Source organism: Amphritea pacifica, assembly GCF_016924145.1.
GTDB classification, from domain to species: domain Bacteria; phylum Pseudomonadota; class Gammaproteobacteria; order Pseudomonadales; family Balneatricaceae; genus Amphritea; species Amphritea pacifica.
In genome coordinates this window covers 1-106,005 of the sequence record NZ_JAFFZO010000017.1, presented here as the reverse complement: position 1 = coordinate 106,005, position 106,005 = coordinate 1, and the positions used below count along the sequence as shown (strand labels likewise).

The 106,005-nt window shown below is 51.1% G+C and carries 113 protein-coding genes; 70 read left to right on the top strand and 43 right to left on the bottom strand.

Annotated features, from left to right (window positions below; genetic code table 11):
* The 5 genes from JW499_RS11570 to JW499_RS11550 all read left to right on the top strand — a co-directional run.
* A partial coding sequence (locus tag JW499_RS11570) for a hypothetical protein (RefSeq protein WP_205210742.1) occupies nucleotides 1-215 on the top strand: 215 nt, incomplete at its 5' end.
* Between the two features lies 1 nt (nucleotide 216).
* The gene (locus JW499_RS11565; RefSeq protein ID WP_205210741.1) at nucleotides 217-504 is read left to right on the top strand and encodes a helix-turn-helix domain-containing protein; all 288 of its coding nucleotides are present in this window, start codon (nucleotides 217-219) and stop codon (nucleotides 502-504) included.
* The gene (locus JW499_RS11560) at nucleotides 485-1,552 is read left to right on the top strand and encodes an omptin family outer membrane protease (RefSeq protein ID WP_205210740.1); all 1,068 of its coding nucleotides are present in this window, start codon (nucleotides 485-487) and stop codon (nucleotides 1,550-1,552) included. Before JW499_RS11565 ends, JW499_RS11560 begins: the two co-directional genes overlap by 20 nt.
* 203 nt (nucleotides 1,553-1,755) lie before the next feature.
* Nucleotides 1,756-2,001 carry a DUF2164 domain-containing protein gene (locus JW499_RS11555; RefSeq protein WP_205210739.1) on the top strand — a complete coding sequence of 82 codons (246 nt, stop codon included), beginning with the start codon at nucleotides 1,756-1,758 and terminating at the stop codon, nucleotides 1,999-2,001.
* Nucleotides 2,002-2,028: 27 nt separating this feature from the next.
* Nucleotides 2,029-2,709, top strand: a complete 681-nt coding sequence (locus JW499_RS11550) for a Vat family streptogramin A O-acetyltransferase (protein WP_232846365.1) — start codon at nucleotides 2,029-2,031, stop codon at nucleotides 2,707-2,709.
* A 172-nt stretch (nucleotides 2,710-2,881) separates the two neighbouring features.
* On the opposite strand, the gene JW499_RS11545 is transcribed toward JW499_RS11550, so the two are convergent.
* Nucleotides 2,882-3,508 carry a heme-binding beta-barrel domain-containing protein gene (locus tag JW499_RS11545; protein ID WP_205210738.1) on the bottom strand — a complete coding sequence of 209 codons (627 nt, stop codon included), beginning with the start codon at nucleotides 3,506-3,508 and terminating at the stop codon, nucleotides 2,882-2,884.
* A gap of 270 nt (nucleotides 3,509-3,778) precedes the next feature.
* Between JW499_RS11545 and JW499_RS11540 the strand changes: the two genes are divergently transcribed.
* Nucleotides 3,779-4,282, top strand: a complete 504-nt coding sequence (locus JW499_RS11540) for a helix-turn-helix transcriptional regulator (RefSeq protein ID WP_205210737.1) — start codon at nucleotides 3,779-3,781, stop codon at nucleotides 4,280-4,282.
* A 185-nt stretch (nucleotides 4,283-4,467) separates the two neighbouring features.
* On the opposite strand, the gene JW499_RS11535 is transcribed toward JW499_RS11540, so the two are convergent.
* Nucleotides 4,468-5,112 carry a glutathione S-transferase family protein gene (locus JW499_RS11535; protein ID WP_205210736.1) on the bottom strand — a complete coding sequence of 215 codons (645 nt, stop codon included), beginning with the start codon at nucleotides 5,110-5,112 and terminating at the stop codon, nucleotides 4,468-4,470.
* Nucleotides 5,113-5,409: 297 nt separating this feature from the next.
* Here JW499_RS11535 and JW499_RS11530 point away from each other — a divergent pair, with 297 nt between their 5' ends.
* The 14 genes from JW499_RS11530 (at nucleotide 5,410) to JW499_RS11465 (ending at nucleotide 18,140) form a co-directional block, all read left to right on the top strand.
* The gene (locus JW499_RS11530; RefSeq protein WP_269814561.1) at nucleotides 5,410-5,904 is read left to right on the top strand and encodes a gamma-glutamylcyclotransferase family protein; all 495 of its coding nucleotides are present in this window, start codon (nucleotides 5,410-5,412) and stop codon (nucleotides 5,902-5,904) included.
* Nucleotides 5,905-6,206: 302 nt separating this feature from the next.
* Nucleotides 6,207-6,689 carry a cupin domain-containing protein gene (locus JW499_RS11525; protein WP_205210735.1) on the top strand — a complete coding sequence of 161 codons (483 nt, stop codon included), beginning with the start codon at nucleotides 6,207-6,209 and terminating at the stop codon, nucleotides 6,687-6,689.
* A gap of 236 nt (nucleotides 6,690-6,925) precedes the next feature.
* Nucleotides 6,926-7,744: a methyltransferase domain-containing protein gene (locus tag JW499_RS11520; protein ID WP_205210734.1), complete on the top strand. Its 819-nt coding sequence runs from the start codon at nucleotides 6,926-6,928 to the stop codon at nucleotides 7,742-7,744.
* Between the two features lie 62 nt (nucleotides 7,745-7,806).
* Nucleotides 7,807-8,196: a GFA family protein gene (locus JW499_RS11515; RefSeq protein WP_205210733.1), complete on the top strand. Its 390-nt coding sequence runs from the start codon at nucleotides 7,807-7,809 to the stop codon at nucleotides 8,194-8,196.
* Between the two features lie 27 nt (nucleotides 8,197-8,223).
* The gene (locus JW499_RS11510; protein ID WP_205210732.1) at nucleotides 8,224-8,925 is read left to right on the top strand and encodes a class I SAM-dependent methyltransferase; all 702 of its coding nucleotides are present in this window, start codon (nucleotides 8,224-8,226) and stop codon (nucleotides 8,923-8,925) included.
* An 11-nt stretch (nucleotides 8,926-8,936) separates the two neighbouring features.
* Nucleotides 8,937-9,527, top strand: a complete 591-nt coding sequence (locus JW499_RS11505; RefSeq protein ID WP_232846363.1) for a hypothetical protein — start codon at nucleotides 8,937-8,939, stop codon at nucleotides 9,525-9,527.
* Nucleotides 9,528-9,675: 148 nt separating this feature from the next.
* Entirely contained in the window at nucleotides 9,676-9,966 is a 291-nt protein-coding gene (locus JW499_RS11500) for a hypothetical protein (protein WP_232846362.1), read from the top strand.
* Nucleotides 9,967-10,137: 171 nt separating this feature from the next.
* Nucleotides 10,138-11,448, top strand: a complete 1,311-nt coding sequence (locus JW499_RS11495) for a BPSS1780 family membrane protein (RefSeq protein WP_205210730.1) — start codon at nucleotides 10,138-10,140, stop codon at nucleotides 11,446-11,448.
* A gap of 15 nt (nucleotides 11,449-11,463) precedes the next feature.
* Nucleotides 11,464-12,168 (top strand): RDD family protein, encoded by a 705-nt coding sequence (locus JW499_RS11490; RefSeq protein ID WP_232846361.1) that lies wholly within the window; start codon nucleotides 11,464-11,466, stop codon nucleotides 12,166-12,168.
* On the top strand, nucleotides 12,165-13,151 hold the full coding sequence (locus JW499_RS11485; RefSeq protein WP_205210729.1) for a stage II sporulation protein M: 987 nt from the start codon (nucleotides 12,165-12,167) through the stop codon (nucleotides 13,149-13,151). Before JW499_RS11490 ends, JW499_RS11485 begins: the two co-directional genes overlap by 4 nt.
* Nucleotides 13,138-14,652: a DUF4129 domain-containing protein gene (locus JW499_RS11480; RefSeq protein WP_205210728.1), complete on the top strand. Its 1,515-nt coding sequence runs from the start codon at nucleotides 13,138-13,140 to the stop codon at nucleotides 14,650-14,652. Before JW499_RS11485 ends, JW499_RS11480 begins: the two co-directional genes overlap by 14 nt.
* Entirely contained in the window at nucleotides 14,639-15,859 is a 1,221-nt protein-coding gene (locus tag JW499_RS11475; RefSeq protein WP_205210727.1) for a DUF4350 domain-containing protein, read from the top strand. Before JW499_RS11480 ends, JW499_RS11475 begins: the two co-directional genes overlap by 14 nt.
* The gene (locus JW499_RS11470) at nucleotides 15,856-16,839 is read left to right on the top strand and encodes an AAA family ATPase (RefSeq protein ID WP_205210726.1); all 984 of its coding nucleotides are present in this window, start codon (nucleotides 15,856-15,858) and stop codon (nucleotides 16,837-16,839) included. Before JW499_RS11475 ends, JW499_RS11470 begins: the two co-directional genes overlap by 4 nt.
* On the top strand, nucleotides 16,836-18,140 hold the full coding sequence (locus JW499_RS11465; RefSeq protein ID WP_205210725.1) for a DUF58 domain-containing protein: 1,305 nt from the start codon (nucleotides 16,836-16,838) through the stop codon (nucleotides 18,138-18,140). The genes JW499_RS11470 and JW499_RS11465 overlap by 4 nt, the downstream gene beginning before the upstream one ends.
* A 13-nt stretch (nucleotides 18,141-18,153) precedes the next feature.
* Here JW499_RS11465 and JW499_RS11460 read toward each other — a convergent pair whose 3' ends face one another.
* The 6 genes from JW499_RS11460 to JW499_RS11435 all read right to left on the bottom strand — a co-directional run bounded on the left by JW499_RS11460 (nucleotide 18,154) and on the right by JW499_RS11435 (nucleotide 23,113).
* The gene (locus JW499_RS11460; RefSeq protein ID WP_205210752.1) at nucleotides 18,154-18,351 is read right to left on the bottom strand and encodes a hypothetical protein; all 198 of its coding nucleotides are present in this window, start codon (nucleotides 18,349-18,351) and stop codon (nucleotides 18,154-18,156) included.
* On the bottom strand, nucleotides 18,329-18,484 hold the full coding sequence (locus JW499_RS23045; protein WP_205210724.1) for an NAD(P)-binding protein: 156 nt from the start codon (nucleotides 18,482-18,484) through the stop codon (nucleotides 18,329-18,331). Before JW499_RS23045 ends, JW499_RS11460 begins: the two co-directional genes overlap by 23 nt.
* 80 nt (nucleotides 18,485-18,564) lie before the next feature.
* Nucleotides 18,565-19,479 carry a DMT family transporter gene (locus JW499_RS11450; RefSeq protein WP_205210723.1) on the bottom strand — a complete coding sequence of 305 codons (915 nt, stop codon included), beginning with the start codon at nucleotides 19,477-19,479 and terminating at the stop codon, nucleotides 18,565-18,567.
* A gap of 127 nt (nucleotides 19,480-19,606) precedes the next feature.
* Complete coding sequence (locus JW499_RS11445) at nucleotides 19,607-20,257, bottom strand: indolepyruvate oxidoreductase subunit beta (protein ID WP_232846360.1); 651 nt, start codon at nucleotides 20,255-20,257, stop codon at nucleotides 19,607-19,609.
* A complete protein-coding gene (locus tag JW499_RS11440) occupies nucleotides 20,254-22,116 on the bottom strand; it encodes a thiamine pyrophosphate-dependent enzyme (protein WP_205210722.1) in 1,863 nt (620 codons plus the stop codon). Before JW499_RS11440 ends, JW499_RS11445 begins: the two co-directional genes overlap by 4 nt.
* Nucleotides 22,117-22,492: 376 nt before the next feature.
* A complete protein-coding gene (locus JW499_RS11435) occupies nucleotides 22,493-23,113 on the bottom strand; it encodes a riboflavin synthase subunit alpha (protein ID WP_205210721.1) in 621 nt (206 codons plus the stop codon).
* A 120-nt stretch (nucleotides 23,114-23,233) separates the two neighbouring features.
* Between JW499_RS11435 and JW499_RS11430 the strand changes: the two genes are divergently transcribed.
* Nucleotides 23,234-24,139 carry a TIGR01777 family oxidoreductase gene (locus tag JW499_RS11430; protein ID WP_205210720.1) on the top strand — a complete coding sequence of 302 codons (906 nt, stop codon included), beginning with the start codon at nucleotides 23,234-23,236 and terminating at the stop codon, nucleotides 24,137-24,139.
* A gap of 39 nt (nucleotides 24,140-24,178) precedes the next feature.
* Here the strand turns inward: JW499_RS11430 and JW499_RS11425 are convergent, their stop codons facing one another.
* Entirely contained in the window at nucleotides 24,179-25,867 is a 1,689-nt protein-coding gene (locus JW499_RS11425) for a BatD family protein (RefSeq protein WP_205210719.1), read from the bottom strand.
* Between the two features lie 334 nt (nucleotides 25,868-26,201).
* Here JW499_RS11425 and JW499_RS11420 point away from each other — a divergent pair, with 334 nt between their 5' ends.
* On the top strand, nucleotides 26,202-26,420 hold the full coding sequence (locus JW499_RS11420; RefSeq protein WP_091358031.1) for a DUF2835 domain-containing protein: 219 nt from the start codon (nucleotides 26,202-26,204) through the stop codon (nucleotides 26,418-26,420).
* Between the two features lie 64 nt (nucleotides 26,421-26,484).
* Complete coding sequence (locus JW499_RS11415; protein WP_205210718.1) at nucleotides 26,485-27,516, top strand: quinone-dependent dihydroorotate dehydrogenase; 1,032 nt, start codon at nucleotides 26,485-26,487, stop codon at nucleotides 27,514-27,516.
* Between the two features lie 157 nt (nucleotides 27,517-27,673).
* Here JW499_RS11415 and rmf read toward each other — a convergent pair whose 3' ends face one another.
* Nucleotides 27,674-27,880: a ribosome modulation factor gene (rmf, locus tag JW499_RS11410; protein WP_091358036.1), complete on the bottom strand. Its 207-nt coding sequence runs from the start codon at nucleotides 27,878-27,880 to the stop codon at nucleotides 27,674-27,676.
* A 446-nt stretch (nucleotides 27,881-28,326) separates the two neighbouring features.
* On the opposite strand from rmf, the gene rlmKL reads away from it, so the two are divergent.
* On the top strand, nucleotides 28,327-30,513 hold the full coding sequence (rlmKL, locus tag JW499_RS11405) for a bifunctional 23S rRNA (guanine(2069)-N(7))-methyltransferase RlmK/23S rRNA (guanine(2445)-N(2))-methyltransferase RlmL (RefSeq protein ID WP_205210717.1): 2,187 nt from the start codon (nucleotides 28,327-28,329) through the stop codon (nucleotides 30,511-30,513).
* A gap of 301 nt (nucleotides 30,514-30,814) precedes the next feature.
* Entirely contained in the window at nucleotides 30,815-32,023 is a 1,209-nt protein-coding gene (locus JW499_RS11400; RefSeq protein WP_205210716.1) for an ammonium transporter, read from the top strand.
* A 121-nt stretch (nucleotides 32,024-32,144) separates the two neighbouring features.
* Here the strand turns inward: JW499_RS11400 and JW499_RS11395 are convergent, their stop codons facing one another.
* Both JW499_RS11395 and gltA read right to left on the bottom strand, forming a co-directional pair.
* Complete coding sequence (locus tag JW499_RS11395; protein WP_139203184.1) at nucleotides 32,145-32,558, bottom strand: hypothetical protein; 414 nt, start codon at nucleotides 32,556-32,558, stop codon at nucleotides 32,145-32,147.
* Nucleotides 32,559-32,748: 190 nt separating this feature from the next.
* Nucleotides 32,749-34,029 carry a citrate synthase gene (gltA, locus tag JW499_RS11390; protein WP_205210715.1) on the bottom strand — a complete coding sequence of 427 codons (1,281 nt, stop codon included), beginning with the start codon at nucleotides 34,027-34,029 and terminating at the stop codon, nucleotides 32,749-32,751.
* Between the two features lie 514 nt (nucleotides 34,030-34,543).
* On the opposite strand from gltA, the gene sdhC reads away from it, so the two are divergent.
* From sdhC to JW499_RS11320, 14 genes are all read left to right on the top strand, one after another.
* Nucleotides 34,544-34,921, top strand: a complete 378-nt coding sequence (gene sdhC / locus JW499_RS11385) for a succinate dehydrogenase, cytochrome b556 subunit (RefSeq protein WP_091358052.1) — start codon at nucleotides 34,544-34,546, stop codon at nucleotides 34,919-34,921.
* Nucleotides 34,915-35,262 carry a succinate dehydrogenase, hydrophobic membrane anchor protein gene (gene sdhD, locus JW499_RS11380; protein WP_205210714.1) on the top strand — a complete coding sequence of 116 codons (348 nt, stop codon included), beginning with the start codon at nucleotides 34,915-34,917 and terminating at the stop codon, nucleotides 35,260-35,262. Before sdhC ends, sdhD begins: the two co-directional genes overlap by 7 nt.
* A gap of 1 nt (nucleotide 35,263) precedes the next feature.
* The gene (sdhA, locus tag JW499_RS11375; RefSeq protein WP_205210713.1) at nucleotides 35,264-37,039 is read left to right on the top strand and encodes a succinate dehydrogenase flavoprotein subunit; all 1,776 of its coding nucleotides are present in this window, start codon (nucleotides 35,264-35,266) and stop codon (nucleotides 37,037-37,039) included.
* A 12-nt stretch (nucleotides 37,040-37,051) separates the two neighbouring features.
* On the top strand, nucleotides 37,052-37,756 hold the full coding sequence (locus JW499_RS11370) for a succinate dehydrogenase iron-sulfur subunit (RefSeq protein ID WP_205210712.1): 705 nt from the start codon (nucleotides 37,052-37,054) through the stop codon (nucleotides 37,754-37,756).
* Nucleotides 37,757-38,071: 315 nt separating this feature from the next.
* Entirely contained in the window at nucleotides 38,072-40,903 is a 2,832-nt protein-coding gene (locus JW499_RS11365; RefSeq protein WP_205210711.1) for a 2-oxoglutarate dehydrogenase E1 component, read from the top strand.
* 47 nt (nucleotides 40,904-40,950) lie between these two features.
* Nucleotides 40,951-42,168 (top strand): 2-oxoglutarate dehydrogenase complex dihydrolipoyllysine-residue succinyltransferase, encoded by a 1,218-nt coding sequence (gene odhB / locus JW499_RS11360; protein ID WP_205210710.1) that lies wholly within the window; start codon nucleotides 40,951-40,953, stop codon nucleotides 42,166-42,168.
* Between the two features lie 40 nt (nucleotides 42,169-42,208).
* The gene (lpdA, locus tag JW499_RS11355) at nucleotides 42,209-43,642 is read left to right on the top strand and encodes a dihydrolipoyl dehydrogenase (protein ID WP_205210709.1); all 1,434 of its coding nucleotides are present in this window, start codon (nucleotides 42,209-42,211) and stop codon (nucleotides 43,640-43,642) included.
* 158 nt (nucleotides 43,643-43,800) lie between these two features.
* Nucleotides 43,801-44,967: an ADP-forming succinate--CoA ligase subunit beta gene (gene sucC / locus JW499_RS11350; RefSeq protein WP_205210708.1), complete on the top strand. Its 1,167-nt coding sequence runs from the start codon at nucleotides 43,801-43,803 to the stop codon at nucleotides 44,965-44,967.
* A 2-nt stretch (nucleotides 44,968-44,969) separates the two neighbouring features.
* Nucleotides 44,970-45,845, top strand: coding sequence for a succinate--CoA ligase subunit alpha (gene sucD, locus JW499_RS11345; RefSeq protein WP_091358072.1), 876 nt, complete (start codon nucleotides 44,970-44,972; stop codon nucleotides 45,843-45,845).
* A 153-nt stretch (nucleotides 45,846-45,998) separates the two neighbouring features.
* Nucleotides 45,999-46,280 carry an HlyU family transcriptional regulator gene (locus tag JW499_RS11340; protein WP_205210707.1) on the top strand — a complete coding sequence of 94 codons (282 nt, stop codon included), beginning with the start codon at nucleotides 45,999-46,001 and terminating at the stop codon, nucleotides 46,278-46,280.
* A 92-nt stretch (nucleotides 46,281-46,372) separates the two neighbouring features.
* The gene (locus JW499_RS11335) at nucleotides 46,373-47,599 is read left to right on the top strand and encodes a S1C family serine protease (protein WP_205210706.1); all 1,227 of its coding nucleotides are present in this window, start codon (nucleotides 46,373-46,375) and stop codon (nucleotides 47,597-47,599) included.
* An 11-nt stretch (nucleotides 47,600-47,610) separates the two neighbouring features.
* Nucleotides 47,611-48,186, top strand: coding sequence for a hypothetical protein (locus tag JW499_RS11330; protein WP_205210705.1), 576 nt, complete (start codon nucleotides 47,611-47,613; stop codon nucleotides 48,184-48,186).
* Nucleotides 48,187-48,248: 62 nt separating this feature from the next.
* Nucleotides 48,249-48,746 carry an MOSC domain-containing protein gene (locus JW499_RS11325; RefSeq protein ID WP_205210704.1) on the top strand — a complete coding sequence of 166 codons (498 nt, stop codon included), beginning with the start codon at nucleotides 48,249-48,251 and terminating at the stop codon, nucleotides 48,744-48,746.
* Nucleotides 48,747-48,782: 36 nt separating this feature from the next.
* The gene (locus JW499_RS11320; protein ID WP_205210703.1) at nucleotides 48,783-49,610 is read left to right on the top strand and encodes an AraC family transcriptional regulator; all 828 of its coding nucleotides are present in this window, start codon (nucleotides 48,783-48,785) and stop codon (nucleotides 49,608-49,610) included.
* On the opposite strand, the gene JW499_RS11315 is transcribed toward JW499_RS11320, so the two are convergent.
* Nucleotides 49,599-50,192: a LysE family translocator gene (locus JW499_RS11315; protein ID WP_205210702.1), complete on the bottom strand. Its 594-nt coding sequence runs from the start codon at nucleotides 50,190-50,192 to the stop codon at nucleotides 49,599-49,601. The two genes, JW499_RS11320 and JW499_RS11315, sit on opposite strands and share 12 nt — an antisense overlap.
* Before the next feature lie 177 nt (nucleotides 50,193-50,369).
* Here JW499_RS11315 and JW499_RS11310 point away from each other — a divergent pair, with 177 nt between their 5' ends.
* Nucleotides 50,370-50,885 carry a MerR family transcriptional regulator gene (locus JW499_RS11310; RefSeq protein WP_205210701.1) on the top strand — a complete coding sequence of 172 codons (516 nt, stop codon included), beginning with the start codon at nucleotides 50,370-50,372 and terminating at the stop codon, nucleotides 50,883-50,885.
* Between the two features lie 93 nt (nucleotides 50,886-50,978).
* Here the strand turns inward: JW499_RS11310 and nhaA are convergent, their stop codons facing one another.
* From nhaA to JW499_RS11290, 4 genes are all read right to left on the bottom strand, one after another.
* Entirely contained in the window at nucleotides 50,979-52,343 is a 1,365-nt protein-coding gene (gene nhaA, locus JW499_RS11305) for a Na+/H+ antiporter NhaA (protein ID WP_205210700.1), read from the bottom strand.
* Between the two features lie 103 nt (nucleotides 52,344-52,446).
* On the bottom strand, nucleotides 52,447-52,839 hold the full coding sequence (locus JW499_RS11300) for a Rap1a family protein (RefSeq protein WP_205210699.1): 393 nt from the start codon (nucleotides 52,837-52,839) through the stop codon (nucleotides 52,447-52,449).
* Between the two features lie 237 nt (nucleotides 52,840-53,076).
* On the bottom strand, nucleotides 53,077-54,840 hold the full coding sequence (locus JW499_RS11295) for a DEAD/DEAH box helicase (RefSeq protein ID WP_205210698.1): 1,764 nt from the start codon (nucleotides 54,838-54,840) through the stop codon (nucleotides 53,077-53,079).
* 77 nt (nucleotides 54,841-54,917) lie between these two features.
* Nucleotides 54,918-55,598, bottom strand: a complete 681-nt coding sequence (locus tag JW499_RS11290; protein ID WP_205210697.1) for a DUF3047 domain-containing protein — start codon at nucleotides 55,596-55,598, stop codon at nucleotides 54,918-54,920.
* Nucleotides 55,599-56,007: 409 nt separating this feature from the next.
* Between JW499_RS11290 and JW499_RS11285 the strand changes: the two genes are divergently transcribed.
* Nucleotides 56,008-56,313, top strand: a complete 306-nt coding sequence (locus JW499_RS11285; RefSeq protein WP_332873968.1) for an MGMT family protein — start codon at nucleotides 56,008-56,010, stop codon at nucleotides 56,311-56,313.
* Nucleotides 56,314-56,480: 167 nt separating this feature from the next.
* Here JW499_RS11285 and JW499_RS11280 read toward each other — a convergent pair whose 3' ends face one another.
* The 6 genes from JW499_RS11280 to purM form a co-directional block, all read right to left on the bottom strand.
* Complete coding sequence (locus tag JW499_RS11280) at nucleotides 56,481-56,657, bottom strand: ion channel (RefSeq protein ID WP_332874430.1); 177 nt, start codon at nucleotides 56,655-56,657, stop codon at nucleotides 56,481-56,483.
* 183 nt (nucleotides 56,658-56,840) lie between these two features.
* Nucleotides 56,841-57,236 (bottom strand): immunity 22 family protein, encoded by a 396-nt coding sequence (locus tag JW499_RS11275; protein WP_205210695.1) that lies wholly within the window; start codon nucleotides 57,234-57,236, stop codon nucleotides 56,841-56,843.
* Nucleotides 57,233-57,499, bottom strand: a complete 267-nt coding sequence (locus JW499_RS11270) for a YfcL family protein (protein WP_091358117.1) — start codon at nucleotides 57,497-57,499, stop codon at nucleotides 57,233-57,235. The genes JW499_RS11275 and JW499_RS11270 overlap by 4 nt, the downstream gene beginning before the upstream one ends.
* Nucleotides 57,499-58,203 carry a DUF3108 domain-containing protein gene (locus JW499_RS11265; protein WP_205210694.1) on the bottom strand — a complete coding sequence of 235 codons (705 nt, stop codon included), beginning with the start codon at nucleotides 58,201-58,203 and terminating at the stop codon, nucleotides 57,499-57,501. Before JW499_RS11265 ends, JW499_RS11270 begins: the two co-directional genes overlap by 1 nt.
* A 3-nt stretch (nucleotides 58,204-58,206) precedes the next feature.
* Nucleotides 58,207-58,860 carry a phosphoribosylglycinamide formyltransferase gene (gene purN / locus JW499_RS11260; RefSeq protein ID WP_205210693.1) on the bottom strand — a complete coding sequence of 218 codons (654 nt, stop codon included), beginning with the start codon at nucleotides 58,858-58,860 and terminating at the stop codon, nucleotides 58,207-58,209.
* A 2-nt stretch (nucleotides 58,861-58,862) separates the two neighbouring features.
* Entirely contained in the window at nucleotides 58,863-59,921 is a 1,059-nt protein-coding gene (purM, locus tag JW499_RS11255) for a phosphoribosylformylglycinamidine cyclo-ligase (protein ID WP_205210692.1), read from the bottom strand.
* A gap of 163 nt (nucleotides 59,922-60,084) precedes the next feature.
* On the opposite strand from purM, the gene JW499_RS11250 reads away from it, so the two are divergent.
* The 8 genes from JW499_RS11250 to JW499_RS11215 all read left to right on the top strand — a co-directional run bounded on the left by JW499_RS11250 (nucleotide 60,085) and on the right by JW499_RS11215 (nucleotide 66,568).
* Complete coding sequence (locus tag JW499_RS11250; protein ID WP_205210691.1) at nucleotides 60,085-61,170, top strand: DUF2066 domain-containing protein; 1,086 nt, start codon at nucleotides 60,085-60,087, stop codon at nucleotides 61,168-61,170.
* Nucleotides 61,171-61,211: 41 nt separating this feature from the next.
* On the top strand, nucleotides 61,212-62,264 hold the full coding sequence (locus tag JW499_RS11245; RefSeq protein ID WP_205210690.1) for an AI-2E family transporter: 1,053 nt from the start codon (nucleotides 61,212-61,214) through the stop codon (nucleotides 62,262-62,264).
* 148 nt (nucleotides 62,265-62,412) lie between these two features.
* Nucleotides 62,413-63,117, top strand: coding sequence for a DnaA regulatory inactivator Hda (gene hda / locus JW499_RS11240; protein ID WP_091358134.1), 705 nt, complete (start codon nucleotides 62,413-62,415; stop codon nucleotides 63,115-63,117).
* A 19-nt stretch (nucleotides 63,118-63,136) separates the two neighbouring features.
* Nucleotides 63,137-63,373, top strand: a complete 237-nt coding sequence (locus JW499_RS11235) for an RNA-binding protein (RefSeq protein ID WP_205210689.1) — start codon at nucleotides 63,137-63,139, stop codon at nucleotides 63,371-63,373.
* A 32-nt stretch (nucleotides 63,374-63,405) separates the two neighbouring features.
* Nucleotides 63,406-64,095 carry a TIGR01621 family pseudouridine synthase gene (locus JW499_RS11230; RefSeq protein ID WP_205210688.1) on the top strand — a complete coding sequence of 230 codons (690 nt, stop codon included), beginning with the start codon at nucleotides 63,406-63,408 and terminating at the stop codon, nucleotides 64,093-64,095.
* Between the two features lie 18 nt (nucleotides 64,096-64,113).
* Complete coding sequence (locus JW499_RS11225) at nucleotides 64,114-64,329, top strand: hypothetical protein (RefSeq protein ID WP_205210687.1); 216 nt, start codon at nucleotides 64,114-64,116, stop codon at nucleotides 64,327-64,329.
* A gap of 14 nt (nucleotides 64,330-64,343) precedes the next feature.
* Entirely contained in the window at nucleotides 64,344-65,144 is an 801-nt protein-coding gene (tcdA, locus tag JW499_RS11220) for a tRNA cyclic N6-threonylcarbamoyladenosine(37) synthase TcdA (protein ID WP_205210686.1), read from the top strand.
* Between the two features lie 110 nt (nucleotides 65,145-65,254).
* The gene (locus JW499_RS11215; protein ID WP_205210685.1) at nucleotides 65,255-66,568 is read left to right on the top strand and encodes a sensor domain-containing diguanylate cyclase; all 1,314 of its coding nucleotides are present in this window, start codon (nucleotides 65,255-65,257) and stop codon (nucleotides 66,566-66,568) included.
* 22 nt (nucleotides 66,569-66,590) lie between these two features.
* Here the strand turns inward: JW499_RS11215 and JW499_RS11210 are convergent, their stop codons facing one another.
* The 4 genes from JW499_RS11210 to arsC are packed head-to-tail and all read right to left on the bottom strand — an operon-like array spanning nucleotide 66,591 to nucleotide 69,672.
* Nucleotides 66,591-68,288: a SufS family cysteine desulfurase gene (locus JW499_RS11210; protein ID WP_205210684.1), complete on the bottom strand. Its 1,698-nt coding sequence runs from the start codon at nucleotides 68,286-68,288 to the stop codon at nucleotides 66,591-66,593.
* A 15-nt stretch (nucleotides 68,289-68,303) separates the two neighbouring features.
* Nucleotides 68,304-68,711, bottom strand: a complete 408-nt coding sequence (locus JW499_RS11205) for a DUF2069 domain-containing protein (protein ID WP_175483521.1) — start codon at nucleotides 68,709-68,711, stop codon at nucleotides 68,304-68,306.
* A gap of 16 nt (nucleotides 68,712-68,727) precedes the next feature.
* The gene (gene wrbA / locus JW499_RS11200) at nucleotides 68,728-69,324 is read right to left on the bottom strand and encodes an NAD(P)H:quinone oxidoreductase (RefSeq protein ID WP_205210683.1); all 597 of its coding nucleotides are present in this window, start codon (nucleotides 69,322-69,324) and stop codon (nucleotides 68,728-68,730) included.
* Nucleotides 69,325-69,672, bottom strand: coding sequence for an arsenate reductase (glutaredoxin) (gene arsC / locus JW499_RS11195; protein ID WP_205210682.1), 348 nt, complete (start codon nucleotides 69,670-69,672; stop codon nucleotides 69,325-69,327).
* Nucleotides 69,673-69,795: 123 nt separating this feature from the next.
* Here arsC and JW499_RS11190 point away from each other — a divergent pair, with 123 nt between their 5' ends.
* The gene (locus JW499_RS11190) at nucleotides 69,796-71,013 is read left to right on the top strand and encodes a virulence factor BrkB family protein (protein ID WP_205210681.1); all 1,218 of its coding nucleotides are present in this window, start codon (nucleotides 69,796-69,798) and stop codon (nucleotides 71,011-71,013) included.
* Nucleotides 71,014-71,065: 52 nt separating this feature from the next.
* Entirely contained in the window at nucleotides 71,066-71,335 is a 270-nt protein-coding gene (locus JW499_RS11185; RefSeq protein ID WP_205210680.1) for an acylphosphatase, read from the top strand.
* On the opposite strand, the gene JW499_RS11180 is transcribed toward JW499_RS11185, so the two are convergent.
* The 5 genes from JW499_RS11180 to JW499_RS11160 form a co-directional block, all read right to left on the bottom strand.
* Nucleotides 71,336-71,908, bottom strand: coding sequence for a lytic transglycosylase domain-containing protein (locus JW499_RS11180; RefSeq protein WP_205210679.1), 573 nt, complete (start codon nucleotides 71,906-71,908; stop codon nucleotides 71,336-71,338).
* Nucleotides 71,909-72,004: 96 nt separating this feature from the next.
* Nucleotides 72,005-72,307, bottom strand: a complete 303-nt coding sequence (locus JW499_RS11175) for an antibiotic biosynthesis monooxygenase family protein (RefSeq protein WP_205210678.1) — start codon at nucleotides 72,305-72,307, stop codon at nucleotides 72,005-72,007.
* Nucleotides 72,308-72,358: 51 nt separating this feature from the next.
* Complete coding sequence (locus tag JW499_RS11170; RefSeq protein ID WP_205210677.1) at nucleotides 72,359-73,087, bottom strand: PhnD/SsuA/transferrin family substrate-binding protein; 729 nt, start codon at nucleotides 73,085-73,087, stop codon at nucleotides 72,359-72,361.
* 92 nt (nucleotides 73,088-73,179) lie between these two features.
* Nucleotides 73,180-74,901, bottom strand: a complete 1,722-nt coding sequence (locus tag JW499_RS11165; RefSeq protein ID WP_205210676.1) for a proline--tRNA ligase — start codon at nucleotides 74,899-74,901, stop codon at nucleotides 73,180-73,182.
* A gap of 114 nt (nucleotides 74,902-75,015) precedes the next feature.
* On the bottom strand, nucleotides 75,016-76,437 hold the full coding sequence (locus JW499_RS11160) for a hypothetical protein (RefSeq protein ID WP_205210675.1): 1,422 nt from the start codon (nucleotides 76,435-76,437) through the stop codon (nucleotides 75,016-75,018).
* Between the two features lie 113 nt (nucleotides 76,438-76,550).
* Here JW499_RS11160 and JW499_RS11155 point away from each other — a divergent pair, with 113 nt between their 5' ends.
* The gene (locus JW499_RS11155; RefSeq protein WP_205210674.1) at nucleotides 76,551-77,057 is read left to right on the top strand and encodes a DUF3087 family protein; all 507 of its coding nucleotides are present in this window, start codon (nucleotides 76,551-76,553) and stop codon (nucleotides 77,055-77,057) included.
* 74 nt (nucleotides 77,058-77,131) lie between these two features.
* Here the strand turns inward: JW499_RS11155 and JW499_RS11150 are convergent, their stop codons facing one another.
* From JW499_RS11150 to JW499_RS11140, 3 genes are read right to left on the bottom strand one after another with little or no spacing between them, the layout of a single operon-like run.
* Nucleotides 77,132-77,566 (bottom strand): GFA family protein, encoded by a 435-nt coding sequence (locus JW499_RS11150; protein WP_205210673.1) that lies wholly within the window; start codon nucleotides 77,564-77,566, stop codon nucleotides 77,132-77,134.
* A gap of 59 nt (nucleotides 77,567-77,625) precedes the next feature.
* On the bottom strand, nucleotides 77,626-78,477 hold the full coding sequence (locus tag JW499_RS11145) for a mechanosensitive ion channel family protein (RefSeq protein WP_205210672.1): 852 nt from the start codon (nucleotides 78,475-78,477) through the stop codon (nucleotides 77,626-77,628).
* A gap of 41 nt (nucleotides 78,478-78,518) precedes the next feature.
* Nucleotides 78,519-79,031: a 2-thiouracil desulfurase family protein gene (locus JW499_RS11140; RefSeq protein WP_269814560.1), complete on the bottom strand. Its 513-nt coding sequence runs from the start codon at nucleotides 79,029-79,031 to the stop codon at nucleotides 78,519-78,521.
* A gap of 268 nt (nucleotides 79,032-79,299) precedes the next feature.
* Here JW499_RS11140 and JW499_RS11135 point away from each other — a divergent pair, with 268 nt between their 5' ends.
* The 11 genes from JW499_RS11135 to JW499_RS23040 all read left to right on the top strand — a co-directional run bounded on the left by JW499_RS11135 (nucleotide 79,300) and on the right by JW499_RS23040 (nucleotide 89,817).
* Nucleotides 79,300-80,457, top strand: coding sequence for an acyl-CoA dehydrogenase family protein (locus JW499_RS11135; RefSeq protein WP_205210671.1), 1,158 nt, complete (start codon nucleotides 79,300-79,302; stop codon nucleotides 80,455-80,457).
* Nucleotides 80,405-81,604 (top strand): CaiB/BaiF CoA transferase family protein, encoded by a 1,200-nt coding sequence (locus JW499_RS11130; protein WP_332874429.1) that lies wholly within the window; start codon nucleotides 80,405-80,407, stop codon nucleotides 81,602-81,604. Before JW499_RS11135 ends, JW499_RS11130 begins: the two co-directional genes overlap by 53 nt.
* 104 nt (nucleotides 81,605-81,708) lie before the next feature.
* A complete protein-coding gene (locus JW499_RS11125; protein ID WP_205210669.1) occupies nucleotides 81,709-83,364 on the top strand; it encodes an AMP-binding protein in 1,656 nt (551 codons plus the stop codon).
* Between the two features lie 2 nt (nucleotides 83,365-83,366).
* Complete coding sequence (locus tag JW499_RS11120) at nucleotides 83,367-83,840, top strand: PaaI family thioesterase (protein WP_205210668.1); 474 nt, start codon at nucleotides 83,367-83,369, stop codon at nucleotides 83,838-83,840.
* 27 nt (nucleotides 83,841-83,867) lie between these two features.
* The gene (locus JW499_RS11115) at nucleotides 83,868-84,287 is read left to right on the top strand and encodes a PaaI family thioesterase (RefSeq protein ID WP_205210667.1); all 420 of its coding nucleotides are present in this window, start codon (nucleotides 83,868-83,870) and stop codon (nucleotides 84,285-84,287) included.
* 2 nt (nucleotides 84,288-84,289) lie between these two features.
* Nucleotides 84,290-85,093 carry an alpha/beta fold hydrolase gene (locus JW499_RS11110; RefSeq protein WP_205210666.1) on the top strand — a complete coding sequence of 268 codons (804 nt, stop codon included), beginning with the start codon at nucleotides 84,290-84,292 and terminating at the stop codon, nucleotides 85,091-85,093.
* 425 nt (nucleotides 85,094-85,518) lie between these two features.
* A complete protein-coding gene (locus JW499_RS11105) occupies nucleotides 85,519-85,836 on the top strand; it encodes a hypothetical protein (protein WP_205210665.1) in 318 nt (105 codons plus the stop codon).
* A 110-nt stretch (nucleotides 85,837-85,946) separates the two neighbouring features.
* Entirely contained in the window at nucleotides 85,947-86,219 is a 273-nt protein-coding gene (locus tag JW499_RS11100) for a hypothetical protein (RefSeq protein WP_205210664.1), read from the top strand.
* 159 nt (nucleotides 86,220-86,378) lie between these two features.
* Nucleotides 86,379-88,229, top strand: a complete 1,851-nt coding sequence (locus tag JW499_RS11095; protein ID WP_205210663.1) for an ATP-binding protein — start codon at nucleotides 86,379-86,381, stop codon at nucleotides 88,227-88,229.
* A gap of 472 nt (nucleotides 88,230-88,701) precedes the next feature.
* On the top strand, nucleotides 88,702-89,634 hold the full coding sequence (ltrA, locus tag JW499_RS11090; protein ID WP_205210662.1) for a group II intron reverse transcriptase/maturase: 933 nt from the start codon (nucleotides 88,702-88,704) through the stop codon (nucleotides 89,632-89,634).
* A 30-nt stretch (nucleotides 89,635-89,664) separates the two neighbouring features.
* Complete coding sequence (locus JW499_RS23040; protein WP_416135408.1) at nucleotides 89,665-89,817, top strand: group II intron maturase-specific domain-containing protein; 153 nt, start codon at nucleotides 89,665-89,667, stop codon at nucleotides 89,815-89,817.
* A gap of 268 nt (nucleotides 89,818-90,085) precedes the next feature.
* Here JW499_RS23040 and JW499_RS11080 read toward each other — a convergent pair whose 3' ends face one another.
* A complete protein-coding gene (locus tag JW499_RS11080) occupies nucleotides 90,086-90,688 on the bottom strand; it encodes a response regulator transcription factor (RefSeq protein ID WP_205210660.1) in 603 nt (200 codons plus the stop codon).
* A 10-nt stretch (nucleotides 90,689-90,698) separates the two neighbouring features.
* Nucleotides 90,699-92,213 carry a PAS domain-containing sensor histidine kinase gene (locus tag JW499_RS11075; protein ID WP_205210659.1) on the bottom strand — a complete coding sequence of 505 codons (1,515 nt, stop codon included), beginning with the start codon at nucleotides 92,211-92,213 and terminating at the stop codon, nucleotides 90,699-90,701.
* A 223-nt stretch (nucleotides 92,214-92,436) separates the two neighbouring features.
* Between JW499_RS11075 and JW499_RS11070 the strand changes: the two genes are divergently transcribed.
* Entirely contained in the window at nucleotides 92,437-94,071 is a 1,635-nt protein-coding gene (locus tag JW499_RS11070) for an acyl-CoA synthetase (protein ID WP_205210658.1), read from the top strand.
* An 85-nt stretch (nucleotides 94,072-94,156) separates the two neighbouring features.
* Here the strand turns inward: JW499_RS11070 and JW499_RS11065 are convergent, their stop codons facing one another.
* Nucleotides 94,157-94,759, bottom strand: coding sequence for a CBS domain-containing protein (locus JW499_RS11065; RefSeq protein WP_205210657.1), 603 nt, complete (start codon nucleotides 94,757-94,759; stop codon nucleotides 94,157-94,159).
* An 82-nt stretch (nucleotides 94,760-94,841) separates the two neighbouring features.
* Complete coding sequence (locus JW499_RS11060; RefSeq protein WP_205210656.1) at nucleotides 94,842-96,272, bottom strand: M48 family metalloprotease; 1,431 nt, start codon at nucleotides 96,270-96,272, stop codon at nucleotides 94,842-94,844.
* Between the two features lie 120 nt (nucleotides 96,273-96,392).
* Here JW499_RS11060 and JW499_RS11055 point away from each other — a divergent pair, with 120 nt between their 5' ends.
* Nucleotides 96,393-96,629 (top strand): sulfurtransferase TusA family protein, encoded by a 237-nt coding sequence (locus JW499_RS11055; RefSeq protein WP_205210655.1) that lies wholly within the window; start codon nucleotides 96,393-96,395, stop codon nucleotides 96,627-96,629.
* A 13-nt stretch (nucleotides 96,630-96,642) separates the two neighbouring features.
* Entirely contained in the window at nucleotides 96,643-97,722 is a 1,080-nt protein-coding gene (locus JW499_RS11050; RefSeq protein ID WP_205210654.1) for an AI-2E family transporter, read from the top strand.
* A 55-nt stretch (nucleotides 97,723-97,777) separates the two neighbouring features.
* Here the strand turns inward: JW499_RS11050 and JW499_RS11045 are convergent, their stop codons facing one another.
* The gene (locus JW499_RS11045) at nucleotides 97,778-98,245 is read right to left on the bottom strand and encodes a peroxiredoxin (protein WP_205210653.1); all 468 of its coding nucleotides are present in this window, start codon (nucleotides 98,243-98,245) and stop codon (nucleotides 97,778-97,780) included.
* Between the two features lie 224 nt (nucleotides 98,246-98,469).
* Here JW499_RS11045 and dapA point away from each other — a divergent pair, with 224 nt between their 5' ends.
* The 3 genes from dapA to JW499_RS11030 all read left to right on the top strand — a co-directional run bounded on the left by dapA (nucleotide 98,470) and on the right by JW499_RS11030 (nucleotide 101,828).
* Nucleotides 98,470-99,345, top strand: a complete 876-nt coding sequence (gene dapA, locus JW499_RS11040) for a 4-hydroxy-tetrahydrodipicolinate synthase (RefSeq protein WP_205210744.1) — start codon at nucleotides 98,470-98,472, stop codon at nucleotides 99,343-99,345.
* Between the two features lie 18 nt (nucleotides 99,346-99,363).
* Complete coding sequence (gene bamC / locus JW499_RS11035; RefSeq protein ID WP_205210652.1) at nucleotides 99,364-100,749, top strand: outer membrane protein assembly factor BamC; 1,386 nt, start codon at nucleotides 99,364-99,366, stop codon at nucleotides 100,747-100,749.
* A 125-nt stretch (nucleotides 100,750-100,874) separates the two neighbouring features.
* Complete coding sequence (locus JW499_RS11030) at nucleotides 100,875-101,828, top strand: 2-hydroxyacid dehydrogenase (RefSeq protein ID WP_205210651.1); 954 nt, start codon at nucleotides 100,875-100,877, stop codon at nucleotides 101,826-101,828.
* Between the two features lie 21 nt (nucleotides 101,829-101,849).
* Here the strand turns inward: JW499_RS11030 and JW499_RS11025 are convergent, their stop codons facing one another.
* Complete coding sequence (locus tag JW499_RS11025) at nucleotides 101,850-102,488, bottom strand: RluA family pseudouridine synthase (RefSeq protein WP_232846357.1); 639 nt, start codon at nucleotides 102,486-102,488, stop codon at nucleotides 101,850-101,852.
* Nucleotide 102,489: 1 nt separating this feature from the next.
* Nucleotides 102,490-103,884: a 23S rRNA (uracil(1939)-C(5))-methyltransferase RlmD gene (gene rlmD / locus JW499_RS11020; RefSeq protein WP_205210650.1), complete on the bottom strand. Its 1,395-nt coding sequence runs from the start codon at nucleotides 103,882-103,884 to the stop codon at nucleotides 102,490-102,492.
* Nucleotides 103,885-104,084: 200 nt separating this feature from the next.
* Between rlmD and JW499_RS11015 the strand changes: the two genes are divergently transcribed.
* Nucleotides 104,085-105,068 carry a glycosyl transferase family protein gene (locus tag JW499_RS11015; RefSeq protein WP_205210649.1) on the top strand — a complete coding sequence of 328 codons (984 nt, stop codon included), beginning with the start codon at nucleotides 104,085-104,087 and terminating at the stop codon, nucleotides 105,066-105,068.
* A gap of 239 nt (nucleotides 105,069-105,307) precedes the next feature.
* Here the strand turns inward: JW499_RS11015 and JW499_RS11010 are convergent, their stop codons facing one another.
* On the bottom strand, nucleotides 105,308-105,862 hold the full coding sequence (locus JW499_RS11010; RefSeq protein WP_205210648.1) for an Asp23/Gls24 family envelope stress response protein: 555 nt from the start codon (nucleotides 105,860-105,862) through the stop codon (nucleotides 105,308-105,310).
* Nucleotides 105,863-106,005: the final 143 nt, after the last annotated feature.

Genomic DNA, 106,005 nt, shown 5'->3' with positions numbered 1-106,005 from the left:
TCGATACCGCAGTAAAAAGGATGTTTGTTGGTGTAAAATCTCATAGGTCTTCTCCTTTTGGTTTGGTCGCCTTCCAGCTTAGTGTGAAAACAGTAAGCTGGGGGAGAAGGCTCTATGAGTATCAATCCGCTGCACAAGGACAAAATTACTCGCTGGCGCTCGCAATTTTGCCTGTGAGCGGTAGCGTTACGTGTCCAAACATGTCGGAGAGATAGGATGAATCCTGAGAAATACAATCGAGAAAAGGGGACAGATTTATTTTCTGAGGATGGTCTTAACGAGAAAAGGCGAGAAAAGGGGACAGATTTATTTTCTGAGGATGGTCTTAAAGGTATGCATTCCCACGCAGGAGCGTGGGAACGAGTTAATCCTGATCGAAACGAAGCAATGATCAAGGCCTATCAAAGTCAGCACTATACGCTGAAAGAGATAGGGGAGCATTTCGGAATCAGTTATTCAACGGTAAGCCGGGCGGTGAACAGAGATGCAAAACGCAAGACTTGACCCCGTTCCATCACATAATAGATGCCTTGTAGGGAATCTTGAAGGGCAAAAGAAGCACATTCAAATGTTGAGCAAAAAAATGAAATCGAAGCTAATCATTTTAGCGACACTTACTGTCTGTAGTTTCATTTTCCCCTCTATTGGCTGGACGATGAATGTGGGCATGGGGGCTGACATGGCAACATTTGATAACAGTATGATAGCTGTAAGATTGCGTGGATCGATAGAAAAAATTTCGGGTCAGTCTGATGAGTACGTTTATGATACAACAGGGGCTAAAATTAGCGAACTCAATTGGGATCTGGAAAATATCGTCATGATAGGGGGAGGGATCTCTGTAGGATGGAATGACTATCTGCAGCTCAATCTCGGCGGATGGACTGCTGTGAGTGAAAACAGTGGATCAATGGTCGATAGAGATTGGTACCCGGAAATAAGTTCAGATTGGTCGGATTATTCCAAAGGTTCGAATAGACTTGATCATGGCTATATAATCGATATGAACCTTTCTTATAATTTTTCTTTCACAGAAAATATTTCTATTTCCCCTATGCTTGGCTTTAGGTTTAATAATTGGAAATGGCATGACCGTGGCGGGGAATATATATATTCCATCAATGGTGGCTGGCGGAATGTTAGCGGAACATTTCCTGACGAAATCGGTATTGTATACGAGCAGTGGTTATATGCTCCTTATCTTGGGGTCGCTGTTGGCGCTGGTTACGAGAAGTTTTTCGTAAATACATATCTTAAAGGCTCACTCTGGGCATGGTCCGAAGATGAAGATCAACACCTGTTGCGCGATTTAGAATTTAAGGACAAAGTGAACAAGCAGCGATTTATCGGTGCAGGCATTGAGTGCGGTTATAATGTGACGGAGCGCATGTCTGTAAGACTTGCTTTAGACTATCAAAAATTCAAGACCGGTAAAGGTAGTGCTCTGGTGATCGACAAGACGACTGGGGATAAGTACCACTCTAACGGAGATGTTTCTGGCATCGCTCATGACTCAACTGCAGTTAGCCTTTCTGTGGAGTATTCCTATTAACAGCTCTTGCGGTTACGGTAATTGATATTTTCAAATTAAACAGCTTTGATTTCTATAATCACAGACTATGCCGAGAAACGATCCTGTTAACCCTTTGATCTTATTCTATCAATAGCTCTGCAAGTCTGGCTCAGTGCTCCAGCGTTAACCTTGAATGATGTATCCATCAGTTTTCAACAGAATATGTTTGAAGAGGGACCTTTATGAATGATATTAAGTTTACAAAAGATGAGACTGACCGGATTGTCAGTCATATCAAAAAATACTTTAACGATGAATTGGACCAGGAGATCGGTGGTTTCGAAGCTGAGTTTTTGCTGGATTTCTTTGCCAGGGAGATAGGGCCTGTGTTTTACAACCGTGGACTGTCTGATGCCCGGGATATCTTTGCGGCAAAAGCCGAGGAGACCGGTTATCTGGTTGAGGAGCTTGAGAAACCCGTCGGATAATAATCTGGCAGAGTATGAGGCGCTATTTTGAACGGTAAATCCCCCGGCGATGACGGACAAACTGCTAACGGACATGGTCCGAACCCTGACGATAAGTCTCCCATGAAGGGGTTCCCTCAGGTAGGCTATCTGAAGCACTACATCACCTCTGACAATATCATTGTGGGTGACTATACCTACTATGATGATCCCGAAGGCCCTGAGCGCTTTGAAACCAATGTGCTTTACCACTTTCCTTTTATTGGTGACAAACTGGTGATTGGCCGGTTTTGTGCCATCGCGAAAGATGTGCAGTTCATTATGAACGGTGCTAACCATCAGCTGTCTGGCTTTTCTACCTACCCATTCTATATTTTCGGCAATGGCTGGGAGAAAGTGATGCCACAAGCCGATGCGCTGCCCTATAAAGGTGATACCGTGATTGGAAATGATGTCTGGATCGGTTATGAGGCGACCATTATGCCGGGGGTTAAGGTCGGCAGTGGGGCGATAATTGGCAGTAAATCGGTGGTGGTGAGTGATGTTCCCGCTTACAGTGTGGTCGGTGGCAACCCTGCGAGAGTGATCCGGTATCGTTTTGATGCGCAGACAATCGCTGAATTGCTGGCAATCGCCTGGTGGGACTGGAGTGCTGAGAAAATCACCAACAATCTGCAAGCGATAGTGGGCTGTGATCTGGCAGAACTGCAACGTATAAGTCAGGGCTGACCGGTTGACCGGCAGGCGTCGCAGTAGAGAATAGAAAAAAGATTGCAGCAAAATAGAGCCAGCCTTTAGCAGGTGTCGCTAACCAAAGGCTGGCCTGTCGGGATATCTCCCGGTTTTGTGTGATCCACCGCTCGTTATGAGAGCCGCGTTAAAACATTAACGCACCTTTTTTCTAACGCACCTTTTCTAACGTAACGGCTTCGGTATGGCTGAAATCTTTGCCATAGATATTCAGTTGCGTTGTTTGTGTGTAGGACAGCGTGTCTGCGGCAATATCCAGCGTCATGGAATATGTCTGGCTGGTGGCATTTTTGCTCATATAAGAGGATTCAGCGATACCTCTCTGAGGCGCTGTCAGTGTCATTTTCACGCCTGCTGTGCCTTCTGCGACAATGCAGACGGATCTCGGAACACAGAAGGAGTTATAGACCATCTGGTTCTTTTTATCGTAAATCAGATAGCCCCGCTGGTCATGAAATTTTGCATCGTCACGCTGTCTGAAGACCTCTTGTTTGTAGTAGATCGCAACCAGAGACTGGTCACTGGCATTGACCGCGTCGGCCGCCGCTTCAAATGTTCTGACTTCGTAGTAGGGTTCTATGGCTTTGCCGCCTTCACCAACCGCTGAACCTGTTCTCCCGGGGGCGATGTCTACGCCGGGCGTTACGCTTTTCCATGTGCCGATTAACGGTTGTAGTGGCCCAAAGTCAAGGTCCTGAGCGATAGCCGGTGTAGTACAGGACAGTGAAAAAGTGATAGCGGTAAGAGCTATCGCAGGTAGGTGTCTAAACGTTTTCATCGGAATTTCCATTTTGATGTTGATGGGTAGTATCACCTTGCTGCCACTACACTTGATTAAAAAATCAAACAAAAATGAACTCAAGCCTGCAGTGGTAGTCAGTAGGTGAGACCGATGTTATGTCATTACTATCGGTTGCTATATGGGAGTTACGTCCCTGTGATTTTTTAAGTGATTGATTTCAAAGCATAGGATGTTTGTCACATGCTATGAATGTTAAACAATTAGGCACTCGCTCAGTCAGTAAGGATGCTGAGTAATGGGGATATAATGATCGAGGCAGACAAGTGGAACGCCCTTATCCGGGTTTTTTTTGTGTTAATTGTTATCACCAGTTTTTCGGATATCGTCGCGGATGTGTTGCAGGGAGCGAATGTCCTGCATATTGTGCAAGAGTCTGTGGTGTTTGTCTTTGCGCTATCGTTGCTGTTGTTGCTGTTTTTGAATACCCGGGCGCATGAGAAACGCAATGCTCAATTGCTGCTTGAGCTTGAGGTAGCCAGGAGTCATTCGGCCCAGGCATCGGAAGAACTGATCAATGCTAAGCGGATGTTCGGTGAGGAGATAACGAAACAGTTTTTAAAATGGGAGTTAACCGAAAGCGAGTCCGATATTGCGTTGTTTACCCTCAAGGGCTTTAGCGCTAAAGAGATTGCGGATTTCAGGAATACCTCTGAGAAAACTGTGCGTAATCAGCTCACCAGTGTTTATAAAAAATCCGGGACAACAAGTAAGGTTAGTTTTACCGCGTGGTTTATGGAGGATCTGTGGTAATTGTCGGATCCAGTCTGAATTAGTAGAGGTAATACTGACGTTTACTGTTCGGAACAATGCGGTTTATCGGATGCGGTAATTTTTAGCGGTCATCAATTTAACTCCTTTAAGCGGGCCGTGCTTCTTTTGTCAGCCCGTTTCATTTTCAGCGGCCCGTCGCTCTTTTAGCGGATTGCGCCGGTTGATCACCTGAACATCGCGCCGTATCCCTCTTCGCTTAGCACCTGTCGAACCGTTGGCCGGGTTAACAGGGTTTGGTAGTAGCGTTTACAGCTCTCGGGTAGCGGCTGCTTGATCCGGTCGGCCCAGAACATCACATAAAACAGCGCCGCATCGGCAATCGAGAAACGATCAAACAGCAGGTCTTTGCCGGCTAAGGCCGGTTCAAGCAGGGCAAACGCGTTAGCGACAATCTCCTCTCCCTGCTGTTTAATGGCATCATACCCGGCACCGTTGTCTAACCCCGGCAGGCAGTATCGCTCAGGGGTGAAAATACGGGTAAAGCCCTGCCCATGAATAGTGTTGACGGCATAACTCATCAACTCCAGCGCCCTGCATTCATTTGCAATGTCCGTCGGCAGTAATGTTTTTTTGGGGTTCTGCCGGGCGATCCACCAGGCCATCGACTGGAAATCAGTCAGCACCAGATTATCATCGGTGACCAACACCGGAATGGTGCCTTTGGGGTTGAGCTGAAGATACTCCGGGGTTTTATTGTCGCCCGCCATGAGGTCCACCAGATGAACTTCAAAAATAGCCTCCACCTCTTCCAGTAAAATATGGATCGCCGTGCTGCAAGATCCGGGTGTCATATAAAACTTCATCGTCATAGGTTCATTCCCCGATAGACTGAACAACGTTTAAAGACGTCCAGTGTGGGCACTCGTTATTACTGCTGCTGATGAAGAGAAACTGCAAGATAGGTGCCACCGGAAATGGGGTTAACTGACTGTTTCATATAAGTCTTCAAGATGTTGAATGTTTCGTTTAAGACAAAATCTGTCCCGTTGTTGTGAGGTTGAGTGCTAAACCGGTAGTCGCTAAGCCCCTCAGTTGCCGTGATATGTTATGGTGAGTTACAGAATGAGTTTCGACCACTTCATTAAATTTTGGTCTGGTTAATCGCTATGTATTATTTTGCCTACGGATCAAATATGTCGCTAGCGCGATTGCAGCAGCGTGTACCCGGTGCCCGGGTTGTCGGCTGCTATTTTCTTGATGGGCATGATCTGCGCTTTCATAAAGCGGGTCAGGATGGTTCGGCAAAATGTGATGCATTGTATACCGGCAACGATGATCGTATTTATGGCGTTGTGTTTGATATCCCCCGGTCGGAGAAGCCCGCGCTGGATCGGGCTGAAGGACTGGGAGTTGGTTATGGTGAGAAAGTGGTGTCGCTGCAAAATCAACAGGGCGAGCAGCTTGAAGCGATAACCTACTTCGCTCTGCAGATCGATCCTTCGCTTAAACCCTATAGCTGGTATGTTCACCATGTGTTGGTGGGGGCGCGGGAAGCGGGACTACCTTCTGACTATATAGGCCGGATCGGGCGGGTTGAGTCAGTTGACGATGGGGATATCGAGCGTGATAGTCGCGAAAGGGCGCTGCATACTCTGGTTTAACACTAATATCAGTGAGTGCCCCGATTGTTAATCGATCTACTGACTCAACCCGTTATTAAAGAGCTGCTCCGGATGGGGCAACGGGCCCCGGTTTTATCCGCTTGGCAGGGGAACAGCGAGATCTGTATGCGATCTGCTATCGCCGTCAGCTACTGCCCCACAGAGCCGCAGCTCTGATCGATTATCTGAAAGGGCATAGCGCTCTTTCATGATCATGCTATTTTTAACTCGTGAGCATTTTGGCCTGCTCTGCTTCTGGATTCATTAAACGAGAAACTGTTAATTATTTTGAGGGGACTTGAATGGAAAAGTACATCATCACCAACGCTGAGATTGCGCAGTATGACGGGGTTAATAAAACCCATTTTCTGAATAGCAATGCTCGCAGGCGGAATAAGTCTCTGGGTGACCTGACCGGGTTGACCGGTTTTGGTTTTCATCTGATTGAAATACAACCCGGCCATGAGTCCACGGAGTTGCATCGTCATTATCACGAGGATGAGTGCGTCTATATTCTTGAGGGAGAAGCAGAGGCAACCATTGGTGATGAAACCGTTCAGGTAGGTGCCGGGGATTTTCTTGGTTATCGTGCCGGGGGAGAGGCCCATAAACTGCTCAATAATGGCAGCACCGTGCTCAAATGTATCGTGGTCGGGCAGCGATCAGATCATGATGTTGCGGATTATACGGCACTGAAAAAACGAATCTATCGACACAAAGGGATGCCCTGGAATCTGGTAGATATTGAAAATATTTCTGAACCGGTGGCAGGAAAGAAGGCTTAAGTGTTTGCTTGTGGTGCAATCGAAACGGGTTAAATCATCGTGTGATACTCAGCCAGTTTCGCAAACCAGGGTATTAACAGTTGATAGATAAACTATAGTTTGAATGTGCGCCCCGCTATTATAAATCTGCTTTTTGTCTTAATCCGGCCTGGGTTTTCGGGTGTATTTACGGATTATGTTTCGCTGTAAACCGGATGAAAGCAGCGACCAACTGAATGGCGCTCAGGAGATGTCGTATGAATAAGCCTCTATCCGATGCAACTCTGTCCGATGAAGAGCTGCTGGCAGCCAAAGCCTATGAAGAACTGCATGTCCCGGCGCTTTTCCGGCAGTTCGCTCCTATCGTTGCTTCCACCGCGCAGATCAGCCCGGGTCAACGGGTTTTAGATGTTGCCTGTGGTACCGGGATTTTAGCCAGAACCGTCGCTACAACGGTTGCTGATCCTGGTTCTGTCAGCGGTCTTGATCTGTCCCCGGGGATGCTTGCTATAGCCCGACAGCTGGCCCCTGCAATTGACTGGCAGCAGGGAGCCGCTGAGTCGCTGCCATTTGCTGATAACTCATTTGATGCGGTGGTCTGCCAGTTCGGTTTGATGTTCTTTCAGAATCGGCAGGCAGCGTTAAAAGAGATGATGCGTGTGCTGGCTCCCGGGGGGCGGCTTGTTGTGGCTGTCTGGGATGCTCTGATAAACTCGCAAGCCTATCCCGATGAAGTTGATATGCTGCAGCGGCTTGCCGGGCAGGCGGCTGCAGACGCATTAAGGGCCCCCTTTGTTTTAGGCAATCCCGATCAGATCACTGAGCTTCTTACTGATGCCGGAGCCGCTTTTGTGGCGGTTGATACGCATCAGGGGATGGCCCGTTTTCCCAATATTAAAACGATGGTTGAAGCAGATCTGCGGGGCTGGCTGCCAGTGATGGGGGTGCAGTTGCAAGAAGCGCAGATAGCGTTAATTCTGAATGAGGCGGAAACGGTTTTAAGCGCGTTTACAGTGGCAGGGGGGCAGGTTGCGTTTGCTGCCCCGGCCCTGATTGCCAGTGGTGTAAAGGTGTGAACCAACGCTGATGGTTTTTCAGAACAATCTCTATCTGCGATACCCAGGTAACAGGAGATCAGATGATTAAAGGAAGCTGCCTGTGTGGCAAAGTAAAATATCGGATTAACGGTCAGCCTGGCAAGATTGTTCATTGTCACTGTCAGACCTGCCGCAAGGCCCATGGTGCGGCTTTTTCCAGTGTGTCTGCTGTGCCTGACTCAGACTTTATCCTGGAGGGTGAAGCGCTGTTGAGCTCCTATGAGTCCTCTCCGGGAAAACGCCGGTTTTTCTGCTCTGAGTGTGGCTCCCAGATCTATGCTAAGCGGGATAATACGCAGCATATTATTTTAAGGCTGGGGTCGCTGGATGATGATCCGGGAGTGGCTGAGGAGAAGCATATCTGGGTGTCACAGAAAGCCTCCTGGTATTGCATCAGCAATAACCTGCCGGAATGTGCCGAGTCTGAGTAACCACTGATGACAGGGTGATGTCGCTTTATGGCTGATTTTAACGATGCCAAAATACTCGATTCATGGGCTAAAAACACCGCGCCCTGGATCCGGGCCGTTCAGGAAAAACAGATTGAAAGTCGCAGACTGGTTACTGACCAGGCGATAGTAGACGTGATCTGTGGATTTGAGGCTGACAGTGTGCTTGATATTGGCTGCGGCGAAGGCTGGCTGGCCCGTGAACTTTCAGCTCAGGGGATGTCGGTAACGGGCATTGACGTTATTCCGGGGTTTATTGAGAATGCCAGAACCTCGTGTAAAGGTACCTTTCATTTACTGGCGTATGAGGCGTTATCGGTGCGCCAGTTAGGTGAAACATTTGATCTTGCGGTGTGTAATTTCTCGCTTCTGGGGGATGAGCCGGTCAGCAGGCTGTTCAGTGTCTTACCAGAGCTGATAAACCCAGGCGGTTGGTTTGTTATGCAAACTCTTCACCCGGGACTCATGGCAGACAGCCAATACTATGATGGCTGGCGCGAAGGTTCGTGGGATGGTTTCAGTGATCAGTTTTGTGATCCAGCTCCCTGGTATTTCAGGACGCTGGAGACCTGGTTTAGCTTATTTGATACTAATGGGCTAAGCGTTCGACTAATAAAGGAACCCCGTCATCCTGCTACGGGGGCTGCTACTTCTCTGATTATCGCTGGCAGGGTGACAGAGGGTACGAGCCGAAAAACTGACAGAATATAGGGTGAGCCGCTATGATTGATACGAGTTTTAAACTGCTGTTCAGCGGCTTAGCTATCGCTCTGGCGCTTGTCGCGTTTGTTCCCTATGTTCGTTCCATACTCAAAGGCACAATCCGGCCGCATGTTTTTTCCTGGTTTATCTGGGGAATGACGACGGTGATCGTTTTTTTCGCCCAGCTTGATGCTGATGGAGGTATGGGCGCCTGGCCAATCGGTATTTCGGGTGTGCTTACTGTCGCGGTGGCGGTGCTGGCATTTATTAAACGTGCGGATATCAGTATCACCGCAACCGACTGGACATTCTTTGCAGCGGCACTGGCATCACTGCCGTTCTGGTACTTAACTTCGGACCCTCTGTGGACGGTCGTGGTGCTGTCGGTGGTTGATCTGTTCGGCTTTGGCCCGACTATTCGCAAAGCCTATGATTCGCCCCATCAGGAGAGCCAGTTGTTCTTCCTGTCACTGGCGTTGCGTAACTGCTTCGCTATTCTGGCTCTGGAAAGCTATTCAGTGACAACGGTTCTGTTTCCCCTGTCGATCACCCTTGCCTGTACGGTTCTGCTGACAATTGTGGTTTTTCGCCGCAGGACGGTGTTAGCCTGACTTGCAGTCAGTTCGCTGATCATTTCATCGCTCGATAAGCTATAGTCAGCTTATGATGAAACTATATGATTTAACCGTCCCGTGCTGTGCTCTCGTTGCTGCAATGACTCTGCCTCCCGTACTTTGTGCTGCCGGGGAAGCCGATGTGATGAGTGTGACGGTCGGTCGGAGTGGAAACCAGCAGTATGATTTCAGCGTAACGCTTAAACATGACGATACCGGCTGGGAACATTATGCTGACAGGTGGGAAGTTGTTGATACTGAAGGTCATATTCTTGCTACACGGACACTGCTTCACCCCCATGTAAATGAGCAGCCTTTCACCCGTTCACTGCGTTCGGTAGCGATTCCTGCAGGCATCGTAAGGGTAAACCTCAGGGCGCACGATCGTGTACATCACTATGGTGGGACAGAGATCTCTGTTGACCTGCCTGACTAAACAGCCCTCTACACCTGTGTTGCGGGTTGCTTATTAATCCGTCAAGCGTGAGTAACTGTCTAATTTCAGATGCTTTTCTGTCTTTAATTTATTGACCTGAAGCCTTGTGAATTATCCTGTTGGCGTTAGAATGAAAACCACTCTTACAGGGCGCAACAGGGAAATTTGCAAATGTCAGATCAATTTAAAGTCGTTTTCAGTGGCACCATTACTGAAGGTTTTGAGCCTGAAACCGTTATCACAGCATTTGCAGAAAAGTTCAAATGTAGTGACGCCAAGGCCCGTGGGCTGGTGATGGCGGGTAAAGAAACCCTCATAAAAAGCGGTCTGGACAGGGTCAAAGCAGAGCGATATGTCGCCGTGCTAACCGCTATCGGCCTCGACGTTAAACTGGTTGCTCCGCAGCCGGCAGTGAAGCCCGCAATGGCCTTTGAACTTGAGGGCGATGATGAGCCTGAAGTCAGCAATGCGGTTGCAGCTTCTGAGTCTTCAGTATGTCCTAAGTGCGGTTCTAAAGAGGTTGCCGATGACCGCTGCCCGGACTGTAAGATTGTTGTCTCAAAGTATCTGGCGATTCAGGATAGTGGTCAGGCATTTACCTCAGCACCCGTTGAAGCCCCTGAATCTTCGGATAATCACTCATCTACGCTTTCCGGAAGCTCATCTTCAGGCGCTTTTACTGCCAGTGCTTCTGCAACATCATATGACGAGAGTGCTGCCGCATCGTCCGCTAACCCTTATCAGGCACCGCAGGCTGATCTCAGTCAGGAGTATGAAGAGGGTGATCTCAGCGGGCCTGTTTCGGTTCCTGCATCCCATGGGTGGAGCTGGCTTGCCGAAGGGTTTGGGCACTTTAAGCAGAACCCGGTTGCCTGGATAGTGGCGCTGGTAATCTGGGTCGTTATCTCTTCCGCTTTGAGCTTCATACCCTTTGTGGGAATGTTGCTGATACTGGTGTATCCGATTATCACTGCGGGTTTTATGCTTGGCTGCAGAGAACAGGCAGAGGGGGGCGATTTTGAGATCGGGCACCTGTTCAGTGGTTTTAACAATAATGTCGGCCAGTTAGTACTTGTAGGGCTGCTCTATATGGTCGGAGTTATCGTTGTTTCCGTTATTATTGGGGTATTGATCGGCAGCGCGACCTTCTTTATCGGGGGGGGAGTTGAACAGATGGGGCCTGGCATGATGTCAGCTCTGGCTCTGCCGATGCTGGTTGGCTTGCTTTTATTCATCCCCCTGATAATGGCTTATTGGTTTGCGCCGACCTTAGTTGCTTTGAATGATATCCCTGCCATTGAAGCGATGAAGCTAAGCTTTAGCGCCTGTTTGAAAAACCTGTTGCCATTCCTGCTGTATGGCCTGATCGCCTTCATCCTGTTCATTGTTGGCACAATACCTTTTGCATTAGGTTTGCTGATTGTGATGCCGATGACTATCGCCTCTTTGTATACCTCATATCGGGATATTTTCTACAACTAAGTTGTAATATTTCCGATGGCTGACAGAGAAACGATGACCCTGACGGATACCGTCAGACGCCATGAAACCCCCGAAGGTATCCGGCTTGAGTTAAGACTGGCCGGGCCGGTTGTACGTGCCTGTGCCTGGTGCATTGATATGCTGATTCGGGCGGTACTCTATGCGCTGGTTTCAGGTGTTTTTGCCTTCTTCGGAGGTGTGGGCACCTCCGTAATGCTGATCATGTTTTTCCTCATTGAATGGTTTTATCCGGTCGTATTTGAGCTGTATAACGGCGCCTCACCCGGCAAAAAATCGATGGGGCTGGTGGTTATTCAGGATAATGGTACGCCGGTTACGTTCTCCTCTTCGCTGATTCGCAATCTGCTCAGGGCCGCTGATTTTCTGCCATTTCTGTATGCTACCGGTTTGTTATCAATGCTAATTAACAATAACTTTCAGCGTCTTGGCGATCTGGCGGCAGGGACTCTGGTTGTCTATCGGGAACCCGATCTGGAACGGATTAAATTAGCCAATGCGGAAAGCCTGCGACCTCCTGTTGATCTCAGTGTCGATGAGCAGCGTGAGTTGATCCGGTTTGCCGAGCGTTGTCCGCAGTTGAGTCAGGAACGTCAGATTGAACTGGCGACCTCACTCTATCCGGTCACCGGTAAACGGGGGCCCGCTGCAGTGAAAGAGATACTTGGATATGCTGCGTGGCTGACCCGGGGGAGTCGATGAAACAGGAACAGTTTGAACAGCGCTATCAGCCTCTGTGGCACCGTCTGGATCAACAGTTAGATCAGTTAGAAACCTTTCGGCTGCGTCGCTCCTCCGAGGAGTTGCCTGCCGATCTGCCACAGCTTTACCGTCAGTTGTGCAATCATTATGCGCTATCCCGGGCGCGGCGCTACAGCCCTCAACTGGTTGGTTTTCTCCACCGGCTAGTGTTGCGTGGTCATCAGCAGCTCTATACCCGCCGGGGGGCCTGGTTGTGGCGGTTGCTGACATTTATTGCCAGTGATTTTCCCGTCAGCCTGCGACTCAATATCGGTTATGTCTGGGTTGCATTGGCGCTGTTTCTCCTGCCAGCGCTACTGGTGGGCGGTTACTGTATGATCGATGATACCTTCATCCATAGCCTGATGAGTGATGCTGAAATCAGCAATATGGAGGAGATGTACCGCCCGGATAATGCCCGCCCCGGACGCACGCTTGAACGTAGCGCCGACTCTGATTTTGTGATGTTTGGTTTCTATATCTATAACAATATCGGTATCGGTTTTCGTACTTTCGCGATGGGTATTCTGGCCGGGGTTGGAACGGTTTTTACCCTGTTTTATAACGGTATCGTGATCGGTGGTGTGGCCGGCTATCTGTCCGGGCTGGGTTACACCGATACATTCTGGCCTTTTGTTTGTGGTCATTCGGCGCTGGAGCTGACAGCCATTGTGATCAGCGGTGCTGCTGGCCTGATGATTGGGCGAGGGGTGATCAGCCCGGGCCGCTATAGTCGGCTGGATGCGATTAAACTACAGGCGGGCAAAGCCGTTCCGCTGGTGATGGGGGCGGGGCTGATGTTGCTGGGGGCCGCTTTTATTGAGGCGTTCTGGTCCGCCAGCAGCCTGCCAAACACGGTTAAATATGTGGCGGCTATCATCCTCTGGATCATGATGGTTCTCTATTTTATGTTCGCGGGCAGGGGGGCGGATGGAGCTCGATAAGCTAGAAATATCCCTGCGTCAACGAACATCCTGGGAAGCGATAGATCTCGGTTTTGCACTGGCACGGCGGTGGTTTAAGCCGCTCTGGTTGCTCTGGCTCAGCGCTGCTGTTCCGCTGGGGCTGCTTCTGTTCCTCTTTTTATCTGATGAGCTTGGCTGGCTGATGTTGATTATCTGGTGGTTTAAACCGCTGTACGAGCCACCGTTGATGTTCTGGTTAAGCCGGGCTGTGTTTGGTGAGCAGTTACCGGTGAAAACGGTGCTGCGGCAATGGTGGTCAGTGGTCCGGCCGCAGTTATTACTTAACCTCACCTTGCGTCGTTTTAATCCCTCCCGCTCCTTTACGCTGCCGGTGGCCTTGCTGGAACAGCTGAAGGGGAGTGCTCGTCGTGATCGTTTGCGGGTGCTGGGACGAAATCAGAGTGCTGCTGCCTGGCTGACGGTGATTGGCATCCATCTGGAAACGGTGCTGGAGATGGCGTTTATCACCGTCATTTTTATGCTGATTCCGGAAGACCTTCGCTGGACCAGTTTCGGTGATCTGCTGATGGCTCCGGGGCGGATTGGTGACTGGTTGCAGTTTGCCGGAGGCCTGCTCTGTATGTCGGTTATTGCACCCTTTTATGTGGCAGCCGGGTTTACCCTCTATCTCAATCGACGCAGTGAGCTGGAAGCCTGGGATATTGAAATCAACTTCCGCCGGACCAGTGAACGTTTTAAATCTGGCGCTGCAAGTCGTTCCGTCAGCACTGTTGCGGCTGTTATGCTGGCGGCTGTTCTGGCGCTGGCCGTTCCGCTGATCAGTACACCCGCAGATGCGGCGCAGCAGGTAAGTGCCCGGGATGCGAAGCCGCTCATCGAAAAAGTGCTGGAGGATGAAGCCTTTGGCCGTTATGAGCAGACCCACTACTGGAAATATACCGGTCAGCCGGAACCTGACAGCGATTCAGAGAACGGGTTCATCGAGCTGCTGGCGAAGCTGTTTAATGGCGTCGGTGATGTTATGCAAGGTGGTGCCAGTATTGGCAAAATCCTGATATGGATAGCCGGTATTGCCCTGGTGGTATTTCTGATCTACCAGGTTGCCAAGAATAGTCAGTGGTTCAGAGGTTTTCAGAGACGCCCGGTTCGCAAAGGCCGAAGCCGGCCGGTGGAGTTATTTGGTCTGGACTTACGCCCTGACCAACTGCCAGACGATCCCGCCGGCGAAGCCCGGAGACTGATTGCTGAAGGCGCCTTCAGGGAGGCGTTGAGCCTGCTCTATCGGGGGGCGCTGGTCTATCTGGTGACTCAGGAACATATCGAGATTCCCGATAGCGCTACCGAGGGCGAGTGTGAGCAGTTGGTGATAGATCACCGCAGTGCCAGTGAAGCGGATTTTTTCAAGTCTCTGACCCGCCACTGGTTACGTATGGCCTATGGACATGTTGTTCCGGCAGAAGCCCCCGTGGTTGAGCTTTGTCAGCGTTGGCAGGAGGTGTATGGCCATGTCGAACGCTAACCGGGTATTTCTCTGGCTGCTGGGGGGATTGCTGCTGCTCAGTGTCGTCTGGTATACCCAGTGGTTTTTCAATAATCATGAACGGGTTACCGAGGAGCAACGGGTGGATATATCCCCGGAAGCGATGCGTAACCGTTTTCTTGCGGCAGAACGTTTTTTGCAGCAGCTGGGCTATCAGGCCGAAAGTTTTCGCGCCAGGGATCTGACGACTGTGCTACCGCCTCCCGGGGATGTGCTGTTGGCCCGGCGCATGCCGCCACAGATGAGTGATCAGCAGATTGAAGTCCTGGATAACTGGATTGAAGCGGGCGGCATACTGATTCTGACTTCGGAGCACTTCTATCAGGAGGATGAAGACAACGATCCGTTTCTGGCATTCCTGGGCGTACGAATGCTCCCGCCTGAATCATCTGATGGTCAGCAGGCAGGCACCTCCGATCAGAATGAAGATTCAGTTAAATCAGATACAAGTGAAGCCGATTCCTCGTCTTATCTCCCGGTAAGACTGTCCCTTGTCAGCGAACCGGAACCGGTGACTGTCAGCTTCCTCCGCGACCGCATTCTTATCGATGGAGATCAGTGGGCCTCTCAGCGTGCCGGCTCTGGACAGGGAGAAAACTATCTCAGGTTTGAGTATGGTCAGGGACGGGTCATAGTGCTGAGTGATCTGGATCTGTTTACCAACGACCGGATCATGAAAGATGATAACGCTTTTCTGCTGAGTCACCTGGTGGCTGGCAGTCGCAAGGTATGGTTGCAGTACAGTATTGACGCCCTGCCGCTGCCTCAACTGTTATGGCAGAAGATCCCTTTTATCGTTTGTGCACTGGTCGCATTGCTACTGCTGATGGGCTGGCGTTTGTTCCTGTTTACCGGTCCGCGTCTGAAACTGCAGAATCTGCAGCGGCGTAACCTGCTGGAGCATATTGATGCGACGGCGCACTACGCCTGGCGTATCGATAAGGGGTATACCCTGTTTGAAAACAATAGGCGAGCACTGGAACTGGCGTGGCGTAAACGTCACCCCGCTCTTAATCCGATGGACGAAAGCCAGCGGGCGGAGTGGATTGGTGAGAAAACGGGTATGGCAGCGACCGCCGTCGAGCGCAGTCTCTACCATGAGATAACCAAAGATCAGGATTTTATTAAAGCAACACTGGTGCTGCAGCAGCTGGCCAGTGGCTTAAAACAGCGGGAGCTAAGATGAACGAATCTCAGGGACAGGATCAGCTGTCAGACAAAGTGCTGCGCAAACTCGGGCAGCTGGAGCAGGAGATCGGCAAAGCGGTTATTGGTCAGCGTCAGGTCATCCGGGATACCACGATTGCATTGCTGGCGGGTGGGCATGTGTTGGTAGAAGGGGTGCCTGGATTGGGCAAAACCCTGCTGGTTCGTAGTCTTGCAGCTGCCGTCGGTGGTGTGTTTAACCGGGTGCAGTTCACCCCGGATCTGATGCCCAGCGATATCAGCGGCCATATTATGTTTGACCGCAAAACGGACTCTTTCCGGGTGCGCAAAGGGCCAGTGTTCTGTAACTTTCTGCTGGCGGATGAGATCAACCGGGCACCGGCGAAAACTCAGTCTGCACTGCTGGAAGTGATGCAGGAACAGCAGGTGACTATCGAAGGGCAGACGTACGAACTGCAACTGCCGTTTCTGGCGCTGGCGACGCAGAACCCGATTGAGCAGGAGGGTACATACCCCTTGCCACAGGCGCAGCTGGACCGCTTTCTGCTGAAGGTCTATATCGATTATCCCAGTGTCGATGAAGAGTTGCAGATGGTCCAACAGATCACCGCTGGCTCGGTGGCCGATAAACTGGACGTGTCATCGATTCAGGAGGTACTCAAGCCTGAAGAGATTCTCAGCCTGCAGCGCTATACCTCAAAACTGGAGGTTGATGAGCAGATCGTTACCTATGCGGTGAATATCGTCAGGGCGACCCGTGACTGGAGCGGAATTGACACCGGTAGTGGCCCTCGGGGGAGTATCGCACTGCTACGGGCAGGACGGGCCAATGCGGTATTGTCTGGTCGGCGGTTTGTCACCCCTGATGATATTAAAGCGGTGGCCCAGGCGGTGTTACGTCACCGGATTAAACTCAGTGCAGACCTCGAGATCGAAGGTTATCAGCCAGACGATGTACTGAAAGATATTCTCAGCAACGTGCAGGCTCCCCGGGTATGATTCCATCCCGTCGTTCAGTATTGCTGGTAACCGTAGTTCTGTTACTGGCGCTGCTGGCCGCTTTCTGGCCCGGGCTGCAATGGCTGCGTGATCTGATAGCCGCCACCGTGGCCGGTGCGCTTCTGCTCGACCTGCTGTTGCATCGGCGTGAACCTGTGGCTGAAATCAGCCGGGAGTTGCGCGGCAGTATTCCGGTGGGTGTCTGGAGTGACGTGAAGCTGCAGGTGACCAATCACACCGGACGACCACAGTGGCTGACACTGCATGATCATCACCCCAGCGAATATGCGGTTGAAGGGTTGCCGTTGCAACTTAGTTTATCGTCTGAACGCACCGCCAGAGCAACTTATCAGATAAGACCTGATCAGCGAGGAGATGGACAATTTGATGGTGTTGATCTGGTCAGTGTCTCACCATTCGGGCTGTGGCAGCGCAAACAGTTTGTTACGCTGGTGGACCGGATTAAAGTCTATCCAAACTTTCGTGCCGTGAGCCAGTACACTCTGCTGGCCACCGACAACCATCTGAGTCAGTTGGGCATCAAACATCAGCTACGCCGCGGCGAGGGGAATGATTTCCACCAGTTGCGGGAGTACCGGACCGGCGATTCGTTACGCCAGATTGACTGGAAAGCCACCTCGCGTTATCACAAACTGATCTCCCGGGAATATCAGGATGAGCGCGACCAGCAGATTCTGTTCCTGCTGGATTGTGGCCGGCGGATGCGTCACCGGGAAGTGGATGGTGGTCATCTGGATCAGGCATTGAACTCGATGTTGCTGCTTGCCTATGTTGCGGCGGAGCAGGGTGATGCGGTCGGCTTTCACACCTTTGGCGGAGTTAAACGCTGGTTTCCCCCGGTTAAAGGAGGGGGTGTGGTACGGCAGATGATTGCCAGCACCTATGATATTGAAGCTACACTGGAAGCGGCGGACTATCTTGAAGCGGCCCGCGAGCTGATGCCCCTGCAACGGCGCCGGGCACTGATAGTGCTGGTCACCAACACCCGCGATGAAGACAGTGATGATCTGGTAACTGCCGTGCGGTTGCTCTCTCGTCGCCATCTGGTTGTGGTCGCTGATCTTCGTGAACAGATTCTCGACACTGCACAGGCAGACCGGGTATCAGATTTTGACGCCGCGCTGCGCTTTCACGGCGTACAGGAGTATCTGGAATGCCGCACCCAGAACCATGAAAAACTTCGTCATCAGGGGGCAATGCCGATGGATCTGCTGGCCAGGCAGTTGCCGGTCGCGCTGGTTAACCAATACTTAACCGTTAAGGCATCAGGGCGGTTGTAAGCGTGTGAGTCAGTTACCAGACACCTGATATTATTTTGAAAAACCAGCGAGCGAGAAACGGATATCTTGATGCCGCTGACCAGTAATAATTCCGACAATTTCTGATAAGTGTATTTTTTGTTGCCAGCATTTTGTAATCGAAGTCAGTAAAAAGTAAAACGCTTCTGGCACGTTTAGCCAATCTGGCTTCAACAGAAAGATCGTTTTTCATCAGTGCTTCTGCAAGCGTTATTCCGTCGGTCTATCAAGCGAACCTTGAACCCATGATCTATGCACTCAAGTGCAAACGCTAAGCCGCTGGCTCCTGCGCCAATGACTAAAATGTCTTCACTCTTGCTATGCATACACTACATCCTTGTTGTGTTTCCATGTGATCTGAAATTAATTTAGAGTGTTGCTTACTCCGATAAAACTTTAACGTATTTTATATAGTGTTTATCTGTTTTGTTTGCTTCCGTCGAAACAGATTCAGTTGTGACATAATCATCCCCGCCAGCATCAGAGCGCAACCAATCAGAGCCCGGTTGCTGAAGTCTTCCTCCAGTAGCCACCACCCGCCGAGGGCGGCAAACACCGCTTCCAGACTCATGATGATCGCCGCATGGGAGGCGGGGGCGTGGCGTTGTGCTACCACCTGCAGTGTATAAGCGACACCCACCGAGAGCAGGCCGGCGTAGGCGATTGGTTGCCATGCCTGGGTGATGCTGGAGAGCGTCAGAGTGTCCTGCTCAAATAATAATGCGACAATAAAACTCAGCAGGGCGCAGACAAAGAACTGGATAATCGCCAGTCGCAGATTATCCAGTTGGCTGGCCAGACGGCCGATGACCACCACATGAGCGGCCCAGAAGAAGGCGCTTCCCAGTACCAGCAGATCACCACTGTTGATTGTAAAACTGGCACCAGAATCTGTTTCAACAGTGAGAAAGTAAAGTCCGATAACTGCCAGCAGGCCTCCCAGCCAGGTATTCAGCCGGGTAATATGGCCCATTAACAGCCCCAGAAGCGGCACGATAATGATGTAGAGTCCGGTGATAAACCCGGCATTGCCTGCGGTGGTCCAGAGTAAACCCGCTTGTTGTAACGATGCTCCGAGAAACAGAATCATACCGGCAGTGATGCCGCCCCGCAGCAGTGCTCTGGGGGCTGTTGCGCCGGCCTTCGGGCGAAATATCAATAGTAGCGGCAGGAGTGAAACAGCGCCCAGCAGAAAACGACAGCCATTAAATCCAAAGGGGCCGAGATGATCCATTCCCAGTCTTTGGGCTACAAAGGCCAGGCCCCAGATAGCAGCGACCAGCAACAGAGTGAGGTCGGCGCGGATATTGCGGGTTTCCATCAATGGAACCTCATAAAACATAAAAAGAGCGGCTATTGTAAATTGCTGCTCTTTTTACGCAATGGCAGGGGAAGAAAATAGCTGATTATCCGGGTTAATTGTATCGCCGATGTCACTGGCTGAGCGGTCAGGCAGTAGCCAGGCTATCTACCTGAATAAACGCCTGGCGTCCCAGTGTAAAGGCGCGGCGGTTAAGCTCGGTCAGCGCTTCTCCTTTGCGCTGAAAGCGCGCCAGCAGAGCCTGTTCCAGAATTTCCGGAGAAAACGGCAGGTGATCGGCAATGGCTCCCAGCATAATGGAGTTCACCAGCCGCCGGTCGCCCAGCTCTATGGCTGCTTCCCCGGCATTGAAATGGTGTAGCTCCACAGAGTCGTTTGCTAATTGGCCGAGAGGGTTGTCAGGGTACTCATACAGACCGATTGAAACGACCGGAGGGATGAGAGGATAGTCATTGACCATCACCACTGCGCCGGATTTCATATGCGTGTGCCAGCGCAGTGCTTCGGCCGGTTCAAAGGCGATCATCATATCCGCATCACCCGGCTTGATGGCCGGTGATAACACCTGCTTACCAAAGCGTACATGGGAAGTGACGACACCGCCCCGTTGCGCCATGCCGGCTACTTCGGTTTTTTTGACATCATAACCCAGTGCCAGTGCAGCCTGAGATAATACATCGGCGGCGGTCATTACTCCCTGTCCGCCGATCCCCACGACCAGAATATTAGTGACTGTATCGCTGTTCAGTTCGATTGAGGGCTTCTGCGAAGTCATCATTTTACCTCCACAGCATTGATCTTATCGACATTGAAAGCCGGAACAATCGCGTCGGGGGCGCAGGTGTTTGTGCACAGGTTGCAACCGGTACAGGCCGCCGTATCGATATTGACGAAGCTAAGCTCCTTCTCTCTGCCATTGGGCTTGATGACGCTCTCTTTGCGGCTGACCAGAATGGCGGGGCAGCCGACATCCAGGCAGTTGCTGCAACCGGTACATCGGTCTTCATCCACTTTCAGCGGCGGGAGTTTGCTGTAACGTTCAGTCAGCACGCAGGGCTGATTGGTGATAATCACTGATGGCTCTTTGATTTTGACCTCTTCACGCAGCGCTTTGAACAGCGTCGGCAGTTCATAAGGATTAACCTCGTGGATCCGCTCCGGTTTAACGCCCAGAGCTTCGCAGAGCTTGCGGAAGTCTACCTGCAGGGTGGCTTCGCCATGGATATTCAAACCGGATGAAGGTGCGTTCTGACCACCGGTCATGCCCACAGCGCGGTTATCCAGCAGTAACACGGTGACATTGCCTTTGTTGTAGGTGATGTCCAGTAACCCCTGCATCCCCATGTGCATAAAGGTTGAATCGCCGATCACGGCCAGGATATTCTTATTCTGGTCTGCCTCACTGCGGCCCTTATCGATCCCCTGAGCAACACTGAGTGAGGCACCCATACTGATCGTGGTATCCAGTGCATTCCAGGGGTGCCCGGCGCCCAGTGTATAACAGCCGATATCGCCGGCGATGATGGTGTTTTTGATATGGGAGAGGCAGTAGTAGATGCCCAGGTGGGGGCAGGCAACACAGAGTGTCGGAGGGCGGGGAAACAACCCGGTTGTGTCAATGGCGACCTCCTGGCTCGGTTTGCCCTGTAATTTGTCGATGGACGGGGTCAGTACCTGCGGTGAAAGTTCACCAATTCTGGGGAGAATATCTTTGCCATAGAGGGGGATTCCCGCAGCCCGCAGCTCGGTTTCAAGGAGCGGTTCAACCTCCTCTGCAACGATCAGTTTATCGACGGTTGCCGAAAACTGGCGAAGCTTTTCAACGGGCGCCGGATGACTCAATCCGAGTTTAAAGACTGGCGCGTCTGGGTAGGCCTCTTTGACATGAAAGTAGGCGGCACCTGAAGTGACAAAGCCGATGCTGTTATCGATACCCGCGTCCATCCGGTTAAGAGGGTGTTCTTCGCTCAGCAGACTCAGCTGCCGGTCACGCTCCATCATCAGGGGGATTCGCTTTTTCGCATTTCCCGGCACCATGACATAGCGGGCCGGATCTTTGGTAAAGTTTTTGCGCTGATAGATGTCAGGCTTGCTGCATACCACCACGCCTTTGACATGGCAGATCCGGGTGGTCAGACGGATCATCACCGGCACGTCATACTGTTCTGACAGACCAAAGGCCAGGCGGGTCATCTCGTAAGCCTCTTGGGCGTCTGCCGGTTCCAGCACCGGGATATGAGCGAATCGTCCCCAGTAGCGGGAATCCTGTTCGTTCTGCGAGGATGACAGACCAACATCGTCCGCGACCACAAGCACCAGTCCGCCTACCGCACCGATCAGGGTCTGCGTCATCAGTGCATCGGAGGCGACGTTTACCCCGACATGTTTCATGGCACATAAGGCCCGGCTACCCGCCAGAGATGCGCCGATAGCCACCTCAAGAGACACCTTTTCATTGATTGACCACTCGGTATAGATCTCCGGATAGGCCGCAATAAACTCCAGAATCTCAGTGGATGGTGTGCCGGGATAAGCGGAGGCAACACTACAACCGGCATCTCTGGCGGCTTGTGCCACGGCTTCATTCCCGGAAATAAACTGACGCTGATCCTGCTGGACGGGTTGGGGTGCGTTCAATATAGGCTCCTTACAGCTTTAGACCTGATAGCTTTTTTGGGTTATGCAGGCTTAAAAGTGAATCATAAAGGAGTGATTTTAAAACGAAGCCCGCCAATGGCAGGCTGACCTGAGTCAAGGATAGCCGAATAGCAGTGGTCAAATGGTCGTATATGGCCCGGATGGGGGATAGAAAGCCGTTGCTAGTTGTTAGACGTGGCTTCGCCACTTGCTAGGAAAAGCCTTCTTTATTGAGGATAGGGGTTATTTAGGGAATAGATGCTTTGTAAGAAGGTTGTTGATTGGGCTGAGGTGGATAATCCCGAGAGCAAGGTCTTTTTTTTAGCAAGGAAAGCGAAGCTTTCCGTCTGGCCACTAACAGGGGCTAAGCGCCGTTCTAGCGGCTTATTATAGCGTTCTGCTGCATATACCGTTCTACGGTATCGACTACCGCCTGAGTCTGGCTATCGATTTCAAGGTTAATCCGGTCACCAACCTGGGCGGCACCGAATGTCGTGACGGACAGGGTTTCCGGTATCAGATAAACGTTGAAACGGTTGCCCTGAACTTCACCGATAGTCAGGCTGCAACCGTTGAGGGAGACAAATCCTTTGGGCAGGATATATCTGATAAGGGCCGGCTCAGTTTCAAACCAGACAATACGGTTGTCCTGAGGCTGGTCGATCTGGTCGATCATTGCTGTACCGTGTATGTGTCCCGATAACAGATGTCCACCAATCTCATCACCGATGCGGGCCGCCCGTTCAAAGTTAACCCGGTCTCCTGGCTTTAGCTCTCCCAGATTAGTGACTCTGAGTGTTTCCATAATCAGGTCAAAGCTGATCTGGTTTGCTCTGAATGCGGTGATGGTCAGGCAGGTGCCATTGATGGCAATACTGGCACCGGTTTGAAGTTGTTCGCAGTGCTGCTGAGGAAACTCCAGCGTCAGTTGCATGAACTGATCTTTCATTAAAGTCGTAATAACCGTTGCGGTACCCTGAACAATTCCGGTGAACATAATTATTTCCTGTTAAATTTTCACTGGTCTATGTTTATAAAGAGAGACAGACTGGTTTGCAATATCAGGGTGGGTGTTAATGTCCTCTGTTTCTTGGCAACTCTTTTTAAGGAGATCTATATGAAGGTTCTGATCAGCGGTGGTACCGGCTTTATTGGACGTCATCTGATTCCCCGGTTACTGGATTACGATCATGAGCCAGTGGTTCTGACCCGCTCTGAAGCCAAAGCCCGGGATCTGTTTGGAGCTTCTGTCAGAGTAATCACCAATCTTGATCAGATTAATAGTGATGAGCAGATCGATGCCATCATCAATCTGGCTGGAGAGGGAATCGCCGATAAGCGCTGGAGTGAAGCCCGCAAACAGGCATTAGTGGACAGCCGGATCAGTATGACTGCCGATCTGGTCTCACTGATTATGCGGCTGGAACGCAATCCGGAAGTGATGATCAGTGGTTCGGCAATTGGCTATTATGGTTGCCGGACAGATGATCTGCAGCTACCGGAACGAGGGGAGGTGGTTGACGATTTTACCCATCAGTTGTGTCAGCGGTGGGAAAGTGAAGCGCTTAAGGCCCAGACCATGGGGGTGCGGGTTTGTCTGATCCGAACCGGGGTGGTATTGGGGCATGGCGGCGCGCTGGCAAAAATGTTGCCTGCCTTTAAACTCGGTTTGGGTGGTCCGGTTGCCAGAGGGGATCAGTGGATGTCCTGGATCCATATGGACGATGAGGTAGAGATTATCTGTATGATGCTGACCCATAATAGTTTTCACGGTGCCTATAATCTTACCGCTCCTGAAGCGGTGACCAATGCAACCTTCAGTCAGACGCTGGCGAGTGTTTTATCCCGTCCATGCTGGTTCAGAGTGCCTGCCGTGATACTTGATCTGATGCTGGGTGAGGGCAGTGATCTGCTGGTTAAGGGGCAAAATGTTTACCCCGAAAGGCTGTTAAAGGCGGGCTATAAGTTTGCCTATCCTGATCTGGATACTGCGCTGGCCCAGGTGCTGGAGCCTGCAGACTAATCAGGATTAACTCTTCACTTATCGGCAAGCGGTGTGGCTTCAGCGCTGCCGCTTGCGTAACTGGCTCTCTCTGATATGTCTGAGAGCCTGTGCCAGAAGGTCGCCGGACCACTGGCCTGTTTCAGCACCGCTGATGTAGCTTTCCATATCGATCAGAAGCAACTCCAGGGTTTTACTGTTGTTGATCTCACTCAGATGGAGACTGTCTGTAAACTGGCTGTCTGGCCAGAACAGCCGGGCCCAATCCAGTATCAATAACCGGGCTTCGAGGGGAGTATCCCGGTTACAGGCCTGAATCGCTTTATCAAACGCGTTCTGCTCATCTTCCTGTGGTGTTGCCTGGGAAGCACCTGCTTCAGCCATTGGCTGCTGCGACAATGGGTTGGGGGGAGGCTTTTTGTCCGCTGAGCTGATATCAAAGTCACCGATATCAAACTTCTTACGCCGCTGTGCAGAATAACTATAGAGCCAGCCCAGTGAGGAGATAATGGCAATCGCTGTGAGCAGCCAGACCAGTATGCGTATACTGCTGTAATCCGGCTTATCCTCTGAGGGGATGTTTGGCGCGACCATTGCCGATTTCTCGGCAACCGCCTCTACTGCTGGGGCCGCAGGGGAGGGGGGGGCAACTCTCAGAATCACCTGGGCTAAGCGGACTTTCTCACTCTGGTCCTGATTGATGTTCCACCAGGGAATAATGATCTCCGGCAGGGTGACCTCACCCCGTTCTGCAGGGGTTATACGCAGCGTCTCTGTACGGCTGCTGACGACCCCTTTGGCGGTGAGTTTCTGCTCCAGGCTGACGTCTTCTACGCTGATGCGGGCCAGTTCATTACGCAGAGGCATCAGGGCGGGTAACTGTTCAGCCATCAATCCCTCGGCACTGATTCTGAGGGTGCGTAGCTGGCTTTCACCCAGTACCAGGTTGTTATCCGCTTCAGTAAGGTCTTCCAGAGTGATTTTGCTGGCGGGCAGCCAGTAGCCGCGTATCGCTTGAGAAACCCTGGGCAATACATCGATTGAGATCGGATCTGTGGTCAGTTCCGGTGTTCCGGGACCGGCACTGAAGTGGGCCGCGGGGATTGTTAGTGGACCGGTCTGGTCTGGAAAAATAGCATAGCTCTGTTCTGTTACCTGATAGGTCTGCCCCTTCATCTGGCGGCTATACTGTTGTTTATCACCGAGAGGGACTGTTCTGGTGCCGGGGATGGTCAGTTCAGACAGTGTTGACATCGGCGGCAGCTCTTCCAGATGGAACAGTCTGACGCTATACAGAAGCTGGCTGCCCTGATAAACCTCATAACTGTCAACCGAGCTTTCAAGGAATGAATCGCTGCTGATCAGTGCCGCAGCACCGGCAACCCCTTCCACGGTGATCAGTTGTGGCTGACTGTATTCATTATTCAACTGTAACGCCGGAATCTGCAGATCACCTGCCCGGCGAGGCCGCAGCAGAATTTTCCAGCGAGTGATATTTTGGTTCGCACCGTTAGCGTAGCTGGAGACAGTCATCTGTTTACTGCCCAGAAAGTGAAAATCTTTTGTCAGAGGTGAAAAGTCCGGGCGGCTTGAGGTACGCTGATCGATCTCAACCGTTAGCTGAATGGTTTCACCTTCAGTGATAGAAAAGCGATCAGGAAAAACATTGAGCTGTGCCCAGGCTGGTGAGGAGGCCAGTATGATCAAACCAGTGATGAGAGAACGGGTAAGGTGGAACATCTGCGACATAAGTAAGTTAATCTCCGGTGACTGTCCGGCTCCAGAAGGCTTGTTAATACAGTCCGTGTTCATGGTCATCTTGTTAACGCTGCCCGCTGGGCGGCTGTCGCACCACCGCTGCAGCCGTAGTAGCATAACTGAAAAATGCTGCAAAAGGATAACTTTTAGAGAGATAAACTGGTGTCTTGAGATAGTCGCATGCGTCGATAGTCGATTGCTGTGATCCTCTGCTGAACTGACACAGGGAGGGGCTGCACGGATATGCTGGCAGCCTGCCTGCAGCGGCAGTAGAATAACGCAGAAAGCCATATATCCATTGGGCCAGTCTCTTTAAGAACCACTTATGCAACAGATTATTGTCGATATACACTTAACCCAGGAGCAGTATCTGGCTCATTACACATCTCAGGCAAGGGATGTTGTGGCTACCAGTCGTGATGGCCGGCGGGTCAGATTTCCATCTTCATTGCTGCAACCCTATCTGTTGCATAACGGAATTCAGGGGAGTTTTCGTATCTCATATACTGACGCGGGAAAATTCAGTAGCATCGAACGGCTCTGATTTTTTTACAGCGCCGACGGCTTTGCATATAATGCCCGCACTTTAATTTGACTTGTGGTATCCCATGCTCTATCAAGCTGCCCGATCTTTGTTGTTTAAACTGGATCCTGAAACGGCCCATGACCTGTCACTGAACAGCCTTAACCTGATGGCCAGTATCGGATTGAACTCACTGTTTCGCTTTAAAACGATCAGTCAGCCCGTAGAGGTGATGGGGATTAAGTTCCCGAACCCGGTTGGCCTGGCTGCTGGACTGGATAAGAACGGCATTGCTATAGATGGTATGGCGTCACTCGGATTCGGTTTTGTTGAAGTGGGGACGGTTACACCACGACCGCAGCCGGGAAACCCCCAGCCCCGTTTGTTCCGGATCCCTGAACGCCAGGCGATAATCAACCGAATGGGATTTAATAATCAGGGTGTTGACGCACTGCTGAAAAATATTGAAAAGAGCCGTTTTGAGGGCATTCTGGGTATCAATATTGGTAAAAACTTTGATACCCCGGTAGAGCAGGCTATCGATGATTATCTGATCTGTATGCGTAAAGTGTACGACCGGGCAAGTTATATTACGGTTAACGTTTCCTCTCCCAATACCCCCGGGCTGCGGACATTACAGTTTGGGGACACGCTGAATGAGCTGTTGGCGGCACTCAAGACGGAGCAGGCTCATCTGGCCCGGCTGCATGGGAAGTATGTACCGATAGCGGTTAAGATTGCCCCTGATATGAGTGAAGAGGAGTTTGTCCTGGTGGCCGCTTCACTCAAATCCTATGAGATCGATGGTGTCATTGCCACTAACACTACTCTTTCCCGTGCCGGTGTTGAGGAGTTTCCGGTGTCACAGGAAGCCGGGGGGCTGAGTGGTGTACCGGTACGTAATGCTGCCACTAAGGCTATCCGTATCCTGGCCCGTGAACTGGACGGTGCTTTGCCGATTATCGGTGTGGGCGGAATTACTAATGGCTTTGATGCGGCAGAAAAGATTGAGGCGGGGGCTTCACTGGTTCAGGTATACACGGGTTTTATCTATCGCGGCCCTGAATTGATTTCTGAGTCGGTAAAAGCGATTGCTGAGCTTGAAAGAAAAGCCTGACAAGCAGGTCAGCGACCCATGTGCCGATATCTGATGTTCAGATGTCCGATGTTTGGGTGAGAGTGACTAAGGCCCGAACGGCCAAATGTAAGAAAGGCTCCCGAAGGAGCCTTTCCTGTTTATGTTCTTTCCACAATTATTGTTTTCAGTGGTTCGGTTAATGCAAAGATGGATTAATGTTTATAGCCGAGACACCCGACTGACCATTCCAATGTGCTTCACGACCTTCACGCCATCCACTCATCCAGTGGGTTCTGAGGTCTCCGATTGTGACTGGACACTCGTCTTTAGATTTACCTACGAGTCCGGCGGTAAAGCCGCGGTTGAAAAGTACTGAAGAACGATCACGTTTTTGTCTCTTCATAAAAGACGCCTCTATTTAGTTCTTAATATTTTCAGGCAGACTACTGATACCACGGCCATTGGTGCGAAACACAGCTACAAGACAAACTCATAACATTTTCGGCTTCCCTGGCGTCTCAGTAATCCGGTTTACTGTGACTCAATTGCTCCTGTGGTTTGTGTGTTAACTGTTTACATTGTGAACTTCACAGAAATCCACAATGGCGCAAACACCATCGGGTGTGTAATTAAAAAAAAGTATCAGGAATCGTTTTTTAATAAAAATGTCATGGAAGCATCTGCAAAAAGATCATTACTTCAATAGCTTGCACAGGGGTTTTGAAACAGCGACACCTCAATGAAAAAAATTCACTTTACTGTAGTTTTTTTTGAATTTGCATCTTAGTCATTGGTCTTAAAAGCGTTTGCCGTTAATATGCCCGTTCTTAAATGAGGTATTCCCTGAGTATGAAATTCTTTGCTACCTGTCCAAAAGGGCTGGAGCCTGTTCTGTTTGATGAACTTCAGGCCCTGAATGTTGACGCGCCGAAACAAACCCTGGCGGGGGTCTACTTTTCTGGCGGACTTGAAGCCGCCTATCGTGCCTGTTTATGGTCGCGGGTAGCCAATCGTATTCTGCTCGAGCTGCAGCGCTGTCCTGCTGAGACGGCCGATCAGTTATATCAGGGTGTGCAACAGCTCAAATGGCTTGAGCATATGCGCCCTGAGGGAACGCTGACAATCGACTTTACCGGGCAGTCTGAAGGGATTAATCACAGTCGCTTTGGTGCACAGAAAGTTAAAGATGCCATTGTTGATCAGATTCGCGATGAAACCGGACGGCGCCCCTCTGTTGATCGGCTGAAGCCGGATCTGAGAGTCAATGTTCACCTGCAGCGCGGTGAAGCAACGATCGCCGTCGATATTTCCGGTGACAGTCTTCATCGTCGGGGGTACCGTCTGCAGTCTGGTTCGGCACCGATGAAAGAGAACCTGGCTGCTGCATTGCTATACCGCTGTGGCTGGCCGGAAAAAGCGGCCCAGGGGCAAGCGTTACTGGACCCGATGTGTGGTTCCGGAACCCTGCTTATCGAAGGGGTGCTGATGGCGGCTGATATCGCCCCGGGTCTGCTGCGCCGGGATTACGGTTTTACTTACTGGACACAGCACAACAGCTCGTTATGGAAATCACTGGTTGAAGAGGCGCAGCAGCGTCGGGAGGCGGGGCTGAAAGTTGTCAGCAGTCGCTTCGAAGGCTTTGATGCCGACGCCAAAGTTCTCAATATCGCGCGGGATAATGCTCGCAGGGCTGGTGTTGAGGGGCTGATTCATCTTGAGCGCAGGGAGTTGTCGCGACTGTCCCACCCGGCGACCGACGCCCAGGGGTTGGTGGTGACTAATCCGCCGTATGGCGAGCGTCTTGGGGATGAGCCAACGCTGTTCTTTCTGTATCAACATCTGGGGGAGCGCCTTAAAGCGGAATTTGCTGGCTGGCAGGCGGCGGTATTTACCGGTAATCCGGAACTCTGCCGGATGATGAAACTGGCAGCGGATAAAACCTATAAGTTATATAACGGAGCGATTCCCAGTCAGTTGCAGATCTTTAATATCCGGGCGCGGCAAGAAGCTGAGTTAGCGGAGTCTGAGGGGCTGATGGAAGGCCAACCTGATAATCGCGAGCCCGCCGTTGCAGATGCGGCACCGGTCGAACTGAGTGATGGCGCTCAGATGCTGGCTAACCGGTTGAGGAAAAACTTCAAGCAGTTGGGTAAATGGGCAAGGCGGCAGGAGATAACCTGCTACCGTTTATATGATGCTGATTTGCCGGAATATTCTGCTGCCATCGATATCTACGATGACTGGGTGCATGTGCAGGAATACCAGGCACCGAAAAGTGTTGATGTGGTGAAAGCGTTTGCCCGCCTGCAGGAGATTGTCGCTGTGCTGCCATCAGTGCTGGGAGTGCCTGCTGCCCACGTAGTTCTGAAGCAGCGTCGCCGTCAGCAGGGGAGCAGTCAGTATGAAAAACAGGATCAGACAGCGCACTTTATCGATATCACAGAGGGTGGCTGCCGGATTCTGGTTAATCTGGAAGACTATCTCGATACCGGTCTGTTTCTTGATCACCGTCCGGTGCGCATGCAGATTCAACAGGAAGCGAAAGGAAAGGATTTTCTTAATCTGTTCTGCTATACCGCGACGGCATCACTTCACGCTGCTCAGGGTGGCGCCCGTTCCACCACCAGTATTGATATGTCGGCAACCTACCTGAACTGGGCGAAGAAAAACTTTGCTTTAAACGGCTTCTCAGAAGCGCGTAATCACTTTATTCAGGAGGACTGTATCCGGTGGTTAAAAGCGCAGAAGGGGGAGGGCTATGATCTGATCTTTCTTGATCCGCCGACATTCTCTAACTCAAAACGGATGCACGATGTGCTGGATGTGCAGCGGGACCATGTTGAGCTGATCAGTCTGGCAATGGGGTTGTTGCGCCCGGAGGGTAAGCTGATCTTTTCCAATAACTACCGCCGCTTTAAAATTGATCCACAACTGGCAGAGCGTTATCGGGTGGTGGATATTACCCGTAAATCGATCGATCTTGATTTTAAACGCAGTAGTAAGATTCACCAGTGTTTTGAAATTTCAGCGCTGTGATGCAATCAGTGGCGAGGGATTAACAGCAAGACATCGATTAAAACCACCGGAAGGTGGTTTTTTTTGGTGCGGATATTTTGCGTTCAAGTGGTGCATGTTTGTGTATTGGCACATTATCTGCTTGTAAAAACGCACATTTCTGGAGCAATAGTGAGCGGATTCTGTCGATCTCTCTGTATATGGTTGATAGAGATGATTGACGACATGTTCTGATTGTTCAAATAATTAATAAACGCACCATAAGTGTGCCATTGATTAAGGATTGGCATTAAAAGAGTGCGTTATTTTGCAGGAGGTCTTCGTGGAAAGTGTTAATAGTGCCGTAGAAACGCTGGTTCAGAGTTCAAATACGTTGTTTATTCTGATGGGCGCCATCATGGTGTTTGCCATGCATGCTGGCTTTGCCTTTCTTGAAGTGGGTACCGTGCGTCAGAAAAACCAGGTGAATGCGCTGGTTAAAATTATGACCGACTTTGGCTTCTCCGCAGTCGCCTATTTTTTTATAGGTTATTGGGTTGCGTACGATGTGACCTTCTTTCAGGATGCGCAAACCCTGGCCCAGGGGAATGGTTATGAGCTGGTGAAGTTCTTTTTCCTGATGACCTTTGCGGCGGCGATTCCGGCAATTGTCTCCGGTGGTATTGCGGAGCGGGCACAATTCTGGCCTTTCCTGATTGCATCCTCGCTGATCGTGGCTTTTGTCTATCCGTTTTTTGAAGGCATCATCTGGAATGGTAATTACGGCATTCAGGACTGGATGGAGGCTACCTTTGGTGCTGCTTTCCATGACTTTGCCGGCTCTGTTGTGGTGCATGGTGTTGGGGGCTGGCTGGGATTGGTAGCGGTCATTATGCTGGGCATCCGCAAAGGGCGGTACAGAAGCGGTAAACTGGTCGCTTTTCCTCCCTCTAACATCCCTTTTCTGGCGCTGGGGGCATGGATTCTTTGTATTGGCTGGTTTGGATTTAATGTGATGTCTGCCCAGACCCTGGATGGAATCTCCGGTCTGGTAGCGGTTAACAGTTTGATGGCGATGGTCGGCGGTATCATTGTTTCTCTGTTACTGGGTAAAAATGACCCTGGTTTTATCCATAACGGTCCTTTGGCGGGGCTGGTAGCGATCTGTGCCGGTTCAGATATTGTGCATCCCATTGGGGCGCTGATGATCGGTGGAATTGCCGGCGCACTGTTTGTCTGGATGTTTACCGTGGTGCAGAATCGTTGGAAGATTGATGATGTGCTGGGGGTGTGGCCGCTGCATGGTCTCTGTGGTGCCTGGGGTGGTATTGCGGCAGGTATCTTTGGTTCGGTCTCGCTGGGCGGGTTGGGCGGTGTCAGTCTCACTACGCAGGTTGTGGGCACTCTGTTAGGGATTGCTATTGCCGTGCTAGGTGGTGTGATTGTTTATGGTGCGATTAAGGTTGTGATGGGGCTTCGGTTGGATGAAGAGCAGGAGTTTAACGGTGCAGACCTGTCGATTCACAATATCGAATCCGTATCTGTCGATTGAGCCCTCAGTCTGATTCGGATCTTGCGGGCCGACGGTTCCACATCAGTGGCCGGTCGATCTGATCAGGGCGGGTTAATACAAGGCAGCGGTGGCATTCTGGTGAATGCCACCGCTGCCTTTTTTATATCCTGGAGACTGAAGAATTGAGCTCATGTCTGCAGTGTATTCTGATTCTCAGGACAATCAGACCTGCCAGTACCAGTAGTGTGCCGCTGACAAAGCCCAGAGGGTTTTCTACCAGGGTATAGCAGGTTACGCCGCCTGCCAGATAGGCGAAGGGCAGGCTCTCATACAGCCACTCCGGGGCGTAGCCTTCAACATTGCCTCTGGATATCTGGCTGAGAAGAAGGCGGTGTTCCCGGCGGTCCCGGCGACGGTAGTTTGAACGCATAACCCAGATGACACTACCGCAGAGATAGAGTAGCAGTGCTGCAATTAGCATTGCCGGGCTTTGGTGATATCCAATTGCCAGAAGTGAGCATATGGCAAAGTAGAGATAGGGCAAACTTTCGTAAACAGGGGTGGGAAGCCGCATAGTCATCGCCTTTTGCAGATTGCTGTTTAAATCCCCCTACCCATGTATGGATATTAGTATGAAGTTAAGCGTATTGACTAGTTTGCTGCGTGAAAAAAATTCAATAAAGCTGCCTGGTTTATTCATTGAGAGTGTGTCAGGCAAAAAAAAGCCGCTTCAGGAGCGGCTTTTTTATTTTTTGCTCTGGGGTTTACTTGGTAGGGTAGTCCCGCTTGGCAGGCCCGGTATATAGCTGACGTGGACGTCCGATCTTGTTCGGGCTGCTGTGGAATTCGCTCCAGTGCGAGATCCAGCCGATAGTGCGTGACAGGGCGAAAATCACCGTGAACATATTGGTTGGAATACCAACCGCTTTCAGAATGATGCCTGAATAGAAGTCTACATTCGGGTAGAGCTTGCGCTCTACGAAGTAATCATCTTCCAGGGCGATCTGCTCAAGCCGCTTAGCGATCTTCAACAGAGGATCGTTTTCAATCCCCAGCTCGGCCAGAACTTCATCACAGGTCTGCTTCATAACTTTGGCCCGCGGGTCAAAGTTACGGTAAACACGGTGACCGAAGCCCATCAGGCGGAAGGAGTCATCCGGGTCTTTGGCGCGCTTAATGAACTCTTCGATATTGGACTCATCACCAATCTCATTGAGCATTGTCAGAACAGCTTCGTTGGCGCCGCCGTGAGCAGGCCCCCAAAGGGCGGCGATACCGGATGCGATACAGGCAAATGGGTTGGCGCCAGATGAGCCAGCCAGACGTACGGTAGAGGTCGATGCATTCTGCTCATGGTCGGCATGCAGCAGGAAGATCTTATCCATCGCTTTAGCCAGCACGGGATTGGTTACATAGTCCTGGCATGGATTGCCAAACATCATCTGCAGGAAGTTGTCTGCATAATCCAGATCATTACGCGGATACTGGAATGGCTGGCCGATGCTGTATTTGTAACACATCGCAGCGATAGTAGGCATTTTAGCGATAAGGCGGTATGCGCAGACTTCACGGTGGTGGGCATCGTCGATGTCCAGAGAGTCGTGGTAGAACGCTGACAGTGCACCGACAACACCGACCATGATTGCCATCGGGTGAGCGTCGCGGCGGAAGCCGTTAAAGAAATGCAGCATCTGTTCGTGAACCATGGTGTGGTTCTTAACGGTGGCAACAAATGTTGCTTTCTGCTCAGGTGTCGGCAGTTCGCCGTTCAGCAGCAGGTAGCATACTTCCAGGTAGTCAGATTTTTCTGCCAGTTGCTCAATGGGATAACCGCCATGCAACAGGACACCGTTGCCGCCATCTATATAGGTAATGGCAGAGTCACAAGCTGCAGTAGAAACGAAGCCCGGATCATATGTGAACAGGCCTTTACTTGTCAGAGCGCGTACATCTATAACATCAGGTCCCATTGTTCCGGAATATACCGGCAGTTCAAAAACCTCGTCGATACCGTCGACTGTTAAGCGTGCTTTCTTGTCAGCCATTATAGGCTCCTATCATTTCTGTTTAATCTGAATGACTTTATAAATTGTTGAAGGGTGATCTGTCGCTACAGCAGGGTTTGCAGTTAAACCTGTCAGCACTCGCAGCCCTTTATCTCAGTCACAATATATGAGTTTTAGCTCGAAATAGGACCCTGACACTATAGAGCGTTGAATGCGTTTGTCAATTCAAACGAGCCAGGTTTTACTGCAATGCAGCAAAGGTATTATATGCTTAAGAACAGGTTTATCAGGAAACTGAAATAAGCTGAATAATCATTTAGTTGTAGGCAGTTCAGGCCGGGTGTCAGATAAAAAAAACACTAGACAATAGACTTAGATTCGGTGTTGATTAATTGTATTGCGACAATTTGCTGGTATACTCCGTCCCCAGCTTGCATTCCTCATTTCGGGATGGGGTGCGGGCGCTGGACCGAGGTGCTTATCTTTGTCTTTGTACACTACCTTCAACAACCTAGCCCTGCAATCGGGCTTAACATAAGTGTGAACAAGAGCCGTGAACGAGAAAAGACCCGTAAACTTAGATCTACGAACTATTAAACAGCCACTTCCGGCTATCACTTCCATACTGCACCGTGTGACGGGGCTTGCGCTGTTTTTTGGCGCGTTCTTTATGCTGTATGCACTTGGAATGTCTCTTGAGTCTGAGCAGGGCTTTGAAGCTGCTGCGCAGATGCTGACGGAGAGCTTCTTCGCGAGGCTGATCGCATGGGGACTGGTTTCAGCGTTGCTGTATCATTTCTTTGCCGGCATCAAACACCTGGTGATGGATTTTGGTCATTGTGAAGAGTTGGAAAGCGGTAAGATGGCTGCCAAAGTTACTCTGGTTGTCTCTGCTGTTTCTATTCTGCTGGCAGGAGTATGGATATGGTAACTTCAATTACAAGTTTTGGCCGCAGTGGGCTGTATGACTGGATGATCCAGCGTGTAACTGCTGTTGTGCTGCTTGCTTTTACAGTCTTTATGATTGGGTATATGTTGTTTAGTCCGGATCTGGATTATCAGCAGTGGAAAGAACTATTCGAATGCACCTCTATGCGTATCTTTACACTGATGGCGCTGCTGTCAATGGCGGCACACGCATGGATCGGAATGTGGTCAATCTCAACTGACTACATTAAGCCAACTGGCTTTCGCTTCTTGTTCCAGTCAGCTTGTGGTCTTCTGACGTTTATCTACGTCGTTTGGGGCATTCAGATTCTGTGGGGAGTGTAAAATGAGCAGCAAGCTACGTACGCTGACTTTTGATGGTATTGTTATTGGTGGTGGCGGCGCAGGTATGCGTGCGGCACTGCAACTGGCCCAGGGCGGCCTGAATACCGCGTGTATTACTAAAGTATTTCCAACCCGTTCGCACACTGTATCAGCCCAGGGTGGTATTACCTGTGCGATTGCCAGTGCTGATCCGAACGATGACTGGCGCTGGCACATGTACGATACCGTTAAGGGTTCCGACTATATCGGTGACCAGGACGCTATCGAATACATGTGTTCTGTAGGTCCTCAGGCGGTATTTGAGCTGGACCATATGGGTCTGCCTTTCTCCCGTACTGAAGAGGGGCGTATCTATCAGCGTCCTTTCGGTGGTCAGTCTAAAAACTTCGGTGAGGGTGGTCAGGCTGCCCGTACCTGTGCTGCAGCTGACCGTACCGGTCACGCATTGCTGCACACGCTGTACCAGGCGAATATGAAAGCCGGTACAACATTCCTGAACGAATGGTATGCAGTTGATCTGGTTAAGAATGGTGATGGTGCTGTTGTCGGTGTTATCGCGATCTGTATCGAAACCGGTGAAACCGTTTATGTAAAAGCTAAGGCAACTGTGCTGGCGACCGGCGGTGCCGGACGTATCTTCCAGTCGACCACTAACGCTCTGATCAATACCGGTGACGGTATGGGTATGTCTCTGCGTGCAGGTGTTCCTGCTCAGGATATGGAGATGTGGCAGTTCCACCCAACCGGTATTGCCGGTGCGGGTGTGCTGGTGACTGAAGGTTGTCGTGGCGAAGGCGGTTATCTGGTCAACAAGGATGGCGAACGTTTCATGGAGCGTTATGCGCCGAACGCTAAAGACCTGGCTGGCCGTGACGTTGTTGCCCGTTCTATGGTGCTGGAGATTCTGGCAGGCCGTGGTTGTGGTGAGAATGGCGATCACGTCTATCTGAAACTGGATCATCTGGGTGAGGAAGTGTTGCACTCCCGTCTGCCAGGTATCTGTGAACTGTCTAAGACGTTTGCCCATGCGGATCCGGTAAAAGAGCCTGTCCCTGTTGTGCCTACCTGTCACTACCAGATGGGTGGTGTTGCTACCAATATTGGTGGTCAGGCGATTGGTCGCGATGCGGATGGCAATGATCAGATTATTGATGGTCTGTTTGCCTGTGGTGAAGTGGCCTGTGTATCTGTGCACGGTGCGAACCGTCTGGGTGGTAACTCTCTGCTTGATCTGGTTGTATTTGGTCGGGCAGCGGGTATTCAGATTGAGAAGCAGATGGCGGCGGGTTACTCCGTTGATGATGCCTCTGAGGCTGATATTGAGCGCGCAATGGCGCGTCTGAATCGCCTGAATAACTCCACCGGTGGTGAGAGTGTGTCTGAGGTTCGTGCTGAACTGCAGAAGACCATGCAGCTTTACTTTGGTGTGTTCCGCGAAGGCGAAAGCATGGAGAAAGGTCTGGAGATGCTGAAAGATATCCGCAAGCGGGTGGAAAATCTGCATCTGGAAGATAAGTCTCAGTCTTTCAATACTGCGCGTATCGAAGCGCTGGAGCTGGAAAACCTGATGGAAGTTGCAGAAGCAACGGCTATTGCAGCTCTGACCCGTACGGAAAGTCGTGGTGCGCATGCCCGTAATGACTTTACCGAGCGTGATGATGAAAACTGGTTGTGCCACTCACTGTTTGATCCGAAGACCAAAGAGATCACTAAGCGTGATGTTAACTTTGCTCCGAAAACAGTCGAAGCATTTCCACCAAAAGTTCGAACTTACTAAGGGGTTGTTACGATGCTGGTAAGTGTATATCGCTATAATCCTGAAATCGATGATGCACCATACATGCAGGATATCCATATTGATATCCCGGGTGGTAAGGACATCATGGTGCTGGATCTGTTGCAACTGCTGAAAGATAAAGATCCGACGCTGGGTTACCGTCGTTCATGCCGTGAGGGTGTGTGTGGTTCCGATGGTATGAATATGAACGGTCTGAATGGTCTGGCCTGTATCACACCGCTGTCCGAAGTTGTCGAAAACGACAATCTGGTGCTGCGGCCACTGCCAGGATTGCCGGTTATCCGTGATCTGGTTGTCGATATGAGCCAGTTCTACAAGCAGTACGAGAAGATCAAACCGTTCCTGATCAATGATACTCCGCCGCCGGCTATCGAGCGTCTGCAGTCGCCGGAAGAGCGGGCTGAGCTGGATGGTCTGTACGAGTGTATTCTCTGTGCCTGTTGTTCAACTGCCTGTCCGTCTTTCTGGTGGAATCCTGACAAGTTTATCGGTCCTTCCGGTTTGCTGCAGGCCTACCGGTTCCTGGCTGACAGTCGTGATACTGCAACAACTGAACGGCTGGCTGATCTTGATGATCCGTTCAGTGTGTTCCGTTGCCATGGCATCATGAACTGCGTCAACGTTTGCCCTAAGGGACTTAACCCGACCAAGGCAATTGGCAAGATCCGCAACATGTTGATTTCACAAGCAACCTGATTGCAAACTAAGCGGCTCCCAATGGGAGCCGCTTTTTTTTGACTTTTATCTGCGTGCCCGTCAGTGGTTATGGGGGTACTAGTCAAAAGACTTATATCTGTTTGTATGGAAACTTTTTAGAATTCCCTCTGCATTGATATATAAACTGCGCCTTAAAAAGCGTAGAATCACGTCCCGTAACCTGTACCTCTAACAGGCTATATACGTGAAATATTATAAACGGTAACTAAACAGGGGACGGCCGGAACAGGCCAGTTGGACAGGACGTGGTGCATCCTGGACTTCGATAGTACCCCTGAGCCAGGGTGATCAAGAATGCAAGAAGGCATAATGGAGCTGATGTGGAAGAATGCCCATCTATACGGTGGCAACCTATCTTACATTGAGCAGCTATATGAATCCTATCTGATGGACCCCAACGCGATTCCTCAGGAATGGCGTGAAGAATTCGATCGACTCCCTAAAGTCGGCGACAACCTGAGCCAGGATGTTCCTCATTCAACGGTTCAGGATCATTTCCTGTATCTGGCTAAAAATCAGCGTCGTGCAGCGCCAGCTGCTGGCGGTGGCCAGAGTTCTGAGCATGAAAAGAAACAGATTCGTGTTTTGCGGATGATCAATGCGTATCGCGTTCGTGGCCATCAGGCAGCGAATATCGATCCGTTGAATCTGATGCAGCGTGAGCCTGTGCCGGATCTTGATCCTCGCTTCCATGAACTCTCTGAAGCTGACTTTGATACAACTTTCCAGTTAGGATCTCTCTTCTTCGGTACTGAAGAGGCGACTCTGAAACAGATTATTGACGATCTCAAAAAGACTTACTGTACAACAGTGGGTGCTGAGTATATGCATATTGTCGATACTCAGGAAAAACGCTGGATTCAGTCTCGTCTGGAGCCTGTACGCTCGCATCCGGTTGTTGATGTTGAACGCAAAATGATGGTGCTTGAGCGGCTGACAGCGGCTGAAGGTCTGGAAAAATATCTCGGCTCGCGCTTCGCGGGTGCTAAACGCTTCGGTCTTGAAGGCGGTGAATCACTGATTGTATCCCTGAACACGCTGATTCAGCGTGCGGGTAAACAGGGTGCCCGTGAGATTGTTATCGGTATGGCTCACCGGGGACGCTTAAACACGCTGGTTAATATCTTCGGTAAGAATCCGGCTGAGCTGTTTGGTGAGTTTGAAGGCAAGAAGACGCTGGAAACCTCCGGTGATGTGAAATACCACCAGGGCTTTTCGTCAAACGTTATGACCGGTGGTGGTGAAGTGCATCTGGCGATGGCGTTCAACCCATCGCACCTGGAGATCTCTGCGCCGGTAGTGGAGGGGTCAGTACGGGCCCGTCAGGATCGTCGTCAGGACCCAGTTGGCACGACCGTTCTTCCGGTTAACATTCACGGCGATCAGGCGTTTGCTGGTCAGGGTGTGGTGATGGAGACATTCCAGATGTCTCAGACCCGTGCTTATAAGACCGGTGGTACTATCCATATTGTGGTCAACAATCAGGTGGGTTTCACCACCAACAAACTGGAAGATTCCCGCAGCTCTGAATACTGTACCGATATCGCTAAGATGGTGCAGGCGCCTATCTTCCATGTGAATGGTGATGACCCGGAAGCGGTTCGCTTTGTGACTCAGCTGGCAGTTGATTACCGTACTGAGTTTAAGAAAGATGTCGTGATTGATCTGGTTTGTTATCGTCGCCGTGGCCATAACGAAGCGGATGAACCCTCTGGCACTCAGCCACTGATGTATAAGCAGATCAAGGTTCAGAAATCCACCCGTGAACTCTATGCTCAGCAACTGATCGCCGAAGGCGTGATCACTGAAGAGCAGAGCAAGCAGCTGGAGCAGGACTACCGCAAAGATCTGGAAGATGGTAAGCACGTAACCCACTCTCTGGTGATGAAGCCCAATCAGGAACTGTTTGTCGACTGGGCTCCTTACCTGGGTCATGAGTGGTCGTTTGATTGCGATACCCGTGTTGATCTCAAACTGTTGCAGGAACTGGGCACTAAGATCTGTGAAGTCCCTGAAGGCTTCCAGGTACAGCGCCAGGTTCAGAAAATTTACGATGACCGTAAGCGTATGGCCGTCGGCGCAATGGAACTGAACTGGGGTATGGCGGAGTCACTGGCCTATGCTTCAATTCTGGCGGAGGGATATCCGGTACGTCTGACCGGTCAGGATGTGGGGCGGGGGACATTCTCTCACCGTCATGCAGTGCTGCATGATCAGCGTAGTGGCAATGTCTTTGAGCCGCTTAAAAATATCGCTGCGGATCAGCCCCGGCTGACGCTGCACGACTCATTCCTCTCAGAGGAAGCGGTGCTGGCATTTGAATATGGTTACGCCACCACTATGCCAAATGCACTGGTGATCTGGGAAGCCCAGTTTGGTGATTTTGCCAACGGTGCTCAGGTTGTTATTGACCAGTTTATTACCAGTGGTGAACACAAGTGGGCGCGTCTGTGTGGTCTGACTATGCTGCTGCCGCACGGCTTTGAAGGCCAGGGGCCTGAGCACTCCTCAGCCCGTCTGGAACGTTACCTGCAGCTGTGTGCAGAACATAATATTCAGGTTTGTGTACCTACAACTCCTGCGCAGATTTTCCACCTGCTGCGACGTCAGATTGTCCGGCCCCTGCGTAAGCCTCTGGTCGTGATGACACCAAAGAGTCTGTTGCGACATAAGCAAGCGGTCTCATCGCTTGAAGAGTTGTCTGACGGTGGTTTCCTGCCGGTTATTGGTGAAACAAATCAGTTGGATCCGAAGAAAGTCAAGCGTCTGGTGCTGTGTAGCGGCAAGGTCTATTACGATCTGTATAACCGTCGCGCTGAGCTGGAAAAAGACGATGTTGCCATTGTACGTATCGAGCAGTTGTATCCGTTCCCAGAACATCAGATGTTCGATGCGATCAAGGAATACACTAACCTGGAATCGGTCGTCTGGTGTCAGGAAGAGCCAATGAACCAGGGTGCATGGTACTGTTCTCAGCATCATATGCGTCATGCTCTGGCTCGCCACAATGACAAGATTCATATGGAAGGTGTGGGTCGTCCACACGCTGCAGCGCCTGCCGTAGGTTACATCTCTGTACACCTTGAGCAGCAGGAAAAACTGGTTAATGAAGCAATCAATGGCTAACAGGCCAGATAAGAGCGCCTGTTAGTAGCACTGAGAAAGGAAAAGACATGTCAATCGAAATCAAAACGCCGACCTTCCCTGAATCTGTAGCCGACGGTACCGTAGCGACCTGGCACAAACAGCCTGGTGAGGCTTGTTCTACCGATGAACTGATCGTTGATATTGAAACTGATAAAGTGGTTCTGGAAGTTGTGGCACCCGCCGATGGTGTGATCAAAGAGATCATTAAAGGCGAGGGTGACACGGTTCTGAGTGAAGAGGTCCTGGCGATCTTTGAAGCGGGTGCGGCAGCATCTGCAGCTCCGGCAGCGGCCTCTGCGCCTGCTGCAGCAGCCCCTGCAGCTGAGGCATCAGCCACTACCGATGCCGAAAAAGTCGGTCCTGCGGCACGTAAGCTGATCGAAGAGAACGGCCTGGATGCCAATCAGATTCCGGGTACGGGTAAAAATGGCGGGATCACTAAAGAGGATGTGGTTAACTTCCTCAAAAATAAACCCGCTGCAGCACCTGCAGCAGCCGTCAAGGTCGATAATGCTGCTGCTCTGAACATCGCTTCTGGTGAGCGGGTTGAAAAGCGTGTTCCGATGACCCGTCTGCGCGCTACCATCGCCAAGCGTCTGGTGGAAGCCCAGCAAAATGCTGCAATGTTGACCACCTACAATGAAGTCAACATGAAGCCTGTTATGGAGCTGCGTAAGCAGTATAAAGACCTGTTCGAGAAAACCCACAACGGGACTCGTCTGGGCTTCATGTCGTTCTTCGTTAAAGCGGCAACTGAAGCGCTGAAGCGCTTTCCAGCTGTCAATGCCTCAATCGATGGTAATGATATGGTTTACCACGGCTATCAGGATATCGGTGTCGCAGTTTCAACTGAACGGGGCCTGATGGTTCCGGTTCTGCGTGATACTGATGCGATGACTCTGGCTGATGTTGAATCGACTATTGCTGATTTTGGCAAGCGTGGTCGTGATGGTAAGCTGGGTATGGATGATATGCAGGGCGGTACCTTCACGATCACCAACGGTGGCGTGTTTGGTTCCCTGATGTCTACGCCGATCCTGAATCCGCCACAAACCGCTATTCTGGGTATGCACAAAATCCAGGAACGCCCAATGGCGGTAAATGGTCAGGTTGAGATTCTGCCAATGATGTATCTGGCGCTCTCCTATGACCATCGTATGATTGATGGTAAGGAAGCGGTACAATTCCTCGTGACTATTAAAGACCTTCTGGAAGACCCTGCACGTATGCTTTTAGAAGTCTGAGTCGGTCCCTTACTAGAACGAATAGATAGGTAGGTAATAAATGTCTGATAAATTTGACGTAATTGTAATTGGTGCAGGGCCTGGCGGATATGTTGCCGCCATCCGTGCTGCCCAGTTGGGTCTGAAAACTGCGTGCGTTGAAAAGTGGGTAGATGATAAAGGTGCACCTGTACTGGGTGGTACCTGTCTGAACGTCGGTTGTATCCCCTCTAAAGCACTGCTTGAGTCAACTCATCAGTTCCATAAGACTCAGCACGCCGATGTTCACGGCATCCAGACCGGTGATGTCACCATGGATGTTAAGAAGATGGTTGCCCGTAAAGATAAGATCGTTGGCAACCTGACCGGTGGTATCACCGGGTTGTTTAAAGCGAACGGCGTTACCCTGTTACAGGGTATGGGTAAACTGCTGGCCAACAAGCAGGTTCAGGTGACTGCTGCTGATGGCACTGTAAGTGTATATGCTGCTGAAAATGTGATTCTGGCATCCGGATCTGTACCGGTTGAAATTCCGCCAGCGCCGCTGACCGAGGGATTGATTCTCGATAACGCGGGTGCACTGAATATTGATGAAACTCCTAAACGTCTGGGTGTTATTGGCGCGGGTGTTATCGGTCTTGAGATGGGCTCTGTCTGGGCGCGTCTGGGTACTGAAGTAACCGTTCTGGAAGCGATGGATGAGTTCCTGGCCATGGCTGACGCTGATGTTGCTAAAGAAGCGGCTAAGATCTTTAAGAAGCAGAAGCTGGATATCAAACTGGGGGCTCGCTGCACCGGGACTGAGATCAATGGCAAAGAGATTACCCTGAAGTATACTGATGCTGAGGGTGCTAAAGAACTGGTTGTCGATAAACTGATCGTGGCAGTGGGTCGTCGCCCACAAACTCAGGGTCTGTTGTCCGATGATTCTGGCGTTAAGCTGGATGAGCGAGGTTTTATCTTCGTTGATGGTCAGTGCCGTACAGAAGCGCCGGGTGTCTATGCTATCGGTGACTCCGTTCGTGGTCCTATGCTGGCGCACAAAGCCTCCGAAGAGGGGATTATGGTTGCAGATATCATTGCCGGTCACCATGCGCAGATGAACTATGATGTGATTCCCAGCATTATCTACACGCACCCTGAACTGGCGTGGGTCGGTAAGACTGAGAAGGAGCTGAAAGCTGAAGGTGTTGCTATTAAAGTGGGTAAATTCCCATTTGCTGCATCTGGCCGTGCGATGGCTGCTGATGACACCGATGGTTTCGTGAAGATGATCGCCGATGAGGCGACTGACCGCATCCTGGGTGTTCATATGGTCGGTGGTATCGCTTCCGAGCTGATTGCACAGGCTGCGATCGCGATGGAGTTTGGCTCCACTGCCGAAGATCTGCAGTTGACCGTGTTTGCGCACCCAACCGTATCAGAAGCCGTGCATGAAGCAGCACTGGCTGTCGATGGCCATGCTATCCATATGGCTAATCGTAAAAAGCGTTAATCGCTGTACAATAGTTTGAAATTTCGACCGGGTAACCCCGGTCGATTATTGTTGAGGGTGGATTGTTTATTACCTGCAACAATTGGGCTGTAAAAAGATACTTTCTCTATATCGTTTTGCAGAGTCCTAATAAGTGTGAAAAAACGACGGATTAGAGCATGAATCTTCATGAGTACCAGGGCAAACAGTTGTTTGCCGAATATGGTCTGCCGGTTTCTAAAGGAATCGCGGTAGATACCCCTGAAGCTGCTGCTGAAGCGGCTCTGAAAATTGGTGGTGATAAGTGGGTTGTTAAGACTCAGGTTCACGCAGGTGGACGTGGTAAAGCCGGTGGCGTGAAGCTGGTTGACTCTCCTGCAGAAGCACAGGCTTTCGCAGCGAACTGGCTGGGTAAAAACCTGGTCACTTATCAGACTGACGCAAATGGTCAGCCAGTTTCCAAAATCTTAGTTGAAGACTGCACTGATATCGCTAATGAGCTGTATCTGGGTGCGGTTGTTGACCGCTCTTCACGTCGTATCGTGTTCATGGCATCCACTGAAGGTGGTGTTGAGATCGAGAAAGTTGCGGAAGAAACGCCAGAAAAAATCCTGAAAGCTACGATTGATCCGGTGACCGGTGCGCAGCCTTACCAGGCACGCGAGCTGGCGTTCAAACTGGGTCTGGAAGGCGTTCAGATTAAGCAGTTCACTCAGATCTTCCTGGGTCTGGCCAAGATGTTCAAAGAAAAAGATCTGGCCCTGCTGGAAATCAACCCTCTGGTTATCACGACTGAAGGCAACCTGCACTGTCTGGATGCTAAGGTAGCGATCGATGGTAACGCTGTATACCGTCACAAAGATCTGCAGGCGATGGAAGATCCATCACAGGAAGACGAGCGTGAAGCACGCGCGGCTGAATGGGATCTGAACTACGTAGCGCTGGATGGCAGCATCGGTTGCATGGTTAACGGTGCAGGTCTGGCAATGGGTACGATGGATATCGTCTCTCTGCACGGTGGCTTCCCGGCTAACTTCCTGGACGTTGGCGGCGGTGCGACTAAAGAGCGTGTAACCGAAGCGTTCAAGATCATTCTTGAAGACGACAAGGTTAAAGCCGTACTGGTTAACATCTTCGGTGGTATCGTACGTTGCGATCTGATTGCAGAAGGTATTATCGGTGCAGTTAAAGAGGTAGGCGTGAACGTACCAGTTGTTGTACGTCTGGAAGGTAACAATGCTGAACTGGGCTCCAAACTGCTGTCTGAGTCTGGTCTGGACATCATTGCAGCAACCAGTCTGACTGATGCTGCTGAGCAGGCAGTTAAAGCAGCGGAGGGTAAATAATAATGTCCGTTCTGATTAATAAAGACACCAAAGTAATCTGTCAGGGTTTCACTGGTGGCCAGGGTACCTTCCACTCTGAACAGGCTATCGCATACGGCACCAAGATGGTTGGTGGTGTTACTCCGGGTAAAGGTGGTACTGAGCATCTGGGTCTGCCGGTGTTTAACACTGTCGCTGAAGCGGTTGAAGCAACCGGTGCAGACGCTTCTGTTATCTACGTTCCAGCGGCATTCTGTAAGGATTCTATCCTGGAAGCTGCGAACGGCGGTATCAAGCTGATCGTCTGTATCACTGAGCACATTCCGGTTATGGATATGCTTGAGTGTAAAGTCGTTTGTGACAACCTGGGTGTTCGCCTGATCGGACCAAACTGCCCGGGTGTTATCACTCCGGGAGAGTGTAAGATCGGTATCATGCCAGGTCACATTCACCTGCCAGGTAAAGTGGGTATCGTGTCCCGTTCCGGCACACTGACCTATGAAGCAGTTAAGCAGACGACTGATGCTGGTTTTGGTCAGTCTACCTGTGTTGGTATCGGTGGTGACCCGATCCCGGGTTCTAACTTCATCGATATTCTGGAAATGTTCCAGAACGATCCACAGACCGAAGCGATTGTTATGATCGGTGAGATCGGTGGTTCAGCTGAAGAGGAAGCGGCTGCTTACATCAAAGCAAACGTAACTAAGCCTGTCGTATCTTATATCGCAGGTGTAACTGCCCCTGCCGGTAAGCGTATGGGTCATGCGGGTGCGATCATCTCCGGTGGTAAAGGTACCGCAGACGAGAAGTTTGCTGCCCTGGAAGCTGCTGGTGTTAAGACTGTTCGCTCTCTGGCTCAGATCGCTGACGGTCTGCGTGAAGTGACGGGTTGGGAATAATCGCTTAGCGATTGTTCCAGTCGCTAGATGTGACTTTGTCACTTGCTAGCCGCTAGATAAAAAACCGCCGGCTGGCGGTTTTTTTGTGTCTGCAGATTGAGTTAACTCAGGTTCTACAGGTATTCTGGAGATATCTATACTTAAGGAGTTTTTATGAGTCTGTTTTCATCTATCAAGTCGATGTTTAGCTCTGCGGATAGTGGCTCTAAACAGCCTGAAAGTCTGCCATCTGAAGAGTATCAGGGTTTTACTATAACGCCTGCCCCGATTAGAGAAGAGGGCGGTTATCGGGTTAATGGGCTGATTACCAAAGGTGAGCAAAGCCATCGGTTTATCCGCGCGGATATGCTGTCATCCAAAGAGAGCTGTGCAGAGGAGATGGTCCGTAAGGCTAAGCAGATGATTGATCAGCAGGGGGATAATATTTTCGGCTGATGTATTCTGCTTGGTACGCTTTTATGATCGTTCAAGGCTGTTTGTATGATAAAGTTTCAGCTATTGACTCTCAGTTTTAAAAGGATTTTTTAATGCGATATCTGATTATTGCTCTTGCATTACTGCTGGCTGGCTGTGAGGTTGCGCCGGTAAAAGATGCTTCCAGTGTCCAGGTTGCAACAAAGCTTGATAATAGTCTGACACTTCCGGTGGCTGCGCCACTCGCCTACTATATTTCCCGTGAAGATCTGCAGCGAGAAGTGTATGGGGCTGACGGCTATTCCCGTTGGAAATTTTATCCCGGGCCCTTATTTAAAAAAGCAGCAGAAATCGTTTATCCAGATTTTTTCTCGGTTGCCGGCCCACTGGCTGAAGATCAGCCTTTTCGCTATCTGGTCAAGCTTAGCAGTGAGGCAGGTTATTCGAATCTGTGGGGCACATTTAAGGTGACAGTCACAGCGTCATACCTTGATCGTCAGGGTAGTGAGGTGTTTAAAACCACAACGGATGCCAGTGTTACCGGGGCAAACTTATGGCAGGAAGCTTATACCAGCATTTATGCTGAGGCCCTGAAAGAATCCACACACCGGTTTCTGAATCATATGGCAGGGCTGAATAATGATTTACAGCAGCCTATTAGTGATGAGGAACGACAAACAGCTGACTTTGATAAACTGTTGGGAGAGATGAAACCCGCAGGCAACGGTACAGGTTTCTTTATAAACAGCACCGGTCAGTTGCTTACGGCAGCTCATGTCGTAAATGAGTGTCTGAAAACCGAAGTGCGATACCACGGGCAAAACTATCCGGCGAACAGGGTTGCGGTTAGCAGGGTTCTTGACCTTGCAGTACTACAGGCAGATCTGCAACCGGCACGTTTTGCCAGCATCCCCGCTAATGCCTCCGATGATGTGGCACTGGGACAGAGTGTATTTGTTACCGGCTATCCACTTGGGAGTATTATGGCGGATTACCCCAGTCTCACAATGGGAAACATCAGCTCTTTGGGAGGCTTGAAAGGTGCGTTGGCCAATCTGCAGTTTTCGGCGCCTGTGCAGCCAGGTAATAGTGGCGGACCATTAATCGACTATAACGGGAATGCTGTAGGGGTGGTCACCAGCAGCCTGAATCAGTCAATGATGCTGGCGAAGACCGGGACCACTTCTCAGAATGTTAATTTTGCTGTGAGTGCCGAATATATGCGCCGCTTTCTCGATCATTCGCATGTTCAGTACCGTTATCAGCCACTGAAGAAGAGTCTTGAAACGGCTTCAGACGCGGCGGTTAAATTCACTGTACAGATATTGTGTTATCAGTAAGGAGTGCTGAAATGTTCACTAATTTAATCCGGCTTAAGATCATCTTGCTGCTGGTTGTGCTTTTTAATTCAAGCCTGGTGCAAGCTGCAAATCCTTCTGAGTCATTTACTGAATATGTTCATCAGGGGGATCCGTATCCTCCTGTATTGTTCCAAAGTAATATTGAGGGCGACTCCTTTACGGAGAAGCTAAAATCCTATGGTGCTTTTAAATCCGTGGACACGGATGCCATGGGCTCGCCTATTGGTATTATCGTTATGAAAGGCTTGCGCATGAAAGCCGATGCAACCAGCTTTTCAAGTTTAATGCTGTCGGCGGGAACCCTTGGGTTAATCCCCGTTGTATCGAATAAAAGCTTTAAAGTTCAGTATGGTGTATTTGTTCAGGGGGATCTGCTGTCTACTTTTGACTACGAGATGACCTCCACGGATGTAGAGAACATGTGGAGCGGTCCCCGTACTTCTGAAATGAAGCCAGCAGAGGAGCTTTTTCTGGAAAACAGTCTGTCGCTGTTTCTGAATGATCTGGCAAAAGACCGGAAGGCTCAGGAGCTCTTTCGTGAGTACTATACCTACTTCGATCGCTGAGTGGTGATGGTTGAAATCAGATCAATTTAAGCGCCTCAGGGCGCTTTTTTATGGTGAATTCGATGACTCAGAAGCAACTGTTTGCCCGCTATAGTAAAGATCTTAATCCCGGCAGGCTTGAGTGGATTGGCCTGCGACCAAGGCGTAAAGAGGATCTTGAGGTGGTTGATACCGTTGAAGCCTTGGCTGGTTTGGGGCTGAAAGGCGATCATCGTTGCAGTAAGACACCGGGCTCTGCCCGGCAGGTTACGCTGATCTCTGCAGAGTTTATCAGGATGATCGAAACCTACACTGGAATTAACACGATTAATCCGGCCCTGTTACGGCGCAATCTGGTGGTCAGTGGTATTAATCTTAATGCTTTACGGCATCAACAGTTCACTATTGGTGATGCGCTGTTTGAAGCAACCGCGTTGTGCCACCCCTGTCGTCGGATGGATCTGGCGCTGGGCCAGGGCGGGGATGCGGCTATGCTGGGGTATGGTGGCCTGTGTGCGCGGGTATTAGAGTCAGGTATGATCGGGGTTGGTGATCCGCTGATACCGCAAGTATCAGGTTGATCGTGGTGACGGACGAAAAGGGTGAAGGGTGGATTGATGGATAGATCAAAGCCTGTTTTTTGGCGTGATTCACGTATGCCTTATGTGGAACTGCGTCAGGTGAGTGATGGCCGGACTGTGTGTTACGCGCCTCATAGCCATGCTCAGTGGTCAATTGGCGCAATTACTGAAGGTATCAGCACGTTTTGTTACCGTGATGACCGGTGTCAGGTCGGTGCCGGTGATCTGGTGCTGATAAATCCTGACTGGGTCCACGCCTGTAATCCGATCGACAATCAGCCCTGGGCATATCTGATGCTCTACATCGATATTGGGTGGCTAACGGCGCTGCGTACCCGGCTTGGCTTGCTGGAGCAGCCTGTGTGGCAAGATATCGGTACCGCAGTTGTTTCTGAGCAGCGGTTTTATCATGGGTACTGTCAGATGGCGGATTATTTGCTGGACTCTGAGGTGGCTCTGCCAGAGAAGCAAACCGCGGTTATCGAATATCTTTCCGGTTTACTAAGGTGCCTGGCCGGTCAATATCCATTGCCACTTGAGAAAGTGCCGCAGGCACTCAGTGATCTTGCGGGGTATCTTGATGAAAATGCAACAGAGGATATTCCCCTGGCAGAGATGTGTCTTCGCACTGGCTATAGCGCCGGTTATCTAATCCGGTCATTTAAGCAGTATTTCAGTCTGACGCCCCATGCATATCAGATAAATCGACGGATCCAGCGGGGGCAGCGGGAGTTAAAACGAGGCAGGCCTATTGCTGAGGTCGCATTGACTGCGGGTTTTACCGACCAGCCCCATTTTCAGCGTACGTTCAAACGAATGGTCGCTGCCACCCCAAATCAGTACAGACAATCTCTACTCAGATAGAAGGTAAAAGCAGCTAGCTACAAGCAGGATAGCCAGAGTCCGGTTGATTATTTTGAGTATTGCAGGCTGGCTGATATATCTGCGCAGACATGCACCTGCATAAACCCAGCTTCCCAGCGATAGCCAACAGATAGGCAGGTAGAGTACTGCAAAAAGAAGCAGCTGCTGCATATCATTACCGCTGGTGTATGCGCCGATTCCTGATGCTGAGGCCAGCCAGGCTTTGGGGTTGAGCCACTGCATCATCACTCCGGTTATAAAACCGGGGGCCGTCCCAGGTTGGTGTTGTGGTAGTTGCCCGTCAAAGGCCGCAAGTTTGACACTCAGGTACAGCAGGAAAATGATACCGCCCCAGCGCAGTAAAATAGTTAAAGCCGGGATCATTTCAAGTGTCGTATAAAGGCCCATCCCGATAGCAATAAACAAAGCAATAAAGCCGAGAGTCGCACCAGTGACAAATGTGAGGCCTTTCGAAATCGGGTACTGGCTGCCACTGCTCAGACAGACGAGATTTACCGGCCCGGGAGAGATGGAGGCTGCTAGCGCAAAAGTCGACATAGATAAAATTATAGACAGGGTCATGCTGTTCTCCTCAGCGAAAGAGGATCAGTATGCCGTGGTCTATGCGCAGGATATTGAACAAAATTGATTTTTATTACGGCGCAGAGGGGGATATTTTGAGGTTTGCTAAGAAAGTCTCTTGACCTGTCTACCGGTGAAGGCTTCAGACTAGCTATGAATCGTGAATGAGGTGTTGATGTGCTGACTATTTCTCTACTGGCTAAAAAGTTCAATCTTTCACGGACGACAATTCACTATTATGAGCGGGAAGGATTGTTACATCCTGTTAAGAGGGATCTCAATGGCTATCGGCTTTATGGTGAGAAGGCGCTGTCCCGGTTATCGCAGATTGTGAGCTACCGGGCACTGGGCGTTCCTGTTTCTGAGATCGCGCTGCTGCTGGATGGAAACGGTGAGCAGAAGCGAATTCTGCAGGATCAGTTGCAGCGTCTACAGGCAGAGATAGAGCGGCTTCATCAACAGCAGATGGCGATTCTTAAATTTATGAAACAGCCGGAAACTGAGGAGAATGGTATGGTGACGAAAGAGCGCTGGACAGAGATCATGAGAGCCGCAGGGCTAAGTGATGATGATATGCATAACTGGCACATACAGTTTGAAACACTGGAACCTGAAGCGCATCAGGAGTTTCTTGAGTCCTTGCAGATAGATGCCGATGAAATCGATCGAATCCGGGCGTGGTCGCTTTGTTAACTGTTTAGCTGCAGTGTCAGTAGGATTAAAACGGTTTCTTCAACCATAAAGAGAGCCGTATGGCTCTCTTTGATCTGAGAAGAAACGCTGTAATCAAATCGGTTTTGGTGACTTAAAGTACAGCCAGCTAAAGCCGATCAGGCCTGATATCAGGGAAGCAAACAGAATCCCTGTTTTAGCCATCAGAAGGTCAGCAGGATATTGGGCAAAGCCGAGTTCGGCGATAAAGATTGACATGGTAAAACCGATCCCCCCCATGAAAGCCACCCCAATGATATGATTAAAGTTAAGGCCAGAAGGCAGATCGCTGACTTTCAGTTTGACTGCCAGCCAGGTAAAACCGGCAATACCGATCAGTTTGCCCAGAATCAGCCCGGCACCTATGCCCATAGCGACAGGATGAGCAATAACATCTGAAATCTCTGACCAGTTAATCGGTACACCGGCATTTGCCAGCGCAAAGATAGGGATAATCAGATAAGCCGAAGGCAGATGCAGGTTGTGTTCAAGTACCTGAGCCGGTGCCTGAACTTTATATACCCCTTCCCCCAGTGCCCGTACCCGGGACCTTAAAGCATCGTTAATGATGATGTTTTCATTCTGGCTGAACAGGCTTTTGATGTGATCGGCACTGTCACGTACCAGTGAATGGAAGCGGGCGGGGTCATACTTGGGCTTCATGGGAATGGTAAATGCCAGCAGAACCCCTGCAAGCGTGGCATGAACTCCGCTTTTTAGCATCGCCACCCAGAGTACCACGCCAATCAGCGAGTAGGGCAGAATCCGGCGGACGCCACCCAGGTTGAGGCAGATTAACAGAAATATCATCAATCCGGCGGTTAGCAGTGCGGTCAAATTGATTGTCTCGGTATAGAACACTGCGATAACAATAACCGCCCCAAGGTCGTCAACAATGGCCAGTGCGACCAGAAACATCAGCAAATTCTGCGGCACCCGCTTACCAAGCAGTGCCAGTGCACCCAGGGCGAAGGCGATATCGGTTGCCATCGGAATACCCCAGCCGTTCAGGGTGTGCCCTTCGGGGTTGATTGATACATAGATCAGCGCGGGCATCAGCATGCCGCCTGCCGCAGCAATAATGGGTAGTGAGGCCTGCTTTATATTTGCCAGCTCGCCGACCAGTAGTTCCCGTTTAAGCTCCAGTCCAACTACCAGGAAAAACAGTGCCATCAGACCATCATTAATCCAGTGGTGAACGGTTTTTGACAGCTGAAAACCGTCCATACCGATAACGAACTTTGATTGAAGGAAGTGGTGATAGCCTTCATTCAGCTGACTGTTTGCAATGATAAGTGCCACAACGGCAAACAGCATTAGCAGAATACCACTGGTTGTCTGGCGGTGGATAAACTCCTCAAATGGGGTTAGCACGGTTTCGAATGCTCGTTCCCAGGGGGCAATATACTCTTTGCCAGCTACTCTGCTTCTCCGTCTCATCAATCTCTCCAAGCTACAGATAGATACTGTTAATATCGCTGCTGCATTGTAACTAAATCATAGCCTTATGCATGTGTTGTTTTAACTTTTCTTCGGTGCAGGGTTAATCCTGACAGGGGTAGAGTGATTTGATTATGTTATAAAGAAATATGTCGCGCTGAGTGTTGTCCGGGCGCGGAGTTTTGCTGAGTGTATCGAGGATGCTGCTGATCAGTGAATCGTGCGTGGCGCCTTCCGGAAGGCAGAATCCTGCCAGATAGGTAGACTGCTCGGCGGGATGCTCTTTGCCAAGGCGGGTTCTGTAAGCCCGTAAGATAAACTCACTTTCATTTCCTGAACTTATATTGTCAATGATGGCACCATCAGTGAGGTCTGCGCCTGCCAGGAAGCCAGCAATATAGTCAGGGCTGATCGCATCATAGGCATGATGCTCAGCAAAGGCAGCAGGGGGCGCTGGAAAAGCAAGGGCTGCTACTAAAGCGATTGTTTTTTTCATAACGTCTTTCCTTCCGATGCAGTTATCTTTGTCGCTATACGTCCCGTTGAGCAGGATCAGATCTCTGATGGGGCAGATCTATTGTGTTTGCATAGAATAGTGATCATATGCAGGATTATCCAGTGGAGTCGTTTCTCAGCCAATATTGCCGGAGTGCCAATCAAAGGGTGAGTTCCGCGCCATATTCAGGACAAAAAAAGAGAGCCCCAGGGCTCTCTTGATCAGATTGATATGTTCTTAAGCGTCGCGACGTGGGCGGGGCTTTCGCGGCGCACCACGGTCATTGCCGCCGCGGTCGTTACGCCCTTTGCCTTTAAAGTCGCCCCGGGGTTTACGGGGGGCTGGACGGGCAATTTCACCTTCCATCAGGCTGATATCGATCTTTTTACGACAGATAAATACCCCTTTCAGTTGCTGCAGAACCTCAGGTGGCATCCCTTTGGGTAGCTGAACGGTGCTGTGGTCATCAAACAGACGGATATCGCCAATATGACGGCTATTGATATCAGCCTCATTGGCAATTGCTCCAACGATGTTTTTCACCTGAACACCATCATTACGTCCTACTTCAAGGCGATAGACATCCAGATCAGCATAGTTGATCCGTTCGCGCTTCGCGCCCCGTTCGCCATCACGGCTGTCGCGATCATTATCCCGCTCACGACGTGGACGTGGTTCAGGTTCTGGAGGAAGTATCAGTGGCTTATCTTTCTGTGCCATGTAAAGCAGGGCAGAGGCCAGATCCAGTGTTTCCAGTTCAGTATCAGAGGCCAGTTGATCAACCAGCTCCCGGTAAGTTGACATATCCTCATCATTGAAGATGCTGGCAACCTGTTCACGGAACGACTCCAGACGTTTATTCTGCACCATATCGCGGGAGGGCAGATCCATCTGTCTTATTGGCTGACGGGTCGCCTGTTCGATCTGTTTCAGCAGACGTCGTTCACGGGGGGCGACAAACAGAATCGCTTTACCATCACGACCGGCGCGACCGGTACGACCGATACGGTGGACATAGGCTTCGGTGTCGTAAGGGATATCGTAGTTGATAACCATACCGACACGCTCTACATCCAGTCCGCGGGCGGCAACGTCTGTTGCAACCAGAATGTCCAGCTTGGCATCCTTGAGTCGCTGCACGGTGCGTTCACGCAGTTGCTGGTTCATATCGCCGTTAAGTGGTGCCGCCGCATAGCCCCGGGCCTCAAGTTTTTCAGCGATCTCAGTGGTGGCTGTTTTGGTGCGGGCAAAGATGATAATGCCGCCGCAGTCTTCAGTTTCCAGAATCCGGACCAGTGCATCCAGCTTGTTTACACCCGAAACGATCCAGCAGCGCTGATCGATATTTTCCATGGTGGTGGTTTTGGAGGCGATCTTGATCTCTTTCGGCTCGCGCATGTAACGCTTGGTAATGCGGCGGATCTGCTCCGGCATAGTTGCAGAGAACAGCGCGGTTTGTCGTGCCGCAGGGGTTTTAGCCATGATGGTTTCAACATCATCGATAAAGCCCATGCGTAGCATTTCGTCTGCCTCGTCCAGCACCATCGCTTTCAGTTCATCAAGAATCAGTGTGCCGCGATCCAGGTGATCCATTACCCGGCCAGGTGTACCAACGACAACGTGCGGGCCGCGACGTAACTGTTTCAGTTGCAGAGTGTAGCTCTGGCCACCATAGATGGGTAAAACATGAAAACCAGGAATGTGACGCGCGTAAGCCTGAAAGGCTTCAGCCACCTGAACTGCCAGTTCGCGAGTAGGTGCAAGCACCAGAACCTGAGGTTTATTAAGTTTCAGGTCGATACGACTCAGCAGGGGCAGGGCAAAAGCCGCAGTTTTACCGGTACCTGTTTGTGCCATCCCCAGGACATCATCTCCGTTCAGTAGTAACGGAATACAGGCGGCCTGGATGGGAGACGGTGTTTCATAGCCAAGCTCTGTTATGGATTTAAGAACGGAAGAGGGGAGATCAAGGTCGCTGAATGCGACTTGTGTGTCTGACATATTTGAAGGTACCGGAAGGAATGGAATTGTAAAACGCGAAATTATACGCCTATTGTCGAATAAAAGCCCGTATTTTATTATCGCGACTCAGAGTCAGGTGCTAATGGGGTGTCGGATAAGCTCAGATCATCATACCAGCTTAAAAAGCGTGTGCCGCTATTGTCGCTGTCTGTCATGATGGCGATTGCCTGAATCTGCGTATAGGTTTTATTGAACGCGGTGTTAAGATCCTGCTGAAGGTTGCGACTGTGCTGTACCCACTGACCAGTCTGGTTGTTGCCGCTGTTAAGGGCCCACATTGTTGCCCGATCGGTAAACGGGTTAAGCCAGCGGCTGTCTACCGGCTGATTATTGGACCATACATAAACGAGGGTTCGTTTTTGCCAGAAAAAGGGGCCGTCTGATACGACGATATACACCCGTACGGGAAAGTCATCCCCCGCCTTCGTGGTTTCTGCGGCTGTTGGTAAGGTTTTGCTGATTTTCCAGCGCCAGTTAAGGTATGTTGTTGAGTCGATAGAGATATCTTTTTTATAGTAAAGCCCGGATGCAGAGCTATCTGAGCGTGCTTCCAGTATCTGATTATCCGCTTCAGTCATCAGATTGTAGCGTGTTTCTCCGGCAAAACTCTCTTTTTGCCACTGAGTCATACCCTGTGAATCAAACCGGGGAAGCTGTGCCGGTGTGGACCAGGTGGACGGGGTGGTCAGTGCTGATATCAGCGTGATTGTGAGAACTGCTGGATAAATATTATACATATTGGCTTTACACTTTTTAGTTTCGACTATACTAAAAGTACGTTTTAGATCAGTGTATCAGAGTTTTGAGGCCCATTTCCCCTTCTGGCTATTCTCTGAAATGATCTGCTGCCGGTAGCTGCTGTTTCCAGGCAGTTGCGGCACAAAGTACTGATCTGTAACTACGGGCGAAAAGGCTGTTGTAATGTTCCCCTTTTTATAGCAGCCGTTCATCGTGTTACCCTTCGCTCACCCAAGGGGCCTGGTTTTCCAGGCCCCTTTCTGTTGGGGTTATAGTATCTCTCTTGGTGAACAAACTGCCCTATTGGGGCCTGATGATAAGCTGACTGCAGCCAGGCCGAGGTGGGGTTTTCGCCAATATCGCGATCCAGTATAGTGATAATAGTGTTTTTACTAAGAGGTTTCTTCTGTGGTGCAGAATCCGGCCTATGAGATGATATGGCAGGTTGTGGCGGCCATCCCTTCGGGTAAGGTCGCTACCTATGGTCAGGTGGCAGAGCTGGCGGGTGTATCCGGTTCAGCCCGGTTGGTTGGCCGCTGTCTGAGTCAGTTGCCTCGCGATACGCGACTGCCCTGGTATCGGGTGATCAATGCCAAAGGTCAGATCTCATTTCCAGCTGGAAGTGAAGGATACCTCAGGCAGGTTAAACGGCTGCAGGAAGAGGGGGTAGCGGTGCTGAATGGCCGGATCAGTCTGGCCAGGTTTCGTTGGTAACCCTGTATTCGCTCGCCTGTCGATTGCTAACTTCTATGCAGTTGTAAGCGGTTTTACAGCCCCTGTTGCTGGCGAGTCTGTTGTAATGTGCAGGATTTCAGCTGTTTAATCAGAAGATCAAGTTTATGCTCTAACTCTTTGTTGTGCTTTATGATTTCCTCATTTTGTCAGCGCAGCATTTTGCTGTCGATCTGCGCGCCAATAAATCCGACGATCCTGACACCGATATAGAACATCAGAGCAACGATAATTCTGCCGCCCTGGCTGACCGGGTAGAAGTCACCGAAGCCGATGGTACTGGCACTCATCTGCAGTGCCCAGCAGGCGTTTGCGTAGCTGAGAATATTAGCCTGGGATGGAGCTGTTCAAACCAGAGCGGGGGAAATGAAAGCAGGGCGATCAGGCTATAGAGTAATACGAACGCCAGCCCCCCCGAGAAACAGACTGCTGTAGTTGCGGACATTGTACTCATCGGTGGAATAGATATATCGCCTGACCATCGGTCCCTCTTTGCGTGGATTCCTGACTTATTCTAAATTGTCGGCGTCCATATCGTATGGAAAACAGCCGGCGAAATGGACATATTCATCATTGAAGATATGGGTTTTCTTCGCGCGATATTCAAAATCGAACATCAGTATCAGCCAGCTGATTTGCGGGTTGCCGAGTTTGTCTATCTTTTTAATCACCGCCTCTCCATAGGAGTATGACCAGGAGCAGGGCGCTATAATGTTGCGAACACTCTGAAGGCCGGTTTCGCAGCCGTTGGTTTCCATATTTTCAGGGTTGTAACTGCTGATCTGGAAGTTTCTGGCCCATTGATCCAGCCCCTGTTCATCCTCTTCAAAATAGCTGTCAGGAATGCTGGCGTAGTCAGTCGTTGAGTACCAGACTGAAACAATACCCTCTTTTTCAAAATTCATGCATCTGTCTCGCTTAGCTGAGCCCAGAGTGAGCGGATATCGTGGAGATCCTCAGTACTGAGTTTGTCAATTTTAAAAGCATCTTCCAGGCTGTTTTCTACCCGTTGATTGAATTGGTCTGCGGTGTCGCCCTGTTCGGCGCTTACCAGGCTGATATGTCCCAGCAGATAACTACAGAGAAACAGCAGATTGGGTTCAGCTCTTTGCTCCATTTCGATCAGTCGGTTGTAAATCGATTCAGCCTGTTGTTGGTATGCGTTCATCAGGGGTCCATAAATTCCAGTTTATCGATCAGCAGGCTGTACTCTTTGCCGCTTTTTTCGACCTGTTGCAGTTTAATCACGATATAGTCGAGTTCGGGAGCAAACCAGATATAGGTTTCACGCTTACTATCGGAGCCGCGGTCGCGCTGGATTTTAACCGCTTCAAAAGAGCCGATCGCCGTGGTTACTGTTTCGGTACCGAGTTTGATAAAGGGGTAGGTTTTGATTTTTCCACCGTCGGCGACTTTGTAAACCAGATCATCTTTGCCCGCAGCAAGGTCCAGGCGTAGCTGCATCTGATAGCTGAGATTGTCCTGAGTGCCTGGTGCAACATCCATGGTCCAGGGCTTCTTCGATACATCGTTCAGTACGGTGCCGGTGTTCCAGTTGAACTGTAATACCGCGTTCTTGTTGCCACCAATCACTTTGCGGTGATATTCATAATGCTGTGGCTGGACGGACTGGTCCTGAATGGTGAACTCAGAAAACTCATGCACTTCAGCAATCAGGGCTTCAGCTGTGAGCGAGGAGACCCAGCTATCCCCCTTGCGTTTCAGTTCACCGATCGCGTTTCCGCCAAAGGAGATGCCCATATCCCATTGTGCTTTATAAACCGCCCGAAAGGGCTTGAATAGTTCAGAGGCGTGCCCAGGCGCTGCCGAAACCAGTAAAAGTGCAGAGATAAATAGTGTGCCGATGCGCATCAGTTACTCCTGAATGAATTGATATCCTTCAGGTGCCAGAGTAGCCCCATCGAGCTGAACAGCTCCTGAAACCGTAAGCGCCAGTCGATCAGCACAGAACCATTCAACCGCCAGTGGATAGATCTGGTGTTCTGCACTGTGAACCCGTTGTTGCAGGCTGTCGGCATCATCGCTGGTCTGAATGTCGATCGGTGCCTGAATTGCCGGTGGTCCGCCATCCAGCTCTTCAGTGACAAAATGAACCGTGCAGCCGTGTTGTGAATCGCCAGCTTCTATCGCACGCTGGTGAGTATGAAGCCCTTTGTATTTGGGCAGCAGGGATGGATGGATATTCAGCATCCGCCCCTGATAATGACGTACAAAGTCCGCTGTCAGGATGCGCATAAAGCCAGCCAGCACGATCAGATCGGGGTGGTGGGCATCAATCGCTTCCATCATCGCTGCGTCGAAGCTTTCTCTGCTATCAAACAGCCGATGGTTGATAACGATCTGAGGTATGCCGGCTTGCCGGGCGCGTTCAAGCCCGAAGACCCCCTCTTTGTTGCTGAGCACCGCAGCGATGCGGCCATTAATCTGGCCGCATGCGATAGCATCGATGATCGCCTGCAGGTTTGAACCGCTGCCAGAGATCAGCACAACAATGCTTTTCTCTGCCATTCTCAGGCCTCCAGGCCCAGCAGTTCGACCTGCTCTTCACCCTCAGTTGCGTTAGCGATCTCACCAATGATAAATGGCGCTTCTCCCGCGCCTGTAAGAATCTCAAGCGCAGCGTCAGCCGTATTCGATGGGACGACGATCACCATACCGATACCGCAGTTCAGGGTGCGATACATCTCACGGGAATCGACATTGCCCAGCGTCTGAATCCAGCGGAACACCTCAGGCATCTGCCAGCTGTTGACATCAATGACGGCTTTAGCGCTTTGTGGCAGAACCCGCGGAATGTTTTCCAGCAGACCGCCGCCAGTAATATGGGACAGAGCATTCACCTGGCTCTTTCTGATCAGCTCCAGTACCGGCTTAACATAGATGCGGGTGGGTTCCAGCAGTGCCTCAGTCAGTGGCTTGCCATCGACAGTGCCGCTCAGGTCAGCTTCACGCACCTCTATGATCTTGCGGATCAGAGAGTAACCATTTGAGTGCGGGCCGGAAGAGGGCAGTGCAATCAGCGTGTCACCGACACTGACTTTAGAGCCATCAATGATCTCATCTTTTTCCACTACGCCAACGCAGAAGCCTGCCAGGTCATAATCTTCGCCTTCATACATGCCCGGCATTTCGGCGGTTTCACCACCCACCAGGGCCGCGCCAGCCAGTTCGCAGCCAGCGCCAATGCCGGTTACCACATCTGCAGCAATATCGATGTTCAGTTTGCCTGTCGCATAGTAGTCAAGGAAGAACAGTGGTTCGGCTCCGGCAACGATCAGGTCGTTGACGCACATCGCGACCAGATCGATACCGATAGTATCATGCTTGTTCAGGTCCATCGCCAGACGCAACTTGGTGCCTACGCCGTCAGTACCGGAAACCAGTACGGGTTTCTTATAGCCCTCAGGTATTTCACACAGGGCTCCGAAACCACCCAGGCCGCCCATCACTTCGGGGCGTGCGGTGCGTTTCGCAACGCCTTTAATACGGTCAACCAGTGCGTTACCTGCATCGATATCGACGCCAGCGTCTTTGTAGCTGATAGGAGTGTTATTGTCAGTTGCAGACATAGTGTGTATGAACCTGTTCGGGCTGATTACTGATAGAAAAAAATTTGACGCGTATTCTAACAGGTTGCTGGTGAGGCGGCTATTGTGTGTTAAAGTTTATGCCGTTTTAAAGGACACTTTTTTTCAGACGCCCGGGATTGTTGTCCGGGCCGCAAAACAGGGTATGAAAACGATCATGATGCGCAACTTTTGTAACTGTCTCCTGGTATGGGTCTTTGCAGGCTTATCGACGCTGGCTCAGGCAGCTACGGTAAATGGACTTTATACGGCTGAGATGCTGGTGCCTGAACAACACGCTCAGCCATCAGACGTGCAGTTGCAAGCGGGCCTCAAAACCGTACTGATTAAAGTCTCCGGACGCAGTGCTGTAGTTAACAAGCCTGCCGTGGTGAATGCATTGCAGCAGCCTGCAGCCTGGCTCAGTCAGTTCAGTTATCAGGCGACCCAGACTCCGGTAGCGGCTGGTGATGGTCGTGAGGTATTGGGACAGCGGTTGCTGCTTGAGTTTGATCCGGTGATGATCGACCAGTTACTGAACAAATCAGCTATGAAAGCGATCGGCCATGCCCGGCCGGTGATTCTGGTGTGGCTGGCACAACAGCGGGGTGCAGCGGGCCGGGATTTTGTGTCACAGGAGAGTCCCATATATGCTGAGTTGCGACAGCAGGCTGATCTGAGAGGCTTGCCCGTGAGTGTGCCACTACTAGACCTGGATGATCAGAATGCCGTTGATGTCAGTGATCTTTGGGGCTTCTTTCGCGAACCGGTGTTACATGCATCCGCGCGTTATCAGCCCGATGGTGTGCTGATCGGGCGCCTGGTGCAGGGTGGAAGCGGTGCTTGGCAAACTGAATGGTTGTTGCTGAAAGATGGTCAGGCCCGCTCGTTCAGCCCGTCGGGCTCTTTGTCAGAACAGATAAGCCAGGTGATGAATGAGACCGCTGATTTTGCGCTGGCCTCGCTGGGGGCATCCAGTTTTAACTACGTCGAAACAGGATTGCAACTTGAAGTCGCTAATATAGTGGAGATAGAAGACTATCTGCAGTTACTGGATTATCTGCGCCAGCTACCCCCGGTTGATGCTGTGCGGGTCAGTGGTGTTGATGCTGACCGGGTGCTGTTCCGGGTTGAGATTCAGGGGGGAATTCAGGCCCTGGAGCAGGCGATTCGTCTAAATCCGCGGATGACAGCGATGTCGCGGGTGCATACTGGGGCTGAAGCTGTTTATAGCTATCGCTGGCAGCAGTAATAATGGACGCTGTTTTAAAGGCCGGTTGAAAGGGAGTGTTTATGAGTGATTCGCAGCGCTGGTTTTTCCTGATTTTTACCCTGATAGTGGGGTTTCTCCTGTATCTGCTACAGCCGATACTATCCCCTTTTCTGATTGCAGCGTTGCTGGCATATCTGACTGACCCGCTGGCCGACAGGCTGGAAGCGCGGGGGCTGAGCCGCACGCTGTCAGTGGTTGTGGTGTTTCTGGTGATGACCACTGTTTTGCTGTTACTGGTGATCCTGTTGATACCCAAGCTGGGTCATCAGGTGCAGGTGATGGTGAAAATGGTGCCCCAGGTATTCTCTATGATTCAGACCGTCTGGATACCCTGGCTGGAGGAACATACCGGATTGTCCTTTGCCGAGTTCGATCTTCAGAGTCTGCAGGCGCTGATGAGTGGGCACTGGCAGCAGACAGGCAGTCTTGTGAAAGGAGTGTTTAGCAGTGTGAGTCAGTCCGGACTGGCGCTGGCCGCCTGGGTGGCTAATCTGGCTCTGATCCCTGTGGTGATGTTCTATCTGTTACGCGACTGGGACGTGATGATGGATAAAATTGGCGTGCTATTGCCGCGTAATGTTGAAAGAAAGGTCACCCTTTGGGCGCAGGAGTGTGATGAGGTGTTGGGGGCTTTCATCAAGGGGCAGTTGCTGGTTATGCTGGCGCTGGGGGTGATCTACTCCCTGGGACTCTGGGCCGTCGGGCTGGATCTGGCACTGCTGGTCGGAATGCTTGCCGGCCTGGCCAGTATCGTTCCCTATATGGGGTTTATTATCGGTATTGTCGTTGCCGGTGTTGCGGCGATGTTGCAATTTAATGATATCACTATGCTGGGCTGGGTCGGCGCGGTATTTGCGGTGGGTCAGGCGTTGGAAGGAATGGTGCTGACACCCTTGTTGGTGGGGGATCGTATCGGCCTGCATCCCGTGGCCGTTATTTTTGCCATCATGGCCGGTGGGCAGTTGTTTGGTTTTGTCGGGATTTTGATTGCACTTCCCGTTGCTGCCGTTATTATGGTGCTCCTCCGACATCTGCATCAGGGATATAAAAGTAGTAAACTTTATGACTGTTAAACAGTCAGTAATAAGTACAATGCAGTGATTTAACGTTCAGCGCTCACAAATCGCGGGCTTAAAGTACAGCAAAGCTTACAAACCCAGAACATTTAACGATGAGAAAGGCCCGGTGTTCAGCTGCAGGCCTGAATAAGTATTGATATAGATGAGTAGTCCTGAACCGTTTCAGATACCGCTGGGTATCACTCTGCGGGATGATGCCCGATTTGAGAATTTCCTTTGTCAGGGGAACGAGCTGCTGTGCAACACGCTGGATCAGGCTGCCCGGGGTGAAGGCGAGCAGTACCTGTATATCTGGGGCAACAGTGACAGCGGTTGCTCCCATTTACTCCAGGCGGTGTGCCATGCCTCTGATCCTGTGGGGCGAACTGCTGTATACCTGCCCCTTGATGAGCTGCTTGATATGGGGCCGGGGGTGTTGGAAGGTATGGAACACCTTGATCTTGTGTGCCTCGATCATATTCAGATTATTGCCGGCAATAAGCAGTGGGAAGAGGGCGTGTTTCATTTTTTCAACCGTATCCGGGCTGAAAATAATCGCTTATTGGTTGCCGGAGACCGCGCGCCACGGCAACTGAGCCTTAATCTGCCCGATCTGGCATCCAGGCTGAGTTGGGGAATGGTGTTTCAGGTGCATAATCTGGACGATGATGGCAAGGTGCGCGCTTTGCAGCTGCGTGCCCAGGGACGCGGCTTCACGATCAGCGAAGAGGTGGCCTGGTTTCTGATCCATCGTGCCAGTCGCAGTATGACTGATCTGTTTGAATTGCTGGATAAACTGGACTCTGCATCACTCAGCGCCAAGCGTAAAGTGACCATACCATTCGTTAAACAGGTTCTGGGTCTCTGATTATTAATTGCGGCGTATTATGAATATTATCCTTGCAGGCTTTACATCGGATGTTACTGAAGCTGAACTGAGGGAGCTGCTCTCTCGTTACGCTGAAGTTGATGAGTTGGAGATTATACCGGGTGATCTGCCGGAACAGACGGTTGCGGTCCTGACAGTCGAGGCAAGTAATGCTGAGGCACACTGGGTTTCCCGTCGGTTGACTGGCCTGTATTGGCATGGTCACTCTCTGCGGGCCTATGTATCGCTGTTTTGATACGAAGGCTGTTTAGATACGAAGACAGGTGCATGCAAACATATTCGCTGGTTGCCCGAACACGCGATTTCCTGGTGATTGATAAAGCACCGGGAATATCGGTTCATCGTGATAACGCAGAGGTTGGGCTGTTACAGCAGATCTCTGCTGATCTGGAGTGTGATTCCCTCTACCTTGTTCATCGTCTGGATAAGATGACGTCAGGTTTGCTGGTACTGGCTTGTCATTCGGAAGCTGCCTCAATACTTTCGCGTCAGTTTCAGGAGCGCCGGGTCGAAAAGTATTACATCGCACTGTCCGATCAGAAACCTCGCAAGAAGCAGGGGTTGATCAAAGGCGATATGGAACGCACCCGACGGGGTAGCTGGAAACTCACAACCGCTCAGCATAACCCTGCTATTACCCGGTTTTTCAGTTGTTCCCCCATGCCTGGAATGCGGTTGTTTCTGTTGCGCCCTTTAACCGGAAAAACACATCAGTTACGGGTTGCCCTGAAAAGCATCGGTGCCGCTATTATTGGTGATACGCGTTACCATGGTGCAACTGAAACAGCGGTCGACCGGGGATATCTGCATGCCTGGGGGCTGGCATTTGACTGGCAGGGTGAGCGGTGTGAATATCTGTGTGATCCTGGAATCGGTGAGCTGTTTCTTAAAGACGCGATAAAGCAACAACTGGAAAACTGGAAACCGCCTGCCGCTCAGGCCTGGCCGGCAACGTAATTATATTTGAGGACCTCAATGCACAAAGATCGAGTTGAGCGGGACTTCAGCGCCCGTAGCGAGGAGGAGCAGCAGGCCTTTCTGCAGGAAACCTGGTGCGACAACTGTCAGGAAGCGAATCTGGGTATGCAAAATCCACGGGAATATCTCTATAAAGGGGTTATCTTTATTGAGGGTGAGTGTAATCGTTGTGCCAGCGTGGTGCTCACCGAGTTGACCGAAGATGACTTCTAAGGCCTGTTTATCATATGTCTGACTCGTTTAATCAGCGCTTTGGTGGTATTCAGCGGCTCTATGGCATGGCCGGGGCCGAGCTGTTCCTGCAGGCGCATATCGCCGTCATCGGTATTGGGGGTGTCGGGTCGTGGGCGGCCGAGGCGCTGGCGCGTTCGGCTATCGGTAACATTACACTGATCGATCTGGATGATATCTGTATCACCAATACCAATCGCCAGATTCATGCGCTGGATAGTACCATTGGTGAGCCAAAAACGGAGGTCATGGCCTCAAGAATCCGGCTGATTAACCCCGATTGCCGGGTTGCGCTGGTGGATGACTTTATCACGCTGGAGAATATCCCGCAGTTGATCAATCCTCAGTTTAACTACGTTATCGATTGTATCGACAGTGTTAAAGAGAAAGCGGCGCTGATCGCCCACTGTAAACGCCATAAAATTCCGGTCATTACTGTCGGTGGTGCGGGTGGGCAGACTGATCCTACACAGATCAATATTGCTGACCTGAGTAAAACCCATCATGATCCATTAGCTGCTAAAACCCGCTCATTACTGAGGCGTTATTACAATTTCAGTAAAAGTGGCCGGCGTTTTGCGGTGGACTGTGTCTACTCAACAGAGCAACTGGTTTATCCGCAGCCGGATGGCAGTGTCTGTCAGATGAAGTCAGTCGCAGATGGCAATACCCGCCTTGATTGCAGTGGCGGCTTTGGTGCCTCGACCTGTGTGACGGCGACATTTGGTTTTGTTGCGGTATCCCGGGTATTGCAGAAGATGCTTGAAAGGGCTGAGCGCGAGAGCAAGGCAACCTGAGCTGGTTTAAAACGCCAGGTATGGAGTAATCGTTGACGGTTGCGGTTGACCTTTCTGTTTAACAGGCTAAAGTGTTTCGATTGTACCGCAAATGGATATCTGGCCCGTCAATGTCTGAGCGCTTTTCAGAAGGATTTTATAAAGCCATTTTTGAAGGCTGTAGTGATGCGATCTATGTGATAGATCCACAAAGCTCACGCATTCTTGATGCTAACACCCGTGCCTGGACAGACCTGGGCATGAGCCGCGAACGGTTATTACAGCACAGTGTCATTTCGCTGCAACAGGGGGTTGAAAATGAGGAGCACTGGGCACAGATCGCGGAGATGATCTATGCCTGTCATCCGCAGGCGTTTACCTTTATTGGTCGTCATTATCATCAACTTGGGACCTATTTTCCGGTTGAAGTCTATACCAGTGTGATTGAGTTTGAAGGTCAGCCGCTTTTTCTCTCAATCGCCCGTAACCTTGATCGAACCTCTTCCCAGCGAGAGGCGTTCCGCACCAAGGATGCACGCCTCACTTATGCCCTGAATGAAGCGGTAGATGGGCTGTGGGACTGGACTATTGATACCGGAGAGGTGTTTTTCTCACCCCAGCTAAAGCGGATGCTGGGGTATCTGCCCCATGAGATGGAACCGACGCTGGAGACCTGGAGCGAGGCGGTGCATGATTCGGACCGGGACCGGGTAATGGCCGCGCTGGATGAGCATCTCTCAGGGCGTGACGATAGTTACAGTGCTGAATACCAGATGCGTAAGCGCGATGGCAGTTATATCTGGGTGAGGGATCGTGGCCGGGTCTGTCAGCGGGATGAGGCGGGCAATCCATTACGGGTAGTGGGTATGGTGCATGATATTACCCGCAGTAAGGGCCTGGAAGATCAGCTGCGCGAGCAGGCCAGTCATGATCACCTGACCGGTTTGCTGAACCGGCGTGCCGGTTATATTCATTTCTCCAAACAGCTTAGTTATGCGCTGCGCTATAATCAGAGTCTTACCGTTTGCCTGATCGACCTGGATCATTTTAAGAATATCAATGACAGCTTTGGGCATCTGGCAGGCGATTCGGTGTTGAAGCATTTTGCCGGGCTGATGAATATCACCCTGCGCAAGTCTGATTCGCTGATGCGCTGGGGAGGTGAAGAGTTTCTGCTGTTGCTGCCGAACACTGAGGTCGCCAGTGCCGTAAAGCTGATTGGTCAGTTGAAAGAAAAACTGGCTGATAACCCGGCAGAGCTGGAGTCAGGTGAGCAGATCAGTTACACCTTCAGTGCCGGACTGGCGTGTTGTCCGCTACACTCGCAAGCTTTAGATGCTCTGATCAAGTGCGCTGATGATGCCCTCTACACAGCCAAGGCCTCCGGGCGTGATACGATTTTGGTCAGCGATGAGTGTGGTATCGAGCAGCCCGGATTGTTCTGATCTTATTACCTGCACTCAGGTATCAGATCGGTTCATTGTTTTTTGCCCGCAACGCCTGTTCTCTTACCGCTTCGATAATCGCTTTCAGGCCATTGCCTCTTGAGGGACTGAGGTGACGGGTTAAGTTTAACTGATCAAAATACCCCTCAATATCGAACGCCAGAATATCCTCCGGCAGGCGACCATTCAGTGCTGCCAGTACCAGTGCTATCAGGCCACGAATAATCCGGGCATCGGAATCGGCGGCAAACCACAGCGCTCCCTGATCATCACGAATAACCCGTAACCAGGCGTCACTTTCACAGCCGCTGATACGATACTGCTCATGCTTCATTGATGAGGTAAACGCTGGCAGGTGTTTACCCAGTTGCATGATCTCGCGATAACGGTCATTCCAGCTTTTCAGCGCTGTCAGTTGGCTAAGGATCTCCGGGGCACGGATCTCCCGGCCAAAGGGAGAATCATCAAAGATCGATTGCGCCGACACGGTTTCTGCTACCGCAAAACTACCTCCCTGGCTGATCTGTTCCAGTGCCTGGGCCAGGCGTTCCACCTCATCGAGGGTGTTGTAGAAACAGAATGATGCCCTGATGGTGCCGGGCAGCCCCAGTCGCGCCATTAAGGGCATGGCGCAGTGGTGGCCGGTACGCAGAGCGATCCCCTGCTGGTCCAGCATCAGACCCACATCCTGCTGATGATGACTTTCCAGCTGGAAAGAGAGAATCGAAGCACAGGCGGTCGGGCTGCCGATACGCTTGAAGCCGGGAATCATGGCACAGAGCTCAACCGCTTTGTTCATCAGTGCCCGCTCATGTCTGGCCAGAGCCTTGCGATCCAGAGCTGTCAGAAAACGAATCGCCTCCGCCAGTCCCAGTGCCCCGCTGATATTGGGTGTTCCCGCTTCAAACTTGAAAGGCAGTCCGTTATAAGTGGTGCCACTACTGAAAGAAACATGGTTAATCATCTCCCCGCCGGATTGCCAGGGAGGCATCGCTTCGAGCAACGGCTTACGCCCGTAGAGCACGCCGATGCCGGTAGGAGCAAACAGTTTGTGTCCGGAAAACAGATAGAAATCGCATCCCAGTCGCTGCACATCAACTTCAAGGTGGGGGACGGCCTGGGCACCGTCGATCACTACGGTTGCGCCGATCGCCTTCGCCTGACGTACCAGTCCGGCAACCGGATTGATCGAGCCCAGAGCATTGGAGATATGGGTCAGGCTGACGATGCGGGTTTTCTCGTTCAGTAACTCACTGAAACGTTGCAGATTCAGGTCGCCGTTATCGTGGATCGGCACCACCCGGATCAGCGCGCCGGTCTGCTGGGCGACAATCTGCCAGGGGACGATATTGGCGTGGTGCTCAAGCTCAGTCAGCAGAATTTCATCGTTGGGTTGCAGCAGTGGACGGGCATAGCTCTGGGCGATCAGGTTGATCCCCTCGGTGGTTCCCCGGGTCCAGATGATCTCCTGCGCAGAGGCTGCATTGAGAAACTGCTTTACCGTTGAGCGGGCCGCTTCAAAAGCGCTGGTGGCCCGTTCACTCAACTGGTGCGCGCCACGGTGAACATTGGCGTTCTGTGTGCGATAGAACTGTTCTACTGTTTTAATCACCGCTTCCGGTTTCTGGCTGGTTGCAGCGTTATCCAGATAGATCAGCGGATGGTCATTAATCTGCTGTTGCAGTGCCGGAAACTGTTGCCTGACTGAGAGTAGATCCACAAATGGTTCCTGAGCTTAATTGTCTGCAGAGGGAGACTGGGAGGCGCTGTTGCGCAGCTTGTTCAACTGACTCTGCCAGCGGGCAAACATCATAGCGGCAATGAAGAGACTCGCCACCAGCAGGGTTTCAGCCAGTGCCAGCGTGGCGCTGCTGTGTGCCGACATAGCCAGTGTGACCGAGTGCATAAAGTAAACGGTGATAAAAAAGCAGAGCCAGATATGACCGCGCAGATGTTTTTTCAGAATCACCGGATAAAACAGCAGCAACGGCACCGTCTGGAATGCCCAGATACTATAAGGGTTGGCGTTATCAGGCGGTGACAGCAACAGATGCCATGCTGTTAATAGCAGAATCAGTCCGAAATAGCTGAACAGGGTGGCGGCGCGACTGATCGCCACCTTTTTTGTGAGGGTGTCGTACATCGTTTGATCCTGACTGTTAATCATGTAGCTGAAGGGCCAGGCGGCCCAGTCGTTTGCCCTGTGCAAGGCAGAGCGCGGCTTCAGTCTCATCCAGTGGCTGGTCGCTGAGCTGACCCGCCAGATGGGTGGCCCCATAAGGTGTTCCGCCACTGAGGGTATTGATCAGCTCAGGCTCACTATAGGGCAGGCCGCAGATCACCATGCCATGGTGAAGCAACGGCAGCATCATGGAGAGTAGTGTGCTTTCCTGACCACCATGCAGGCTGGAGCTGGAGCTGAACACAGCTGCAGGTTTATCGATCAGTGAGCCACTGAGCCAGAGACTGCTGGTGGAATCGATAAAGTATTTCAGCGGTGCGGCCATGTTGCCAAAGCGGGTCGGGCTGCCCAGCGCAAGACCGGAGCAGTTTTTCAGGTCCTCCTCCGTACAGTACAGATCGCCGGTTGCCGGGATGCTCTCTTCGGTGGCTTCACAATTTGCCGAGATCGCCGCTACCGTGCGCAGGCGGGCTTCTATGCCGCTCTGTTCTATACCGCGGGCGATCTGAGAGGCCATGGCGCGGGTAGCGCCATGACGACTGTAGTAGAGCACCAGAACGTAAGGATCTGCCACTCAGATAATCTCCAGCACCGATTCCGGTGGACGACCGATGCGCGCCTGACCATTACTGATGACGATGGGACGCTCAATCAGACGGGGAAACTGCACCATCAGATCGATAATCTGCTGGTCGTTCAGGGAGGTGTCTTTAAGGTTATTCTCTTTATATTCATCTTCCCCTTTGCGCAGCAGTTCACGGGGTGTGATACCCAGCTGTGCAATCACTCCGGAGAGCTGCTCTGCGGTGGGCGGGTTCTCCAGATAGAGTCGCACTTCAGGGGTGATATTGTTTTCCTCCAGCAACGCCAGGGTCGCACGGGATTTTGAACAACGTGGATTGTGATAGATTTCAACAGTCATGGAACATATCCTGTTTGTAACGGCAAATAGATAGTAAGTGCGATATTGTATACAGCTTGGCTACCAGCCAAAAGAGCAGCAGGGTATTATATCTGTTTAATTCATCGACACAGGATCGTTGTGATGAGTGATCATCTGTTCTCCCTGCGGGGAGTCTGGCATTTTATTCGCTACCTTGTACGCCAGTTTGTTCATAATCAGGGGGTGCTTAACGCCTCGGCACTGACCTATACCACACTGTTTGCGGTGGTCCCTCTGATGACCGTGTCCTATGCCATGCTTGCTGCTATCCCCTCGTTTCAGGGGGCAGGTGAGCAACTGCAAGGCTGGATTTTCGAAAATTTTGTCCCTGCCACCGGGGCGGTGGTGCAGGAGTACCTGAGTGATTTTGCTGCCCAGGCGAGTAAGCTCACGGCCGTTGGTCTGATCTTTCTGTTTATTACATCGATTATGATGATGAAAAATATTGAGGCCGCGCTCAACCGTATCTGGCGGGTCAGTGAACCCCGTAAAGGGATGTCCAGTTTTCTCCTTTATTGGGCGGTCCTGAGTCTCGGACCGATACTGATCGGTGTGGGGCTTCTGGTGAGTTCCTATCTCGCCTCACTCTCGCTGTTTACCAGCGCCACCGAGCTGGTGGGGCGTGCACGTTTGCTGGCGATTCTGCCGCTGGTGATGTCTGCTGCGGCGTTTACTCTGCTCTATGCCGCTGTACCTAACTGTAAGGTGCCGCTGCGTAATGCGGTGATCGGTGGTCTGGTGGTGGCTATACTGTTTGAAACTGCAAAGCGGGCGTTTGCGTTTTTTGTCACCCAGTTCCCCTCCTATGAACTGATCTACGGCGCCTTTGCCGCAGTACCCCTGTTCCTCGCCTGGATCTTTATCTCCTGGACAATCATTCTGTTGGGGGCTGAGCTGAGCCGGGCACTGACTGTCTATCGCGATCACCGGCGTGGCAGGCACTACTCTCATCTGCATACCATGGTCTCAATTCTGCAACGGCTCTGGCAGGCGCAACAGAAGGGGGAGGTGCTGGCTGACCGACAGTTGCTGCAGCAGGTTGAAGGGCTTGAACAGAGTGACTGGGACAGTTATAACGTTATCTTGCTGGAGGCATCGGTGATCAGTCGCACCGAGCAGGGTGGTTATCTGCTGGCCCGGGATATGGGGAACTTTACCCTGGACCAGTTGAATCAGTTGCTGCCCTGGCCGTTGCCTGAGAGCGCTGCCGCAGAAGTTGCCAGCGGCTGGCAGAATCAGCTGAATCAGCGGTTAAAAAACCTCAGTGAGGCGAGGCAAGAGCAACTGGGCCTGACACTGGAAGTGCTATTTAACGAATAAGTGGCGCTCGTTTGCCGGATGCGAATTAACTTAATCTTTGGGAATTGTTTATATGCAGTGTTTACATGCCTGGGTGAGTGGTCGTGTGCAGGGGGTATGGTTTCGCCAGTCTACACTGGAGGTGGCGCTGGCAAACGGTTTAACCGGCTGGGTGCGGAACCTCGATGATGGGCGGGTTGAGGTGATGGCCTGTGGCAACGAGCATGGTCTGATGCAATTGGAGTCCTGGCTCGGTATCGGCCCTGAGCTTGCTTGTGTCGCCGAAGTAAAAGCCAGCCGGGTGGCAACTGAGGAGAGATATAGCGATTTTGTGATTCGCTAATCAGTCTTCGTAACGGCGCTGATTACGGTAAACTTTTTCCGGATACCAGACCTTACCGTAGCTGCCATTGTAGCGTGCCAGCGCTTCCGTCAGATTGCCTTTGGAGCGATCCAGATAGTATTTCAGAATAGTGGCTCCATAGCGCAGATTGGTCTGGATGTTGGTCAGGTTATCATCGTTGCGGCCGATCTCTTTTTTCCAGAAAGGCATGACCTGCATTAGTCCCTGAGCACCGACCACCGATACCGCAAAGCGGTTGAAACGGCTTTCGGTATGTATCACACCCAGCAGTAACGAGACGGGTAATTCAACCCGCTGAGCTTCAGCATGAACGGTTCTGAGAATCTCAATTCGCTCCAGTTCATTGCTGACGTAACGTTTGGTGCGACCGGACATGTCGGTGAGCCAGACCTCTGCGGCAAAACGATCCTCAAAACTACTGCTTTGCGCAAATGCCTGCTTAAGCGCCTCCCGCAGCTGGGGATCGACTTCCTGCGTTGCTGCCAGTAGCGGCCATGATAGCAGCATGAGTAAAAAGGTGATTGTCAGTCGCACAGGTAAATTTATAACCATTCAAAATTCAGATTAAACAATCTGTTAATTAATCAATGTAAAGTGCCTGATTAAGCCGGTTTCTCCGCACGGCAGGGGAAGCCGGCGCTGCCTCGCTCAGAGTACGGTTTCAAAGCCTTCAAACTGAGGTGGTCCGAGATAGATATCCCTGCGGGTACCGGCGTTGGCGTGGGCTTTTTTGAACGCATCGGATTTAAGCCAGCCTTCAAATGCTGCTTTATCCTGCCATACCGCATGGGATGACATCAGAGTGTGGTCCTCTTTAGTTTCGCCCTGCAGCAAATTAAACGAGATAAAACCCGGTACCGATTCGAGGTGGCTGTCACGGTTTTTCCAGATGTCGATAAAATCCTGCTCGTGACCTGGCTTTATTCTGAAACGGTTCATTGCGATATACATCTGAATCGGACTCCTGATCTGTCAGTGAACTGAGTGGTAAATGAGCGGGTACTACTTGCCACGCAGTAATTTAACCATGTTTATAATGCTTTGCTGTGAGGGTTTTTTCCAGCCCTGGTTATTCAGTTTTTCGACAACAGCCGCTCCCTTCGGATCATCAGCCATTCTCTCGAGTATATCCCGTAAACCGTTTACCCTGGGTTTGAGCTGCGGTGCCGCCATCAACAGGGGAAATGCTTTGCGCAGGTGACTGCGGGCCAGAAGGTTGACCGATGTCAGACTGAGTTCTGACAGCTGGTCGATGAAGTTTTTACTCAGCAGGGCGTAGGGTTGCTGTCCCTGTTGTACTGCTTTGAGGAGTTGCAGCCAGTTTTCGGCATATGCCATGGACCCGGGCCGGATCTGTTTCGCCTTCAGTGTGGTAAGCCCAAGCCGGTTAGCAAAGGTGCCTTTGATGCCTCCCAGCGAGCAGCCCTGAATGGCGCTTAGTCGATGTTCTGAGGCAGCAGGTCCCGAAGCAATAACCACCTCTTCATACACCTCAACAGGCTGCATCAGTGGAATAAAGCGATGGTCACGTATCAGGGTGGGTATTTGCTCAGGGGCACAATAGACCATCCCGGCATCGCCGAGCTGTTGTTGAAACTCTTCTGCTGTGGTGGTGATCAGGGGCGTAACGGTATCGCCGCACTGACGACTCAGATAGATGGCAAATTCGTACCAGCGCTCAGAATCCCGGGCGGTATCATTGGGGGGCGTCAGAAGCCTGATGTTATCCATAACCAGATACCGTGGCAGGTTGGGTTAAGCGTACAGTGGTACTCAGTTTCACTGGCGTAAAAAAAAGCAGGCCAGAGGCCTGCTGTGTGATTTTATCGGGCCACGCTGCGTTCAATGAAAGCGCTGAGCTCGGCCAGTGGGATCTCCTGTTTCTCTGCATCCCGGCGGCCTTTGTATTCCAGCGTGCCCGCTTCAAGGCCGCGATCTGAGATGACGATGCGGTGAGGGATGCCCATCAGCTCCATATCTGCCATCTTAACTCCGGGACTCACTTTAGCCCGGTCATCCAGAATAACGTCGTAACCCGCCTGAGTCAGGGTCTCATAGAGTTTGTCAGCCTGTTCGCGCACCGCTTCGGACTTTTCATACTTCAGCGCTACCAGGGCGATACTGAACGGTGCAATTGCTTCTGGCCAGATAATGCCGTTGTCATCGTAGTTCTGCTCGATAGCAGCAGCCACTACACGGGTAACACCGATACCGTAGCAGCCCATATCCATAGTGACCGCTTTACCATTTTCATCGAGAACGGTAGCGTTCAGCGCTTTGGCGTACTGCTGACCCAGCTGGAAAATGTGGCCTACTTCGATGCCGCGACGGATAACGATTTTACCCTTGCCGCAGGGACTTGGATCACCCTCGACAACGTTGCGCAGGTCCGCCACTTCTGGCAGGGCAACATCGCGATCCCAGTTGATACCGAAATAGTGTTTGCCTTCAATATTAGCGCCAGCACCAAAGTCAGACATCAGTGCAACGGTGCGGTCAACGATGCAGGGAATTGGCAGGTTGACAGGGCCCAGGGAGCCGGGGCCGGCACCGATCAGGCTCTTGATAGCTGTTTCATCGGCCATCTCCAGAGGTGCGGCAACCTGCGGCAGTTTTTCTGCTTTGATCTCATTGAGGTCGTGATCACCACGCACCAGCAAGGCGATAAAGTCAGCATCACACTCATCGGATGCTTTAACAAACAGGGTCTTAATGGTTTTTTCAATTGGCAGACCATGTTGCTGAACCAGTTGAGCGATGGTCTTGGCATTCGGTGTATCCACCAGGGTCATCTCTTCAGTGGGGGCTGCGCGTTCACCCGCCGGTGCTACAGCTTCCGCTTTCTCGATATTGGCGGCGAAGTCGCTGCTGTCGGAAAAAGCGATATCATCCTCACCGGAATCCGCCAGAACATGGAATTCGTGGGAGGAGTTGCCGCCAATCGAGCCGTTATCTGCCAGTACCGGACGGTAGTCCAGTCCGATACGGTCAAAGATTTTGCAGTAGGTCTGGTGCATCAGATCGTAGGTCTGTTGCAGCGATTCCAGGTTGCAATGGAAGGAGTAGGCATCCTTCATAATAAATTCACGTGAACGCATAATGCCGAAGCGTGGGCGCACTTCATCCCGGAACTTGGTCTGAATCTGGTAGAAGTTCGCAGGCAACTGCTTATAGCTGTGAATCTCGTTACGAACCAGATCTGTAATGACCTCTTCATGGGTTGGGCCAACGCAGAATTCACGGTTATGACGGTCGTGCAAACGTAGCAGTTCCGGACCATATTTTTCCCAGCGGCCAGATTCCTGCCACAGTTCAGCCGGCTGTATCGCTGGCATCAGCACTTCCTGCGCACCGGATCTGTCCATCTCTTCGCGCACAATCCGTTCAACTTTGCGCAGGGTCCGCAGACCGGTCGGCAGCCAGTTGTACAGGCCAGCGGCCACTTTACGGACCATACCTGACCGCAGCATAAGCTGGTGGCTGATAACTTCAGCATCAGAGGGAGTTTCTTTCAGTGTGGCAATCAGAAATTGGCTGGCTCGCATAGATTTTATAAACCTGAAATCGAATAGATAATTTAGCGGAACATTGTATGTGGCCCGTCCGCCCGGGACAAGAGTCGTGGCGAAGGAAAAAGCAGAAAACCCGCTGAAACCGGGTTAATCGCTGTCCACGCCGAGCTTTTCCAGAATCTGAGGGTCATCAAAGTGGAGATGGCCAACAAAACGGATCGCATGATCTCCGGGGCGCCTGAGGGCACCTGGGTTAGAGATTCCCATGGGCCAGAATAGCCAGCGTTCCAGTCGCTCAGAGCCGCTTACAAAGCCTTGCCGGTTAAATACGGAGCGGTATTTATCCCCTGTCTTCAGCTGTATCAGGCTGGTGAATGGTTTCAGCTGATACTTTGTGCTGACAGGCGGAGGCAGATCGCGTTTCTGGCTGGCGATAAGCAGATGGGAGTCAGCCGTCAGCGAGATTTGCTGTCGGCCTCTGTCGGTGCGCAATACAAAGGTGGGTTCATGATAGAGGTCGTGATGGTCGGAATAACGTGTCCCGGTTGGCAGAATGAGCGTGTACCAGCAGCCACAAAGATGGATGCTGTCATAGGCAAGAATCTCTCCGGAGGGGCTCAGGTGCACCCGAAACAGTACGGCGTCGTGTTGTCCGGCGACCAGATCGAAGCTGTTTTCAGCCGGGCGCTCAGGAAACCAGATCAGATAGTTCAGCTGCAGGGTAATCTGGCTGTGATGGATTCCGTAACTGATATAGGTAAAGCTGCTTGGTTGCGGGTCTACCCGAAGCTCTCCCTGTGCCCAGTAGGGGGTGCCCGGGCGGTTAACCCGCTGATGGTCAGGCAGTCGCCATAGGGGTGCGTGATATTCAAGCAGTGCCTGTTGCTGCGTCGGGGTCAGACGGGGGATGCCCAGACTGTTATAGGCGACTGAAGCCATAGCCGGTGTGGTTGTCGATACTGTTGCGGCGGTATAGGTTGTCCATTGGCTGTCTTTAAGTTTCTCCGGTTGCTGGTATAGCCTGTTATGTTCCCGTATGACGCCCTGCTTAAACAGCAGTGCGGTGATTGGGTAGAAGCCGGCAACTCTGGCCAGTGGCCGATAGTCGTCGTCTTCGGGCAGGCTGCGTAACCAGCGACGGGTTTTATCGGGGGACTGCAACTGTTGCTGCACCAGCGTCTGGCTGCAATGATCGATAAAGCGGCTGGCGTCGCTAATGTCAAAACGTTGCTGCCATTCTTGCAGTCTGGAAGCCGGGATCAGTCTGGTTTCATAATTAAGGCTGGTCACAGCCAGCTGTGACATCAGGCTCAGCAGGTCGGCTAATTGCGTTTCGGTGAGATCGGTCTGGCGATAATAGTCCACCAGTCTGTTACTGCGAAGCCAGGGGGCTTTGGCAACCTGCTCTCCCTGTTGCATACCGCTGTAACTGAGGCTGAGTTGTTGCAATGAGGTCAGCGCTGCTGCGCAGTGCTCAGTGGGTCCGGATTGCGGTGCCAGGGGGCGCAGGCTCTGGCTGCAGCCATTAATAAGCAGGACCGCCAGAAAAATCAGGATAGCCTTATACATTTTTACTCGCCTCAGGTTTTTGTCCGTGGGGTGCAAGATTGTTGATCTGCCGCCTTGGTGCTACTCCCGCGAGAGACTATAATCGCGCCAATCATTCTTCGGGTAAAAATAACATGCAGCTGAAACAGATTAACAAAGAGCGTTATAGCAAACATTATAAACAGATCATGATCGGTGTGGTGATACTGCTTTCAGTGATCGCGTTATCCGTCTCTACTCTCCTGATCCAACTGATTGGTAACCAGGATGGCAGTAATTTCTGGCTGAATGTGGCGGGCGTTGTGGTTGCTGCGGTTGTGGTGGTTTCACTCCTGCGCCGTTACCGTGATCATGAGTATATGTACGAAGTGATCTATGTCTGGGATCTGAAGCAGATGCTCAACAAGATTTATCGTAAACAGAAAAAGATCAAAGCGGCGATAGAAACCGGTGACCGGGATGCAATGGTGATAATGAACTGGAGTTATAACGGTTCCGAGCAGCTCTACAATCTGGATAACAATACCATCACAATGGATGACCTGCACCGCACGATGAGAGAGTTGCAGCAGACCATTGAGGAGCATGGTTATAGCGTGACGACCGACGAGTTCCGGCCAGAGATGCTGGATAAATATTGATTGAAAACTGTTCAAATAGAAAAGGCCCGCGGGGCCTTTTTTATTGTCTGAAAGTTATCAGCGCGAATAGCTGCTTATTTGCGCCCGGGGCCTTCAGGGAAGCACTCCAGTTCGCTGCTTGGTTCGAACCAGCAGGCGCGGTAGTCGAAGAATATATTGCGACGCGGCCGGACTCCCGGATCATCATCCAGCGAGCCTGCCGGAATAGCAATATTGTTGGCACCCTTAACCTCCCAGGGCAGAGATGATCCGCAACGGCTGCAAAAACAGGATGCATAGAACCTGGCGTCTGGCACCTCATAACGTGTTACCAGATCAGCACCGCGGAGCCATCTGAACTGCTCCGGCGATACAAACATAAATGAGCCGTGAGCACTGCCGGAAGCCTTCTGGCAACGGGAGCAATGACAGTATTGAAATCCCCGGGGGATGCCACTGAACTGATAGCTGACGGCGCCACAGAGGCAACTGCCGTGGACGGTCGGGTCGGTTGTGTCTGGCTTACTCATAGCGGTTCCATTCTGTGGTTGTGTTAATTGTTATTATGCTGCAGAGGGGCTGTTTATACTTAGAGTAACTTGGGTTCTTCCTCAGGCCGGGGTGATTTCAGTGTCACCTCCCGTTGCGGGAATGGAATCTCCACTCCGGCCTCTCTGAATGCCTGGTAGACAGCGCCGTTGATCTGAAACTGTAACTCGAACAACTGCTTGGTTGGCACCCAGTAGCGGTAGGCGATATTGACTGAAGAATCACCGAACCCGGCGATACCAACCTGAGGAGAAGGCTGCTTCACAATAGACGCGTTAGCTGCAAGCTGCTCTCTGATCAGTTCGATAGCTTTATCAGGGTTGGCGGAGTAACTGATGCCGATCGTGGCTTCCACAATGGTGTTTTCAAACGAGTTGATCAGCACCTCGCCAACAATATGCTTGTTGGGGATAGTGATAATCTCACCATCCTCGGTTGACAGCTGGGTATAGGCCAGGCGGATCTCTTCCACAACGCCGCAGACATCGTTACAGCGGATCGTGTTGCCGACGACGAAAGGTCGGGTGAGGATAATGGTGAAACCGGCACCATAGTTGGAGAAAACCCCCTGAAGAGCCAGACCAATACTGAGGGAGACCGCGCCGATCGCGGCGATAAAGGGGGCGACACTGATACCAAACTTGCCCAGGCAGATCACAGCAACCATCGCGAGCAGCAGTAGCTTGACGGTGCTGCTGATAAAGTTACTGAGGGTGACATCAACATTGTTTCGCAGGCAGACTCTGAGGGTGAGTTTGCCAATCCAGCGGGCGACGATCAGGCCAATGATCAGAATGATAATCGCCCCGATGACCTGAAAACTGTAATTAACGAAGAAATCGATAATCAGGGTATAGAATTGTGTCAGAGTAGCCAGCTCGTCCTTGATCATGGACGGGTCTCCTGTATCGGTAGCCTCTGCCTCAGAGGTAACTAGCTGGCACGGCGTCGGGTATCGGGTTCGCAGCCATCCAGCAGCTCAATAAATTCGATCAACTGATCGAGCTGTCTCTCATTGTAGACCGGAAATCCGTTTCGCATAAGCTCATCAGCCGTTGCGCCGGAACCCGCTTTCAGCGTGCCGGTGAAACTGCCGTCGTAAACTTCGAGGTTACCGCATGAAGGGCTGCGGGATTTAAGCAAAGCGCAGCAGCAGCCTTCCCGCTGAGCTATTTCCAGGGTTATTTCAGCTCCGGAGAGAAATTGTGGTGTGACATCTTCGCCATCAGTGCTGGTGATTCGCAGGGGGAATTTATCCTGAATTTCGGCGGGTGCACGCGGGGTTGGAAGTCCGCCTTCCTGTTCCGGACAGACTGGTACAAGGCGTCCTTGCTGCTGCAAGTGTCGGATAAAATCGTTATCTATCAGGTTATCTCTGCCGTCGTAACGGACTTTGCAACCTAACAGACACGCACTGATCAGTATTTTATTTTTCTTATTCATCATTCAGTTTGTGCATATGTGACTTGTGTGTGACGAGGCGGATTCTAACAGTTAATCCTCTGAGGGCAATTAAACTAACGGTAAAAGGTGACATTTGTATGATCTGAGGCAGTTTGCGCAAAAAATTTACCCATCCCGCCAGAGAAAAATTTTCAATTTGCTGTTTACCTGTCCGGTGTTTTTGGGGTATATACTTAAGGGAAAACCCCTATAAATTCCTGATTGGTTGGATTCAGGCTGGGGGATAGAACAAAAATATCAGGAATACCCGATGGATCTGAACCTTACCGAAGAGCAACAGATGATACAGGATGCTGCCCGCCGTTTTGCGGAAAGTGAGCTGGCAACTGTTGCTGAGCAACTGGATCAAACCAAAGATCGCAATATTCTCACCGCTCATTGTAAACAACTGGCTGAGCTTGGCTTTATGGGATTGAACATCGATGCTCAATACGGAGGCACTGACGCGGGAGCGGTGGCCTTCAGTATCGCCGTTACCGAGATCGCCAGGGCCTGTGCATCAACGGCGGTGACCATGTCGGTAACCAACATGGTTGCCGAGGTGATTCAGGTGGTGGGCAGCGAAGAGCAGAAACAGCATTACCTGCCAAAGATCTGTAGTGGTGAATATCTGAGTGGCAGTTTTTGCCTTACTGAAGCGGGCGCTGGTTCCGACCCTGCTTCGATGCGAACCAAAGCCGTAAAAACAGACAATGGCTGGGCGATTACCGGTACAAAACAATGGATCACCAGTGCCGAGTTTGCCGGTGTTTTTGTGGTGTGGGCTGTCACTGATCCGGAGGCTAAAAAAGGCAAGGGGATTACCTGTTTTCTGGTGCCTGCCGACGCCGCCGGTATCACTGTCGGACCGGCTGAGAAGAAGATGGGGCAACATGGTTCGGCCACCAATGAAGTTCATTTTGATGGCTGTGAAGTGCCGGATAATGCCATTCTGGGCAAACTCAATGATGGCTTTCGCATCGCCGTGGCTGAACTGGCCGGAGGACGTATTGGTATCGGTTCTCTGGCACTGGGTGTGGGGCTGGCGGCGATGGAGTACGCGATAGCCTATACCCGAGAGCGGCAGCAGTTTGGTAAGCCGATCGCTGACTTTCAGGGGTTGCAATGGATGATTGCTGACCGGATGACCGAACTTGAAGCCGCACGATTGCTGCTGATGAGTGCGGCTGATCGTAAGCAACGGGGTATGAGTTTTGCCAAAGAGGCCTCCATGGCAAAACTGTTTGCCAGTGAAAAAGCGAATCAGGCCTGTTACACAGCCCTGCAGTTACTGGGCGGCTATGGTTACATGCAGGAGTACCCACTGGAGCGAATGAGCCGGGATGTCCGGATCACCTCAATTTATGAGGGCACCAGTGAGATTCAGCGTGTCATCATCGCCCGTGAAATTCTTCAGGCTGCAGGTTGAGACTGGTTTGAAAACGCCCTTGAGAGGTTTGAAGGTGCTTGACCTGTCAACGCTGTTGCCGGGGCCCTATGCCAGTATGTTACTGGCGGATCTGGGCGCCGATATTTTACGGGTTGAGTCAGCATCTCGACATGATCTGGTGCGCGGCATGCAGCCACAGATTGAGGGGCAGTCCGCAGCCTTCGGTTATCTTAACCGGGGTAAACAGTCGCTGGCTCTGAACCTTAAACACCCCGAAGCTGTGAAAGTAATAAGTGAGTTGGTGGGCGAATACGATATTCTCATCGAACAGTTTCGCCCTGGGGTGATGGCGCGGCTGGGGCTGGATTATGAAACCCTCAGACAGGTCAATCCGCAACTGATCTATTGCTCCATTACCGGCTATGGTCAGACGGGACCTTATCGCGACCGGGCAGGCCACGATATTAACTATCTGGCGTTGTCAGGGGCTGCCAGCCATATGGGACGCAAATCTCAGGGGCCCGTTCCGATGGGGTTGCAGGTGGCAGATGTTGCTGCCGGCTCACACCCCGCGGTGATTTCAATACTGGCCGCAGTGATCGGTCGTCAGAGCAGTGGAGAGGGATGTTATCTGGATATCTCTATGGCTGACAATACCCTGGCGTTACAGGCGCTGATGGTGCCTGCAGCGCTGAATGGCGGTAAAGACCCTGAACCGGAAGGTAACTTTCTTAACGGTGCTGGCGTCTATGACTACTATCGCACCGCCGATGATCGCTACATATCGGTCGGCAGTCTCGAACCTCAGTTTCGTCAGCGGCTGGCACAGGCGATGAATATCCAGGATAACCCGCCACTGGAAGAGCGCCAGTTCAAGACGCTGTTACAACAGAAATTTATTCATCGTGATCTTAACAGCTGGTGCGAGCAACTGGCAGCACTGGATATCTGCGTGGAGCCGGTGTTAACCGTTTCTGAAGCGGCACAGCACCCCCAGTTTATTGCCCGACAGATGGTTGTCACCCGAGATAATGGCGAGCGGCAGCTCGGCTCGGCTTTAGGGTTTGAGCGTCAACCGATCAGATCGGCTCCCCGGTGTGGTGAACAGGCAGAACAGATAATGATACAGCTGGGATATAGCCTGGGCGAAATTGAAACCCTCAGAGAGAGCGGTTTGTTTGATTAGACAGAAATGATTTCAGAGTGCAAATAAAGGGAAGAACCTGCTACATGAGGTCGGTTGTACTACCCCTCCGCAGGGCCTTAATAAACATAATAACGAGGCAAATAATGACTATTGCTAACTATCAGGAATTCTACGATTCCTTTACTCCGTCCATGATTGAGGCACAGCTGATCGGTGATCTGAAACAGGGATTTAATGTCTGTGAAGAGATCTGTGATCGCTGGGCAGAAGACCCGTCCCGGGTGGCGTTAAACTATGAAGGGGCCAGTCGGCCCGCCTCCAGTCATACCTTCGCTGAGCTTCAGCGAAGGGCTGCACAGTTTGCTAATCTGCTGGCGTCCAGAGGCATAGGCAAGGGTGATCGGGTGGCGTGCCTTATGCCAAGAACACCTGAACTACTGGTCGTTGTATTAGGCGTCCTGCGGGCTGGAGCCGTTTATCAGCCACTGTTTACCGCCTTTGGCAGTGGCGCGATAGAGTACCGCGTCAGCCAGGCAGGCACCAAGCTGTTGGTGACTGATCCCGATAATATTGGCAAGCTTGATGCGGTTAATGGCTGTCCACCGATTCTGCTGTTTAACCGTGATGGCGCAGAGGCAAAGTATGCTGAACTTGCCGACTTTGAAACTGAGCTTAACGAACAGGAATCTGTTTTTGAACCTGTGCGAATTGGCGCTGATGATCCATTTTTGCAGATGTTTACCTCGGGTACTGTGGGCAAAGCCAAAGGGGTGGCCGTGCCTGCCCGGGCGCTGTTGTCGTTTTATGTCTATATGCGTTATGCCATCGGCCTGCATCCTGAAGACCGTTACTGGAATGTAGCCGATCCGGGTTGGGCCTACGGCTTGTACTATGCGGTAGTCGGTCCTTTATTGCTGGGCAACACCACCCATTTCAATGAAAACGCCTTCACGCCGGAAACCACCTACGCCATGCTGCGTAAGTATAAAATCACGAACCTGGCCGCCGCGCCAACCGCCTATCGTTTGTTGATGGCCAATGACAGTCTGCTTGCTAAAGAGGATGCTTTTGATCTGCGCCTGGCCAGCAGTGCCGGTGAACCGCTTAACCCGGAAGTTATCGGCTGGGTCGAGCGGCGTCTGGGTTGTCCGGTGATGGATCATTATGGTCAGACTGAAACCGGCATGACCGCCTGCAACCACCATGATCTTGAACAGCGAATTGTTCGGGTCGGTTCGATGGGCTTCTCTATGCCGGGTCACCGGGTGGTCGCGCTGGATAATGATCTGAATGAGCTGGGCGAGGGGCAGATTGGTGAGCTGGCGGTGGATATGGAGAAGTCGCCGCTGTTCTTCTTCCCCGGTTACACCTGGGGTGAAAAAAATCCATTCCGGGGCAAATACTATCTTACCGGCGATGTTGTTATCAGTCACGGCGATGGCAGTTACTCCTTCAATGGTCGGGATGACGATATCATTACTACGGCGGGCTACCGTGTCGGGCCTTCGGATGTCGAGAGCACTCTGCTGGAACATGAGGCAGTTGCCGAAAGTGGCGTGATCGGTAAACCGGATCAGGAGCGGGGGGCGATTATCAAAGCCTATGTGGTGCTCAAATCACAGTATGATCCCAGTGATGAGCTGGCCACAGAGTTAAAGAACCATGTTCGCAGTCGCTTATCGACCCACGCGTTCCCGCGGGAGATTGAATTTATGGCGGAACTGCCAAAAACGCCAAGCGGCAAGATTCAGCGGTTTATTCTGCGCAACCGGGCCAAAGATGAAGCGGATGGTTTATAACAATGAAGGTTGAGCGTCACGCCCTGCCGACGGAGTACCGGGTAAGAAACCCGGGCTTTGCGGCGGAGGTAGAGCGGGTCTTTTACCAGGCGCCCTTTGTCAGGGAACTCGGCTTTAAACTGGTGAGTTTTGAAGCGGGGCGCTGTGAAACTGAACTGCTACTGCAGGAAAAACATCTGCAGCAGGACGGCTATGTACATGCCGGAGTGCAGGCGACTCTGGCGGATCACTCCGCCGGTACAGCCGGGGCAACGTTACTGGCGGCGGGCCAGATTGTGCTGACCGCTGAATTTAAAATAAACCTGTTACGGGCCGCCAGGGGAGAACGCTTAAGCTGCCGCGCCTGGGTATTGAAGCCCGGGGGCAGTCTGATCATCGCAGAATCTGAAATATACTCTCACGCGGGCGAACGGGCAGAGCTGGTATCAAAAGCAACGGTGACACTGGCGGTAGTGGAGACTGCGAAACAAACATAAAACAATAATAACAAGGGGATTTTTTCTATGCCGGTAATGACCATTGAGCAGATGAACCGCTTTCTGGCTGAGCACTTTCCTCAGGGTGAAAAGTTTGGTGTGCTAACCGGATTAGGGGATAGCTGGGCTGAAATGAAACTGCCCGTGGATGATGATCATCTGCGGCCTGGCGGTACTGTCTCCGGCCCCTCGATGATGGCGCTGGCGGATGTCTGTATGTATGCCGCACTGCTGGGGCAGATAGGCCCGGTAGCACTGGCGGTAACCACCAATCTGAATATCAATTTTATGAGTAAACCTGAGGCCGGTCGCGATCTTCTGGCCCGTTGTAACCTGATGAAGGTCGGTAAACGACTGGCGGTAGGTGAGGTGTGGATTCGCTCTGAAGGTTGCGAAGAGTTAGTCGCCCATACCACACTGACCTACTCCATACCTGCGGAGCGTTGATCATGGATGAGATCCGATGGCAGGAACGGCTGCTGACCCTCAATGATGGAACTGAGATCTTTGCTCTGCATGGCCGGCACCACCATAACGAAGGCTGGGACAGACCCTCGCTGGTGCTGTTGCACGAGGCTTTGGGGCATATCGATATGTGGAAAGATTTTCCACAGCAGCTGGCTGATGAGTCCGGTCTCGATATTTTTGTTTATGAACGTCGGGGTTACGGACGATCTTCGCCGATTACGCTCCCCCGGCCAGATGACTATCTTGAGCAGGAGGGGCGGGACTGGCTGAAACCGGTGCTGGATGCTGCCGGACTGGATCAGGTGGTGCTGGTGGGACACAGCGACGGCGGATCCATTGCGCTGATCGGTGCGGCTTGTTTGCCGGATAGAGTGGTCGCCATTATCACTGAAGCGGCCCATATCCGTATCGACCCGCTCACGACAGCGGGCATCCATGAAGCCGTTGAACTGTATAACAGTACCGATCTGCCGATGCGGTTAGCCCGTTATCATGGTGATCGCACCGATCTGCTGTTTCGTGCCTGGCATGAAACCTGGCTACGGCAGCGGTTCCAGCCGCTGGATCTGACCAACTGGCTGAAAGAGATTCACTGCCCGGCGCTGATTATGCAGGGAGAGGATGATCAGTATGGTGAAAGGGCACAGGTCGACGATATTGTCCGCGGTATAGGGAAGAGCGCTGAAGCGCTGTTTCTGCCGAACTGCGGCCATGTGCCCCATCTGCAGGCACAACAAGCTACATTGAAAGCGATGCAGCGGTTTATTGAAGCGCTGAAGATATAGGCCAGATCGAGATCGTTGAAGTGCTAAAGCCTATTAGCCCTCTAAAGCTTACTAACACTGTAAAGCTGCGCCCGCTGCTGGCGCGCTTCACGACATATGTGACTCCCACTGTTTTGCACAAGCCCTATTCCATAACGTTATTTTCTGTGTGAGTATTGGGGTATAAGGAATTAAGCAAAACGGAACCAGGGATTAAGAACAAGAATGAATCTTATTAACGGTCACTCTGACGTCTTTCTGCACATATACGACAAGCTGTCGTGTTTTTACAAAGTAGAACCTTTATTGAATTCAATAGAATTCAGAGGGTTATCTGATTTTCCTAATTTGATTCGCAACGGTGATATACGACAACTTTTCGTATTTTCCCGAACGCACTGTCGTATATTTAGCTGTTATGAATTTAGAAAAGTGAGGAAATGAGTTTGAAAAAGTTCATAGTAGTTATATTGCTATGTATTGTTTCTTTTTCTGCTGGGGCAATATGGGGTAAATTCAATTTCATCACATCAAATGCGTTTACCCTTGATGCGCCACTAGAAATATCATCTAAAACAGGAAATGGTGTTCTTCCAAAGGACACAGAGCTGTATTTTCATTCTTCAGCGCATTCACAAACAACCTACTTTGCATACGTTTCTGTGCCAGAGGAAATAGCAAAGCAAAATATTCGAGAAACGGGTTTTGATGATTACAATGGTATAAAACGGCTAAAAGCAACATTGGGAAATGCAAGTGACTAATGAATACATGCATAACCAGTGGGTCAAGATCGCTCCCTACGGTCGCTGGGACCTCCGCTTCGCTACGGCCCCTTACCCAAATCGTTATGTGTCCAAGGCAGGTACGGAAAATGTTACAGGATGATGGAATTAGAGCAAAAAACGGAGTGGCTGCATGCTTAAGGGAAGTCGAAGGCGGAAAATTACGTCTGATCTTCGATGATATCCAAACAGACGCTCCCCGCCATCCTGTGGATTGGCGAACGGTAATGCTGTTCACCTTCAACGATTATGACAAAGGTCAGATGTCGACTCTCAACCTGTCGAAAGAGGATTACGCGATGATTGGGGAAAACCTCGTAATCCGCTTGTTGGCAATGGAAGGAAAGTTATCCGAAATATGACGGCCTGTGAGCGTAGAGGAAGTCCGAAATGAGAAGCAGGTATGAAACACATAACCAGGCCATGAAATTGACCTCAATACGCTGCGCTCCTTTCGTCAATTTATGGCAGCGTTAACACTCCAGCTCACACGAATCGAGCGTTGATTAAGGATTCAATGGATGAAACTAGAAAAAGTAAAAATAAAGAATTTCCGCTGCTATAGAGAAGAAATAACAATACCTTTAACTGACTTAACGGCTCTAATAGCAAAAAATGATGTAGGAAAGTCTTCTATCCTTGAAGCGCTAGATGCTTTCTTTAATGCTGACAAGCTAGAATCTGGCGATCGTTCCGCAGGCTCAAGAAATTCAGAAACTATAGAAATAACCTGTATTTTTAAAGAAATTCCAGATCAGTTAATAATAGATACAGACAACCTCATATCACCAGCAAATGAGTATCTTTTAAATACTGATGGCAAGCTCGAAGTTAAGAAGGTTTTCTCAGGTGCCGCACCAAAGTGTGAGGAAATTTTTATTCGTGCTTTTCATCCAACGGCTGAAAACTTTAACGACTTGTTTTCATTAACAGTCGCACAACTTAGAACAAGGGCTAGATCTCTAGGAGTTGATCTAGATGGAGTAAATGAAACCGTCAAATCTGCTTTGCGTCATGCTATTTGGCTAAGTGTTCCTGATGTCGATTTAGACAAGCAAGTAGTTGAGTTAGAAATAAAATCCAAAATTTGGAAACCTATTCAGAATATTCTTCCCCTTTTTCAACTATTCAAATCAGATCGTCCAAGCTCTGACCAAGACGCTGAAGCGCAAGACCCGATAAAATTTGCTATTAAGGAAGCTCTTAAACAAAAAGCAGGTGATCTCGAAACTATAGGTGAGTATGTAAAAAGACAGGTTGAAGAGGTCACTAGACTAACTATCGAAAAAATTAGAGAAATGGACCCTGACTTAGCGAGCCAGCTAAATCCGAACTTCTCTAGTTTCAATTGGAGCAAAGTGTTCTCAGTATCACTCACGAATGAAGATCAAATCCCTTTGAATAAGCGTGGTAGCGGAGTAAGACGGCTTTTCTTGATAAACTTTTTTAGAGCTAAAGCAGAGCAACTGGCAGATGAACGTGAAGTACAAGACGTAATCTTTGCTATTGAAGAACCAGAAACATCTCAGCACCCAAATAATCAACTTCTACTCCTTGATGCGATCAAAGAGTTAGCGCTTGAAGATTCAAGTCAAGTAATTTTTACAACTCACAACCCAATCCTTGCAGGTAGAGTTGATCGAGGATCAATTAGATTCATTGAGAAAGCAGCTGATGGAACGCGATTCTTAGCAGAAACTGATGATGACACTTTGCTAAGAATTAAGGAAAGTCTTGGGATTTTTGCAAACCACAACATTAAGGTCTTTGTTGGTGTTGAAGGGCCTAATGATATTGAGTACATCAGCGGGATATCTTCACGCTTATCACAAGAAGATCCTAATATTGTAGATTTGCGAAATGCTGAGCAGCAAGGAGAGTTGGTTTATATACCTATGGGCGGTTCGACTCTTGAGCTATGGACTAACAGGCTTGAAGGTCTTCAAGTTCCAGAAGTTCATGTATTAGATAGAGACAACCCACCACCAGCACCAGCTAAGTACCAAGATGCTGCTGATAGGGTAAATGCCCGTGGTGATAATTGTTGTTCATTAATTACAAATAGAAGAGAGATGGAAAATTACATTCATTTTGAAGCTATTAACGAAGAGTTCGGAATTCAGCTAAATGGGAACTTCCAACCTTTTGATGATGTACCCACTTCAGTGGCAAAGGCAGTTCATGAGGCTTCAGGTTCACCAATAGCTTGGGAAGATCTAGATGAGAAGAAGCAAAGTAAAAAAGAGAGCAAGGCAAAAAAACGTTTAAACCGTGGGGCCATTGAACACATGACTTTAAAGCGGCTTAATAATGTTGATGCAGACGGCGAGGTATTATCATGGATAAATACAATAAGCGCTCACTTGCAGTAGAAGTGTTAACAAGTCAAAGCACTCGGACGCAGCATAGCTGCGCCGGTGTTTGAAGCGTGTGTGCCAGGCATGGCTCTTAGCTAGCGAGGTGAAAGTCCTCGTATCAGGTATTCGCAGAGCCGAAGGTTAGCCAAAGGGCAAGGTTAGTTCCGCGAGGGACTGGCTGGAGGAAGCTCAAGGCAAAATCGCGGGGCGATGAACAAGAACCGGATATGAGGTGTGACATAAGTGGGGCCAGCGGGCAAGTGACTGCTAAGCCCTCCATCTGTATCTGGCTTATGTTTTATAAATCCGGCGTCTACGCGAGGAAAGTTAAGTGTCTTACCCTGGGAGGTCTGTACTGTGTTGAAGGAACAACTGATGCTGAAGCAATTCAGCATGAACGCAATACAGAAGTCAGCAGAGGGCATAGTAGGTATCACTCTCGATACCGAAGGCCTGAACATCGCCGGCATGGATAGAGTGTAAGAACATGGACATAGCACCTGACCGACCCTCAGACGAGTCATCGCCAACGGCGATGGGTGAAGCTCGTGTATCCGAAGCGCCCATCCAACTGCCAATCATCGAACCATCACTGATGGCGCAGGTACTGGATAGGAATAATCTGGCACGTGCGCTGAAACAGGTCAAACGCAACAAAGGCGCAGCGGGCGTCGACGGGATGACGACAGAACAACTATCGACCTACCTGCATGCCCACTGGCCGGACCTTAAGGAACGCCTGATCGACGGTCGCTACCGACCACAAGCGGTCAGACGGGTCGAGATACCAAAGGCCGATGGCAAAATGCGTAAACTGGGGATACCGACGGTCATTGATCGTTTTATCCAGCAGGCCATCGCTCAGATTATCAGCGACCTTTGGGAGCCGACCTTCCACCCCAACAGCTACGGCTTCAGGCCTCAGCGGAATGCTCAGCAAGCCGTGCGGCATGCCCAGGACACGATCGTGCACGGGAAGAGCTGGGTGATCGATCTGGACCTACAAGCGTTCTTTGACACCGTCAACCATGATCGGTTGATGGCGCGATTGAAAACACGCATCCAGGACCGGACGCTGCTGAAGCTGGTCAGGCGATATCTGACCAGCCCAATTCAGAAGGATGATGGACAAGCACTCGCGAATCGAGAGGGCGTACTGCAAGGTGGCCCGTTGTCGCCGGTACTGGCCAACATAGTATTGGACGAGCTGGACTGGGAACTGGAAAGACGAGGTCACCGCTTTAGCCAATACGCCGATGACTGCCAGATCTTTGTGGGCAGTCGTCGGGCGGCAGAGCGGATCAAAATAAGTGTACAGCGCTATATCGAAGACCACCTTCGGCTCAAGGTAAACGAAGATAAAAGCGCGGTAGACCGGCCCTGGAAACGGAGTTTCCTGGGATTTACTGTCAGTTCCTGACGTGGCAACAGGATCAAAGTAGCCGACAAGGTGCTGGTGAAACTGAAGCAGCGGATACGGGAACTGAGCCGCCGAACGAGAGGCCATCAACTGTTACATGTCATCGCAGACTTAAGGAAATACCTGCTTGGTTGGAAAGCGTACTTCGGCGTAGCCGAAGCTAAAGGGGTCAAAGCCCTTTAATTGGGAACTGGCCTACCGCGGACGTTATAGGGCAATGTAACTAAAGCTTATGAGCAATTATTCATGGGATGAAGCGTTAATGGATGTAGGGGCAATGGGTATTGTAAGCCTCTTACTATTATCAACAATTACGGCCATTAAACATGGTAAGTTGAGTAGCTTTTGCAGGCGGTTACCTATTGGCTAGTTGGGATTTCATATACACAGATACCTCTGTTGCAGAATAACGCTTAACCCCGCCCAGACAGAACTAAACAATCGCCCAGCGTTACAGCTGAGCTGACTGATTCACCAGTTCCGGCAGGCTTTCTGCCCGCATTTTACTCATCACCCGGGAGCGGTGCACTTCAACGGTTTTTGGACTGATGCCCAGCTCTTCGGCGATCTCGCGGTTGGCTTTGCCGCTGACAACCAGCGCCATCACCTCCCGTTCACGGCGGCTCAGGCTGTCGTAAAGCTTTCGAACCTGTTCCTGCTGCTGACGGTCGGCGAACATCTCATCGGCTTTTTTAAGCGCATTCTGCACCAGTGGGATCAGCACTTCATCGTCGAACGGTTTTTCCAGAAAGTCGATGGCACCGTTTTTCATGGCGGTGACCGCCATCGGAATATCACCATGGCCGCTGAGTACGATGATAGGCAAGCGGATATCCCGTTCCAGCATGATCTGCTGGAGTGCCAGCCCATTGATTTCCGGCATACGGACATCCAGTAGCATACAGCCCTTATCGCCTTTGTAATTGCTGAGAAAGTCCCGGGCTGAGGAGAAGCTCTGAACCGGCAGATCGTCACTTTCCAATAACCATTGCATCGAGTCGCGAAAGTCATCATCGTCATCAACAATAAAAACCGTTCCGTTATATCTCGTCATGTGTCAGGTCCTAACCTTTCGCTGGAATTTTAATATAAAACTGAGTGCCTGTTTTTCCGTCGCTTTCAGCCCATAGCTGTCCGCCATGAGCCTCGATGATCGTTCTCGAGATTGAGAGTCCCATGCCAAGTCCGGTCGACTTTGAGGTAAAGAACGGTTCAAACAACTTACTTAAAATCTCAGCACTGATGCCATTGGCATGATCTGCAACTGAAATATAGATGTAATCTTTTGCCTTACGGGTGCTTATGATAACGGGCCGATGAGTTTTTTCACAGTCGTTATACGCTTCGATTGCGTTGCGAATCAGATTGACCAGAACCTGTTCGATCTGAATTTTATCCGCCAGAATCGGCAGCTCTCCATACTCCAGTTCAAATTGAAACGTTGTGTTGTGGTCCAGCGCTTCCTGTTTGAGAAATTCGGCGATCTCCTGGCAGCTTTCATTGAGAGAGAACTCCATTCGCTGGTATTCGGTTTTTTTAACAAAACTGCGCATCCGTTTGACGATCTCTGCTGCCCGTTTGGCCTGTCGGGTGATCAGTTCCATCGATTTGCCAATCTCTTCGACGGTGGTGATTCGCCCCTCATCAATACGGCGCATTGAGCCCCGGCAATAATTGAGGATAGCGGCCAGCGGCTGGTTGATCTCATGGGCCAGTCCTGACGCCATCTCACCCACGGAGAGCAGGCGGGCGATATGAGCCATCTCCAGCTGATTGCGTTTCATCTCCTCTTCGGCTTTGCGGCGAAGGGTGATATCCCGGCCTATGATCGAGTAATACTCCACCTGCATATCATCGTTAAGGTTGCGGTGGGCAATAACCTCGCGGATCTCTGCGGTGCGGTCCCGTCCGGACGGCAGTTGCATTTTGATACTGCCATACCAGGTGCCATGAGCCGCAGCATGACTCAGGGCGTCCTGCACCAGCGTGGCAAAGATCCTCGGTTCAAACATCTGCTCCAGATAGAACACCATCGGATTCTCTTTTTCGGTACCGAGGGTGATGTAGGTGGCCTCGTTCATGTAGGTCAGTTGCATGGTTTTATGGTTGCAGAACATGATCATATCTGAGGACGCTTCTACCACCCGTGCCAGCCGGCGGGTCGCTTGTTGCGCCAGAGTCTGTTCGGTAACATCGCGGGAGACACAGACCACTTCGATCGGTTTGCCATCAGCGTCACGCAGGGTGCGGCTGGTGGTTTCCAGCCAGATATAGTGACCATTCTTATGTTTATAACGGAACACATTGGTATACATCCCTTTACGGTAACGTACTGAGTCTGAGCGTTTGATCAGGTTATCAGCATCTTCCGGGTGAAACAGATCATAGCCAGCAGTGCCGATCATCTCTTCCACGGTGTAGCCGAGCATTCGCTCAACCGCCGGGCTGACATCGAGAAATGTCCATTCCGGTGTGGGTGTGTGGCGGGAGATCATATCGGTGGACTGCTCTACCAGAAAGCGGGAGCGCTCTCCCTCATCCATTTCACTGATCGCTTTCAGTTCTTGTTCTATACTCATTGTTGCTCGCTGATAAGGGATAAACCCCTAAAAGATATTATCCGCTGTTGAGTCTGCTCTGCTTTTGACTTAAGACTAACTTGTTTAGTCAGGGTAATTACGTATTATATCCGATGCAATCAGGGTAAACCCTAGGCTGTGAGTATTTCGTAGCGGTTTTAAAAAATTATAATACTGCGCCTGCTGGCTGAACGTGACGCGGTATTCTTCAGGGCTAATGACTATGTCGACACATTCTAATCCGTATCAGTTCGGGCTGGACAAAAACAGCGCCAATTTCTCAGCGATGAGTCCGTTAAGTTTTCTTGAACGCTCCGCCTGGGTCTATCCAAATCACCTGGCGGTGGTGCATCAGCAAACCCGCCGCACCTGGGCAGAAACCTATAGCCGTTGCCGTCAGCTTGCCAGTGCGCTGAGTCAGAAGGGGATAGGTGAGGGGGATACGGTGGCAGTTATGGCACCGAACCTGCCTGAGTTGTTTGAAGCGCATTTCGGGGTGCCGATGTGTGGCGCAGTGCTGAATGCGCTGAATGTGCGTTTAGATGCTGAGGCGATCGCCTTTATCCTGCAGCATGGCGAGGCAAAGGTCGTGATGGTCGATCGGGAGTTCTCCGAAGTGATCGCTCAGGCACTTAAAATGATTCCCCATAAACCGCTGGTGATCGATATTGATGATCCTTATTACCAGGGGGGATCACTGATTGGTAGCTGCGATTATGAAGCTTTTATCGCCCAGGGAGATCCGCAGTTTGACTGGCAGATGCCGGATGATGAGTGGAATGCGATCAGTCTGAACTACACCTCTGGAACCACCGGCAACCCGAAAGGGGTGGTCTATCACCACCGGGGAGCCTATCTGAACGCGATGAGTAATATTGTCTGCTGGGATATGGGGCATCATCCGGTTTACCTCTGGACCCTGCCGATGTTCCACTGCAATGGCTGGTGTTTCCCCTGGAGCCTTGCGGCATCCGCGGGAGTCAGTGTCTGTCTGCGGCATGTAAGGGCTGATGATATTTATGCTGCGATTAAGCAGGAGAAGGTGAATCATTTCTGTGGTGCACCGATTGTGCTGAATATGTTGAATAACGCACCGGATGAGATGAAAGCGGGAATCAGTCACGCGGTTAAAGTGATGACGGCGGGGGCTGCGCCGCCGGCAGCGGTGATTCAGGGGATGGAAAAAATGGGCTTTACGGTTACCCATGTGTACGGGCTGACAGAGACCTATGGTCCGTCTGTGGTGTGTGAATGGCATCAGGAGTGGAATGATCGTACGGATGATGAGATCGCCCGTTTGAAATCCCGACAGGGGGTACGGGCGCCGATGCTGGATGGTCTGATGGTTGCCGATCCTGTGACGCTGGAGCCGGTTCCTCAGGATGGCCTGACGATGGGCGAGATTTTCATGCGTGGTAATCTGGTGATGAAAGGTTATTTGAAAAATCCCTCCACCACGGAAGAGAGCTTTTCCGGCGGCTGGTTCCATTCCGGCGATCTGGCGGTGTGGCACCCGGATGGTTATATCGAGATTAAAGACCGTTCCAAAGACATTATCATTTCCGGTGGCGAGAATATTTCCTCCATTGAGGTGGAAGATGTTCTGTACCGCAACAGTAGTGTGATGGAAGCGGCGGTAGTTGCCCGTGACGATGAAAAGTGGGGGGAGGTGCCCTGTGCCTTTGTCAGTCTGAAGGAGGGGGCCGAAGTGACCGAACAGGAGATTATCGATTTCTGCCGCGAAAATATGGCTAATTTCAAAGCACCGAAAAAAGTTGTTTTTGGTCCGCTCCCTAAAACCTCAACCGGTAAAATTCAGAAGTTTGTCTTGCGTGATAAAGCCAACTCTGATGAGTAGTAATATCACCGTTTCTGTTGCATAAAGCTAATAACGTTTAAAGAGACCTTCGGGTCTCTTTTTCATTTCTGCGGCAACAGGGAGATCAGCTCCAGACACTTAGCGGAGGGTCATTCGCGACCGCTGAAACGATACTCCTGGCGGTGACAATGCCAATGGTTGTGCCATAGTTGTCGACTACCGGAAGTGTTTCCAGATTATAATGATCCATCACCTGGGCCGCCCGGCGGATACTGGTGACAGGCTCTGCTGTGATCACATCGCCAGAGAGATAGTCTCTGACAGCAGAAATTTTCAGTAATCCCAGTGCTTCGCCCGTCTCGATCAGATGGCCGATGACTGAGTCGTAGGAGATCATCCCGATAATACAGTTCTGAGCATTGACTACGGGTAACTCATTAAAAGGACTTTGCTGTATCGCCAGAAGTGCTTGATAGGCGGGTTGCTCTGCAGGCAGGTTTGTAAATGCATCGCTCATCACCTCATAGAGGTGGTGAAGCTCATCTTTCGGTTGGGCATGGATCAGTTGCCGATAGGCATCCAGAGCTTTAGGTGTGACTCTGTGAGCTGTTTCGCTTTGCCGCTTGTGTTCATCTGTACTACGGTTCTGCGTTCCGGATCTGGCCCGGTACAGCGCTTCCAGCGTATCGTGGAAGGCCCGCCCGTTGGGGCTGTATACTGAGAACATAGGATTCCTCTACCACCAACTCTGATTCATTATCTAAGCGGGTTTACGGGGTGCTACCTGCTTCAGATCAGCCACTGCGGGTTCACAGCGAGTTTTTAATCTGATCCCTTATCGCTTCAGCTTCTTTTTTACGCTGTTCAAGCCGGGCGATATCACTGCTGGTCAGTTCATTTTCCCGTAGCGCGAAGTCTATCTGCCGCAGCGCTTTATCGGTTGCGCCGGTGAGCAGAAAATATTCGATACGGGCTTCGTGGACCCCCAGGGTATTGCCGGCCAGTCCCTGAGTCTCAGCCAGTTCATACCAGATGTAGCTATTGGTGGGGTATTTCTGGCTCAGGTCAGTGAGAATCCGGGCTGATTTTTTAAACTGGTTATTCGCCCTGAGTGCTTTGGCATATAGTTGACGAACCGGGTAGCTGTCGGGGTAGAGTTTGTTTAATAGCTCCAGCCGTTGTAAAGCTTTCTCCTGCTCCCCCGCTGCCAGTTCCAGCTCCGCATAACTCAGACGGATATAAAGGTGTTGACCTATAGTGTCCGGCAAACCGTCGAGAGCCTGTTGCGCCTGTTTATAGTCTCTGTTCTGTAACAGTGCCAATGCCAGACCGTATCGACTTATAGGGTTGCCGCTGGCACTCTCCTGATAGGTCTTGATCAGTTGTCTGAGATCGCTGGCATAATGCACCTCAACACGTTTTTTGATCAGTTGGAAATCGTAGCGCTGAGGCTTGAAAGCTGGACTTGGTAGCTGGCTGGCACGGTTTTCGGCATCGGCTATACGTGATTCGGTGACCGGATGGGTGAGCAGAAATTCCGGGGGTTTCTGGCCCAGAAAACGGCTGGAGCGCTGAATCCGGGAAAACATACGCGGCATCGCGTGGGGATCATAACCAGCGTTAACCAGATTGAGCATGCCGATACGGTCAGCTTCCTGCTCATTGCGGCGGGTAAAGTTTATACCGGCCTGCTGGCCTGCGGCCATCGATGAGGTAATCCCCGCCATACCCGCCTGCGCGTCGGCAGAGGCGACCAGAATGCTGGCCAGAATACCGGCCAGCATCAATGGCGTATTACGCCGGCTTTCCTCAAGCTGCTGGGCATAGTGCCGCTGTGACAGGTGAGCCAGCTCATGAGCGATAACCGACGCCAGCTCCTCCTCATCTTTTGCTCCCAGGAGTAATCCGGCATTGATACCGACGACGCCGCCAGGAACCGCAAAGGCATTGAGAACCGGACTGTCCAGAACGATCAGTTCGAGCCGGTGATCCTGTAGCTGACTGCTGGCAGCAATCTGCCACAACAGGCTGTCGATATAGTTTACGATTAGCGGGTCACCATATTCCGGTGCCCGGCCGCGCAGCAGTCGTGCCCAGGTACGGCCCAGCTGGAACTCCTGTTCGAGTGAGATTGTGCCTGAGCTACTGGCGATAACCGGCAGGTCATCGGCCTGAACAGGGGTGACCGGATTGAGTGCCAGGATACCTGCCAGCAGATAACATGAAAGTCCAGTTCGCAAATCGTTGATCCTTATACTAAGTTTCCACTGCAACAAAAACAGTTAAGCGTAATTGTGGATTATAATAACCCGGTTTTTGGTATATATTGCAGGCCTCTTATCTGTATCAGGAATAATTTCATGACTGAGACCCACTGGGATGAACAACTCGATGCCCGCGGCCTGAATTGCCCGCTGCCGCTGTTAAAAGCGAAGCAGGCATTACATAAGCTGGAGCCGGGTAAAGTCCTCAAAGTGGTCGCGACCGATGCCGGATCTCAGCGGGATTTCAAGGCGTTTGTCGATCAGTCAGACCACCAGATGCTGGAATCGTTCAGCAATGACGGTCAGTATACCTATATTATTCAGCGCGGCTAACAGGGAGCAGAGTGTGAGAAAAATTTTCAGCAAATGGATCGACAATTACTTCTCTAATGAGGAGGTAATGCTGTTGTTGGTGCTGCTGGCAGGCGCACTGGGAATCATCCTCTATCTGGGGCAGGCACTGACACCGGTGTTTACCAGTATTATTCTGGCTTTTCTGATGCAGGGGATGATTGTCTGGTTAAAAGAGCACAATGTTCCCCATCTGGCATCTGTACTGCTGGTGTTCACTCTGTTTATCAGTGTGCTGCTGTCGTTGCTGTTGTTTATTATGCCGCTGGCCTGGAAACAGTCGGTTAACCTGTTCAATGAGCTGCCGGGGATGGTGACGCAGGCCAAGAAGGTGCTGTTACTCTTGCCACAGCAATATCCGGATGTTTTCTCAGAACAGCAGATTACCCAGATTATCGATCTGGCAACCTCGGAGCTGAGAAAAGTGGGGCAGATGGTGGTGACTTACTCCCTCAACTCCATTACCGGATTGATTGCGCTGCTGATCTACGTTGTTCTGGTGCCGATCCTGGTGTTTTTCTTTCTTAAAGATGGCAGCAGCCTGGTGCGCTGGTGGGTCTCTTTTCTGCCGCAGAAGAAAGAGATGCTGACTCAGGTGTGGACCGAAATGGATCAACAGATCGCCAACTATGTCCGGGGTAAAGTGATCGAAATCGTTATTGTTGGCTCTGTGACCTATGTGGCGTTTGCCTTTCTGGGGATCAACTATGCGGCACTGCTGGGAATCATGGTCGGTCTGTCGGTGCTGATCCCCTATATCGGTGCGGCACTGGTGACGCTGCCGGTAGCGCTGATCGGTTTTTTTCAGTGGGGCTGGACCAATGAGTTCTGGTATCTGATGCTGGCCTACGGCATTATTCAGGCCCTCGATGGCAATGTATTGGTGCCATTGCTGTTCTCTGAAGCGGTGAACCTGCACCCTGTATCCATTATTATCGCGGTACTGGTATTTGGTAGTATCTGGGGCTTTTGGGGGGTGTTTTTTGCCATCCCGCTGGCAACCCTGATCAAAGCCATCCTCAATGCCTGGCCTAATAGCCACTCTTTTATTCAGGATGCCGGGCGGGATTCATAGCAGAGCAAAGCCGGCTGCAGGCCGGCTTATTTAATTGAGCAGGAGGTAGGCAGGGTCAGAGTGCCTTAGCTGCTTCCAGCACCTCAGCGACATGCCCTTTTACCTTGACCTTGCGCCATTCGTTTCGCAGTACTCCGTCCGCATCGATCAGGAAGGTGCTTCGCTCAATCCCCATATGTTCTTTGCCATAGAGCTTCTTCAATTTGATTACATCAAATAGTTTGCACAGCGTTTCATCGGGATCACTGATCAACTCGAAAGGAAACGCTTGTTTGGCTTTGAAATTTTCATGGGCGCGCAGGCTATCGCGGGAAACGCCGAAGATTTGGGTATTAGTCGCCTCAAACTGATTGTAAAGATCACGAAAATCCTGGCCTTCTGTGGTGCAGCCAGGGGTGCTGTCCTTCGGATAGAAGTAGATGACCACGTTGGAACCTTTCAGTTCTGACAGCGTCACAGAGGTATTGCTGGTGGCTATCGCGGTGAAGTCGGTTACGGGTTGATCAATCGTTGGCTGGCTCATATATTTTCCTTAAAAATCTGACTTAAAACTACGCTTATCTGACCGAGATCAGTTAGAATAATACGCTTTTTATACGATAACAGATTACACAGTTTTGGCAGCCCCTGAAAACATCGTTTTTCGAATATTCAGATTACGCTAACGTATTGAGCTTAAATGGGTTGAGCCGCAAATCGCAGGCAAGTACCATAGGCCATTCTGTATACCTCTTGATGGAGACCATGATGATTACTGGCAGCATTGTTGCTCTTGTTACCCCGATGAACTCTAACGGTGATGTCGACTGGGGCGCACTGGATAAACTGGTCGATTTTCATCTGGAGAAGGGCACCGACTCAATTGTCGCCGTAGGTACCAGTGGCGAATCTGCGACCCTGAGCTGTGATGAGCATTGCAAGGTAATCAAACGGGTGGTTGACCGTGTGGGAGGTGCTATTCCGGTTATTGCCGGTACCGGCGCGAACTCTACCCGGGAAGCGATTGAGTTAACTCAAGCGGCGAAAAAGGTTGGCGCTGATGCCTGTTTGCTGGTGACCCCGTACTACAATCGGCCAACCCAGGAAGGTTTGTATCTGCACTTTAAAGCCATTGCTGAAGCGGTTGATATCCCACAAATTCTTTATAACGTTCCTGGCCGTACCGCGTGCGATATGCTGCCAGAGACGGTGTTGAGATTGTCAGAGATCTCAAACATCGTGGGTATTAAAGAGGCTACGGGAAATCTTGAGCGCGCCAAAGCGTTGATAGAGGCGGCCCCCAAAGAATTCGCTATCTATTCCGGCGACGATGAAACAGCCGTTGAGCTGATGCTTCTGGGCGGTGATGGAAACATATCAGTGACCGCCAATGTCGCACCTGCGCAGATGGGTGAGTTATGCCGCCTGGCGATTGCTGGTGAGACCGAATCTGCCCGTGCACTGCAGGCGTCGCTGATGCCGCTTCACAAAGCGCTGTTTGTTGAGGCTAACCCGATTCCGGTGAAATGGGCTGTCGCTGAGATGGGGTTGATAGGGCAGGGTATTCGTTTACCCCTGACTGTTCTGTCTGAGCAATATCATAATCAGGTGCGTAATGCCCTGAAAGCCTGTGAAATTATCTGAAACTAACGGACGAGCATAATGAGAATAATTGCCTTGTTGCCTCTGGCAGCAGCTGTGTTGAGTGTTGCTGGATGTGGTTCATACTCAAACCCAATTTACGGCGAACATGGCCTTATCAACGACCGCAGCCAGAACTATGAAGAGGCAAAGGCTACCCAGCGGCTGGAGCTGCCTCCGGCGATTCAGAACCGTTCTAAAGCGATGCAGGATATTCTGGAGATACCGAGTGCCGGTCAGACAGCTTCCCAGAGAACTGCTGAGTTTGTTGTGCCCCGTCCTGAGTTTTTCTATGCGGATGCCGGTAATGGAACCGTCAACCTCAAACGTCAGGGGGATGAAAAAGTTCTGATTGTGGATGAACCCGTTGGCGATGTCTGGATTCAGTTGCAGGACTTCTGGCGTTTCAACAATGTCGCTCTGGCAAAATCTGCGCCTCGGGAAGGTGTCATGGAGACCGACTGGATCGATACTGCAGGTGAGGAGTTAAGCTTCGTCGATAGCATGATCAAGCATCTGACGTTCCAGGATATCGAGGGGCCTGTCAGTGACAAGCTGCGGGTATCAGTGCGTCCGGTGGCTGATAATTTTGACCGGACGACTATTTCAATGCAGCATATACGGGTTGCTCAGGAACAGAAAGACCAGCCGGTTAACTGGTCAGCGGATGCCGCCGATGTGGGTTATAAAACCGATATGATGTTTGAGATGCTGCGCTACCTGAGCAAATCAACCAGTAATGCCGGAAACAGTCTCAGCCTGCTTGAGATGAAGCGACAGCGTCATGATCTGCCACAGATGGGACGCGACTCCAAGGGCTTCCCTGCATTGAAGATTACGGTGCCGGTGGATCAGGCCTGGGCGCAGATCAACAGAGCGATCGATAAAACCACTCTGGATGTGGGTACCCGGGATCAGCAGACCGGTGTGATCTACCTGACCTACACTACTTCAACGCCGTTTGAAGATACCGAGAAAATGGGCTTCTTTGAGTGGCTGCACTCTGATCGTAAAGCGATCACTTTTAGCACTGGGCGTATAGGTGATGCGTTGGGGCTTGACGCCGATAAAGAAGCCAGTGGTGTTCCTTCGTACAGTTCAAAACAGTACAGTAAAGATGAAACTACCGATGTAGATCAGCAATATAGTGTTGATGATACAACGGACTTGGCGAGCCGCAAGGGATTCAAAATATGGTTTGATGGTAAAGTGATCTATATCTTCGGTGATAATCAGGATGGCGTCTATAATAATGAATCAGGGAAGTATGAACATGTTGGTCAGTACCAGCTGCATATGAACCGGACCTCTAATGGTGTGTTCCTGACGGTTAAGACTCCGGATGGCTACTCAGCGCCTGCGGTGATTGCTGATGAGATACTCTGGGAGATCAAAGAACAGATCTGATTTCAGAGCGACATAACAGGGGCCTTCTGAATAGCAGGCCCCTTTTTTATTTATTTTTTTGTTTTATTGAGCGTTTTAAGTGTTGTTCATCAGCATTTTTCTCGAAACGGTATAGGTGAATAGCTATGAAGGCAGTCTTTCTTGATCTGCACAGTCTGGATTGTGATGATCTGGATCTGGCCGCGCTGAAAGCGGAGTTCAGCCATTTTCATCCCTATCCGGCAACGGCACCGCAGCAGGTTGCCAAACGGATTGCTGGTGCCGATGTGGTGATTGTGAACAAAGTTGTACTGGACAGAGAGACCTTGTCTGCTGCCACACAGCTTAAGCATATCTGTATCGCCGCCACTGGCACGAATAATGTCGATCTGCAGGCGGCTTCAGAGCTGGGAATCACTGTGTCCAACTGCCAGGCCTATGGTACCGCTTCGGTGTCACAGCATGTTATGGCGCTGATGCTGGCGTTGCATACTAATCTGATTGCTTATAATGAGGCTGCCCGTGATGGTCGATGGGGCCGGGCGGAACAGTTTTGCCTGCTGGATTACCCGATTCAGGAACTCAGCGGTAAAACGCTGGGGATCGTGGGCTATGGCAATCTGGGGGCCGGGGTAGCGCAACTGGCGGGCGCATTTGGTATGAATGTCGTGGTCGCCCAGCGTGCCGGAGGTGATACGGTCGGTGGTCGCTTAGCGATGGAAGAGCTGCTGCCTCAGGTTGATGTCCTGAGTTTACACTGCCCGCTGACCGAGCAGACCCGCGACCTGATAGATGCTGATGCGATCGAGCAGATGAAAACCGGCGCTTTTCTGATCAATGCGTCCCGAGGCGGCATAGTGAATGAGGCTGATCTGGCTGATGCTTTGCGTCGCGGTAAGCTGGCCGGAGCGGCAACCGATGTACTGAGTGAGGAGCCCCCGGTCAATGGTAACCCGTTGCTGGCGGATGATATCCCCAATCTGATTATTACTCCCCACAGTGCCTGGGGCAGTATCCAGGCTCGCCAGCGGATAGTTGATCAGATGACCGAAACCATTGTTGCCCTGAAAGCTGGAGAGCTTATCCGGATGGTTAATTAGCCGGGAGAGAACAGCTGGGTTTCAGAAGGGCACTGGCGAGCTGAATGTTAGCGATTCACCGCTCACCGGATGGCTGAAGGTGAGAGAGCGGGCATGTAGCAACAGGCGTTCTGATCGCTCTATCTGACTGGGTGTGGCGTAGAAGCGATCTCCCAGAATCGGATGCCCGAGAAACTGCATATGTACTCGCAACTGGTGCGAACGACCGGTAATCGGTGTCAGTTCGACCCGGCAGGCATCGTCCAGCGGTTCGATTAAACGCCAGTGGGTTTGGGCGGATTTACCCTGTTGGTGATCGATTATCTGCAGGGGGCGGTTGTCCCAGTCGCAGCGTAGCGGCTGGTTAATAGTGCCGCTGTTCTTCGCTAGCTGTCCCGCCACCACCGCTTGATAAGATTTGCCTGTTTTGCGTTCCTGAAACTGAATACTCAGATGACGATGGCTGGCCGCGTTGAGTGCTAACACCATCACCCCCGAAGTTGCATAATCCAGTCGGTGGACGATTCGGGCAGTAGGGTAGTGTTGCTGAACCCTGCGCCACAGACAGTCCTGTTTATCTTCACCCCGTCCCGGAACGGACAGCAGGTCTGCTGCTTTGTTAACGACAACTATTTCACTATCAGCAAACAGAATATCCTGATCGTTTATTGCGATAGCCATTTCAGCGGCTGATCCCCTTGCCGGAAAACAGTTTCTTTTTCGGTGCTTTCTTCTTCCCTCTGACGAACAACGCCATCGATTCAATATGGTGAGTCTGGGGGAACATATCCATGACCAGGAAATTATTCAGCTGGTAACCCTGCTCACTGAGCAGCTTGCTGTCCCTTGCCAGCGCTCCGGGATTGCAGGAGATATAAAGTATCAGCTCGGGTCGCAGACGGCAGATCTGAGGTATCAGCGATGCTGCTCCCGTGCGGGGAGGGTCGAGAATGACCTTGTTATAGCTCTGCCTGAACCACTGCAACCCCTTCAGATCATCGGCCAGATTGGCGCAGAAAAACTGGCAGTTCTGCAACTGATTATGCAGTGCATTGCGCTGTGCCTGCTCTACCATTGTCAGGCTGCCCTCAATCCCTGTAACCGGGGCACCTGCGGCGGCTACCGGCAGGGAGAAGTTGCCCAGACCACAAAACAGATCGAGTACCTTGTCGTCTGGCTTCAGTTGCAGTAGCTGGCAGGCTTTATTGACCATCTGCTGATTGATTTCGGCGTTCACCTGAATAAAATCACCGGGGCGGAACGTCAGCTCCAATTGATCCAGTGCGTAACGGGTTAAGCCGCTGGCGTCCACTTGCGGATCTGAACCGATAACTTGCAGCTGCAGGCTCAGTTCATAATGTTCTGCCAAGGCAGTGAAAATCTGCAGATGCTGATCATTCAGTGGTTTTTTCAGTCTTAAGGACAGATAGCCACCCTGATCCCCCAGGTCAACATCAATCTGGGTGATATATTTGATATCGCCCGTGTCTCTGAGCGCCTCTCTGACCCGGCTAAATATATCACTGACCCGTTTATCCAATACCCTACAGCTATCGATCTGAGTCAACAGATGACTGCTTCTGCGGCGAAAGCCGACAATGGGTTCACCGTCAAAGAGCTGATTGATGCCGATTCGGGCACTGCGGCGATAGTGCCAGTGGCTGCCCGTTAGTGGTAAATCGATATGCTCTGGCTTTGTGTTGCCTATACGTTCGAGCTGTTCCAATACCTGAGTCTGTTTCAGGGCTAGCTGTTCGCTGTTTTCCAGGTGTTGCAGGTCGCAGCCCCCACATTGATGATAATGGGGGCAGGCAGGTTCTGTGCGATGGCTTGAAGCGGTGATAATCGAATCGGTATGCCCAGTATAAAACTTAGCTTTCTCTTCAGTGAGTCGTGCCAGAACCTGTTCTCCGGGCAGTGCATTGGCAATAAAGGCCGTTTTGCCCTGATAACGTCCAATTCCCTGGCCATCATGACTCAGAGCGTTAATGGTCAGCTCTACCGGTTCTGTGGGCAGGGGCTGTGTAGGCTTTCGTGCCGGGGGCTGTTTTATGGTACGGGAACTGTTCAGTTTCATGTGCTTCTCCTGACGAAGCGCGGATTCTACCAGTGCGGGGGCATTAAAGCATCCTGACCTGGGTGAAGGTACAGATTCTTATCGGCTATTCTGCTGTGCTTATCTCAGGATATAAATAGTTTTTCTGAGTAAGTGCTTCATCCAATGGCTGTTCAGGGTATAAAATTATTTAACTTCTATCTATTGGTCAGAGCAGTTTTATGTCACAGGAACATCCGTTTGCCCCCTTTGTACGCATTTTAGGAAAAGGAAAGCAGGGCTCCCGCTCGCTGAGTCAGGTTGAGGCCCGGGAAGCGATGGAGATGATTTTAGACGGCCAGGTTGAGCCTGAACAGCTCGGTGCCTTTCTGATGCTGTTGCGGGTGAAAGAGGAGTCCCCGGAAGAGCTGGCCGGATTTGTGGAAGCGGTACGACAGTGCTGCGGTGCACCCGGGACGTTACAGGTGGATCTCGACTGGTCCAGCTATGCGGGTAAAAAGCGTCAGTTGCCCTGGTTTATTCTGTCAGCACTGTTGCTGGCTCAGAACGGTGTAAAGATCTTTATGCACGGTGCCCGTGGTCATACACCGGGGCGTATCTATACCGAAGACTGTCTGCCACTGTTTGGTATCGGGCCATGTAACGACTGGAACGAGGTTGAAGCCGGAATCAGTCGCAGCAACTTTGCCTTTATGTCGATCAATACCCTGAGCCCGGAGATGGGCCGGATTGTCAATCTGCGTCCGATACTGGGGCTTCGGTCACCGGTGCATACACTCTGTCGTCTGCTGAACCCCTTGCTGGCAAAACATACCGTTGATGGTGTATTTCATCCCGCCTACGGCCCGATGCATCAGAAAACGGCTCAATTGTTGGGTGTTGAAAACGGCCTGACCATCAAGGGTGATGGCGGCGAAGCGGAAGTGAAACCAGATGATGAGTGCGATCTGCAATGGACCCGGGGCGACCAGTACAGCACCTCAGAATGGCCCCGCTACTACCCCCGCCGTCTGGTAAAGCAGGAGCTCGATACCCAGGATCTGTTACGCCTGTGGCGCGGTGAGATCGACCATGAATATGGTCAGGGCGCGGTTATCTCCACCCTGGCATTGGCGCTGAAGCTGCTGAATAAGGCGGATGAGCCGGATACCTGTTTTCGAATGGCAGAAACGATGTGGCAGGGCAGGGACCGGCAAGCGTTTTAAAAAAGCCTGTCAGAGCCTGATGCGTTGAATCACTTACTTCTGGCTCGCATTTTCGAGAGAAAATCGGGAAAGGGCAAAGGTTTACTCTTTGCCCTGAAAGAAGCCCTTAGCTTTAACAGCGATAAGCCGAATTGATTTTCTCATGTCATTATAAATCGATCCCCTATCCACCTCATTAAACAGATCTGTCATCTTTTTACTGTGCGGACCCGTATGCTGGGTGTTGTGGGGGCTGAGGGTTAGAGACCCTCGGCTACCCGATTATTACGTAGTTTACAAATAACTAGATAAGCAATACCAGATAACAAGCCTGTTAAGCCACCTAAATAACTGGCATTGTGCATAAAACCTACACGAACAAATTGTACGGGATTAGTTACGCCTGGCATTACCCATTGCATGTATCGTGATACTGTTTGTTCGTTGACCTGATAATAACCTAATGCAAGACCAGCTAAGCCGGTTAAAAGAGCTACAACTATTACAACTAAAAATGATTTGCTTAGATTGCTTGCCATCTGCTTCGGCGAATGGAACATGAAACCGAAAAAACCTAAGATAATAAAAACTAATACACCCATCCACCATGTAGCTAAGGCACCTACATATGCGGCTCCGAAACGTGGAGTTTCATACGCCCAAGGGATACCGAATTGCTTAAACTTGAATTGGGTAAAGTACTCTTCTGAAAATGTAAAACTTATTTGGTCGTGCAATATGCCATAAATTCCTGCTACGACCGCTGCGAAAATAAGCATTATAAAATAAACACCTATTTTTTGGATTATTCTCATACTTTCCCTACGTTATAATCGGGATAGGGAGGCACCTCACAGTGCCCCTCCTCCCACACCACCGGGCATACGGGTCACGTACCACGGCGGTTCATCTCCTCATCTATTATCACGCTGCCAACGATGGCAGCCCCAAGCCTTTA

Excerpts from the sequence above, each read along its gene's own strand:
- JW499_RS11565 (WP_205210741.1), top strand. The coding sequence starts at position 217 with ATGAATCCTGAGAAATACAATCGAGAAAAGGGGACAGATTTATTTTCT.
- JW499_RS11560 (WP_205210740.1), top strand. The coding sequence starts at position 485 with ATGCAAAACGCAAGACTTGACCCCGTTCCATCACATAATAGATGCCTT.
- JW499_RS11555 (WP_205210739.1), top strand. The coding sequence starts at position 1,756 with ATGAATGATATTAAGTTTACAAAAGATGAGACTGACCGGATTGTCAGT.
- JW499_RS11545 (WP_205210738.1), bottom strand. The coding sequence starts at position 3,508 with ATGAAAACGTTTAGACACCTACCTGCGATAGCTCTTACCGCTATCACT.
- JW499_RS11540 (WP_205210737.1), top strand. The coding sequence starts at position 3,779 with ATGATCGAGGCAGACAAGTGGAACGCCCTTATCCGGGTTTTTTTTGTG.
- JW499_RS11535 (WP_205210736.1), bottom strand. The coding sequence starts at position 5,112 with ATGACGATGAAGTTTTATATGACACCCGGATCTTGCAGCACGGCGATC.
- JW499_RS11530 (WP_269814561.1), top strand. The coding sequence starts at position 5,410 with ATGTATTATTTTGCCTACGGATCAAATATGTCGCTAGCGCGATTGCAG.
- JW499_RS11525 (WP_205210735.1), top strand. The coding sequence starts at position 6,207 with ATGGAAAAGTACATCATCACCAACGCTGAGATTGCGCAGTATGACGGG.
- JW499_RS11520 (WP_205210734.1), top strand. The coding sequence starts at position 6,926 with ATGAATAAGCCTCTATCCGATGCAACTCTGTCCGATGAAGAGCTGCTG.
- JW499_RS11515 (WP_205210733.1), top strand. The coding sequence starts at position 7,807 with ATGATTAAAGGAAGCTGCCTGTGTGGCAAAGTAAAATATCGGATTAAC.
- JW499_RS11510 (WP_205210732.1), top strand. The coding sequence starts at position 8,224 with ATGGCTGATTTTAACGATGCCAAAATACTCGATTCATGGGCTAAAAAC.
- JW499_RS11505 (WP_232846363.1), top strand. The coding sequence starts at position 8,937 with ATGATTGATACGAGTTTTAAACTGCTGTTCAGCGGCTTAGCTATCGCT.
- JW499_RS11500 (WP_232846362.1), top strand. The coding sequence starts at position 9,676 with ATGAGTGTGACGGTCGGTCGGAGTGGAAACCAGCAGTATGATTTCAGC.
- JW499_RS11495 (WP_205210730.1), top strand. The coding sequence starts at position 10,138 with ATGTCAGATCAATTTAAAGTCGTTTTCAGTGGCACCATTACTGAAGGT.
- JW499_RS11490 (WP_232846361.1), top strand. The coding sequence starts at position 11,464 with ATGGCTGACAGAGAAACGATGACCCTGACGGATACCGTCAGACGCCAT.
- JW499_RS11485 (WP_205210729.1), top strand. The coding sequence starts at position 12,165 with ATGAAACAGGAACAGTTTGAACAGCGCTATCAGCCTCTGTGGCACCGT.
- JW499_RS11480 (WP_205210728.1), top strand. The coding sequence starts at position 13,138 with ATGGAGCTCGATAAGCTAGAAATATCCCTGCGTCAACGAACATCCTGG.
- JW499_RS11475 (WP_205210727.1), top strand. The coding sequence starts at position 14,639 with ATGTCGAACGCTAACCGGGTATTTCTCTGGCTGCTGGGGGGATTGCTG.
- JW499_RS11470 (WP_205210726.1), top strand. The coding sequence starts at position 15,856 with ATGAACGAATCTCAGGGACAGGATCAGCTGTCAGACAAAGTGCTGCGC.
- JW499_RS11465 (WP_205210725.1), top strand. The coding sequence starts at position 16,836 with ATGATTCCATCCCGTCGTTCAGTATTGCTGGTAACCGTAGTTCTGTTA.
- JW499_RS11460 (WP_205210752.1), bottom strand. The coding sequence starts at position 18,351 with ATGAAAAACGATCTTTCTGTTGAAGCCAGATTGGCTAAACGTGCCAGA.
- JW499_RS23045 (WP_205210724.1), bottom strand. The coding sequence starts at position 18,484 with ATGCATAGCAAGAGTGAAGACATTTTAGTCATTGGCGCAGGAGCCAGC.
- JW499_RS11450 (WP_205210723.1), bottom strand. The coding sequence starts at position 19,479 with ATGGAAACCCGCAATATCCGCGCCGACCTCACTCTGTTGCTGGTCGCT.
- JW499_RS11445 (WP_232846360.1), bottom strand. The coding sequence starts at position 20,257 with ATGATGACTTCGCAGAAGCCCTCAATCGAACTGAACAGCGATACAGTC.
- JW499_RS11435 (WP_205210721.1), bottom strand. The coding sequence starts at position 23,113 with ATGTTCACCGGAATTGTTCAGGGTACCGCAACGGTTATTACGACTTTA.
- JW499_RS11430 (WP_205210720.1), top strand. The coding sequence starts at position 23,234 with ATGAAGGTTCTGATCAGCGGTGGTACCGGCTTTATTGGACGTCATCTG.
- JW499_RS11425 (WP_205210719.1), bottom strand. The coding sequence starts at position 25,867 with ATGTCGCAGATGTTCCACCTTACCCGTTCTCTCATCACTGGTTTGATC.
- JW499_RS11420 (WP_091358031.1), top strand. The coding sequence starts at position 26,202 with ATGCAACAGATTATTGTCGATATACACTTAACCCAGGAGCAGTATCTG.
- JW499_RS11415 (WP_205210718.1), top strand. The coding sequence starts at position 26,485 with ATGCTCTATCAAGCTGCCCGATCTTTGTTGTTTAAACTGGATCCTGAA.
- rmf (WP_091358036.1), bottom strand. The coding sequence starts at position 27,880 with ATGAAGAGACAAAAACGTGATCGTTCTTCAGTACTTTTCAACCGCGGC.
- rlmKL (WP_205210717.1), top strand. The coding sequence starts at position 28,327 with ATGAAATTCTTTGCTACCTGTCCAAAAGGGCTGGAGCCTGTTCTGTTT.
- JW499_RS11395 (WP_139203184.1), bottom strand. The coding sequence starts at position 32,558 with ATGCGGCTTCCCACCCCTGTTTACGAAAGTTTGCCCTATCTCTACTTT.
- gltA (WP_205210715.1), bottom strand. The coding sequence starts at position 34,029 with ATGGCTGACAAGAAAGCACGCTTAACAGTCGACGGTATCGACGAGGTT.
- sdhD (WP_205210714.1), top strand. The coding sequence starts at position 34,915 with ATGGTAACTTCAATTACAAGTTTTGGCCGCAGTGGGCTGTATGACTGG.
- sdhA (WP_205210713.1), top strand. The coding sequence starts at position 35,264 with ATGAGCAGCAAGCTACGTACGCTGACTTTTGATGGTATTGTTATTGGT.
- JW499_RS11370 (WP_205210712.1), top strand. The coding sequence starts at position 37,052 with ATGCTGGTAAGTGTATATCGCTATAATCCTGAAATCGATGATGCACCA.
- JW499_RS11365 (WP_205210711.1), top strand. The coding sequence starts at position 38,072 with ATGCAAGAAGGCATAATGGAGCTGATGTGGAAGAATGCCCATCTATAC.
- odhB (WP_205210710.1), top strand. The coding sequence starts at position 40,951 with ATGTCAATCGAAATCAAAACGCCGACCTTCCCTGAATCTGTAGCCGAC.
- lpdA (WP_205210709.1), top strand. The coding sequence starts at position 42,209 with ATGTCTGATAAATTTGACGTAATTGTAATTGGTGCAGGGCCTGGCGGA.
- sucC (WP_205210708.1), top strand. The coding sequence starts at position 43,801 with ATGAATCTTCATGAGTACCAGGGCAAACAGTTGTTTGCCGAATATGGT.
- sucD (WP_091358072.1), top strand. The coding sequence starts at position 44,970 with ATGTCCGTTCTGATTAATAAAGACACCAAAGTAATCTGTCAGGGTTTC.
- JW499_RS11340 (WP_205210707.1), top strand. The coding sequence starts at position 45,999 with ATGAGTCTGTTTTCATCTATCAAGTCGATGTTTAGCTCTGCGGATAGT.
- JW499_RS11335 (WP_205210706.1), top strand. The coding sequence starts at position 46,373 with ATGCGATATCTGATTATTGCTCTTGCATTACTGCTGGCTGGCTGTGAG.
- JW499_RS11330 (WP_205210705.1), top strand. The coding sequence starts at position 47,611 with ATGTTCACTAATTTAATCCGGCTTAAGATCATCTTGCTGCTGGTTGTG.
- JW499_RS11325 (WP_205210704.1), top strand. The coding sequence starts at position 48,249 with ATGACTCAGAAGCAACTGTTTGCCCGCTATAGTAAAGATCTTAATCCC.
- JW499_RS11320 (WP_205210703.1), top strand. The coding sequence starts at position 48,783 with ATGGATAGATCAAAGCCTGTTTTTTGGCGTGATTCACGTATGCCTTAT.
- JW499_RS11315 (WP_205210702.1), bottom strand. The coding sequence starts at position 50,192 with ATGACCCTGTCTATAATTTTATCTATGTCGACTTTTGCGCTAGCAGCC.
- nhaA (WP_205210700.1), bottom strand. The coding sequence starts at position 52,343 with ATGAGACGGAGAAGCAGAGTAGCTGGCAAAGAGTATATTGCCCCCTGG.
- JW499_RS11300 (WP_205210699.1), bottom strand. The coding sequence starts at position 52,839 with ATGAAAAAAACAATCGCTTTAGTAGCAGCCCTTGCTTTTCCAGCGCCC.
- JW499_RS11295 (WP_205210698.1), bottom strand. The coding sequence starts at position 54,840 with ATGTCAGACACACAAGTCGCATTCAGCGACCTTGATCTCCCCTCTTCC.
- JW499_RS11290 (WP_205210697.1), bottom strand. The coding sequence starts at position 55,598 with ATGTATAATATTTATCCAGCAGTTCTCACAATCACGCTGATATCAGCA.
- JW499_RS11275 (WP_205210695.1), bottom strand. The coding sequence starts at position 57,236 with ATGAATTTTGAAAAAGAGGGTATTGTTTCAGTCTGGTACTCAACGACT.
- JW499_RS11270 (WP_091358117.1), bottom strand. The coding sequence starts at position 57,499 with ATGAACGCATACCAACAACAGGCTGAATCGATTTACAACCGACTGATC.
- JW499_RS11265 (WP_205210694.1), bottom strand. The coding sequence starts at position 58,203 with ATGCGCATCGGCACACTATTTATCTCTGCACTTTTACTGGTTTCGGCA.
- purN (WP_205210693.1), bottom strand. The coding sequence starts at position 58,860 with ATGGCAGAGAAAAGCATTGTTGTGCTGATCTCTGGCAGCGGTTCAAAC.
- purM (WP_205210692.1), bottom strand. The coding sequence starts at position 59,921 with ATGTCTGCAACTGACAATAACACTCCTATCAGCTACAAAGACGCTGGC.
- JW499_RS11250 (WP_205210691.1), top strand. The coding sequence starts at position 60,085 with ATGAAAACGATCATGATGCGCAACTTTTGTAACTGTCTCCTGGTATGG.
- JW499_RS11245 (WP_205210690.1), top strand. The coding sequence starts at position 61,212 with ATGAGTGATTCGCAGCGCTGGTTTTTCCTGATTTTTACCCTGATAGTG.
- hda (WP_091358134.1), top strand. The coding sequence starts at position 62,413 with ATGAGTAGTCCTGAACCGTTTCAGATACCGCTGGGTATCACTCTGCGG.
- JW499_RS11235 (WP_205210689.1), top strand. The coding sequence starts at position 63,137 with ATGAATATTATCCTTGCAGGCTTTACATCGGATGTTACTGAAGCTGAA.
- JW499_RS11230 (WP_205210688.1), top strand. The coding sequence starts at position 63,406 with ATGCAAACATATTCGCTGGTTGCCCGAACACGCGATTTCCTGGTGATT.
- JW499_RS11225 (WP_205210687.1), top strand. The coding sequence starts at position 64,114 with ATGCACAAAGATCGAGTTGAGCGGGACTTCAGCGCCCGTAGCGAGGAG.
- tcdA (WP_205210686.1), top strand. The coding sequence starts at position 64,344 with ATGTCTGACTCGTTTAATCAGCGCTTTGGTGGTATTCAGCGGCTCTAT.
- JW499_RS11215 (WP_205210685.1), top strand. The coding sequence starts at position 65,255 with ATGTCTGAGCGCTTTTCAGAAGGATTTTATAAAGCCATTTTTGAAGGC.
- JW499_RS11205 (WP_175483521.1), bottom strand. The coding sequence starts at position 68,711 with ATGTACGACACCCTCACAAAAAAGGTGGCGATCAGTCGCGCCGCCACC.
- arsC (WP_205210682.1), bottom strand. The coding sequence starts at position 69,672 with ATGACTGTTGAAATCTATCACAATCCACGTTGTTCAAAATCCCGTGCG.
- JW499_RS11190 (WP_205210681.1), top strand. The coding sequence starts at position 69,796 with ATGAGTGATCATCTGTTCTCCCTGCGGGGAGTCTGGCATTTTATTCGC.
- JW499_RS11185 (WP_205210680.1), top strand. The coding sequence starts at position 71,066 with ATGCAGTGTTTACATGCCTGGGTGAGTGGTCGTGTGCAGGGGGTATGG.
- JW499_RS11180 (WP_205210679.1), bottom strand. The coding sequence starts at position 71,908 with ATGGTTATAAATTTACCTGTGCGACTGACAATCACCTTTTTACTCATG.
- JW499_RS11175 (WP_205210678.1), bottom strand. The coding sequence starts at position 72,307 with ATGTATATCGCAATGAACCGTTTCAGAATAAAGCCAGGTCACGAGCAG.
- JW499_RS11170 (WP_205210677.1), bottom strand. The coding sequence starts at position 73,087 with ATGGATAACATCAGGCTTCTGACGCCCCCCAATGATACCGCCCGGGAT.
- JW499_RS11165 (WP_205210676.1), bottom strand. The coding sequence starts at position 74,901 with ATGCGAGCCAGCCAATTTCTGATTGCCACACTGAAAGAAACTCCCTCT.
- JW499_RS11160 (WP_205210675.1), bottom strand. The coding sequence starts at position 76,437 with ATGTATAAGGCTATCCTGATTTTTCTGGCGGTCCTGCTTATTAATGGC.
- JW499_RS11155 (WP_205210674.1), top strand. The coding sequence starts at position 76,551 with ATGCAGCTGAAACAGATTAACAAAGAGCGTTATAGCAAACATTATAAA.
- JW499_RS11150 (WP_205210673.1), bottom strand. The coding sequence starts at position 77,566 with ATGAGTAAGCCAGACACAACCGACCCGACCGTCCACGGCAGTTGCCTC.
- JW499_RS11145 (WP_205210672.1), bottom strand. The coding sequence starts at position 78,477 with ATGATCAAGGACGAGCTGGCTACTCTGACACAATTCTATACCCTGATT.
- JW499_RS11140 (WP_269814560.1), bottom strand. The coding sequence starts at position 79,031 with ATGATGAATAAGAAAAATAAAATACTGATCAGTGCGTGTCTGTTAGGT.
- JW499_RS11135 (WP_205210671.1), top strand. The coding sequence starts at position 79,300 with ATGGATCTGAACCTTACCGAAGAGCAACAGATGATACAGGATGCTGCC.
- JW499_RS11125 (WP_205210669.1), top strand. The coding sequence starts at position 81,709 with ATGACTATTGCTAACTATCAGGAATTCTACGATTCCTTTACTCCGTCC.
- JW499_RS11120 (WP_205210668.1), top strand. The coding sequence starts at position 83,367 with ATGAAGGTTGAGCGTCACGCCCTGCCGACGGAGTACCGGGTAAGAAAC.
- JW499_RS11115 (WP_205210667.1), top strand. The coding sequence starts at position 83,868 with ATGCCGGTAATGACCATTGAGCAGATGAACCGCTTTCTGGCTGAGCAC.
- JW499_RS11110 (WP_205210666.1), top strand. The coding sequence starts at position 84,290 with ATGGATGAGATCCGATGGCAGGAACGGCTGCTGACCCTCAATGATGGA.
- JW499_RS11100 (WP_205210664.1), top strand. The coding sequence starts at position 85,947 with ATGTTACAGGATGATGGAATTAGAGCAAAAAACGGAGTGGCTGCATGC.
- JW499_RS11095 (WP_205210663.1), top strand. The coding sequence starts at position 86,379 with ATGAAACTAGAAAAAGTAAAAATAAAGAATTTCCGCTGCTATAGAGAA.
- ltrA (WP_205210662.1), top strand. The coding sequence starts at position 88,702 with ATGGACATAGCACCTGACCGACCCTCAGACGAGTCATCGCCAACGGCG.
- JW499_RS11080 (WP_205210660.1), bottom strand. The coding sequence starts at position 90,688 with ATGACGAGATATAACGGAACGGTTTTTATTGTTGATGACGATGATGAC.
- JW499_RS11075 (WP_205210659.1), bottom strand. The coding sequence starts at position 92,213 with ATGAGTATAGAACAAGAACTGAAAGCGATCAGTGAAATGGATGAGGGA.
- JW499_RS11070 (WP_205210658.1), top strand. The coding sequence starts at position 92,437 with ATGTCGACACATTCTAATCCGTATCAGTTCGGGCTGGACAAAAACAGC.
- JW499_RS11065 (WP_205210657.1), bottom strand. The coding sequence starts at position 94,759 with ATGTTCTCAGTATACAGCCCCAACGGGCGGGCCTTCCACGATACGCTG.
- JW499_RS11055 (WP_205210655.1), top strand. The coding sequence starts at position 96,393 with ATGACTGAGACCCACTGGGATGAACAACTCGATGCCCGCGGCCTGAAT.
- JW499_RS11045 (WP_205210653.1), bottom strand. The coding sequence starts at position 98,245 with ATGAGCCAGCCAACGATTGATCAACCCGTAACCGACTTCACCGCGATA.
- dapA (WP_205210744.1), top strand. The coding sequence starts at position 98,470 with ATGATTACTGGCAGCATTGTTGCTCTTGTTACCCCGATGAACTCTAAC.
- bamC (WP_205210652.1), top strand. The coding sequence starts at position 99,364 with ATGAGAATAATTGCCTTGTTGCCTCTGGCAGCAGCTGTGTTGAGTGTT.
- JW499_RS11030 (WP_205210651.1), top strand. The coding sequence starts at position 100,875 with ATGAAGGCAGTCTTTCTTGATCTGCACAGTCTGGATTGTGATGATCTG.
- JW499_RS11025 (WP_232846357.1), bottom strand. The coding sequence starts at position 102,488 with ATGGCTATCGCAATAAACGATCAGGATATTCTGTTTGCTGATAGTGAA.
- rlmD (WP_205210650.1), bottom strand. The coding sequence starts at position 103,884 with ATGAAACTGAACAGTTCCCGTACCATAAAACAGCCCCCGGCACGAAAG.
- JW499_RS11015 (WP_205210649.1), top strand. The coding sequence starts at position 104,085 with ATGTCACAGGAACATCCGTTTGCCCCCTTTGTACGCATTTTAGGAAAA.
- JW499_RS11010 (WP_205210648.1), bottom strand. The coding sequence starts at position 105,862 with ATGAGAATAATCCAAAAAATAGGTGTTTATTTTATAATGCTTATTTTC.